Origin of the sequence: Alicycliphilus denitrificans K601, from assembly GCF_000204645.1 — a bacterium.
In the GTDB taxonomy this organism is placed as follows: domain Bacteria; phylum Pseudomonadota; class Gammaproteobacteria; order Burkholderiales; family Burkholderiaceae_C; genus Alicycliphilus; species Alicycliphilus denitrificans.
In genome coordinates this window covers 3,176,201-3,288,231 of the sequence record NC_015422.1, presented here as the reverse complement: position 1 = coordinate 3,288,231, position 112,031 = coordinate 3,176,201, and the positions used below count along the sequence as shown (strand labels likewise).

The window sequence follows — 112,031 nt, the reverse complement described above, 5'->3', positions numbered from 1 at the left end:
GCGCAGGCGCCGAACAGTCGCGCCTGCGCGCCCGTGCCGCCCAGGGCGTTGTCGGGAACCACCCAGGCCGTGACGAACCAGAACGCGACCAGCGACAGCACGCCCGCGATCGCCAGGCCACGGTACAGCGCCGGCATCACGTTCTTCATGCCGGGGCTGGCCTTGACGAAGAAGCAGCCGATGATGGACGCGACGATGGACACCGCGCCCAGCGCCAGCGGATAGGCCACGGCCGCCACGGGCGCCGCGCCCACCAGCAGCGCGCCCAGCACCATGGTGGCGATGAGCGTCACGGCGTAGGTCTCGAACAGGTCGGCCGCCATGCCGGCGCAGTCGCCTACGTTGTCGCCCACGTTGTCGGCGATCACGGCGGGGTTGCGCGGGTCGTCCTCGGGGATGCCGGCCTCCACCTTGCCCACGAGGTCGGCGCCCACGTCGGCGCCCTTGGTGAAGATGCCGCCGCCCAGCCGCGCGAAGATGGAGATCAGCGACGAGCCGAACGCGAAGCCGATCAGCGGGTTGAGCAGCGCTGGCAGATTGGCCGTGGGGGTGAGCCGGCCGTTGCCCACCAGGAACCAGGCGAACGCCGTCACCCCGAGCAAGCCCAGACCCACCACCAGCATGCCGGTGATGGCGCCGCCGCGGAAGGCGACTTGGAGCGCTGGCCCCATGCCCTGCGTGGCCGCCTGCGCCGTGCGCACGTTGGCGCGCACCGAGACGTTCATGCCGATGAAGCCGCAGGCGCCCGAGAGCACGGCGCCGATGACGAAGCCCACGGCCGTGTTGACGTCGAGGAACACGCCGATGAGCACGGCCAGCACGATGCCCACCAGGGAAATGGTCTTGTATTGCCGCGCCAGATAGGCGGCCGCTCCGGTCTGGATGGCTGCGGCAATCTCCTGCATGCGGGCGTTGCCCTGGTCCTTGGCCAGAATCCAGCTGCGCGCCCAGATGCCGTAGACCACGGCAATCAGGCCGCACGCCAGGGCCAGTATGAGCGGGGACGTCAGCGCCGACGGTTCGGTCATTCTCGATCTCCTCAGAACATGGAATGGGTTCTTGGTTACACGGATTGGGAAGCACAACGCAGGCGAAGGGCTTGCCCAGCGTTGCTTCCTCGTGCCCGGTTCCGGGAGACGATTGGCCAACAGGGGCATTTAACGCCAAACCCGGCGTTGCAAGCAAGCAGCAAGGGGCGAGCGCCTAAAATCCGCCCCGTAATTCACACCTAGACCCCCAACCATGTCTCTGAACAACGTCAAGCCTGGCAAGAACATTCCCGAAGCCTTCAACGTGGTGATCGAGATCCCCGCGGAATCCGATCCCGTGAAGTACGAGGTGGACAAGGAGTCCGGCGCCGTCTTCGTGGACCGCTTCCTGACCACGGCCATGTACTACCCTTGCAACTACGGCTACGTACCCCAGACCCTGTCGGGCGACGGCGACCCGGTGGACGTGCTGGTCATCACGCCCTACCCGTTGCATCCCGGCGTGGTCGTGCCCTGCCGCGCCCTGGGCATCCTCAAAATGGAGGATGAGGCCGGCGTGGACGGCAAGGTGCTGGCGGTGCCCACCACCAAGATCCTGAAGATGTACGAGAACTGGAAGTCCGTGCAGGATGTGAACCCCATGCGCCTGAAGGCCATCAGCCATTTCTTCGAGCACTACAAGGACCTGGAAGAGGGCAAGTGGGTCAAGGTGCTGGGCTGGGAAGGCGTGGACGCCGCGAACAAGGAGGTGCTGGACGGCGTCGAGAACTACAAGAAGAGCCTCTGAGCCCGCCGCAGCCGCCCTGGCTGCCGGTTGCATGAAAGCCTGCTCGCAACCAGCCAGCAGGCTTTTTTGTGTGCGGATAACGTCAAATGTCAGAATAAGTAACCGCGAACTGCTATGCTGGCGAGGTATCGAGCACGGATGCCGGCGCGGGGCCGGCGCGCGCACTCGAGTTGCCCAAGATTCATTTCCCAAGGAGTTGCCATGCTGTCCTCTGCCGCCCAGCGTCCTTCCACCGGCAGTGCCGCCGCCAGCGCCGCGGCGGAGTTCCTGACCTTCCGCCTGGGCCAGGAGGAATACGGCATCGACATCCTGCGCGTGCAGGAGATCCGCTCCTACGAACAGCCCACGCGCATGGCCCATGCGCCGGAGTTCATCAAGGGCGTAATCGACCTGCGCGGCGTCATCGTGCCCATCGTCGACCTGCGCCTGAAGCTGCACTGCGCGACGGCCGAATACACCGACTTCACCGTGGTCATCATCCTCAACGTGGGCGGCACCGTGCTTGGCGCGGTGGTGGACGCGGTGGCCGACGTGGTGGCCCTGCCGGCCGACGCCATCAAGCCCGCGCCGCAGTTCCAGGGGCAGGTGGACGCCGCGTTCGTGCGCGGCATCGCCACGGTGGACAAGCGCATGCTGATCGTGATGGACATCGAATCGCTGCTCAGCAGCGCCGAGATGGGGCTGGTCCAATCCGTCGCGGTGGCCTGAGGGCGCTTGATCATGCGTCTGTCCGACATGCGCGTCGGCGTGAAGCTGGGGCTGGCCTTCGCCGCCATGGCGCTGCTCAACCTGGTGCTGGGCGGCCTGGCCGTGGTGTGGCTGGGCCACGTCAACGAGGACACGCGCGAGATCGCCAACAAATGGCTGCCCAGCGTACAGGCGCTGGGCGACATGCGCGCCACGGCCAACCGCCTGCGCGCGAGCGAGATCGGCGCGGTGCTCGGCTCCGACCCGCAGCTGGTGCCCCGGCTGCGCGAGGACGTGGCTGCCGTGGGCAGGCTGCTGGGCGAAGCGGAGCAGCGCTACGCGCCCATGGTGGCGCCGTCCGAGGCGCCGCTCTACGCCGAGTTCAAGAACCACCGCGACGCCTACCTGCGCGCGCAGGCACGGCTCATGGAGATGGTGGCCGACGAGTCGCGCCGCGCCGAGGCCGCGCACATGCTCTACGGCGAATCGCAGAAGACCTTCATCAACATGGCCGAGACGATCGGCAAGCTCTCGCGCGCCAGCCACGAAGGCTCGCAGGCAGCCTATGCCGAGTCGCAGCAGACCTTCGGCTCGGCGCGCGGCTCGGTGATCGCGGTGCTGGCGGTGGTGATCGCGGCCGCCATCGCGCTGGGGCTGTGGATCACGCGCCTGGTCACCAGGCCCGTGGCCCATGCCGTGCAGGCGGCGCGCGAGATCGCCCAGGGCAACCTGGCCGCGAGCCTGTCCGTGCACGGCAGGGACGAGCTGGGCCAGCTCACGCAGGCCCTCGTCGACATGCAGGCCAACCTGGCCCGCGTGGTGTCCGACGTGCGCGCCAACGCCGAGAGCGTGGCCACGGCCAGCGCCCAGATCGCGCAGGGCAACGGCGACCTGTCGGCGCGCACCGAAAGCCAGGCCAGCGCGCTGCAGGAGACGGCCGCCTCCATGGAACAGCTGGGCGCCACCGTGCGCCAGAACGCCGACAACGCCGCCCAGGCCAACCAGCTGGCCATGAGCGCGAGCACCGTCGCCGCGCAGGGCGGCGAAGTCGTCTCCGAAGTGGTGGACACCATGCGCGGCATCAACGACGCGAGCCGCAAGATCGCCGACATCATCGGCGTGATCGACGGCATCGCGTTCCAGACCAACATCCTGGCGCTCAACGCGGCGGTGGAGGCCGCGCGCGCGGGCGAACAGGGCCGGGGCTTCGCCGTGGTGGCGGGCGAGGTGCGCAGCCTTGCGCAGCGCAGTGCCGAGGCGGCCAAGGAAATCAAGCAGCTCATCACCGCGAGCGTCGAGCGCGTGGAGCAGGGCACGCAGCTCGTGGACAAGGCCGGCGAGACCATGACCGAAGTGGTCGGAGCCATCCGGCGCGTCACCGACATCGTGGGCGAGATCAGCGCGGCCAGCAGCGAGCAGAGCAGCGGCGTGGCCCAGGTGGGCGAGGCCATCACGCAGATGGACCAGGCCACGCAGCGGAACGCCGCGCTGGTGGAGGAAAGCGCCGCGGCCGCCAGCAGCCTCAAGGCCCAGGCCGCGCAGCTCGTGCAGGCCGTGGCCGTGTTCCGGCTGGCGCAGGGTGGCGGCGGGGCCATCGCGCCGCGCCCCAGCCCTGCCGCGGCGGTGCCAGCGGCAGCGCCGCAGCCGCGCGTGGCGGCACCTGCGCCGGCGCCCAAGGCCGCGCCGCCGCGCAAGCCTGCCGCACCCGCGCCGAATGCGGCGGCGCCGGCTGCGCAGCGGCCCAGGCTCGCAGTCGTGCCCAAGAATGACGACGACTGGGAGAGCTTCTAGCCGCCGGCTTCCCGCCTGAACGGGCTGTGCGCGTGCAGCTCCTCCAGGTAGTGCGCAACGCCTTCGCCCTCGCGCTCCAGGAAGCGCTGCACCGCGTCGGCGAACGCCGGGTGGGCCAGCCAGTGCGCGCTGGTGGCCTGCACCGGCATCAGCGCGCGGGCCATCTTGTGCTCGCCCTGCGCGCCGCCCTCGAAGCGCCGCACGCCGTGTGCGATGCACCATTGCAGGGGCTGGTAGTAGCAGGCCTCGAAATGCAGGCAGTCCACCCGCTCCAGCGCGCCCCAGTAGCGGCCGTAGGCCACCAGAGGTTCAGGGTTTTTTTGACATTCAGCGCTTGATGGGAAAGCGCTTATAGCTATCAAACTGCTAGCTATGGGTCGCCCGCTGCGCTCGGCTACGAACAGCAGCCACGCCTCGGGTAGGTGCGCCGCCATGCGCGCGAAGAAGTCGCGTGCGAGGTAGGGCGGGTTGCCGTGCTCCAGGTAGGTCCGCTCGTAGCAGCGGTAGAAGAAATCCCAGTCTGCCGGCGTGATCTGCGCGCCGCGTGCCCAGCGGAACGTGACGCCCGCTTCCTGCACCTTGTGGCGCTCCTGGCGGATCTTCTTGCGCTTGTCCTGCGAGAGCGAGGCCAGGAAATCGTCGAAGTCGCGGTAGCCCGCGTTCTGCCAGTGGAACTGCACCGTGTGGCGCAGCATCAGGCCCTGGGCCTGCGCCTCCTGCACGTCCTCCTGCGCCATGAACAGCAGGTGTAGCGACGACAGATCCTGCGCCCGGCACCAGTCCACCAGCGCGCGCAGCAGCGCCGAGCGCGCCGCCGCGTCGCGCGCCAGCAGCCGCGTGCCCGGCACGGGCGTGAAGGGCACGGCGGCCACCGCCTTGGGGTAGTAGGGCACGCCATGCTGCTCGTAGGCGTTGGCCCAGGCCCAGTCGAACACGTATTCGCCGTAGGAGTGGCTCTTGAGGTACAGCGCGCAGGCTGCCGCCAGCACGCCGCCCTGCCACAGCGTAACAAAGCGCGGCGCCCAGCCGGTGCGCGGCGTGGCGCTGCTGCTGTCGTGCAGGGCCGCAAGGTAGGCGTGGCGCAGGAAGGGCGTGGGGTGGCTTTGCCGTGCGAGCAGGGCGTCCCAGGCGGCGGAGTCGATGTGCGCGGGGGAATCGGCCACGCGCAGTTCGTAGGTCGGGGCGGGCAAGGGCTGGTGCAGGGGTTCGGGGCGGGCCATGGTGCCACAGTGCGCAGCCCCGCGCTGGCCGTCAGAAATTGGCGCGCAGCGTGAGCATGGCGCTGCGGGGCAGGCCGTAGTAGTTGCTGCGCGTGGCGGTGCCTGCGCGCTCCCAATAGACGCGGTCGAACAGGTTGTTGATGTTCACCGACAGCTTCAGGCGCTCGCCGATGCCGTTTCGCGGCTCTGCGCGTAGGTGGCGCCGTCCTGGAAGGCGGCCCAGCCGCCGGCCCGCCAGCTTGTGGGCCGGGTGACATAATCCACGTCCCCCTCCCTCTGCCCGTTCCCGCCCGTATGCCACTCGCCATCAGCATCGCCCAGCTCAATTTCGTGGTGGGCGACCTGCAGGGCAATGCCCAAAAGATCATCGACGCTGCCCGCCAGTCTTATGCCGCCGGCGCGCGGCTGCTGCTCACGCCCGAACTGGCCATTTGCGGCTACGCGGCCGAGGACCTGTTCCTGCGCCCCGCCTTCCTGGCGGCCTGCGACGAGGCCGTGCAGGCCGTAGCGCGCGGGACGGCGGACCTCGCGGGCCTGGCCATCGTGCTGGGCCACCCCCGGGCAGCCGCGCCGGGCGCGCCGGCCTTCAGCTCCTGCCTGAACGCCGCCAGCGTGCTGCGCGCGGGCCGCGTCGAGCAGACCTACGCCAAGCGCGAGCTGCCCAACTACCAGGTGTTCGATGAACGCCGCTACTTCGTGGCGGGCGACGCGCCCTGCGTGTTCGAGGTAGAAGGCGTGCGCGTGGGCCTGCTGATCTGCGAGGACGCATGGTTCTCCGCCCCGGCGCGCGACGCGGCGGCGGCGGGCGCGCAGCTGCTGGCCGTAATCAACGCCTCGCCCTTCCACCTGGGCAAGGGCGCCGAGCGCGAGCAGACCATGCGCGAGCGCGTGGCCGAGACGGGCCTGCCGCTGGTCTACGCCCACCTGGTGGGCGGGCAGGACGAGGTGGTGTTCGAGGGACGCTCGTTCGCGCTGAACGCCGACGGCACGGTAGCGATGCGTGCGCCGGCTTTCGAGGAAAAACTGGTGTTTGCGCAGGTCCATCAAGCGCAAGCAGGTATCGAGATGGAAGCAGATGTGGCCCCTGAGCGCAGCTTGGAGGCCGACCTGTGGGACGCCCTGGTGCTGGGCGTGCGTGACTACGTGGGCAAGAACGGCTTCCCCGGCGCGCTGCTGGGGCTGTCGGGCGGTATCGACTCGGCCCTGGTGCTGGCCATCGCCGTGGACGCGCTGGGCGCGGACAAGGTGCGCACGGTGATGATGCCCTCGCCCTACACGGCCGATATCAGCTGGATCGACGCGCGCGACATGGCGGCACGCCTTGGCGTGCGCTACGACGAGATCGCCATCGCCCCGCAGTTCGAGGCTTTCAAGGCTGCGCTCGCGCCGCTGTTCGAGGGCCGCGCCGAGGACACCACCGAGGAGAACCTGCAGGCGCGCATCCGCGGCACGCTGCTGATGGCCTTGTCCAACAAGTTCGGCGCCGTGGTGCTCACCACCGGCAACAAGAGCGAGATGGCCACGGGCTACTGCACGCTCTACGGCGACATGGCCGGGGGCTTCGCCGTGATCAAGGACGTGGTGAAGACCCGCGTGTTCGACCTGGCACGCTGGCGCAACGCCAACGACCCGTACGGCACGGGCGCCAACCCCATTCCAGAGCGCATCATCATCCGCCCCCCGAGTGCCGAGCTGCGCCCGGACCAGAAAGACCAGGACAGCCTGCCGCCTTACGAGGTGCTCGATGCGATCCTGGCGCGCTATATGGAAAATGACGAGCCGGTGGAGGACATCGTGCGCGCCGGCTACGACCGGGCCGACGTGGAGCGCGTCACCCGCCTCATCAAGATCAACGAGTACAAGCGCCGCCAAGCCCCCGTGGGCGTGCGGGTCACGCGCCGCAGCTTCGGCAAGGACTGGCGCTACCCGATCACGAACAAATTCAGGGCCTGACGCCCCTCGGCCACGCCCCCCGCTTCACCCACATTCCAGGAGTCCACGCCATGCAAATGATCACCGCCGTCATCAAGCCTTTCAAACTGGAAGAGGTCCGCGAGGCGCTGGCCGAGTGCGGCGTGACGGGGCTGACGGTGACCGAGGTGAAGGGCTTCGGCCGCCAGAAAGGGCATACCGAGCTTTACCGCGGCGCCGAATACGTGGTGGATTTCTTGCCCAAGGTCAAGATCGAGGTGGTGGTGCGCACCGAGGACGTGGACCGCTGCGTGGATGCCATCGTGGCCGCGGCGCGCACGGGCAAGATCGGCGACGGCAAGATCTTCGTAACCGCCGTGGAGCGCGTGGTGCGCATACGCACGGGGGACCTGGACGACGCGGCCGTGTGACCGTATCGGTCAGATCACGTCGCGCAGGGGGATCGTGCTGGCGCTGAGGCCAGCGTCCTGCACCAGCGCGGCGAGCAGGGCCGCAGGCTCGATGCCCGTGCGGATCAGCCCCATCTGCCACTCGCTCATGAGGCCGCAGCGCTCGGAGTGCCGCAGGAAGTCCAGCAGGCCGCCGTAGTAGCCATTGGTATCGAGCAGGCCTACGGGCTTGTCGTGGTAGCCCAGCTGGCGCCAGGTCCAGACCTCGAACAGCTCCTCCAGCGTGCCTATGCCGCCGGGCAGTGCCAGGAAGGCGTCGCTGCGCTCGGCCATCATGGCCTTGCGTTCGTGCATGCTCGTGACGACGTGCAGCTCGTCGCACAGGTGGTTGGCCAGCTCTTTGTCCACCAGCGCCTGGGGAATGATGCCGACCACGCGCCCGCCCGCCAAGCGCGTGGCCTCGGCCACCGTGCCCATCAGGCCGCTGCGCCCGCCGCCATAGACCAGTTGCCCGCCATGCTGGCCGATCCAGCGGCCCACGGCCACGGCGGCCTCGGTGAACAAGGAGTTGTTGCCGGGACGCGAGCCCAGGTACACGCAGATGGAAAAGGCAGCATCAGCCATGGATAAACCTTTGGTAGAGCGCGGCGGCCCAGGTCGCGCCGCACAGCAGCAGGCTCAGCAGCACGGCGGCGCTACCCATGTCCTTGGCGCGCTTGGACAGTTCGTGCAGTTCGGGGCCGATGCGGTCGATGGCCGCCTCTATGCCCGAGTTGAGCAGTTCGGTGATCAGCACCAGCACCACAGTGCCGGCTAGCAGCGCGGTCTCCGTCCAGCCGTTGCCGAGCCAGAACGCCAGCGGCAGCAGCACGGCGGCCAGGCACAGCTCCTGGCGGAAGGCCTTCTCGCCCCAGCCCGCGCGCAGCCCCGCGACGGAGTAGCTCGTGGCATGCCACAGCCGGTTCAGGCCGGTGCGCTGCTTGTGCGGGTGGGGGCTGGCGGGCGGCAGGGACATGGGCGGTGGCGTCGGTGGGCGATGGGGCGGCCCCGGCACGACCGTGGCCGGGGCGCTGCCCGTCATTTGTTCTTGCGCGGGCGCGGCGGCAGCTCGTGATGCACCAGGCGGGTGCCCGCCAGCGCATCGTGCCAGAACTGGCGCTGCGGGTGGAGATAGCTGGCCAGGGCCCAGAAGATGACCCACAGGGTCAGCAGCAGGAGGGTCGCCAGCACGGGTATGCCTGCCGCGTACGCCGCCAGCGGCGGCAGGAACCACAGCCAGCTCAGCAGGTAGCGCAGCAGCGCACGCCACTGGCTGATGGCGCGGCCCTGGCTGTCCACCACGCGGATGTGCCAGGTCTTCATGGCCAAGGTATGCCCCCGGGACCAGAACCAGACGAAGTAGATGCCGAAGACGACGAACAGGAAGGCCTGCAGCGCATGGCGGTTGTCCAGCGCATGGCGGGTCTGCGTCAGCGTGCCGAACAGGTAGCCGGCGATGAACACCACGCCGAACATCAGCATGCCCTCGTACAGCCAGCAGGCCATGCGGCGGTACAGTGGGGGGGCCATGGTGCCCGCCGACGGGGCCGGCGGGGAGGGTGTCGCGGCGTTGGATGACTGGGTGGAGCCTGGCTGGCTGGGGGCGTGCATGCGGGAAGAGCGCGGGGTTCGGGAGCGCTATTGTGGCGGATGCAGTGGCGTCAGGTCGCGGACGGGCTCCTCCCGCGCATCGGGCACGGAGGCAGGCTGCAGGGGGGGCAGAGAGGCCGGCACGGCCGATGGCGTGGCGATGGGGGCCGTCTCTACCACCGCCGGCGCGGGCGCGGGCAGCACCTGGGGCGTGTGGATGAGCTCCGGTGCCACGATCTTCGGCGGGTTGGGCACGGCCGGCGGCGTGTCGGCCGCCGCGGGCACGCGGGCCAGCTTCTTGGGCGAAACGGGGCGCACGGCGGTGGCCGCGCCCCGGGGCCTGGGCGCGGCCTTGGCTGCCAGGCGCTTCTTTTCCTCGGCGCTCAGCGCCTGGTAGGCCTCCCATTGGGCGCGCCTGCTGTCCGCGGGGAGCTGGGCTGCGGCCGCGTAGTTCAACCGCGCCTGGCTACGCTGCTGGGCGCTCAGGCTGGCCCAGTCGGTGATGCGGGCCAGCATCTTCTGCTGCTCCTCGGGCGAGAGCGCGTGAAAGCCCGCCGCGAGGCTCAGCCAGTTGCGCTTCTGCACCTCGCTGAGCACGCTCCAGCGGTCGGCCAGCGGGTACAGGGCCTCTTTCTGCGCGGTTGTCAGGGCAGTCCACGGCGGGCCCGCCTCCGGCTGGGGCGGCAGCCGGGGCTCGCCGAGCACCCGGTGCTTGCCGGCGTGCAGCGCCTGCGCCGGCACGGGGGTGCTGGGTGCGATGCGCACGTAGATCGCCATCCACCAGCCCGCCGCCGCCAGCGCGCTCAGCAATACAAAAGCCAGCAGGAAGGCTGGCAGTGTGTAGGCAGGCGTAGAGCCGGACGGTGCGTGCATGCAGGCTGGGGAGTCGGCTCGCGTTACCGGGTCTGGTTCGCCGACTTGAGGAATTGCAGGAAGCCCGGGTCGGCATAGGCCGAGGGCGGCAGGTCGTCCGTCAGCAGGGCGGCATCCACCTCGGCGATCTCGGTGGCCACGGCATCGTCTTGCACCATGTTGACGAAGAACAGGCCGACGACCAGCGCCGCCAGGGGCACGGCCGATACCAGGGCGCGCCACCAGGTGCCGTCTTCCCGGCCCCAGCCGCCCAGCGCGGCGGTGGACCCGTTGGACACCACCTGCGGGGCCGCCGCCGTTTCCCGCACGGGCAGGCTCACGGGGCGCTTGCGCCTGGCCAGCGCCTGCATGCGCGCGGCGCGCAGCCGCTCGGTGATGTCGTAGGGCAGGTCGGCGTTGCCGTGCGTCAGGCGCGCAGCGAGGCGGCGCGCGTAGGCGTCTGCTGCCTGGGCGGCTTGCATGGTGGGTTCGGTGGTGCGGTTCATAGCACGATTCCTTTGGCCTTCAGTGCCTTGCTGAGCGATTGGACGGCGCGGAAGCAATGCGTCTTTACGCTGCCCTCGGAGCAGCCCATGGCGGCTGCCGTTTCCGAGACGTCCATTTCCTCCCAGTAACGCATCAAAAAAGCTTCTCGTTGACGCGCGGGTAATTGTTGTATCTCTATTTCGATGGCCTGCAGAACCTGCGTTCGCCGAAGGGTATCTTCGGCGCTTTGCGCGGTTTCGCCCTCGGGGAGGCCGGCGTGGACTTCGAGCAGGTCGAAGTCGGCCCCGTCTTCGCCCGGCCCTTCGAAGTCGCTCAGGCTGGAAAACAGCGCATTGCGGGTCTTTTGCCGGCGGAACCAGTCCAGCGTGCAGTTCGTGAGAATGCGCTGGAACAGCATGGGCAGTTCGCCCGGAGGCTTGTCGCCGTAGTGCTCCGCGAGCTTGAGCATGCTGTCCTGAACGATGTCCAGGGCCGCTTCCTCGTTGCGAACGTGGTACAGCGTGCGCTTGAAGGCACGCTTGTCCACGCTCTTGAGGAAGTCGGAAAGCTCGTGTTCGGTAGCCAAAAGACAAAAGGCCCGTGACGGGCCGGTTGAAGCGGCGCAACGGGCACGAATGCAGGTTGCGAATGGCGGATTATGGCATCTGGGCCGTATTTTTTTGTACCGGCGCCGCGCAAGCGCATGTGTGCAGTGCAATAATCGTGGCTGCAATTCAAAAAGGCAAACGGGTCCCGGTCCGGCGCAGCACTCATGTCGCCCATGGCCGAGGCCTCAAGTTCCAAGTCGGCTTCACAAGAGCGCGCACGAGGGGCACCCAAGGTTTTTCGTTAGAGAAATTCGCAAAGGTTGATCATGGAAATCTCCAAGGCCGAAATCAGCTCGGCAGCACAGGCCGCACGCGGCGGCAACCCCCACGCATCGGGCACCCAGGAACTCATGGGCGCCGAAATCCTCGTCAAGGCGTTGCAGGCCGAGAACGTGCAGTACATGTGGGGCTATCCCGGCGGCGCCGTGCTCTACATCTACGATGCGCTGTACAAGCAGGAAAGCATCCAGCATGTGCTGGTGCGTCACGAGCAGGCTGCCGTGCACGCGGCCGACGGCTACGCGCGCGCCACGGGCGAGGTGGGTGTGGCGCTGGTCACGTCGGGCCCCGGGCTGACGAACGCGGTCACGGGCATCGCGACGGCCTACATGGATTCGATTCCCATGGTGATCATCTCCGGCCAGGTGCCCACGCCCGCCATCGGGCTGGACGCATTCCAGGAGTGCGACACCGTCGGCATCACGCGCCCCATCGTCAAGCACAACTTCCTGGTCAAGGACGTGCGCGATCTGGCGCTGACGCTCAAGAAAGCATTCCACATCGCGCGCACCGGCCGGCCCGGCCCCGTGGTGGTGGACATTCCCAAGGATGTCTCGTTCAAGAAGACGGCCTACCACGGCTACCCGCAGAGCGTGGAGATGCGCTCCTACAACCCGGTCAAGAAGGGCCATGCGGGTCAGATCCGCAAGGCCTTGCAGCTGCTCCTGGGTGCCAAGCGCCCCTATATCTATACCGGCGGCGGCGTGCTGCTGGGCAATGCCACGCAGGAGCTGCGCGCCCTGGTGGACATGTTGGGCTACCCGGTCACGAACACGCTGATGGGCCTGGGCGCCTACCCGGCCACGGACCGCAAGTTCCTCGGCATGCTGGGCATGCACGGCACGATCGAGGCCAACAACACCATGCAGAACTGCGACGTGCTGCTGGCCGTGGGCGCGCGCTTCGACGACCGCGTGATCGGCAACCCCAAGCATTTCGCGCAAAACGACCGCAAGATCATCCACATTGACATCGATCCTTCGTCGATCTCCAAGCGCGTGAAGGTCGACATCCCGATCGTCGGCGACGTCAAGGAGGTGCTGACCGAGCTGATCTCCATGATCCGCGAGAGCACCACGCGCCCCGATGCCGGCGCCCTGTCCGCCTGGTGGGACCAGATCGAGGCCTGGCGCGGCCGCGACTGCCTGAAGTACGACCGTGGCAACACCGAGGTCATCAAGCCGCAGCACGTGATCGAGACGCTGTGGAACATGACGAAGGATGCTGACGCCTACATCACCTCCGACGTGGGCCAGCACCAGATGTGGGCCGCGCAGTATTACAAGTTCGACGAGCCGCGTCGCTGGATCAACTCGGGCGGCCTGGGCACCATGGGCGTGGGCATTCCCTACGCCATGGGCATCAAGCTGGCCAAGCCCGACGCCGAGGTGTTCTGCGTGACGGGCGAGGGCTCGGTGCAGATGAACATCCAGGAACTGTCCACCTGCCTGCAGTACAACACGCCGATCAAGATCCTGTCGCTGAACAACCGGTATCTCGGCATGGTGCGCCAGTGGCAGGAGATCGAGTACTCGGGCCGCTACAGCCACAGCTACATGGATGCGCTGCCCAACTTCGTGAAGCTGGCCGAGGCCTACGGCCACGTGGGCATGCTGATCGAGCGCCCGCAGGACGTGGAGCCCGCGCTGCGCGAGGCGCGCAAGCTCAAGGACCGCACCGTGTTCCTGGACTTCCGCACCGACCCGACCGAGAACGTGTTCCCCATGGTGCAGGCGGGCAAGGGCATCACCGAAATGCTGCTGGGATCGGAAGACCTGTAAGGGAAACCGGCAGCAAACGCTTGCTGGGCAAGCGCTAGTAGCTATTCATCGAATAGCATTCTTTGACGAATCTATTGCCTGCCAAGCCTGGCGCTTACCGGCGCCGGGGGAGGGCAGCGAAAAACGACAGTTTTCAGCGACCATTTTTTTGATCGTGCTGTCGTCGCAAAAAGAGGAAGCACATCTCATGAAACACATCATTGCCGTTCTGATAGAGAACGAGGCCGGCGCGCTGTCACGCGTGGTGGCGCTGTTTTCGGCGCGTGGCTACAACATCGAGTCGCTCACGGTGGCGCCGACGGAAGACCCGTCGCTGTCGCGCATGACGATCCAGACCACGGGCTCGGATGACGTGATCGAGCAGATCACCAAGCACTTGAACCGCCTCATCGAGGTCGTGAAGGTGGTGGACCTGACCGAGGGTGCCTACACCGAGCGCGAGCTCATGATGGTGAAGGTGCGCGCCGTGGGCAAGGAGCGCGAGGAGATGAAGCGCATGGCCGACATCTTCCGCGGCCGCATCATCGACGTGACCGACAAGAGCTACACCGTCGAACTCACGGGCGACCAGTCCAAGAACGACGCCTTCCTGCAGGCCATCGACCGCACGGCCATCCTGGAGACCGTGCGCACCGGGGCCAGCGGCATCGGCCGCGGCGAGCGCATCCTGCGCGTGTAGGACAATCCCCCATTTCCCCCTTTCCCCATTCCCCATTCCCCCTGACAAGAATCCCAACCGGAGCGACCATGAAAGTTTTCTACGACAAAGACTGTGACCTGAGCCTCATCAAGGGCAAGACCGTGGCCATCATCGGCTACGGCAGCCAGGGCCATGCCCACGCACAGAACCTCAACGACAGCGGCGTGAAGGTCGTCGTCGGCCTGCGCAAGGGCGGCGCCAGCTGGGACAAGGTCGGCAAGGCCGGCCTCACCGTGAAGGAAGTGAACGACGCGGTTAAGGAAGCCGACGTGGTCATGATCCTGCTGCCCGACGAGCAGATCGCCGAGGTCTACAAGAACAACGTCGAGCCGAACATCAAGCAGGGCGCGTCGCTCGCCTTCGCGCACGGCTTCAACGTGCACTACAACCAGGTCGTGCCGCGCGCCGACCTGGACGTGTGGATGGTCGCCCCCAAGGCCCCCGGCCATACCGTGCGCAACACCTACACCCAGGGTGGCGGCGTGCCCCATCTGGTGGCCGTGCACCAGGACAAGTCCGGCCGCGCGCGTGAACTGGCCCTCTCGTACGCCATGGCCAACGGCGGTGGCAAGGCCGGCATCATCGAGACCAACTTCCGCGAAGAGACCGAGACCGACCTGTTCGGCGAGCAGGCCGTGCTGTGCGGCGGCGCCGTCGAGCTGATCAAGATGGGCTACGAGACCCTGGTCGAGGCCGGCTACGCCCCCGAGATGGCCTACTTCGAGTGCCTGCACGAGCTCAAGCTCATCGTGGACCTGATCTACGAAGGCGGCATCGCCAATATGAACTACTCGATCTCGAACAATGCCGAGTACGGCGAGTACGTGACGGGCCCCGAGGTCATCAACGAGCAGTCGCGTGCCGCCATGCGCAATGCCCTCAAGCGCATCCAGGACGGCGAGTACGCCAAGATGTTCATCCAGGAAGGGCGCCTGAACTACCCCAGCATGACGGCACGCCGCCGCAATCTGGCCGCCCACTCCATCGAGCAGGTGGGTGCCCAGCTGCGCGCCATGATGCCCTGGATCGCCAAGAACAAGCTGGTGGACCAGAGCCGCAACTGATGCCGGCGGCGCGGCCGAGGCTGCGCCACCCATCATGCACCCAAGGCCACTTCGGTGGCCTTTTTTGCGTGGCGCGGCAGGGCTACACTGCGTCCTTTCGCGCCGCACCTGCAAAAACGATGACTATAAAATTAATAGCTTATTGCACTTATCCATCAAGCCTTGGAGGCCTGTTCAATGCATGATGGCAACGATGTCGGCGAAGGCACGGGCGTGCTGGTGCGCAAGCGCCGCAAGGGCATTTACATCCTGCCCAACCTGTTCACCCTGGCGGCGCTGTTCGGCGGGTTCTACGCCATCGTCATGGCCATGAACGGGCGTTTCGAGATGGCGTCCATCGGCGTGTTCTGCGCCATGGTGCTCGACAGCCTGGACGGGCGTGTGGCGCGCATGACCAATACGCAGAGCGCCTTCGGCGAGCAGATGGACTCGCTGTCCGACATGGTGTCCTTCGGCGCCGCGCCCGCGCTCATCGCCTATGTGTGGGCGCTGCAGGGCCTGGGGCGCTGGGGCTGGATCGCGGCCTTCGTCTACTGTGCCTGCGCCGCGCTGCGGCTGGCGCGCTTCAACGTGAATACGGGCGTGGTGGACAAGCGCTACTTTCAGGGACTGCCATCGCCGGCGGCGGCGGCCCTGGTCATGGGCTTCATCTGGCTGCTGACCGACGCGGGCGTGCGCCCGGGGCAGGGCGTGCTCAGCCTGTCCTGGGGGCAGATCACCTGGGTGATGTTCGGCTTCACGCTCTATGCGGGGCTGACCATGGTCACCAACGTCCCCTTCTACAGCTTCAAGGATTTGCACATGAAGAAAAGCGTGCCCTTTTCGGCCATCGTGCTCATCGCCCTGGGCATCGCCGTGATCAACATCCACACGCCAACGGTGCTGTTCGGCGTGTTCGTGCTCTACGGTCTTTCTGGCTATGCCGTCTATGTCTGGCGCAAGGCCAAGGGCCAGCACACCAGCGTGATCAGCACCTCGACCGACGAGCCGGACGAGCAGGGCCTGCACCACTGAACCTCCGCGGCGCGGGCGCCGTGGTCAACGGGCGAGGGCGTGCTCCGCATCCGGCTGCATGTCCGGCGCGGCCTGTCGGAACGCGGGCAATTGCTCGCAGGCATCGACGATGCGCGCGATGGTGGGGTAGGCGTCCAGCGCGCAGTTGAAGCGCCGCGCGTTGAACACCTGGGGCACCAGGCAGCAGTCGGCCAGGCCGGGGGTGTCGCCATGGCAGAAGCGCCCTGTGTCGCCGCTGCGCGCGAGAACGTCTTCCACGGCCCGCAGCCCCAGCGCCACCCAGTGGGCGTACCAGGCGTCCTTCTGCGCGCCGGACACGCCCAGCTCCTGCGTCAGGTAGTTCAGCACGCGCAGGTTGTTGAGCGGGTGGATCTCGCAGGCCACCATGTGCGCCAGGCCGCGCACGCGCGCGCGGCCCAGAGCGTCGGCGGGCAGCAGGGCGGGCGCGGGGTGCACCTCGTCGAGGTACTCCATGATGGCCAGCGACTGCGCCAGCACCGGCCCCCTTTCGGCCATCTGCAGGGCGGGCACCAGCCCCTGCGGGTTGGCGCCGCGGTAGGCGCTGCCGTTGTGCTGGCCGCCATCCCTGAGCAGATGCACGGGGATGGTGTCGTAGGCCAGGCTTTTGAGCGCCAGGGCGATGCGCACGCGGTAGGCCGCGGAGCTGCGGAAGTAGGAGTAAAGCTTGAGCATGGGGGCAGGATCAGGCGGCGCTGCGCGTATCCACCTGGTTTTCGATCGCGCCGAAGACGCTGCGGCCCTGGCCGTCGAACATCTCTATGCGCACCGTGTCGCCGTGCTTCATGAAGGGCGTGGCGGGCTTGCCCTGTTCGATGGCCTCGTAGGTGCGCACCTCGGCCAGGCAGCAGTAGCCCACGCCGCCGTTGGCGATCGACGAGCCCCACAGGCTGCCCTGCTTGTTCGACACCGTGCCCGATCCGATGATCGAGCCCGCGCACAGGGTGCGCGTCTTGGCCACGTGGGCGATGAGCCGGCCGAAATCGAAGGTCATGTCCACGCCCGCATCGGGCTTGCCGAACAGCTGGCCGTTCAGGTGCACTACAAGCGGCAGGTGCACCTTCGCGTCCCGCCAGGCGTCGCCCAGCTCGTCGGGCGTGACGGCCACGGGGCTGAAGGCGCTGGCGGGTTTGCTCTGGAAGAAGCCGAAACCCTTGGCCAGCTCGGACGGGATCAGGTTGCGCAGCGACACGTCGTTCACCAGCATCACTAGGCGGATGGCCTTCGCGGCCTCCTCGGGCGTGGCGCCCATGGGCACGTCGCCGGTGACCACGGCGACCTCGGCCTCGAAGTCGATGCCCCAGGCATCCTGGGCCACGATCTTGCCATAAGGGGGGATGAAGCCGTCGCTGCCGCCCTGGTACATGAGCGGGTCGGTGTAGAAGCTCTCGGGCACCTCGGCATTGCGCGCGCGGCGCACCAGCTCCACGTGGTTGATGTAGGCCGAGCCATCGGCCCACTGCCAAGTGCGGGGCAGCGGCGAGTGGCAGGCGGCCTGGTCGAAGGGATCGCCCTTGATGGCGCCGCTGTTCAGGGCCTCGTAGACCTGGCGCAGTTGGGGTTCGACCGTGGCCCAGTCGTCCAGCGCGGCGAGCAGGGTGCGGGCGATGGCGGGCACGGCGCGGCAGTGTGCGAGGTCGCGGCTGACGACGACTAGCGTGCCGTCGCGGCCGCCTTGTTGCAGGGTGGCGAGTTTCATGTTCGTTCTCTTTGGTGCGGGGACGATGGAGGTTCAGCCCCGGCAATCCGTTGATGGAAAGGAAGTTTTGAAATGTCAGTGAGCAGCAGGGGCTTCGGCTGCCGACAGGGGCTTGCGAGTCACCTGGACGCCAAAGAGCAGCAGGCCCAGAATCAACAGCGACGGTATTGCCACCACATGGAATAGGTTGGCTTGCGACCAACTCAGCGCGATGAGCTGGCCACCGACCACAGGTCCCAAAACCGAGCCGATGCGTCCGACGCCGAGGCTCCAGCCGACACCCGTGGTGCGCAGGGCAGTGGGGTAATAGCTGGCGGCGAGCGCATTGATCGCCGGCTGGCCGCCGATCACCATGAAACCTGCCACGAACACGCTGGTAAACAGCACGACCAGTTCATTCGATGCGTGGCCAATGGAAGCCACGGAAATGAAAGCCAGTATGAAGCAACCCAGCAGCACGGGTTTGAAGCCATATTTGTCGATGAGCGCTCCCATCAGGATGGTGCCGATCGTTCCACCAAGCTGCAGCATTGTTCCCAGCAGCACCGCGGTCTGGATCGTCAACCCTGCTCCTTTGGCCAATGTGGGTAGCCATTGCGATAGGAAGTACAGGCCGATCATGTTGAGGAAGCTGATGCACCAGATGGTGAGGGTGCCGGTGGTGCGGCCTTCCGCAAACAACCTGACCATGGGTGCACCCTTGGGTTTTGCTGCAGGGCGTGCGATTTCGGCGTTTGCGGGGATGTGCTCTTGCGGCAACAATCGGCGCACCACGGGCAGGATGCGTCCGGCGGGAACACCATGCAGTGCCTGGAACTGTACGGATTCAGGAAGCCAGAACATCATTGTGATGGCGATGATCAGCGGAATCGCGCCGCCTGCATAGAACACCGATTTCCAACCGAAGGAGGGAATAAGCGCAGCAGCGACCATGCCCCCGAGCATCGCGCCGACGGTGAAGCCGCACGAGATCAACATCATCACGAACACGCGGCGGCGTTGCGGGCTGAACTCGCCGCACAGGGCCATCGTGTTGGGCATGATGGCGCCCAGGCCGAGGCCGGTGACGAAGCGCAGAACCACCAGGTGCTCTACGTTGTCCGCCAGCGGGGTCACCAGCATGCACACGGCAAAGAAGAATGTCGACGCGATCAGCACCGGGCGGCGCCCGATCTTGTCGGACAGCACGCTCAGCACCAATGAGCCCACCAGCAGGCCAGACAGGCCAGCGCCAAACACCGGGCCCATGGCGGATTTCTCGATATTCCATTCCTGAAGAATGGCTGGCGCCACATAGCCAATGGCCTGCACGTCAAATCCGTCCATCACCATGCAGGCACCGCACAGGATGAGAATCATCCACTGGCGAACGCCAATGTGATTGCGGTCGATCAACTCGGTCACGTTGATCTGCGGTGCTTGCGACGGGTTGAGGGAATGGGCTGTCATGGCGTTTTCCGATCTCTGTGGGAAAGAGTCAGTCCGATCCGATGCGGCCCGAGCCATCGTGCATCCAGCGCGCGTGGGTGGGGGCCTTCTTGGTGCGGTCCCACTCGTTGAGCATGTCCCACTTCACGTCGTCGAGTGCCTTGTCCATTTGCGGCGTGGCGGTGTTCACGGCCAGCTCCAGCCGGTGGCCTGAGGGATCGCGGAAGTAGATGGACTGGAAGATCGTGTGATTGGTGGGGCCTATGACCTGGATGCCGTCGGCTTCCATCCTGGCCTTGACCTTCATCATCGTTTCGATGGAATCGACCTTGAGCGCCAAGTGCTGTGTCCAGGACGGGGTGTTGGCATCCGAGGGCGCGATCATCTCGGGCTTGGTGGGCAGTTCGAAGAAGGCCAGGATGTTGCCGCCGCCGATGTCGATAAAGATGTGCATGTAGGGGTCGGGCTCCTTGGTCGAGGGCACCTGGTTTTCGGCGATGGCGAGGATGAAATTCGCGTCCAGGTACTTTTGGTACCACTCGACGGTTGCTTTAGCGTTCTTGCAGCGGTAAGCGACGTGGTGGACGCCATTGAGGAAGGCCATGGTTGTCTCCTTGGTAGGTTGAAAAAACAAGCCGTTGGAGGGATTGCATCGGCTTGAAGAATGAGGTGTATTAAAGTCCCCATGGATTTATCATTCAAACGGTATTTAGTGATGCACTTATAAGATCATCTGATGAATGTGACGCTGCGCCAGTTGAGTGCCTTCGTGGCGGTGGCCGAGACCGGCAGCTTCACGCTGGCGGCCGAGCGGCTTTTCATCACCCAGTCGGCCTTGAGCGGCCTGATCAAGGAGCTGGAGGCGTCCCTGGGCCTGCGCCTCTTCGACCGCAGCACGCGCCGCCTGCGCCTGTCCGACACGGCGCGCGAGCTCTATCCGCAGATCGAGAAGATCCTGCACGACCTGGATGGCGTGGTCAGCGAGGTAGGCAACCTCAAGGCGCTGCAGCGCGGCAGCGTGCGCGTGGCTGTGCCGCAGCTGCTCGCCTGCACGCTGCTGCCCGAGCTGATGGCCGGGTTTCGTGCGCAGCACCCGGGCGTGCACCTGCGCTTGGTCGATTGCGCGGTCGAGAGCGTGATGGCGCGGGTGTTTTCCGGCGAGGTGGACATAGGCATAGGCCCGGAGCGCGAGACCAATTCGGACATCGCGGCCGACCGGCTCTTCTGCATGCCCTTTATGGCCGTGATGCCGCCGGGCCATGTGCTGGCGCGCCGGCGCACGCTGCAGTGGCACGACCTTTCCGGGCAGTCGCTGATCACCCTGCAGGGTCAGTTCACGGACCTGCTGGTGAGCGACGTGGGCGAGGCCGCGCGCGGCCTGCACAAGGAGGCCTTCATGCAGGTGACCTTCATGACCACGGCGCTGGCGCTGGCGCGCGCGGGCCTGGGCATCACGCTGTGCATGCCCTATGCGCGCTCGCTCGTCGAGCAGTTCGGGCTGGTCATGCGGCCGGTGGGCGACCCGGTGGTGGAGCGCAGCTTCTGGATCTTCACGCGCCGCGGCAGGGCGCCGTCACCGGCGGCGCAGGGGTTCCGTACCTTTCTCGAAGAGCGGCTGATGGACGGAAGGGCTGGCAGCGCTTAGTTTTTGTGCTAGAGTGCACTCCATGCATTTCCTGTCGCTAGCACTACTACTCAACTTGTCCAACGGGCAGGCACAGTAGCGCGCGCGTACACACACCTACTTCCACGGCCCGTGAGCACCAGCGACGGGCCGTTTTTGTTTTTTCTCGGGGTCGCTGGAGCACAGGCCGGATTCGTTTCCTTGTTCCATCTGAAAGAGAGAGCCCCGATGTTGCACAACCCCGCCGCCAAGTACCGCCCCGCCGCTCCCGTGCGCCTCACGGATCGCACCTGGCCCGATGCGGTGATCACCAAGGCCCCCATCTGGTGCAGCGTCGACCTGCGCGACGGCAACCAGGCCTTGATCGAGCCCATGGACATAGCGCGCAAGATGCGCATGTTCGAGCAACTGGTGAAGATCGGCTTCAAGGAGATCGAGGTCGGCTTCCCCTCCGCGTCGCAGATCGAGTTCGACTTCGTGCGCAAGCTCATCGAGGAAGACCGTATCCCCGACGACGTGACCATCCAGGTATTGACCCAAGCGCGCGAGCCGTTGATCCACCGCACCTTCGAGGCGCTGGTGGGCGCGCCGCGCGCCATCGTGCACCTCTACAACGCCACCGCGCCCGTGATGCGCCGCGTGGTGCTGGGCATGAGCAAGGACGAAATCGTCGATCTGGCCGTCAGCCACGCGCGGCTGTTCAAGGAACTGGCGGCGAAGCAGCGCGCGACGGACTGGACCTTCGAGTACTCGCCCGAGATGTATTCGGACACCGAGCTGGAATTCTCCAAGCGCGTGATCGATGCCGTGACCGACGTGTGGCAGCCCACGCCGCAGAAGAAATGCATCATCAACCTGCCCACCACGGTGGAGCATTCCACGCCCAACATCTTCGCCGACATGGTGGAGTGGACGCATCGCCACGTGCAGCGCCGGGACAGCATCGTTCTGTCCGTGCACCCGCACAATGACCGCGGCACGGGCACCGCATCCGCCGAGCTGGCCTTGATGGCCGGCGCCGACCGCCTCGAAGGCTGCCTGTTCGGCAACGGCGAGCGCACCGGCAACCTCGACGTGGTGAACGTGGCGCTCAACATGTACACCCAGGGCGTGTCGCCGGGGCTGGACTTCTCGGACATCGACGGCATCCGCAGCACGGTGGAGTATTGCAACCAGTTGCCCGTGCACCCGCGCCATCCCTATGTGGGCGACCTCGTCTACACCTCGTTCTCGGGCTCGCACCAGGATGCGATCAAGAAGGCCTTTGCCGAGCGCCGGGAGGGCGACATCTGGGACATGCCCTATCTGCCAATCGACCCCAAGGACCTGGGCCGCAGCTACGAGGCCGTCATCCGCGTCAACAGCCAGTCCGGCAAGGGCGGCATCTCCTACCTGCTGGAGAGCGAATACGGCTTGCAGTTGCCACGCCGCCTGCAGATCGAGTTCAGCCAGGCCGTGCAGCGCGAGATGGACGCCAGCGGCAAGGAGCTGACGGCGGAGGACCTCTGGAACCTGTTCCAGCAGGAGTATCGCTTCAAGTCGGTGGCTGCACCGGCCTACCGCATGCAGGAGCAGGACGGCGGCTTCTCGCTGCGCGCCAGCCTGCAGTGGCAGGGCGAGCCGCTGGAGATCGAAGGCGAGGGGACGGGGCCCATCGATGCCTTCGTGCAGGCCGTGTCCTCGGCGTTCGATCGTGACGTGCGCGTGCTCGACTACAGCGAGCACGCCATCGGCGAGGGCGCCGGCGCCAAGGCTGTGGCCTATGTGGAGATGCGCATCGACGGGCAGCACACGGTGTACGGCGTGGGCATGGACGCCAACATCGTCTCCGCGTCCATCCGCGCCATCCTCTCGGGCCTGGAGCGCGTGCCGCAGGTGCAGGCTGCCGTCGCGTAAAGTCCTGCTTTTCGCTCACACGACAGAGGCACCCCATGAGCACAGACAAACTCATCATCTTCGACACCACCTTGCGCGACGGCGAGCAGTCGCCGGGCGCCTCCATGACGCGCGACGAGAAGCTGCGCATCGCGCGCCAGCTCGAACGTCTGAAGGTGGACGTGATCGAGGCCGGCTTTGCCGCCAGCTCCAACGGCGACTTCGAGTGCGTGCAGGCGATTGCCCGCGCCATCAAGGACTCCACGGTCTGCTCGCTGGCGCGCACCAACGATCGCGACATCACGCGTGCCGCGGAGGCGCTCAAGGACGCGGGCCGCGCCCGCATCCACCTCTTCATCGCCACCAGCCCGCTGCACATGGAGAAGAAGCTGCGCATGACGCCCGAGCAGGTGCTGGAGCAGTCGCGCCTGTCCACGCGCTTCGCGCGCAACCTCGCGGAAGATATCGAGTTCAGCGCCGAGGACGGCTACCGCAGCGACCCGGACTTCCTGTGCCGCGTGGTCGAGGCGGCCATCGAGGAGGGCGCCACCACCATCAACATTCCCGACACCGTGGGCTACGCCATACCCGAGCTGTACGGTAGTTTCATCAAGAACCTGCGCGAGCGCGTGCCCAACAGCGACAAGGCGGTCTGGAGCGTGCACTGCCACAACGACCTGGGCATGGCCGTGGCCAATTCGCTGGCGGGCGTGAAGATTGGCGGCGCGCGCCAGGTGGAATGCACCATCAACGGCCTGGGCGAGCGCGCGGGCAACTGTTCGCTCGAAGAGGTGGTGATGGCCGTCAAGACGCGGCGCGACTACTTCGGCCTGGAGGTGGGCATAGACGCCAAGCACCTGCTGGCCGCGAGCCGCATGGTCAGCCAGACCACGGGCTTCGTCGTGCAGCCCAATAAGGCCGTGGTCGGGGCGAACGCCTTCGCGCATGCCTCCGGCATCCACCAGGACGGCGTGCTCAAGGCGCGCGACACCTACGAGATCATGCGCGCCGAGGACGTGGGCTGGAGCACCAACAAGATCGTGCTCGGCAAGCTCTCGGGCCGCAACGCCTTCAAGCAGCGCCTGCAGGAACTGGGCGTGGAGCTGGAGAGCGAGGGCGAGATCAATGCAGCCTTCGCCAGGTTCAAGGAACTGGCCGATCGCAAGAGCGAGATCTTCGACGAGGACATCCTGGCCCTGGTCAGCGACGAGAGCATGCACGGCGACAAGGAGCAGTTCGGCTTCGTCTCGCTTGCCCAGCACAGCGAGACCGGCGAGCGCCCGCAGGCCAGCATCGTCTTCACCATGAATGGCAAGGAGGTGCGCAGTTCCTCCGAAGGCAACGGCCCCGTCGATGCATCGCTCAAGGCGATCGAGGCGCATGTGCAAAGCGGCGCCGAGATGGTGCTGTACTCCGTCAACGCCATCAGCGGCTCCACCGAGAGCCAGGGCGAGGTGACGGTGCGCCTGCAGAACGCCGGCCGCGTGGTCAACGGCGTGGGGGCCGACCCGGACATCGTGGTCGCGTCGGCCAAGGCCTACCTGAGTGCCCTGAACAAGTTACAAAGTAAAGCGGAACGAGTGGCTGCACAAGGCTGAATGCCGCGCCTATAATTCAGGCAGCTTTTTAAAAGAGTCGCGCAAGATATTGATCTTGCGCGGCTTTTTTCAATTCTGTACACTGGCACACAGTTTTTGCAGTTTGGAGCATATGATGCACGCCCGATTCCGCATCGCCTCCCGTCTTTCCCATGCTCTGGCTCTCCTGGCCGTAGGGGTCGCGCTGGCCTCTCCCGGCGCCCATGCGGCAGAGCGCAAGCACGCGGTCGCCAAGAAACATTCCACCACCGTCGCCGCCAAACGCGCGGCGCCCAGGCAGGCGGCCGTCAAGGTCCGGCACAAGACGGTTTCGGCCAAGGCCACGCGCGTGTCCGCGCGCAGCGCCAGGGCGCCGGTACGCATGGTGGCGGAGCCGGCGCGGCTGTCGTTCGGCCAGCTGGCGGGCCTGCACGAGGTCAGCGATCCGCTCGATCTGAAATCCAGCGTGGCCCTGGTGATCGACCAGGACACCAAGGAGGTTCTGCTCAGCAAGAACGACCATGCGGTGCTGCCGATCGCTTCGCTGACCAAGCTCATGACGGGCCTGCTGATTTCCGAGGCGCGCCTGCCCATGGACGAGCCCATCACCATCACCCAGGACGACGTGGACACCGAGAAGGGCAGCGGCTCGCGCCTGACGGTGGGCACCACCCTGTCGCGCGGGGAGCTGCTGCACCTGGCCCTGATGTCCAGCGAGAACCGGGCGGCCCATGCCCTCGGGCGCACCTATCCCGGCGGGCTGGCGGTGTTCGTGCAGCGCATGAACGCCAAGGCCAGGCTGCTGGGCATGACGGAGACGCGCTACGTCGAGCCCACGGGCCTTTCCAGCAAGAACCAGTCCAGCGCACACGACTTGGCCACGCTGGTCAACGTGGCGCATGGCGACCCGCTGCTGCGCGAGCTGTCCACGTCGCCCAGCCATGAGGTCGCCGTGGGCCAGCGTGTGCTGCAGTACAACAACACCAACCGCCTCGTGAAGAGCCCCTCGTGGGACATCGGCCTGCAGAAGACCGGCTACATCTCCGAGGCCGGGCGCTGCCTGGTGATGCAGGCGCAGGTTGCCGGCCGCAAGCTGATCATGGTGTTCCTCGACTCGGCCGGCAAATTCAGCCGCCTGGGCGACGCGGAGCGGGTGCGCTCCTGGGTGGAGAAGGGCCACCCCGGCAGCAGCGCCAGTCTGCATCTGGGCGTGACGTCGCCCAGCAGCTGACGCGGCGGAGCACCGCGCCGCCAGCGTGGGGCGGCCGTTACGACTTTTCCGGGCCGTTGAGCGCCGTGCGCATGCCCGTCGTATAGCCCATGGCCAGCGAAATCTCCCGGGCCGTCGCCTGCAGCTTGGGCAGCCAGCCTTCGTCCAGGCGGTCGGCGGGCGCAGAGATCGACAGGCCGGCGACCAGCTGCCCCTGGTCGTCGTACACGCCCGCCGCCATGCAGCGCACGCCCAGCTCCAGTTCTTCGTTGTCGCGCGCCACGCCGTATTGCCGTGCCTTGCTGAGCTCGCGTTCGAGCAGGAGCAGCTGGGTGATGCTGTTGCGCGTGTGGCCCGGCAGTCCGGTGCGCGTGGCGTAGGCGCGCACGCGCTGGGGGTCGTCCGCAGCCAGGAACAGCTTGCCGGTGGAGGTCAGGTGCAGCGGCGCATGCCCGCCGATGGCGCGCACCACCTGCATGCCCGAGCGCTCGCTGTAAGCGCGCTCGATGTAGACGATTTCGTCGCCCTGGCGCACGCTCAGGTTGACGGGCTGCTGGATCAGCTTGTGCAGCTGGCGCATGGGCGCCATGGCAGCGTCGCGCACGGACAGGCGCGCCTTGACTAGGTTGCCCAGCTCCAGCAGGCGCATGCCTAGGCGGTAGCTGCCCGATTCGGGCCGGTCGACGAAGCGCCCTATCGTCAGGTCGTTGAGGATGCGGTGCGCGGTGGAAGGGTGCAGTCCCGTCTTCTCGCTGATCTCCTTGAGCGAAACGGACTCCTCCTTTGCTGCCAGCACGTCGATCAGCTGGAACATGCGTTCCAGCACTTGGACGTTGGGCTTGGCGGTCATGTCCGCGGGGCTTTTCTTCATGGAGATCACATCGGTTGCGAAAGCCGGTGATCTTATCTGGTGAAAAGCAATCGTGCCTCGTGCAAGAAAATGCCCGGCGCTGGTCAGCGCGCGCCTATGCGCGCGAACTCCTGCTGCACCGCGGCATGGGCCTTGCGCATGCTATGCGACGGCGGGGTGCCGAGTAGGCTCGTCACGACCACGGCCAGCCAGCCCAAGATGAAGCCGGGTACGATCTCGTACAGGCCGAGCCAGCCCCCTTGCTTCCACACGAGCACGGTGACGGCTCCCACGACGATGCCGGCGAGCGCGCCGCCGCGCGTCATGCGCTCCCAGAACAGCGACAGGATGATCACTGGCCCGAAGGCGGCGCCGAAGCCTGCCCAGGCGTAGCTGACCATGCCGAGCACCTTGGACTCGGGGTTGCTGGCGATGGCGATGGCGATCACGGCGATCAGCAGCACCATGGCGCGGCCGATCCAGACCAGCTCCTGCTCGCTCGCGTTCTTGCGCAGGAAGGCGCGGTAGATGTCCTCGGTCAGCGCGCTGGAGCACACCAGCAGCTGGCACGACAGCGTGCTCATCACGGCGGCCAGGATGGCGGCCAGCAGGGCGCCGGCGATCCAGGGGTTGAAGAGCTGCTTGGCGATCTCCATGAACACCGTCTCGCCGTTGGCGTGCACGGCGTCGGCGCCGGCCTGGCCGGCGGTGAAGAAGGGGATGCCGACGAAGCCCACGGCCACGGCGCCCGCCAGGCACAGGACCATCCAGGTCATGCTGATGCGCCGGGCGTTGGGAATGGTCTGCACCGACGAGGCGGCCATGAAGCGCACGAGGATGTGCGGCTGGCCGAAGTAGCCCAGGCCCCAGGCCAGCAGCGAGACGATGCCCACGAGGCTGGCGCCGCGCAGCATGTCGAACTTCTCGGGCGCGACGATGGCGTGCCAGTCCTGGCCCGGCTGCAGCTGGCCTTGCACGGCCAGCCAGGCCATGATGGGGGCGAGGATCAGGGCCGTGATCATCAGCGAGGCCTGGATGGTGTCGGTCCAGCTCACGGCCAGGAAGCCGCCGATCAGCACGTAGGCGATGGTGCAGGCCGCGCCCACCCACAGCGCGGTGGCGTAGGGCATGCCGAACATGTTCTCGAACAGGCGCGCGCCCGCCACCACGCCCGAGGCGCAGTACAGCGTGAAGAACACCAGGATCACCAGCGCGGTGACGATGCGCAGCAGGTTGCTTTTGTCCTCGAAGCGGTTGGCCAGGTAGTCGGGCAGCGTGAGGGCGTTGCCCGCGCGCTCGGTGTACAGGCGCAGCCGCGCGGCCACTAGGCGCCAGTTGAGGTAGGCGCCGGCGACCAGGCCGATGGCGATCCACGATTCGGACAGGCCCGAGACGAAGATCGCGCCGGGCAGGCCCATGAGCAGCCAGCCGCTCATGTCCGAGGCGCCCGCCGACAGCGCCGTGACGAAGCTGCCCAGGCTGCGCCCGCCCAGGATGTAGTCCGACAGGTTCTTGGTGCCCAGGTAGCCCAGCGCGCCAATGCCCAGCATGGCCACCAGATAGATGGCGAACATGATCGCCGTGGGGTCGTTCCAGGAAAATTGCATGAGGGGTCTCTCTCTATCTTTCTGATAGCTTGAAGCGCTTGCCAGGAAAGCGCTGGATGCTCTTTTTGTATGAAATCCTCCCGGTCGGGGAGGCGTGAAGGAGGGTGCCGGGGCGCAGCTCCGTCTCGTCGTTGGCCGGGGCCGTCCGCCCGCGCCGCGGCCTTCCTCCCGGTGGAGGGAAGCCGTGGCCGTCCGTCCAGGCTCAGGCCATGGTCATTAGCTGGGCATTGCCGCCGGCCGCCGCCGTGTTGGTGCTGATGGACTGCTCGTGGCACAGCGCGGCCAGGTCGTAGCCGCGGCCGGCCTGCAGCTCGTCGCTGCTGCGGCTTTCCACGCGCACGATGGCGCCTTCGCGCGCCGCCACCTGGGCGCCCACCTGCAGGAGCGCGTCGCCGTCGCCCTCGAACAGCAGGGCCGACATGGCGGCGGTGCCGTCGCCGAGGGCGGCGGCGTCGGCGCCGTGCAGCCAGGCCGCGCCGGTGTCGCCGGCCGCGGCGCGCAGCGCCTGCCACAGCGCCGCGCAGCCGTCGTCGTCCTGTGGCAGCACTACGTGGCAGGGGTTGCCGCTGGCAAGGCTGGCCGCCACCTGATGCACCAGGCCCAGCGGCGTGCGTGGCAGCGCCCACACTGGGCCGCGCGGCAGCAGGCGATAACGGTTGGATTCCCCCGTGGGGCCGGGCAGCAGCTGGCCCGCGCCCAGGCGCGAGGCGGCCAGCGCCGCATCGCAGGCCATGCGGGCCTGGTCCTGCCCGACGCCGGGCAGCACCGCCTGCTGCAGCCGGGCCAGCAGCTCCAGGGCTGGCTGGGGTTGCCCGGCATCGGCGCGCGGCAGGGCCTGCAGGGCCGCGTTGGGCTCGCCCTGCACCAGGCGGTGCAGGTACAGTGGGCCGCCGGCCTTGGGGCCGGTGCCCGACAGGTCCATGCCGCCGAAGGGCTGCACGCCCACCACCGCGCCGATGACGTTGCGGTTCACGTAGATGTTGCCGGCCGCGATGCGCCCGCTCAGGTGGGCGATGGTCTCGTCGATGCGGCTGTGCACGCCGAAGGTCAGGCCGTAGCCGGTGGCGTTGATGTCGTCCACCAGGGCGTCGAGCTGCTCCCTGGCGTAGCGGATTACATGCAGGACGGGGCCGAAAACCTCACGGGTCAAGCGCGACGTGCTATCGATTTCGATGATCGTGGGGGCGACGAAATGGCCGTTCAGGCTGCCGTCCCGGCGCTCCACGCGCGTGACCTTCTGGCCCGCGGCCTGCATGCGCTCGATGTGCGCCTCGATCTGCGCGCGCGCATCGGCGTCGATCACCGGGCCCACGTCGGTGCTCAGGCGGTCGGGATTGCCGAGCTGCCACTCCTGCAGCGCGTCGCGCAGCATGGTCAGGGTGCGGTCGGCCACCTCCTCCTGCAGGCACAGCAGGCGCAGCGCCGAGCAGCGCTGGCCGGCCGAGTCGAAGGCCGAGGCCAGCACGTCGGCCACCACCTGCTCGGCCAGGGCCGAGGAGTCCACGATCATTGCGTTCTGCCCGCCGGTCTCGGCGATCAGCGGGATGGGATGGCCGCTCGGCGACAGGCGCCGGGCCAGCTGGCGCGCGATGAGGCGCGCCACCTCGGTCGAGCCGGTGAACATCACGCCCGCCACCTGCGGGTGCGCCACCAGGGCCGCGCCCACGGTCTCGCCCCGGCCCGGCATGAGCTGCAGCGCGCCCTGCGGCACGCCCGCCTCGTGCAGGATGGCGACCATGGCGGCGGCGGTGAGCGGCGTCTGCTCGGCTGGCTTGGCCAGCACCGCGTTGCCCGCGGCCAGGGCCGCGGCCACCTGGCCGGTGAAGATGGCGAGCGGGAAATTCCACGGGCTGATGGCCAGGACCACGCCCAGCGGGCGCTCCCTGGCGTTGTCGAACTGCGCCGCCACCTGGGCGCCGTAGTAGCGCAGAAAGTCCACGGCCTCGCGGATCTCGGCGATGGCGTTGGGCAGGGTCTTGCCGGCCTCGCGCATGATCAGGCCCATGAGCGGCTGGCTGCGCTGCTCCAGCAGGTCGGCGGCGCGCGCTAGCACATCGGCGCGCGCGGCCGGGGGCGTGCCGGCCCAGATGGGCGCGGCCTGCGCGGCGCGCCCGGTCGCGGCCTGCACCTGGGCCTCGGTGGCCTCGTGCACCCAGCCCACGGTGTCGGCCAGCTCGGCCGGGTTGGGCAGGGCCTGCCAGCCGGGCGTGGCGGCCGGGTCGGCGGGCAGGGGAACGTCGGGCGGCGCGGCCAGCCAGGCCTGGCGCGTGCTGTGCAGCAGCGCCGCAGCCAGCGAGGCCAGCTGCTGCTCGTGCGCCAGGTTCAGGCCGCGCGAATTGGCGCGGGCCTGCCCGCCCGGGCCGCCGAACAGCTCGGCCGGCAGCGGGATGCGCGGGTGCGGCGCGCCCAGGCGGCCTTCGGTGCGCGCGATCTCCAGCACTTCCCCGACCGGGTCGGCCACCAGATCGGCCACGGGCACGCCGGCATCGCCGATGCGGTTCACGAACGAGGTGTTGGCGCCGTTCTCCAGCAGGCGGCGCACCAGGTAGGCGAGCAGCGTCTCGTGGCTGCCCACCGGGGCGTAGATGCGGCAGGGGCGCGCCAGCTTGCCCTCGGCGGCGGGGCCGGTGACCTGCGCGTACAGCGGCTCGCCCATGCCGTGCAGGCACTGGAACTCGTACTGCCCGCTGTAGTAGCTGCCGCCCACGCTCTGCGCGAGCTGGTAGATGCTGGCCAGCGTCTGCGCGTTGTGCGTGGCGAACTGGGGGTAGACGGCGTCGGGCGCTTCCAGCAGCTTCCTGGCGCAGGCCAGGTAGCTCACGTCGGTGTAGACCTTGCGCGTGTAGACGGGGTAGCCCGCCAGGCCGTCGATCTGGGCGCGCTTGATCTCGCTGTCCCAGTAAGCACCCTTGACCAGGCGCACCATCAGGCGGCGGCGGCTGCGCCGCGCCAGGTCGATCAGGTATTCGATGACATAGGGGCAGCGCTTCTGGTAGGCCTGCACCACGAAGCCGATGCCGCTCCAGCCCTTCAGGCTGGGCGCGGCGCACAGGGCCTCCATCAGGTCCAGCGACAGCTCCAGGCGGTCGGCCTCCTCGGCGTCGATGTTCATGCCGATGTCGTACTGCTTGGCCAGCTCCGCCAGGTGCAGCACGCGCGGCAGCAGCTCCTGCATCACGCGCTCGTACTGCGCGCGCGAATAGCGCGGGTGCAGGGCCGAGAGCTTGATGGAGATGCCCGGGCCCTCGAAGATGCCGCGCCCGGCGGACGCCGCGCCGATCGCGTGGATGGCCTGCTCGTAGTCGCGCAGGTAGCGCTGCGCGTCGGCGTCCGTCGCGGCGGCCTCGCCCAGCATGTCGTAGCTGTAGCGAAAGCCCTGCTTCTCATAGGCGCGGCTGTTGGCCAGCGCCTCGGCGATGTGCTGGCCGGTGACGAACTGCTCGCCCATGAGCTTCATCGCGCGGTGCACGCCTTGGCGGATCAGCGGCTCGCCGCCCTTGCCGATCACGCGGGTCAGGGCGGCCGACAGGCTCTTTTCGCTGCTGGTGGAGGTCAGCTTGCCCGTGAGCACCAGGCCCCAGGCCGCCGCGTTGACGAACAGGGACGGCGAGCGGCCCACGTGGGCGCGCCAGTCGCCCTTGCTGATCTTGTCGCGGATGAGCGCGTCGCGCGTGGCCTTGTCGGGTATGCGCAGGAGCGCCTCGGCCAGGCACATCAGCGCCACGCCTTCCTGGCTGGAGAGCGAGAACTCCTGCACCAGGGCGGCCACGCCGCTGGTCACGGGCGCATCGCGCAGGCCCTGCACCAGGCGGGTGGCGAGTTCGCGCACCTTGGCCGCCTGTTCCTCGTCCTGCGTGCGCGCCAGCGGCAGCAGGGCCGGCAGGCATTCGGTCTCGGGCCGGTGCCAGGCGGCGGTGATGGCGGCGCGCAACTCGGTCTGGGGCAGGATGGACTGGGCGAAGGCGAGGAAGGGTTGCACCTCCTGGGCGGCGGGTTGTACCATTTCCGCGCCATCCTCCGGTACACCCTCGTCGGCGCCGAAGAGGCGGATGGTGGTGGCGCCGCGCTCCAGCGCGTCCAAGTATTGCACCACGGCCTGCTTGATCAGCCAGTGGGGGGTGCGGTTCATGCGTTGGGCGGCGCCGCGGATGCGCTCGCGCAGAAGGTCATCGACCTTGATGCCGATCGTGGTGGTCATGGGTGGGGTGGGTAAAGAAGGGTGCAACCTATGAGGCCTGCGAATATCGCAAAGGTTGCACCTTCTTTGTTATGGGGTAAACCCTATATTTCCAGCCCCATGCCCTGGAGGTCGCGAAGCGTGGCCCCGGATCGTGGACGGGCCCTCAGGGCCGGGTGGCGTGCTTGCCCAGCTCCCACTTGGCGATGGCGCTGCGGTGCACCTCGTCGGGGCCGTCGGCAAAGCGCAGCGTGCGCGCGTTGGCGTAGGCGTAGGCGAGCGGGAAGTCGTCGCTCACGCCGCCGCCGCCATGCGCCTGCATGGCCCAGTCGATCACCTGGCAGGCCATGCCGGGGGCAACGACCTTGATCATGGCGATCTCGGTCTTGGCGACCTTGTTGCCCGCGGTGTCCATCATCCAGGCGGCCTTCAGCGTGAGCAGGCGCGCCATGTCGATCCTGCAGCGCGCCTCGGCGATGCGCTCCTGCGTCACGCCCTGCTGCGCGATGGTCTTGCCGAAGGCGGTGCGCGAGAGCGTGCGCTGGCACATGAGCTCCAGCGCGCGCTCGGCCTGGCCGATCAGGCGCATGCAGTGGTGGATGCGCCCGGGGCCCAGGCGGCCCTGGGCGATCTCGAAGCCGCGGCCCTCGCCCAGGAGGATGTTGTCCACGGGAACCTTGACGTCGTCGAAGACGACCTCGGCGTGGCCGTGGGGCGCATCGTCGTAGCCGAACACGTTCAGCGGCCGCACGATGGTGATGCCGGGCGTGTCCGCGGGCACGACGATCATGCTCTGCTGCGAGTGCCTGGGCGCATCGGGGTCGGTCTTGCCCATGGTGATGAAGACCTTGCAGCGCGGATCGTTGGCACCGCTGGTCCACCACTTGCGGCCGTTGATGACGTAGTGGCGGCCCTGGCGCTCGATGCGCGTGCAGATGTTGGTGGCGTCGCTGGAGGCGACATCCGGCTCGGTCATGGCGAAGGCCGAGCGGATGCGACCTTCGAGCAGGGGCGTGAGCCACTCGGCTTTGATGGCCTCGCTGCCGTAGCGCGCGATGGTCTCCATGTTGCCGGTGTCGGGCGCGGAGCAGTTGAACACCTCGCTGGCCCAGAGCACGCGGCCCATGATCTCGGCCAGCGGCGCGTACTCGGCATTGGTGAGGCCCGCGCCGTGGTAGCCCGAAGCTTCGGCCGTGTCCACGGGCAGGAACAGGTTCCACAGCCCCGCGGCCCGGGCCTTGGGCTTGAGGTTCTCGATGGTTTGCAGCGGCTGCCAGCGGTTGCCGGCGGCGGTGTGGGCTGCGAGCTCCTCGGCGCAGGCTTTCTCGGCCGGGTGGATGTGGTCGTCCATGAACTGGCGCAGGCGCGCCTGCAGTTCCTTGGTCTTGGGCGAGTAGTCGAAGTCCATGCCGTTGCCTCGTTGTCAGGAATGGGAGCGCTGCGCGAACGACCAGGCCAGCTGCGCCATGGGCCGCGCCGTGGCGCCTGCGGCCTTGGCCTGGGCGCTGGCGGCGGTGCCGGCCTCCACGCGCTTGGCGATGCCCTGCAGGATGGCGGCGATGCGGAACATGTTGTAGGCCAGGTAGAAGTTCCAGTCGGCGCGCAGTGCATCGACGTCGGCGATGCCGGTGCGCTCGCAGTAGCGGCGGATGTAGTCGGACTCGGCCGGGATGCCCAGCGCGGCCAAGTCCAGTCCGCCGATGCCGCGGCTGAGCGAGGCGGGGATGTGCCAGCTCATGCAGTGGTAGGCGAAGTCGGCCAGCGGGTGGCCGAGCGTGGACAGCTCCCAGTCGAGCACGGCGATCACGCGTGGCTCGGTGGGGTGGAACATGAGGTTGTCGAGCCGGTAGTCGCCGTGCACGATGGACACGCGGCTGTCGTCGCGCGCGCTGGCGGGCATGTGGGCCGGCAGCCACTCCATGAGCCGGTCCATCTCGGGGATTGGCTGGGTGACGGAGGCCAGGTACTGCTTGCTCCAGCGGCCGATCTGGCGCTCGAAGTAGTTGCCCGGCTTGCCGTAGCCGGCCAGGCCCCGCGCGGCGAAGTCGACGGTGTGCAGCGCGGCGATCACGCGGTTCATCTCGTCGTAGATGGCGGCGCGCTCGGCCGGCTGCAGGCCGGGCAGGGACTGGTCCCACAGTACGCGGCCCTGCATGAACTCCATGACGTAGAAGGCGCGGCCGATGACCGATTCGTCCTCGCACAGCGCGAACATGCGCGGCACGGGCACGCCGGTGCCGGCCAGGCCGCTCATCACGGCGTACTCGCGCTCGATGGCGTGGGCGGAGGGCAGCAGCTTGGCCACCGGCCCCGGCTTGGCGCGCATCACGTAGCTGAGCGCGGGCGTGATGAGCTTGTAGGTGGGGTTGGACTGGCCGCCCTTGAACATCTCCACGGTGAGCGGCCCGGCGAAGTCCTCCAGGTGCCGTGACAGCCAGGCGCCGAGCGCGCCGGTGTCGAACGCGTGCTGCCCGGAGACGGGGCGGGTGCCGATGAAGTGGTCGAAGTTGCTCATGGGGGGAAGATGTCCTGCGGGAGGGAAGAGGTCTGGAAGGCGGCCGTTCAGCGTGTCAGGGGCTGGCCTCGGCAATGCGCATGAGCGCCTCGCGGTCGCGCACCACGAGCCCGCCGGGCTCGATGCGGATAGTGTCCTCGCGCTCCATGGCCTTGAGTTCCTGGTTCACGCGCTGGCGCGATGCGCCCAGCAGCTGCGCCAGCTCCTCCTGCGCCAGCTGTAGGCCGATGCGGATCTCGCTGCCGTCGGACAGGCTGGGCACGCCGTAGCTGCGCACCAGGTGCAGCAGCTGCTTGGCCAGGCGCGAGCGCAGCGGCAGCGTGTTGAGGTCCTCCACCAGCCCGAAGAGCTGGCGGATGCGCCGCGCATGCAGGCGCAGCATGGCCTCGTAGAGCTCGGTGTGCTGCGCGAGGATCTTGCGGAAGTCGGTCCGCGTCACGCACAGGATGGTGGTGTCCCCGTGCGCGTAGGCGTCGTGCGTGCGCTGGTCGCCGTCGAAGATCGCCACGTCGCCGAACCAGATGCCTGGCTCCACGTAGGTCAGCGTGATCTGCTTGCCCGAGAGGCTGGTGGAGCTCACGCGCACGGCGCCGCGCGCACAGGCGATCCAGTCTTCGGGAGGGTCGCCGCGCGCGGCGATGAGCGTGCCGTCCTTGTAGCGTTTGACGTAGGAGCATCGCAGTATGTCGTGGCGCAAAGAAGGGGAGAGGGAGGAAAACCAGCGACCGGAGTTGATCGCCTCGCGTTCTTCGATGGTAAGAATCGGTTCGTCCATGGTCTGTCGTTTGCGTGACTGGGGAGCGGACCATTGTCGCGCGCGCGGATGGCGCGGCAGGGCCGGGCTGTCATGTATGCGTCGCCACGGCGGGCGGCGCGGCAACGGGCATGCGGCGCTGCCGGCGCGCCGCATGGTTTTGGGCGTTTTAGGGCCGCAGTGCTTGTGGGTAGGGCGCTTGCAGCTACGTTATTTGTAGTTTGGGGTGCGCTTTTCGAGCGCCGCGGCAATGCCTTCCCCGGCATTCGCGTGCTGCAGGCTGCGCACCAAGTGGTCGCGCTCGTGCGCCAGCTGCTCGGTGAAGCTGCGCTGCGGCGCGTCGCCTACCAGTTCCTTGATGCTGGCCAGCGCGTTGGGCGCGCGCGCGTTCAGGCGCTGGGCCAGGGCCAGCGCCTCGTGCAGCGCGCGGCCGGGCTCGGCCAGGTGGTTGACCAGGCCGAGGGCGTGCAGACGCGGCGCCGCGATGTGCTCGCCGCACAGCAGGATCTCGCTGGCCATCTGGTGCGGAAGGCTCCGCGGCAGGTTCCAGCTCGCGCCGCCGGCGGGGGACAGGCCCAGCCGGGCGCCGCCCATGGCGAACGCCGCGTTGCGTGCCGCCACGACAAGGTCGCAGGCCAGCGCCAGCGAGAAGCCGGCTCCCTCGGCCATGCCCTCCACGGCGGCGATCACAGGCTTGGGATGGGTGCGCACGGCCTCCACCCAGTGGTGCAGCAGCTCCACGCCCTGGGCCTGCGCCTGGGCCGGCTGCTGGCGCCTGGCCTGCAGGCGCTCCAGGCTGGTCTCGGCGCTGAAGACGCCGTCCGCGCCGGTGATGACCACGCAGCGCACCTCTTCGCTGCGCTCGGCCACGCTCAGGGCCTCGATGCCGGCGGCGCAGATGGCGCCGTCCAGCGCATTGCGGGCCTGGGGCGCGCGCAGGGTCAGGACCAAGGTCTGGCCGTGGCTGGTGCTTTGCAGTTCTGCGGTCATGGCGGTCGGGTCAGGGTTCTTCGTGCGTCAGGCTCAGGCCTATGGCGCCGCGGCGGCGCAGCCAGGGGCTGGGGCGGTAGCGCGCGTCGCCATAGACGGTCTGCATGTTGAACAGCACTTCGAGGATGTTGGTCGGCCCCCAGCGGTCGCCCATGGCCAGCGGGCCCAGCGGGTAGCCCAGGCCCAGGGTCACGGCGGTCTCCAGGTCCTGCGGGCTGCAGATGCGCTGCTGGCAGATGTCGGCCGCGATGTTGACGATGGTGGCCACCACGCGCTGCGTGACGAAGCCGCCGCTGTCGCGGATCACGCTCACGGCCTTGCCGTCGCTCGCGAACAGCGCGTGCGCCGCATCGCGCATGTCCTCGCGCGTGGCGGGGTTGGTGGCCAGCACGCGGCGGCGCGTGGCCGCGTCGTCGATCAGCATGTCGATGCCGACAGTGCGCGTGGGGTCCAGGCGTTCGACCACGGCCACCGTGGTCACGTCGAAGCCCAGCGGCGCCACCAGGATCAGCGCACCCGCCGAGGGCGTGGCGCCAGTCTCTATGGTGGCGCCCAGGCTCTTGAGCAGCTGGTACAGCTCGGCGCGCCGCGCCGCGCGCGGGGACACCCAGACCGGCGGAAGGCTTGCCGGCCGGGGCGCGGGCGGCTCGGCCGGCACCTGGGCCGCGCCGTCCACGTAGCGGTAGAAGCCTTCGCCCGTCTTGCGGCCCAGCAGGCCCGCGGCCAGACGCTGCGCAGTGATCGGGCTGGGGCGAAAGCGCGGCTCTTCGTAATACTGGTGGTAGATGGACTCCATCGCCGGGTGCGTCACGTCCAGGGCGGTCAGGTCCATGAGCTCGAACGGCCCGAGCTTGAAGCCCGCCTGGTCGCGCAGGATGCGGTCCACCGTGGCGAAGTCGGCCACGCCCTCGCTCACGATGCGCAGGGCCTCCGTGCCGAAACCCCGGCCCGCGTGGTTCACGATGAAGCCCGGCGTGTCCTGCGCCATCACGGGCGTATGGCCCATGGCGCGGGCGTACTGCGCCAGGCGCGCGCAGACCACGGCCTCGGTGCGCAGCCCGGCCACCACTTCCACCACCTTCATGAGCGGCACGGGGTTGAAGAAGTGAAAGCCCGCCACGCGCTGCGGGTGCGTGAGCGGCGCCGCCAGCGCCGTGATCGACAGCGACGAGGTGTTGCTGGCCAGCACTGCCCCGGGCGCGACGATGTATTCGAGTTCGAGCAGCAACTCCCGCTTGGCGTCCAGGCGCTCGGCGATGGCCTCCACCACCAGTTCGCAGGCCGCCAGGTCGTGCAGCGAGGCGGCGCGCACGAGCCGCTCCAGCAAGACGGGCACCTGGGTCGCATCGATGCGCCCCTTGTCCGCCAGGCGCTGCCACTGCCCATGGAGATGCGTCCGCGCCGCATCGACCGCGCCGGGTTTTGTGTCAAAAAGATACACCGTGCTGCCGGCCTGGGCCGCTATCTGCGCGATACCGCGGCCCATTGCGCCCGTGCCGACGATGCCTATCGAAGTGAATGCCGCATTCATGATCAAATTATCAGACGGCAATGAGGTAGCACGAGGCTTGTGTCAAAATTGTTAAACATCTTGAAACGATTGTGATTATGCGCAATGTACTCGTGGGCGCCTGCCTGTGCGTCGCGGCCTCTGGCGTGGCGGCGCTTTCGCTGGGGGCGAGCCGCGGCGCAGTGGTGCTCGGGTCGGCGATCGACCTCGGGTTCGAGGTGCGGCCCGATCCGGGCAAGGATCTGGCGTCCTCGTGCATCTCGGCGCACCTGGTTTCAGGCACGACAAGCATTGCGGACTCACGCGTCCGCGTCACGCCTGTCGAGGGCGGGGTCATCCCTATGGTGCGCGTGCAGGCCACCATGGTGGCCGACGAGCCCGTGCTCACCGTCACCATCGCGGCAGGGTGCGAAGGCCGCGTGACGCGCACCTACACCTTCCTGGCCGACCTGCCGGCCGCTGGCGCCGCGAACACGCAGGGCCCCCTGGACATCGGTCGGCTGGGCACGGCCGACCCGGGCACCTTCGCCGCGCGCCCTGCAAATGCGGTTGCGGCTGCGGCGGGCCCGCGTACACCGGCCGCCGCGGGCGCTGCCGCCGTGCAATCCCTCGTCCGCCGCGAGAAGCCCCAGGCTGGTGCGTCCGCGGGCCAGGCGGCCGACAAGCCGGCGCGGCCGCGCGCGCGGGCCACGGTGCCGGCGCCTGTGCCGACCGCGGCCGCGCGCCTCATCGTGGAGCCGCTGGACCTGTGGCTCGACGCCCCCCTGGAGCTGCGCCTGTCGCGCGAGGAACCGCTCTTGCTCTCCACCCCCGACGAGGCCCGGCGCGCAGAATTCGCGGCGCTGTGGAAGGTGCTCAACAGCTCCCCCGCCGACCTGCGGCAGTCCATGGAGCGCCTGGGCAGGCTGGAGGCCGATGCGGCGGCGCACCGCAGGCAGGCGGACGCCGGGCGCGCGGAGGCGAGCGGGCTGCGCCAGCAGCTCGAACAGTTGCAGTCACAGAGCTTTTCGGCCGGCGTGGTCTACGCGCTGGGGGGCGCGCTGGTGCTGGCCCTGGCCGCGATCGCCTGGCTGCTGCGGCGCACGCGGCGCGAGGCGCTCCAGGCATGGCACAACTCCGTGGCGCTGAGCGAGGGGCTCAAGGACGGCGCCGTGGTCTCCGAAGGGCCCGATGGCAAGGTCCGCTGGCAGGTCGAGCCCGAGGCGGCTGACACCTGGCATCCCAGCTCGGTGCCACCTGAGGAACTGCAAGAGGCCGGCCCGGGCCCGTCCGATGCGCCCGACACCATTCCCCCGGCCCCGGCGCAAACGGCCGCGCCGGAGCCTGCCGCCCGGCTGGCTGCGCCGCGGCAGCAGGCCATCCAGCCCGAGGGGCTGTTCGACATCCAGCAGCAGGCGGAGTTCTTCATTTCCATCGGCGAGCACGAGCAGGCGATACAGGTGCTGCGCAGCCACATCGCCGAGCAGGGTGACGCGATGCCGGCCGTGTACCTCGAACTGCTGCGCCTTTTCCAGATGCTGGGGCGCACGGACAGCTTCGAGCAACTGCGCAGGCAGTTCCAGGAACGCTTCAACGTGCAGGTCCCGCGGTACACGCAATGGCATGAAAGCGGGCATGCGCTGGAGGACTACCCGGAGGCGCTGGCGCAGATCGAGGCGCTGTGGTCTTCGCCCGAGGTGCTGGGGGTGCTTGACGGATTCCTGTTCCGCCGCGGCGATGGGCGGGACGCGCAGCGGTTCGATCTGGCCGCCTTCGACGATCTGCTGCTGTTGCTGGCCATCGCCCAGACCACGCCCGCGCACCTGCGCGGCGCGCCGCCGCCGCGCGCGCGCACGACGCCCCTGGGCCCTGCGGCCGCGGTCCCGCGCTCGCTCGACTCCATCGTGGGCGACTTGTCGCTGATGCCGTCGGGCTACGACGTGCTGGCAAAGCAGCCGTCCGTGGAGGACATGCTCGACGTCGACCTGTCGGAGCCCGCGCAATTCACGCTGCGCGACCACCAGCCGGAGGCCGGCGCCGCTGCGCCGGCGCACGGCCAGTCCGTGGGGTTCGCCATGGACGACGACAAGCTGGAACTGCGCTTCGAACTGGAGCGCATGGAAAACCGCCGGTACTGAGCAGCAGCGGCTATGCCTGCATCGCGCGCATCAGCCGTGCGGCAGAGGCTTCCGGCTCGTCGGCATTGACCAGGGCGCGCACCACGGCGATCGAGCCCACGCCGGTGGCGAGCACCTGGGGGAACTGTTCCAGGCCAATGCCGCCTATGGCCACCTGCGGGTAGCCGCGCATCAGCCGCGCATAGGCCACCAGCCGCGCCACGCCCTGGGGCACGGTGGCCATTTTCTTGAGCGTGGTCGGGAAGACCGCGCCCATGGCGATGTAGCTGGGGCTGGCGGCATCGGCGCGCACCATCTCGGCGTAGCCATGGGTGCTCACGCCCAGGCGCAGCCCGGCCTCGCGGATGGCGCGCAGGTCGTCGGGGCCCAGCGCGTCCAGGTCTTCCTGCCCCAGGTGCACGCCGTAGGCGCCGGCGTCGATGGCCGCGCGCCAATGGTCGTTGATGAACAGCAGTGCCGGCGTGCCCCGCACGGCCTGCACGGCGGCCTGCACCTCGCGCGCGATGGCGGCGCCGTCCTGCGACTTGTAGCGCAGCTGCACCGTGGGCACGCCGGCGCGCGCCATGCGGCCGACCCAGGCGGCATCGGGCAGCACGGCGTACAGGCCTAGCTGCTGCGGGCAGGGCGCGAAGGGCCGGGCATGGGGGCGCGGCTGCAAGCCGAAGTCCGCGGGGTCGTCAGGCCAGCGGGCGGCGTCGAAGGATCCCAGGCGCCGCGTCTGCGCGGCCCAGGCGCGGGCCAGGCAGCCGGCGTCGTGGGCGATGAAGCCCAGCGCGCTGCAGGCGGCCAGGGCCGCGCGGTATACGGGCTCGTCCGTTGCGGTGGCGGGCACGGGCTGCGCCGGGAAGTCCGCGTAGGCGGCGCCGTGGTGGTGCACGATGGCCTGCACCATGGCCTCATGGCTTTCGTGCATTCAGGCTTCCTGCGCGTGGTGCCAGAACGGCGTGCCCAGCACGGGGGTGCTGGGCTGGGCCGATTCCCGCGGCTGCATGGCGCCGGCCAGGTGGGCGGCGCGGCCCGCGGCCACGGCGTCGGCAAAGGCGCCGGCCATGCGCACGGGGTCGGCGGCCTGGGCCACGGCGGTGTTCAGCAGCACGCCGTCGAAGCCCCACTCCATGACCTGGCAGGCGTGCGAGGGCAGGCCCAGGCCCGCGTCCACCAGCATGGGCACGTCCAGACGCTGGCGCAGCGTCTGCATGGCGTAGGGATTGACGGGGCCGCGCCCCGTGCCTATGGGCGCGGCCCAGGGCATGATGGCCTGGCAGCCCACGTCCACCAGGCGCTGGCACAGCACCAGGTCCTCGGTGCAGTAGGGCAGCACGTAGAAGCCGTCGCGCACGAGCTGCTCGGCTGCCTGCACCAGGTTCAGCGTGTCGGGCTGCAGCGTGTAGTCGTCGCCGATCACCTCCAGCTTGATCCAGGGGGTGTCGAACACCTCGCGCGCCATGTGGGAGGTGGTGATGGCCTCCTGCACGCTGTGGCAGCCGGCGGTGTTGGGCAGCACCGGCACCTGCAGTTCCTTGAGCATGGCCCAGAAGCTCTTGCCCTGCTCGATGCTGCCCTGGCGGCGCAGCGCCGCCGTGAGCATGGCCGGGCGCGCGCGCTGCACGGCGGCCTGCAGCGCGGCGGGCGAGGGGTAGCGGGCCGTGCCCAGCAGCAGCCGGCTTTCGAAGCGCTGGCCGTACAGCACCAGGGCGTCGTCGTTGGGAGTGTTCATGGTGTCTGGTCGCTTTCAGCCGCCGGTGACCGGGGCAATGATTTCCACGCTGTCGCCGGCCTGCAGCAGGTGCGTGGCGTAGGCCGCGCGCGGCACGAACTGCAGGTTGACGGCTACGGCGAACGGGGGCGTGGGGTCGAGGCTGGCCACGGCGTCGGCCACGCTGGCGCCGTCGGGCAGCTCCACGGGGTTCTGGTTGATGAGGATGTTCATGCAGCGGTTGCGGCGCCGCCTTGCAGCGCGAGTTCGAAATCGGGGGCCAGCGCCGATTGTCCCTCGCCCAGCAGCTGCATGACCACGTCCAGCATGGCCGGGGCGATCATGAAGCCGTGGCGGTACAGGCCGTTGACCTGCAGCACGCGCTCGCGCGGCATGCGGATGGCGGGCAGGTTGTCGGGCAGGGTGGGGCGGCACTGGGTGGTCAGCTCGGTGATGCGCGCCTCGGCGAAGCCCGGGTGCACGGCGTAGGCGGCGCTGAGCAGCTCCAGCGTGGAGCGCACGCTGGCGGGCGAGAGGTCCTCGGACTCGATCTCGGTCGCGCCGATGACGAAGCGGTGGTCCTCCTTGGGCGCCAGGTAGATGGAGTAGCGCGGATGCACTAGGCGCGTGGGGCGCTGCAGCGTGACGTCCGGCGCGTGCAGGCGGACCACCTCGCCGCGCACGCCGCGCAGGTCCTGCCACTGTTCGCGCGCGCCCAGGCCGCGGCAGTCCAGCAGCCAGTCGGGCTGGCCGGCGGCGCCGGGGGCGAAGTCCTGCGGCGCGCGCGCGCTGTGCCAGTGCGTCGCGACGCCCAGCGCGTCCATGGTGGCGGCCAGGGCGTCCAGGAGCTGGCGGTTGTCCAGCTGGCCCTCGCCGGGCAGGTACAGGCCCTGGCTGAAGCGCCCGGCCAGGGCCGGCTCGCGCTCGGCCAGCGCGGCGGCGTCCAGCGGCTGCATGTGCGGAAGCTGGGGAACGGCGCCCTGGGTCTGCTCGAACTTCTGGCGCAGGCGCGCGGCCTCGGGCGCGTCCTGGCGGTGCCAGACGATCAGCGTGCCGTTGTGCTGGAAGTACACGGGCTGCACCAGCTGGGCCAGCAGCCCGGGCCAGCGCGCCAGGGAATGCTGGCCCATGCGCACCACGCCCGGCTCGGCCACGATGGACTCGGCCAGCGGCGCCACCATGGCGGCGGCCACGTGGGCGGCGCTGGTGGCGCCGTCGCGGCTACCGGCCTCGTGTACCTCGACCTTGTGGCCCTGGCGCGCGAGCGCCACGGCCAGCAGCCGGCCCATCAGGCCGGCGCCGAGGATGGTGATGAAGGAGGGGGATCGGAGGGATGGGTGCGCAAGCATCGTCGTTCAAGTCCTGTATGGAGGACAAAACGGGGCTGGGCACCGGTGCTGGAAACTCCCCACGCCAGCATGACCTGGATCGGGTGTGAAGGGTATTTCTCAGTCGCCCGCCGACATGGCGGGGACACCCCTGTTTCGTCCGTGGCGGCAATTACAGCACAGCGGTAGTGTCCTTACGGTCGATAATTTTTGTCATGACGCAAGAAACACCTACTTCCACCCGGCGCTATGCGCGCGTGCTGTCCATCGCGGGCTCCGACAGCGGCGGGGGCGCGGGCATACAGGCCGATCTCAAGACCTTCTGCGCGCTGGGCTGCTATGGCATGACGGCGATCACCGCCATCACGGCGCAGAACACCCAGGGCGTGCGCGCCATCCACGGTGTGCCCACCGACATCCTGCGCGCGCAGATCGACGCGGTGGTCGAGGACATAGGCGTCGATGCCGTGAAGATCGGCATGCTGCACGCGCCCGAGGTGGTGCAGGTGGTGGCCGAGGCCATCCGCCGCCACCGCCTGCCCAGCGTGGTGCTGGACCCGGTGATGGTGGCCACCAGCGGCGACAGGCTCATTGCCGAGGAAACCGTGGGCACGCTGGTGCGCGAGCTGTTCCCGCTGGCCGCGGTGGTCACGCCCAACCTGGACGAGGCCGGCTGGCTGCTGGGCCGCCCGATCACGGGTGAGGACGAGCTGGGTGCGGCCGCCGGCGACCTGCTGGCCCTGGGCGCGCGCGCCGCGCTGCTCAAGGGCGGGCACCTGCCGGGCGAGCGCGTGGTGGACCTGCTGGCGCTGCCCGGGGGCGAGCGCCACCGCCTGGCCTCTGCGCGCATCGCCACGCACAACGGCCATGGCACGGGTTGCACGCTGTCGTCCGCCATCGCTGCGCACCTGGCGCTGGGCCTGCCCCTGGTGCGGGCTGTGGAGGAGGCGCGCGCCTACATCCTGGGCGCGATCGCCGCGGGTGCCGACGTGCGCACGGGCCACGGCCACGGGCCGCTGAACCACGGCTACGCGCCGCAGCCCCAGCGCATCCTGGAGGGCTGAGCCGCAGGCTCTACCAGCCCCAGGTGAGGCGCTTGGCCACCCAGCCCTTCTGGCCGCCGTCGCGCTGCACCTTTGCCCAGGCGCCGGATTGGCCCAGGCTGCGCACCACTTCGTGCTGCTGCAGCGTGCCCACGATCTTGTGCTGCGTGCCCGGGCCGGCGCGCAGGCGGGCGCTGGGCGCGGTCACCACGCGGTGCGGCGTCTTGCTGGTGAGCGGGGCGAACACCCAGCCGAGCGATTCCTCGAAGTCGCGCACCTTGAGCCACTGGCCCCGGCGCTGCTCGACCTGCAGGGGGTAGCCCCGGCCCAGCTCCCAGCGCGTGTCCGAGCGCGTGGTGGGCTGCGCCCGCACGTTGACTGCGTTGCTCTTGATGCTGACGAATTCGCGCGCCCCGGCCGTGGCCGGGGCCAGCAGCGGCGCGGCCAGCGCGAGGGCGGCCGTGGCGGTGGAGAGGGTGCGGGCGAGGCGGGACGGTGCGAAGGACACGGGCGGCGGCTCCTTGATGGGTGAACGGGGGAATGCCTTGGGAGAGCCCTCCGCGCGCCCGAAGTTCCGCCTGCGTGGCGACGAGCTCAGCCGCGCGGGCGCGTGAGGTAGGCCAGCGCGAAGCACAGCGCCAGCGTGGGCAGCGCCGCGCCCAGGGCCGGCAGCGCGCGCGGCAGCAGGTGGTAGCAGGCGATGCCAGCCAGCCACAGCGCCACGGGCAGCCCGTGCACGCCGGCGGCGCGCTGCAGCGCCGCGTGCGCCGGAACGCCGAAGGCCAGGCGCCCCAGGATCACGCCGAACAGCGGCACGAAGACCGAGCTGAGCAGCAGCAGGAACGGCTCCAGGCTGTGCATGGGCAGCACCAGGGCCAGCGCGGTGCACAGCGCGGCCAGGCCCAGGCCCCAGCGGCGCACGCTCCAGCGCGGGCGCAGGCTGTGCGCCGAGACGGCACCGGAGTACATGTCGCCGTAGGCGTTGTCCACCTCGTCGATGAGGATCAGCGACAGCGCCAGCAGCCCGCCCTGGGCCAGCAGCAGGGCGGTCACCAGGTCCTGGCTGGGCAGCACCAGCGCCACCAGCACGCCCAGGCAATAGCACCAGATGTTGGCCAGCGCGTAGCCGATCCAGCTGCCGCGCAGGGCGTCCGCGCCGCTCACGCCGTGGCGTGCGTAGTCAGCCACGAGCGGCAGCCACGAGATGGGCATGGCGATCACGAGGTCGAGCGCCGGCATCACGCCCATGCCGCCGTTGCCGCGGCGCTGCCAGATCTGGGCCAGGCCCTGGGCCTGCGCCATGGCGATGAACTGCCAGGACAGCCACAGCAGCGACAGCACGACGAGCGGCAGCGCCACGCGCGCGATGACGCGGCGCACCAGCTGCACCATGGAGCCGCTGATGAGCAGCAGCACCACGCCGCCCCACAGCAGCGTGGCGGCCACGGGCCATGCGCCGGCGGCGAGCATGCCGGACTGCCGGCCTATGGCCACGGTGGCGTCGCGCATCACCACGAGCTCGAACGTGCCCCAGCCCACGAGCTGCACGATGTTGAGCACGATGGGCAGACCCGCGAAGCGCCGACCGTAGACGGCGTGCATCAGCCCCGCGCTGGCCAAGCCGCTGTCGCAGCCTATTTTTGCCACCCAGCCCAGCAGCCCCGCGCCGATGACGGAGCCGACCACGACGGCCAGGAGCGCCTGCTGCGTACCCAGGGCAGGCATCAGGTAGGCGCCCACCTGCATGACCAGCAGCCCCACGCCCAGGCTGAACCAGAGCGATGCATGGTCGTGCCAGCGGAACACGCGCTGCCCGGCCGGCAGCGGGGCCAGGGCTTCGTTGCGGGAGGTGGCGAGGGTGTTCATGCGCCCACGCCCAGGCGCGCGTGCAGCCGCTCGCTGCTGGTCGTGTACTCCAGCGGCAGCCTGTGGCCTGCCTGCCGCTCCGCCTCGGCGAAGGCGGCCAGCGTGGCCTCGTGGAAGCCGCACAGGATGAGCTTGCGTTTGCCGGGGTAGCCGTTGACGTCGCCCACGGCGTAGATGCCGGGCACGCTGGTGGCGAACGTGGCCGTGTCCACGGCAATCTGCTTGCGCTCCATGGCCAAGCCCCAGCCGGCGACCGGCCCCAGGCGCGGGGAGATGCCCAGGTAGGCCAGCAGCAGGTCGAGCGGCAGGTGTTGCTGCGAGCCGTCGGGCAGTTGCAGCACGAGGGCCTGCAGGCGGCCGTCCGGCGCGGCCTGCACGCCCGTGATCTGGCCTATGGCGACGCGGATGCGCCCGCCCTCGCGCAGCGTCTGCAGCTCGGCCAGCAGTGCGGGCTCGGCCTGGAAGACGTCGCGGCGATGCAGCAGCGTGACGCTGGCGGCCAGCGGCGCGCAGGCGATGGCAGCCTGCACGGCGGCCTCGTCGCCGCCATGCACGACCACGTGGCGGGCGTTGGCGACGCCGGTATCCGTGGGGTGGTAGAGCACCTGGCCGCCCGCCAGAGCGGCGATGCCGTCCACCTTGATGGTGCGCGGCACGAAGGCGCCCACGCCGGCGGCGATGAAGACGCTCTTCGCCAGCAGCCGGGTGCCGGCGGTGGTCTGCAGCAGGAATCGGCCATCGTCCTGCGCGGCCAGCGTCTCGACCTGCTGGCCCAGGTGGCATGCGGGCGCGAACGGCGCCATCTGCCGCTGCAGCAGCGCAACCAGTTCGCGGCCCGAGCACACGGGAACGCCGGGGATGTCGTAGATGGGCTTGTCGGGATAGAGCTCGGCGCACTGGCCGCCCACGTGGGGCAGGGCGTCGACGAGGTGCGCTGCGATGCCCTGCAGCCCGAGCTGGAACACCTGGAACAGGCCCACCGGGCCCGCGCCGATCACCACGGCATCGGCCTGCGCCGGTGCGGGGGCCGAGGGCGCTTGCATGGCCGGGGGCAGGATCAGCGCTCCAGGTCCTTCAGCTTGCCGGGCGTGCCGTTCCACTCGTCGGCGTCGGGCAGGGCGGCCTTGCGCTTGGTGATGCTCTTGAACTTGGGCGTCAGCTCGGCGTTGATCTTGATGAAGGCGAGCTGGTCGCTGGGCAGGTCTTCTTCGGCAAAGATGGCGTTGGCCGGGCATTCGGGCACGCAAACGGCGCAGTCGATGCACTCGTCGGGGTCGATGACGAGCATGTTCGGGCCTTCGCGGAAGCAGTCCACGGGGCATACATCCACGCAATCGGTGTATTTGCACTTGATGCAGTTTTCGACAACAACGTGGGTCATGGGATTTCTGTGGTATCGGTATTGGGTGTAACCCGTAATTCTAGGGCCATGGCCGTCCCGGACGGCGGGGCGACCATGGCTGTGGCGCGGAAACCTTGATGTTGCTCAATGCGGAACGGGCGGCGCCCTAGGTCCGCACCAGCACGGCGCCGGCCGTCTTGTGGCTTGCGGTGTCGACCAGGATCATGGAGCCGAGCACGCGCGCTTTCTCGAACGGCGCAGCGGGCACGCTCTCCTGCAGCAGCAGTTCCACGTGGCCGATGGCGTTGGGTTCGAGCTGCGTGGCGTCCTGCTCGGCCAGGGTGTGGATGTCCAGGCGGTGCACCACGCGGCGCAGCTTGGCCTTGACCCAGCGGTGGCCGTGCAGCGCCCAGTACACGCGGCCGGCGACCAGGGGTTCGTCGTCCATCCAGGCGACGGTGGCGCCGAGCTCGCGCCGGCCGGGCCAGCTGGGCTGCTCCGCCGGGGTGTCGAAATCGTCTTCCGCGGCCTGGGCGGCGGGCGTGGGCGCGGCGACGATCCAGTCGCCGCGCGAGACGTCCACCTCGCGGTCCAGCACGATGCCGGCGCTGCCGCCCGCCTGGATGCCGCCGGGGCGGCGCGCGTGGTCCAGCACCTGAGCGATGGCGGCGCGCTGGCCGCTGGGGAAGACCTGTACCTGCGCGCCCACCCGGGCGCCGCCCGCGGCCACGCGGCCCCAGAACACGCGCCGGCCCTGGCGCGTGTCGGAGGACGAGGAGAACTTCTCCACCCACTGCACCGGGAAGGCCAGCGGCAGGTGCGCGTCGGCCGGGGTATGGGGCAGCAGCTCCAGGATCTGCAGCAGGCTGCTGCCCTCGTAGCCGCACCAGCCCGGCCGGGCGTCGACCACGTTCCAGCCCTTGAGGGCCGAGACGGGCACGGTGGCGGCCACGGTGATGCCCGCATCCTGCGCGAATTGCTGCAGCGCGGCGCGGATGTGCGCGAACGCCAGGGCCGGGTCGGCCACGGCGTCGAGCTTGTTCACGGCGAACACCAGCGAATGCACGCGCAGCAGGTGCACGAGCAGGCTGTGGCGGCGCGTCTGCGGCAGCAGCGCGAGCCGGGGGTTCTGCCAGTCGAGCTTGGTCGCGTCCACCAGCACCACGGCGGCGTCGGCCTGCGAGGCGGCGGTGACCATGTTGCGCGTGTACTGCTCGTGGCCGGGCGCGTCGCCGATGATGAACTTGCGCGCCTCGGTGGCGAAGTAGCGGTAGGCCACGTCGATGGTGATGCCTTGCTCGCGCTCGGCCGAGAGGCCGTCGGTGAGCAGCGCCAGGTCCACCTCGCCGCCGCGCTGCACGCCCGCCAAGTGGTCCTGCAGCACGGCGCGGCTGTCCACGAGCAGGCGGCCGATCAGCGTGCTCTTGCCGTCGTCCACGCTGCCGCAAGTGATGAACTTCAGCGCGGAAACATGGTCGTTCCTGGCTGCGGCGCCCGCCGCTGTTGCGGTATCAGCTATTAAATTGGTAGTCATCAGAAGTACCCGTCTTTCTTACGCTTTTCCATCGAGGCGTCGGAGGTCTTGTCGTCCATGCGCGTGGCGCCGCGTTCGCTGACCTCGGCGGCCAGGGTCTCGATCACGATCTCGGCGGCGCTGGCGGCGGGGCTTTCCACCGGGCAGGTGCAGGTGATGTCGCCCACGGTGCGAAAGCGCACGGTGCGGGTCTCGACCCGCTCGCCGTCCTTGGGCGGGGTGAGCGGCGTGACGGGCACCAGCAGGCCCCGGCGCTCTACCACCTGGCGCTGGTGCGCGTAGTAGAGGCTGGGCAGGGCGATCGCCTCGCGGTCGATGTACTGCCACACGTCCAGCTCGGTCCAGTTGCTGATCGGGAACACGCGGAAGTGCTCGCCCGGGGCGATGCGGGTGTTGAACAGCGTCCAGAGCTCGGGCCGCTGGGCCTTGGGTTGCCATTGGCCGAAGCCGTCGCGGTGGGAGAAGATGCGCTCCTTGGCCCGGGCCTTTTCCTCGTCGCGGCGCGCGCCGCCGATCAGCGCGTCGAAGCGGAATTCCTCGATGGCTTCGAGCAGCGTGACCGACTGGTGCACGTTGCGGCTCTCGCCCGGGTGCGCCAGGCGCACCGTGCCGCGCGCCATGGAGTCTTCGACGCTGCGCACGATGAGCTCGGCGCCGAGCTCCCTGGCGCGCTGGTCGCGGAAGTCGGTCACCTCGGGGAAGTTGTGGCCGGTGTCGATCATCAAGAGCGGGTAGGGGATGCGGCCCCGGCTGCCGGAGGGGCCTTTCGAATCCATGAAGGCCTTTTCGGCGCACCGGAGCATGACCAGCGAGTCCTTGCCGCCGGAGAACAGCAGCGCGGGGCGCTCGAAGGCGGCGGCCACTTCGCGCAGGATGAAGATGGTTTCTTCCTCCAGCGCGTCCAGGTGCTGGTTGCTCAGGTGCGTGAGCACGGAGGTGTCAACTCGGGCGTTCATTTGTCTTTCCAATCAAATCGGGCTGAAGCGTTCGTGGGGCCTGCGCTGGCAGCTATCGTTTTTCTTCAGTGGGCCAGGTGCAGGCCGCATTCGCGCTGTTCCTCGCCCTTGGTCGGGTCCACGTAGTCGAAGTTGTTGGGCAGGCCGTGGGCCTCGCAGTACTGGTGCAGGTCCCTGGACGTCCAGTGCAGCAGCGGCGCGACCTTGATGAGGCCGTCGGGGTTGATGCTCACCGGGTCCATCTGCGCGCGCACGGCGCTGTCGGTGGCGCGCAGCGCGGTGAACCAGACCTTGGGTGCGGTCTCACGCAGCGCGCGGGCGAAGGGTTCGAGCTTCACCTCCTCGGTGAAGGCGGCGTGGCGCGGCTCATGAAGCGCGGGCACAGGACCATCCACCGCCTCGCGGTGCGCGCGCGAGCGCAGCGGCAGGTAGATGCGCAGGTTGAGCCCGAGCAGCCGGGTCACCTCGTCGGCGTAGCGGTAGGTGGCCTCGGTGTTGTAGCCGTTGTCCATCCAGATGACCGGGACGTCGGGCTGTACCCGCGTGACCAGGTGCAGGATCACCGCCTCGAACGGGCGGAAGTTGGTGGTGACTATGGGCGCCTGGTTCAGGCCCAGGGCCCATTTCACGAGGCCGGGCGCGTCGCGGCCCAGTTCGGCGTTGATGCGTGCGAGGTCCAGGGTGCTCATGCGGCCTCCCGTGCGAACAGGGGGCGGGGCTCCAGCACGTCGCCCTGGTAGAAGGCGCTGTAGCGGTCGAACTGGCGCTGCGCGGCATCGGCATTGACGCCCGGGGCCAGCACGGCGCTGGTGAAGCCGCTGCGGTGCATGTGCACGAGCTGGTCGATCAGCACGTCGCCCGTGGCGCGGATGTCGCCCGCAAACCTGTAGCGCCGGCGCAGCAGCAGCGCCTGGCTGTAGGCGCGGCCGTCGGTGAACTTGGGGAACTGCAGCTCCACGCGCTGCACGCCCTCCAGCGCGCCGCTGGCGACCAGCTCGGCCAGCTCGGCATCGTTGGGGATCTGCAGGGTTTTTTCGGCTCCAGCGCTTTCTGGTACTGCGTCGGCAGCAATGATTTTCATAGCATTCTTCTCCGTGGGCATCGTTTTGGTCACAGCGCCTGGGCTTCCTCGACCTTGGGGTGGCGCGCCGCGTTGGCCGCCTGCTTGAACGGGTCGTGGCCGACGCGGCGCAGCGTGTCGATGAACAGCTCGCCGCTCTGGCGCAGGCTGCGGAAGGTGTCCAGCAGCGCCTCGATCACGTCGGGCACCTCGGCCGCGGTGAACGAGGGGCCGACCACCTTGCCGCCGATCGCGGGGCCGGAGAGCTGGGAGCCGTCCGCGCCGCCGAGCGTGATCTGGTACCACTCCTTGCCGTCCTTGTCCACGCCCAGGATGCCGATGTGGCCGCTGTGGTGGTGGCCGCAGCTGTTGATGCAGCCGCTCATGTGCAGGTCGATCGGGCCGATGTCGAACAGCTCGTCCAGGTCCTGGTAGCGCTCGGTCACGACGGCGGCGATGTGCAGCGAGCGCGCGTTGGCCAGCGAGCAGAAGTCCCCGCCCGGGCAGGAGATCATGTCGGTCAGCAGGCCGATGTTGGGCTGCGCCAGGCCCAGCTTGCGCGCGGCCTCGTACAGCGCGGGCAGGTCGGACTCGAACACCCAGGGCAGCATCAGGTTCTGCTCGTGGGTCAGGCGCGCCTCGGACGCGCTGAACTGCTCGGCCAGCTGGGCCAGGGCGTCCAGCGTGTCGGCGTCGGCGTCGCCGGGGGCGAAGCCCGGGCGCTTGAACGACAGGGTCACGGTCTTCATGCCCGGCAGGCGGTGGCCGCGCACGTTCTGGCGCAGCCAGCGCTGGTAGAGCTGGCCCTGCGGGTCCACCTTGGCTGGCAGGCCGGCGCTCTTGAGCTCGGGCACCACGAAGTGGCTCGTCACGCGGTCGAGTTCGGCCTGGGTGATGGTGTGAGGGGCGCCGTCCAGGTCGACGATGGCGCGGTATTCCTTCTCCACCGCGTCGATGAAGGCCTGTCCCTCGCTCTTCACGAGGATCTTGATGCGCGCCTTCCACTTGTTGTCGCGCCGGCCGTAGCCGTTGTACACGCGCACGATGGCCTCGATGTAGTTGAGCAACTGGTCCCAGGGCAGGAACTCGCGCACCACGCTGCCCACGATGGGCGTGCGCCCCATGCCGCCACCCACCTTCACGGTGAAGCCGACTTCGCCCGCGTCGTTCCTGAGCGCCTGCAGGCCGATGTCGTACCAGCCGATGGCGGCGCGGTCCTCGGCGGCGCCGTTGAAGGCGATCTTGAACTTGCGCGGCAGGTAGCTGAACTCGGGGTGCAGCGAGCTCCACTGGCGCGTGATCTCGGCAAACGGGCGGCAGTCCACGATGCCGTCCTCGGCGATGCCCTCCCAGGCGTCGCAGGTGATGTTGCGGATGTCGTTGCCGCTGGTCTGGATGCCGTGCATGCACACGCTGGCCAGCAGGTCCATCACGTCGGCCGCCTTGGTGATCGGGATCCAGTTGAACTGGCAGTTGGTGCGCGTGGTGAAGTGGCCGTAGCCGTACTTGAGCGGCGGCGCGGGCAGGGTCTGGCCGGGCTGCGAGGCTTCGAGCTGGTCCTGCGTGGCCTGGGCGCGGGCCAGCAGCTCGGGGTCGGGCTTGTCGTATTCGCGGGCGATGCGGCCCAGCGTGCGCAGCTGCAGGCTGCTGATCTCGCCATAGGGCACGGCGATGCGCGCCATGGGCGCGTAGCGCTGGATGTACCAGCCGTTTTGCAGGCGCAGGGGCAGGAGCTGCTCGTCGGTCAGCTCGCCGCGCTGCCAGCGCTCCAACTGGTCGCGGAACTGCTGCGCGCGCAGCTTCACGAATTGGCGGTCGAAGTCGGTGTATTGGTACATGGCGTGGGGAGAGAAAAATCAGGGATTCAGATCAAAACCAGCTTGGCCCCGGCCCAGGCCAGCAGCACGGACAGGACGGAACGGATCAGGCGCTCGGGCGTGCGCGCGACCAGGCGCGAGCCCAGCCATATGCCCGGCAGCGAGCCGGCGAGCAGCAGGCCCAGGAGCGGCCAGTTCACCGAGCCCAGCGAGGCATGGCCCAGCCCCGCCACCAGCGTCAGCGGCACGGCGTAGGCGATGTCGGCGGCGATGATGCGCGGCAGCGGCAGGTGCGGGAACACCAGCAGCAGCACCGACACGCCGATGGCGCCCGCGCCCACCGAGGTGAAGGTGACCAGCATGCCGATCACCGCGCCCAGCAGCACCGGCAGGCTCCAGTGGCGAGGCCGGGTGGCGTCGGCGGACTGGGCGCGGCGGCGTGCCGCCTCGGCGGCGGCGCGCTCGGGCGAGAACACCAGCACCTTGTAGAAGGTGGCGGCCGCCGTGAGCAGCAGGGCCGCGCCCAGCGTGGTGGTCATGAGGCGCTGGGCGGCGGCGCTGTCCGGCCCCAGGTGGCGCAGCGCCCACAGCGCCAGCAGGGCGGCGGGGATGCTGCCCGCGCACAGCTGGGCCACCACGCGCCAGGGCACCAGGCGCTGGCGTGCCAGGCCGAGCGTGCCGCCCAGCTTGGTGAAGGCGGCGAACAGCAGGTCCGTGCCCACGGCCAGGTTGGGCTTGACGCCGAAGACGAAGATCAGCACCGGCGTCATCAGCGAGCCGCCGCCCACGCCGGTCAGGCCCACGATGAGGCCGACGGCGAAACCAGCGAGGATGAACGCGAAATCGGGCATGGCCGCGACTGTAGAAGCACGGCTTATGGGAACAAACTATTGTTTTGTGCTTCCCTTATGCGGATAAGCTTATGCGCCAGTGGTGGCGCGGCCCGGCGACGGTTGTCGGCTACAGCCGTTCGCAGCCCATGGCCTGGGCCAGCCGGGCCTCCACCGGCAGGGGCTCGCCCATCAGGCGGGCGGCCAGCAGCTCGGCGCATAGCACGGCGCGCGTCAGGCCGCGCGCGCCCATGGCGGTGCTGACCCACAGGCCTGGCAGGGCGGCGGGCGCCACCGGGCCGACGATGGGCATGCGGTCGTGCGCCGTGCAGCGCACGCCGGCCCAGGCGCGCAGGCCCTGGCCGTCCTCGAAGGCCGCGCGCAGCGCTGGCACCGCCGCCGGCACCAGCGCCCGCAGGCGCCGCCAGTTGCTGGCGTGGGCGGCGGCCTGTTCCTCAGCGGTCATCGGCAGGCGGTCCACGTCGCGCTCGAAGGTGGCGCCCATGTGCCAGGCCGGGCCGCCGTCGCAGGGCACGTGGGCGGCCAGTGCGCCGCCGCCATTGACGGCGAAGGGCGGCAGGCCCTGCGCCTGCGCGGGCTGCGGGCCCCAGGACATCAGGCCGCGCACCGGCTGCAGCGGCAGCGGCGGTGCCTGCAGCGGCGCCAGCAGGGCGTTGCAGGCCGGGCCGGCGGCCAGCAGCAGCAGCTCGGCCTCGGCCAGCGGGTTGCCGGCGCCGTCCAGCGCCTGCCAGGTGCCGGCGCCGCGCGCCAGGCGGGCCACGGCGCTGCGCGGCCGCCAGGCTATGCCGGGCTGCTCCAGCAGCCGCGCGATGAAGCGCGGCGGGCGCACCCAGCCGGCGCGCGCGTGCCAGCAGGCGCTGGCGTCCGGCGGCAGGCCGGCATCGGCCAGCCGCCCGGCGTCGGCCGTGTGGCTCCAGTCGGCGCCGGGGCCGTCGTGCCAGCCGGCGGGCAGGCCCGGCTGGCCCGCGGGGCGGCGCTCCAGCACGCCGGCCGGGCTCCAGTCGATGCCTTCCTGCAAAAGCGCCTGCGATTGCTGCAGCATGGCGCGCACGCCGGCGCGCGAGAGGCGGGCGAACAGGTTGTCGTCGGGCGAGAGGTGGGGCGCGAACAGCCCCGCCGGCAGGCCCGAGGCGCCGGCGGCGGGCGTGTCCCCCGCGTCCAGCACCGTCACCTGCCAGCCGCGGCGCGCCAGGCTGGCGGCGGCGGTGGCGCCGGCCAGACCCGCGCCCAGCACCAGGCAGCGCGCAGGCCGAGCGAACTCGGGTGCCTGGCGGCTGGTGCGCGGCTGCCAGTGCGGATCGAACCGGGCCTGCAGGTTGTCGCGCTTGGGTGGCAGGCCGGGCACCTTGTCGACCGCGAAGCCGCATTGCGCGAGCGCGTCGCGCACGCTGCGCGCCACCGTCCAGGTGGCCAGACGCGTGCCGCGGCGGCAGTGGCGCGCCATGGCCTTGAGGGTCTCCAGGCTCCAGATGTCGGGGTTGCACTGGGGGTTGAAGCCGTCCAGATACACGGAATCCACCTCCCACAGCTGCTGGCGCAGCAGCGCCTGGGCGTCGCCCACGCACAGGGTCAGCAGTACGCGCCCGCCCTCGAACCACAGGCGGTGCACGCCGGGCAGCAGGCCCCAGTACTGGGCGTGCAGCTCCCGGGCCAGGGGCAGCAGTTCGGGGTGGCGCTCGGCCGCGCGCAGGAGCGCGTCCGCCGGCACCGGCCAGGCCTCCAGCGAAACGAAATGCAGCAGCCGCGGCCGACCGGGGTCGGCGCGCCAGGCGGCCCAGGTGGCCAGGAAGTTCAGCCCGAAGCCGAAGCCCGTTTCCAGGATGCGCCACTGCTGCGCGCCGGCCCAGGCCTGGGGCAGGCCGCAGCCGTGCAGGAACACGTCGCGCGCCTGGGCCAGGCCCTGCTCGCCGTGGTAGCGGTCGCCGAAGCGCGTGCTGAAGGGGGTGCCGTCGGGCAGCCAGGAGAGGGATTCAGGCATGGTGCGGGGTGTCATTCCCAGCGCTGCTGGTAGGAGAAAACGGGCAGCCGCCAGTGAAAGCGCATGGCCGCCAGCCGCAGCGCCAGGCCGCCGGCAAAGCACACGGCGGTGCCGATGTCGTGGTCCACGTCCCAGGCGCGCAGCACCAGGAACAGCAGGCACACCGCCAGGGACACGCTGGCGTAGAGCTCGCGCCGGAACACCACGGGCACCTGGTTGCACAGCACGTCGCGCAGAATGCCGCCGCTGATGCCGGTGATCATGCCGGCCATGACCACCACTACGCCGGGGTAGCCCAACTCCAGCGCCGCGCTGCAGCCGATCAGCGAAAACGCGACCAGCCCCAGGGCATCGAGTAGCAGGAAGACCCGCTTGAGGCGGATCATGTAGCGCGCCACCACGGTGGTCAGCAGGCCGGCCGCGATCACGAGGTACACGTACTCGGGGTGCTGCGTCCAGCCCAGCGGGTAGTGGCCCAGCACCATGTCGCGTATCGTGCCGCCGCCCAGGGCGGTGACGAAGGCGATCACCGTGACGCCGAAGATGTCCATGTTGCGCCGCCCGGCCGCCAGGGCCCCGGACATGGCCTCGGCCATGATGGCCAGCAGGTGGATCGCCAGCATGAAGCTCATCTGCGAGGCCTGGAACGACTCCAGCAGGGAGACCGATGGGAGCACGGGAAATCTCCGGGAAGGATCTGGAGCGCGCCATCCAGGGGCGCTGGCGGAATCAGGACGTCAACGCGTTCTCAGGCGCTGGGTGGCACGTAGCCCGCCGCGGCGTCCGCGCCGCCGCCGAAGAAATGGTTCTCCATCTGGCGCGCCAAGTACTGGCGCGCGCGGGCGTCGGCCAGGTTCAGGCGGTTCTCGTTGACCAGCATCGTCTGGTGCTTGAGCCAGTCGGCCCAGGCTTGCTTGCTCACGTTCTCGTAGATGCGCTTGCCGAGCTCGCCGGGGTAGGGCGGGAAGTCGAGGCCTTCGGCTTCCTTGCCGAGCTTGATGCAGTGGACGGTGCGTGCCATGGAGGGGTTCCTTAGGGTGTTTCAGATGTTTTTGCTATAACAAACTGAAATCTTATTGGTTTCAGTTTTAAAGAGTGACTACCAGAATGCGTTGCATTGACATTCACCGCAACGAAGGCACTCCATGAAAAATCGCCGCCACTTTATCAAGTTTCCTCTGGCCGCCGTCCTGGCCGGGGCCATGTCCCTGACGGTTTTGCCGTCGCTCGCGCAGCCGGCGCAGTTCCTGAACGTCTCCTACGACCCGACGCGCGAGCTGTACGCCGAGTACAACCAGGCGTTCGCCAGACACTGGAAGGCCAGGACGGGCCAGGACGTGCAACTGCGCCAGTCGCACGGCGGCTCGGGCAAGCAGGCGCGCTCGATCATCGACGGCATCGACGCCGACGTGGCCACGCTGGCCCTGGGCGGCGACGTGGACGCGCTGGCCAGGCACGGGCTGCTGGCTGCCGACTGGCAGAAGCGCCTGCCGCACAACTCGGCGCCCTACACCTCGACCATCGTGTTCCTGGTCAAGAAGGGCAATCCCAAGGGCCTGAAGGACTGGGACGACTTGGCCAGGCCCGGCGTGCAGGTGATCACGCCCAACCCCAAGACCAGTGGCGGCGCGCGCTGGAACTACCTGGCGGCGTGGGAGTTCGCCAAGCGCAAGTACGGCGGCGACGCCCAGGCCAGGGACTTCGTGGGCAGGCTCTACAAGAACGTGCCCGTGCTCGACACCGGCGCGCGCGGCTCCACCATCACCTTCGTGCAGCGCGGCGTGGGCGACGTGCTGCTGGCCTGGGAGAACGAGGCGTTCCTGGCGCTCCAGGAGTTCGGCAAGGACAAGTTCGAGATCGTCGTGCCGTCGCTCTCCATCCTGGCCGAACCCACGGTGGCCGTGGTGGACAAGGTGGTGGACAAGAAGGGCAGCCGTGCGCTGGCCGAGGAGTACCTGAAGTACCTGTACTCCGACGAGGGCCAGGAGATCGCCGGCAAGAACTACTACCGCCCCACGAGCGAGAAGGCCAGGGCCAGGTTCGACGCGCAGTTCCCCAAGCTCACGCTCGTGACCATCGACCAGGCGTTCGGCGGCTGGGCCAGGGCCGACAAGGAGCACTTTGCCGACGGCGCGAGCTTCGACCAGATCTACACCAAGAAATAAAAGCCAAATCGGCCTGTAGCGCTTTATCAAAAAGCTCTGGCAGCTATTAAAAGGAAAGCAAAACCATGTCCGTCCTGCTGATCGCCGGAAGCTCCTCGCCGCGTTCGCGCTCCGCCGCGCTGCTCGACGCCGTGGGCCTGCGCCTTGCACGGCGCGCCGCGCCGCGCCGCCCGAGCACCTGCACATCCGCGACCTGAACCCGCAGGTCCTGCTGCTGGCCGACACCGGCCACCGCAGCGTGGCCCAGGCTGTGCAGCGGGTGCAGGCGCTGGTGCGCCACCTCGTCATCACCTGCGAAACAGATCAGCACCGCGTAGTCGGCGAAGGGCGGGCCCGAGGTGAAGCGCTTCTGCCCCGATGGGTGGCGGCTATCGCGATTGGAGTCGCCTAATCGCGGTTCCAGGCGGCCATCAGCATCGTGCCGACTTCATCATCGCCAGCATTTTTCTTCACGGACGCGCGCCGTGCGGCGGCCCGGCTTGTCCGCGCGCCGCTCCGGGCCACTTTGGGCGCGGCTGCGTCGATCAGGAGCCCGCCCAGCAATACCCGGTAGAACTCCTGGAAGGCCTCCTCGATGGTCAGGTTGGCCTGGGCGAGGAATGCAGGGCGGCGCAGCCTCAGCGCGGCTCCTAGGATGAGCTCGGACACGACCAGCCCGTGGCAGGGGGCGAAGACGCCCTGGCGCACCCCCTCGTCGATCAGCTGGGACAGTCTCACGGTGCGGGCCTGCTGGTAGCGGTCGAAGATGCTTCGGGCGGCAGCGGAATCCTCGACGTCTTTCAGGAACTGGACGCCTATGCGGCTGGCTGCCTGGACACCCACGTCGAGGTAGGCGGCGAGCGCTGCCGTCAGGTCCTGTTCACGTTGGATCAGTGCTTCGCCCTGGCCCAGGATGCCGTCGAAGAAGCGTTTCACCACCGCGCAGAAGATTTCCTCTTTCGTCTGTGCAATGTCGTAGAGGCGGCGCCGCGAGCAGTGCATCCGTGTGGCGATCTCGCCCACCGTCAGGCCTTTGATGCCCTCTGCCAGGAGCAGATGGGTCAGCGCATCGAAAAACTCCTCGTCTGTGAGTTTTTTTTTCATGCGGGTTTCTCCCAATGAAATACGGTACCAAATCAATTGACCCGGTACCAATCGAGGATGTCTAATGGTACCAATTTATACGAAATGGTACCTATTGGGCAGCATACACAACGCACTTCCAGGCGTGGAGGATTCCATCCGCCCGCCGTTGCTGAAGACACGCGAATTGTCGGCGATCGCTGTCCTGCCAACCCAGGCTTGAACGGAGAAGCACTGCGATGAATCTGCTGGATTTTTTCGATGCTGGCGTCGCCAGCCACCCGGATGCCCCTTGCTTCGAGGACTGCGGGCGCGATGCCCCGGCCATCACCTATGCGCAGGCGGGAGCGCTGACCTGCCAGATCGCCCGGGGTTTGCGGGCCCTGGGGCTCGCGCCTGGTTTTCACGGCGCGGTACTCAGCGGCAATGCCGGGGCCGCCTTCACGGCGCTGCTGGGGGTGTTGCGCGCTGGCGGCGTCTGGCTGCCCGTCAATGCGCGCAACGGCGTGGAGGCCAACATCGAGTTCCTGCAGGACATGGACTGCGACGTTCTCTTCTACCAGGCCCGCTATGCCGGCCAGGTGGCGGAGATTCGCGGCAAGCTTCCCCGCATCCGCCACTGCATCGCGCTGGACGATGCGCAGGGGCCGGACCTGTCGGTCGCCCGGCTGGTGCAGGGCCATTCGCCCGAGATGTTCGCGGCGTCCCTGCAGCCGCAGGGGCTGGCCATGATCATGGGCACCGGCGGCACCACGGGGCGTTCCAAGGGCGTCATGCTCAGCCACCGCAACCTGACGGCGACCATGGCCAACCACCTGTCGGCCATGGCCGTGACCGACCGTATGACCGTGCTGGCCGCGGCGCCCATCACCCACACGGCGGGGCTGGTGTCGATGCCCTTCATGGCGCGCGGCGGCCGCGTCGTGCTGATGGACGGCATCGACCCGCAGAACCTGCTCCAGGTGATCGCGCAGGAGCGGGTCAACATGCTGTTCCTGCCGCCGACGGTCATCTACACCCTGCTGGCCCAACCCAACGTGCGCGACTTCGACTTTTCCACGCTGCGCTACCTCATGTACGGTGCGGCACCGATGTCGCCCGACAAGCTGGCGGAGGCCATCGATGTCTTCGGCCCCGTGATGCTGCAGATCTATGGCCAGGCGGAAGTGCCCGGCGCGATCTCCGTGCTCCGGGTCGAGGACCATTTCGTCGACGGGCGGGTGGCGCCCCGCCAACGCCTGCTGAGCGCGGGGCGCCGCTTCCCCTTCACGCGGGTGGCGATCATGGACGACGACGGCAACTTGCTCACCCAGCCGGGGGCCGTGGGCGAGATCGTCGCGCAGGGCGACATCGTGACCGCAGGCTACTACAAGAACCCCGAGGCCACGGCCGAAGTGCAGCGCCACGGTTGGCATTGCACGGGCGACGTGGGCTACTTCGACGAGCAGGGCTTCCTGTTCATCGTCGATCGCAAGAAAGACATGATCGTCACAGGCGGTTTCAACGTTTTCTCGTCTGAGGTCGAAGCGGCTGTCATGGCCCATCCGGCCGTGAAGGACTGCGCCGTCATCGGCGTGCCCGATGACAAGTGGGGCGAGGCTGTCAGGGCGGTCATTGAGTTGCGCCCAGGCCAGTCCGTGGAGCCGCAGGCGCTCATCCAGTTCGTCAAGGACCGCCTGGGCAGCGTCAAGGCGCCCAAGGAGGTCGAGATCGTCGCGCAGCTGCCACGCAGCGCGGTGGGCAAGGTCTTGAAGAAGGAAGTCCGCAAGAAGTACTGGCACGCGCAGGAGCGGATGGTTTCCTGACCGCGGCGCGCTTCGATTCAACGCACGTTTGGTGATTCAACCCGGAGGTATCGCAATGCAAGAGCCCGTTCTCGTCGCCGGTGTCGGCATGACCCCTTTCAAGAAACCCGGCGACAACCTGCCGTATCCGGAAATGGCCGCGCAGGCGATCCGCGAGGCGCTGCAGGACGCGGGCCTCGCCTATTCCGACGTGCAGGACGTCTATGCGGGCTACGTCTATGGCGACTCGGCCAGCGGCCAGCGCGCGGTCTACGAGGTCGGCATGACCGGGGTGCCGGTGATCAACGTCAATAACAACTGCTCCTCCGGCTCCACGGCCCTGTACCTGGCACGCAAGGCCGTGGCCAATGGCTCGGCGGACTGCGCACTGGCGGTGGGCTTCGAGCAGATGCCCGCCGGCGCCCTGAGGGCGTACTGGGAAGACCGGCCCGATCCGCTCGACCGCTTCAACGGGGTCATGGACGAGGTCTTTGGCCACCCCGAGCTGCCCATGGCGATCCGCTACTTCGGCGCGGCGGGCCGGGAGCACATGGACCGGTACGGCACTCCGCTGGACACCTTCGCCAGGATCCGCGCCAAGGCCAGCCGCCACGCTGCGCGCAATCCGCTGGCGCTGTTTCGCAAGGAGGTGACGGTGGAAGAAGTGCTGGCCAGCTCGCCCCTGGTGCCCGGCGCCATGACCCGCCTGATGGCCTGCCCGCCGACCTGCGGTGCCGCGGCTGCCGTCTTCGTGAGCAAGAAGTTCGCCCAGAAGATGGGACTGGCCGCCAACGTGCAGGTGCTGGCCCAATCGCTGGTGTCCGACCGCCCCGGCGTGTTCGCCGACAAGTCGGCGATTTCCGTCGTGGGCTTCGACATGACGCGCGAGGCTGCGCGCCAGGTCTATGAAGCGGCGGGCGTGGGGCCGCAGGACATCGACGTGTGCGAACTGCACGACTGCTTTGCGCAGAACGAGTTGCTTAGCTATGAGGGCCTGGGCTTCTGCGCCGTCGGCGAGGGCCAGGCCTTCGTCGAATCGGACAGCAACACCTATGGCGGCGCGGTCGTCGTCAACCCCTCGGGCGGGCTGCTGTCCAAGGGCCATCCGCTGGGCGCGACCGGCCTGGCGCAGTGCTACGAGCTGACCCACCAACTGCGCGGCAGCGCCGAGGCACGCCAGGTGGAGGGTGCGCGCCTGGCCCTGCAGCACAACGCGGGCCTGGGCGGCGCCACCGTGGTGACCCTGTACGGGCGCGCGGACTGAGGGGCGCGGCCATGGTGAAACGCCTGGAAGGCAAGGTGGCCCTGGTCACCGGCTGCGGATCGTCGGGCCCCGGCTGGGGCAATGGCAAGGCCATGGCCGTGTTGTTCGCTCGCGAGGGAGCCAAGGTCTATGGCTGCGACGTCCATCTGGACGCGGCGCGGGAGACCGAGGCGATCGTGCGGCAGGAGGGCGGGGCAATGAGCGTTGCCCCATGCGATGTGACCGATGCTGGCGCGGTGGAGACCCTGGTGCAGGACTGCATCGCCACCTACGGCGACATCGACATCCTGGTGAACAACGTCGGCACCGCCCGCCTGGGCGGGGTCGTCGAGCAGAGCCTGGAGGACTGGCGCCTGGTCTTCGATATCAATCTCACCTCCATGTTCCTGACCTGCAAGCATGCGATCCCCTCCATGCTCCGGAAAGGCCGAGGGAGCATCGTCAACATCGGCTCGGTGGCCGGCGTGCGCGACAGCGGCGTGGCCTACGTGTCCTACAGCGCCTCGAAGGCCGCGGTGCTCGGGTTCTCTCGCAGCGTCGCCCTGGAGTACGCCAAGCGGGGTATCCGCTCGAACGTGCTGATGCCCGGCCTGATGAACACGCCCATGGTGCGCCAGCCCGTGCTGTCGCTGGCCGACGGGTACCGGGAGGCGTCGCTGGAGGAAACCATGGCCAAGCGGGACCGGCAATGCCCCATGGGCCACATGGGAGATGCATGGGACGTGGCCTACACGGCCCTGTGGCTGGCGAGTGACGAATCCAAATACGTCACCTCCGCCGAAATCATGGTCGATGGCGGTATTTCTGCCCGCATCGGCTGACCTGGGATGCATGGTGATCAACGACAGGAGACAAATCATGGGTAGCGTTGCGAAATGGTTCGGGAAGAGCATGGTGGTCGCCGCGGCGACGGCCATGGGGTTGGTATCCACCGGGTACGCCCAGGCCAAGCCCGAGAAGTTCAAGATCGGCGGCGTGCTGTCGCTCTCCGGCCCCTACGGGCTGCTGGGCGAGGACATGCGCCGGGGCGTGCAGGTCGCCGTCGAGGAGCGCGGCGGCAAGGTGATGGGCGTTCCGATCGAGATCACCTGGGAGGACGATGAGACCAAGCCCCAACCCGCCGTGCAGAAGGCCACCAAGCTGATCTCCGAGGGTTCGCACATGATCTTCGGCGCGCTCAGCTCCGCCTCCACGCTGGCGGTCATGAACCTGACCAAACAGCGCAAGGTGCCCCACCTCGTCACCATCTCGGCGGACGACAAGATCACCGTGCCCGGAGGCTCCCGCTACACCTTCCGCACGTCGAACACCCTGGGCATGGAAAACCGCATGGCGCTGGCGTACATGCAGGACCGGAAGCTCAAGAAGATCTACGCCGTCACCGCCGACTACCAGGCCACCCGCGACGGCTACGAGTGGATCAAGCAGCAGACCGGCCCCAATGGCATCCAGATCGTGGGCGAAGACTTCCCCCCCCTGGGCAACCGCGACTATTCGTCCATCGTGGACAAGATCGCCAAGTCCGACGCCGACGGCGTGCTGCTGATGCTGACGGGGTCGGACGTGGTCACCCTGCTCAAGCAGGCCGGCCAGGTGAACCTGGGCAAGAACAAGGTGCTTTTCGGGCCCGTGGCCGCCGATGAAACCATGGCAGCGGCCGTGGGGCCGGCCTCGCTGGGCGTGAATACCGGCCTGCGCTACGACCACACCATCGACACCGCCGCCAACCGCAAGTTCGTCGAGGCCTACCGCAAGAAGTTCGGCATCTTCCCCAGCATGACGGCCGGGGAGGCCTACGACGGCATGGCCTGGTGGCTGGACACGGTAGAAAAGACCGGCTCCTGGGACAAGGAAAAGTGGGTGGACGCCTTCGCCGCCAGCGTCCGCGAGAACTCCGTGGAAGGCAAGAAGACCATGCGCGCCTGCGACCACCAGGCCCTGCAGCCGGGCTTCTGGGGCGAGGTGGTGCAGGGCACGCCGCCGGCCCCTGCGCTGACGATGAAGATCACCAAGGTCTTCGCCGAAGAGAAGCTGTTCGAGGCCTGCAAGAACTGAGGGCCGTTGCTGAGTGGTTCCAGGGAACTGCTCCGCGGCGCCTGGCTTCTCCCACGCGGTGAATCGCTATGTCAACTATCGTGATTGGCTTGAGCCTGGGCATGCTGCTGTTCCTGCTGGCGGCGGGCCTGACGCTCATCTTCGGCATGCTGGGCGTGATCAATTTCGCCCACGGCGCCATCTACATGCTGGGTGCCTATGTCTCGTATGAAACGGGGCGGCGCACGGGCTCGTTTCTCATGGGGGTGCTGGCCGCCACGTTCTTCACCGCGCTGGCGGGCGCGGTGATCGAGAAGCTGACGCTGCGCCCGCTCTACGAGCGCCCGCACTTCTACCAGTTGATCCTGACCTTCGGCCTGATCCTGATCCTGAGCGACGTGGTGCGCTTCGTCTGGGGGCCGGGCTACCAGGAAGTGGCGATTCCGCCGCTGTGGAACGGCACCGTGGACATGCTGGGCAGCACCATCCCGATGTACCGGCTGTTCGTGATCGGGTTCGGCGCCCTCGTTTCGGCGGGCCTGTACCTGGTGCTGGAGAAAAGCACCTTCGGCATGCTCGTGCGGGCCGCCAGCAGCGACGCGGAAATGGTGCGCATCCTGGGCCTGCCGGTGGGCGCGATCCGCATGGCGGTCTTCGCCACCGGCTGCGGCCTGTCGGGCCTGGCGGGCGCGATCGCGGCGCCGCTGTTCCCCATCGAACTGGGCATGGCGACCAACACCATCATCGACTGCTTCATCGTCGTGATCCTGGGGGGACTGGGGAACATCCGGGGGGCGATCGCCGCGTCCATGCTGATCGGCATGGTGCGCGCCCTGGGCTACGTGTACCTGCCGGGCTGGGTGGACATCATGACCTTCGTGCTGCTGATCGGCACCCTTTTGACGCGGCCGCAGGGCCTGTTCTACCGCGCGGCGAGGACGGCATGAAACTCTCCCTGTTCGACATCTGCTTCGGCCTGCTGCTGGCCGCGGCGGGCATTCTGCTGCCCTTCCTCCACCCCGGAGAGGCGCTGATCCAGCTGGTCACCCTGGCGGCCATCTGGGCGATCTTCGCCATCGGCTTCGACTTCGTCTTTGGCGCGCTGGGCATGGTGTCCTTCGGGCACGCCACCTTCCTCGGAGTGGGCGGCTATGCCGTGGCCCTGGCAACCCAGAAGTACGGGCTGCCGTTCTCTGCCGGCGTGGGCCTGGCCGTCATCGTGGGGGCCGCGTTCGCTTTGCTGTTCAGCTTCTTCGCGCTGCGAGTGTCCGGCATCTTCTTCGCGCTGGTGACCCTGGCACTGTCCCAGCTGATCTTCATCCTGGCGGACAGCAAGCTGCGCGGCTTCACCGGTGGGTCGGATGGCATCTCGGGCGTAGAGCGCCCCGGCTTCCTGGGCATCGACTTCTACGACCCCGTCCACTACTACTGGTTCGTGCTGGGCGTGTATGCCCTGGTCATGCTGGCAGTGATCTCGCTGCGCAGCTCGCCGTTCGGCCGCGTGATCGCGGCGATCCGCGGCAACGAGACCCGCGCCGACCAGTTGGGCTTCAACGTCAACCGCTACAAGCAGATCACCTTCGTGATCTCGGGAGGCCTGAGCGGCCTGGCAGGGGCGCTGCTGGCCTCGCTGCTGATGTACATGAACCCGCAGATGCTGCACTGGACGACCTCGGGAGACGTGATCATCATGACCCTGGTGGGCGGCTCCGGCTCGCTGTGGGGCGCCACCGTCGGCGTGATCGCCTTCGAGGTGCTCAAGGAATGGCTGAGCAGCTGGACCGAGTACTGGTACGGCGTGCTGGGCCTGGTGTTCATCCTCGCGACCATCTTCTTCCCGCGCGGCATCGTCGGCGAGCTGGAGAAGGGCTTCGCGGCCTACCAGAAGAACCGGCGCGGAGGTGCGCGATGAGCCAGGCGGCACTGCGATGCGAGGGCGTTACCGTCAGCTACGGCGCCCTGAAGGCGGTCAACGACGTCAGCCATGAATTCCAGGAGGGCCGCATCTACGGCCTGATCGGGCCCAACGGCGCGGGCAAGACGACGCTGCTGAACGTGCTGGCCGGGCGGCAGATGCGCCATGCCGGCAAGGTGTACTGCGGCGGCCGGGAGATCAGCCAGCGCCCCGCCTACGCGCGAGCCCGCATGGGCATCGGGCGCAGCTTCCAGATCATCAAGATCTTCGGCGAGATGACGGTGGCCGAGAACCTGCTGGTTGCGGCCCAGTCGCGCAGACCGGGGTTCCAACCCTTCTGGATGAGCCGCCACTTCGACCGGCAGTTCCGCGAGCAATTGGACTCCATCCTGGAGCTGACGGGGCTGGCGGTCCACCGCGACGACATCGCGGGCACCCTGCCCTACGGCCTGCAGCGCTCGCTGGAATTGGGTGTGACCCTGCTGCCCGATCCCAGGATTCTGCTGCTGGACGAACCGCTGGCCGGCATCGGCCACCACGAAATCCAGGCCGCGCTGGCCCTGATCCGCAAGGCCGCGCAGGGGCGCACGGTGCTATTGATCGAGCACAACATGGACGCGGTGATGTCGCTGTCCCACGAAATCGTGGTCATGAGCAACGGATCGGTCATCGCGTGCGGCGCCCCCGAGGACATCCGCAGGAACGAAGCGGTGCGGTCGATTTACCTTGGGGAGGACGCCCAGTGATCGAACTCGAAAAGGCCAGCGTCAGATACGGCCAGGCCCTGGCGCTGGAAGAAATCTCCGTGCGGATCGACTTCCATGAAATCGTCGCCATCGTCGGACGCAACGGCGCGGGCAAGACCACACTGCTCAAGGCCCTGGTCGGCCTGATGCCCCTGGTGGCTGGCCGTCGCCTGCTGGGCGAGCAGGACATTTCGGGCCTGGGCGTGGAGGCCATCGCCAAGCTCGGCGTGGCGCTGGTGCCGGACACGCGCCGCATCTTCCCCAACCTGTCGGTGCTGGAGAACCTCAAGATCGGTGCGCTGGCCCACCAGCCGGGGCACTGGACCCTCGACCGGGTGCTGGACACCTTCCCGCGCCTGCGGGAGCGGCTGAACTTCGGCGGCGACCAGCTCTCCGGCGGCGAGCAGCAGATGCTGTCCATCGGGCGCGCCCTGCTGGGCAACCCGCGCATCCTGCTGCTCGACGAGCCCACCGAAGGACTGGCGCCGGTCATCGTGGACCAGCTGGTCCGGGTGTTCAGCGAGGTCCATCGCCAGGGCACCGGCATCGTGCTGGTGGAGCAGAACCTCAAGGTGCCCATGAAGCTGGCCCACCGCCAGTACGTGCTGGATCACGGTCAGGTCGCCTGGTCCGGCACGGCCCAGGAATTGGACGCGCAGCGCGCCCACGTCGAAGGCCTCATCACGACGGGCGCGGCGGCGTGACCGCGCCGTGCCCACACGCAAACCCCAAAACCAAGGCATGCCCATGAACGCCCACGCCGCCGCGCGCATCGCGCCCCTGCATGAAAACGATCCCCGCTCCCACGACCCTGTGCTGGAGGAACTGGTGGATTTTGTCGGCTACCGCCCGAATGCGCTGCTGACCATGGCGCGCAAGCCCGGCGTGGTGCCCGCGTTGCTCCAACTGCTGGGTGTGACGCTGCGCGGCGACGGGCTGCTCACGCAGGCACTGCGCTTTTTAATCGCCGCAGAAGCCGCGCGCGGCGCGCGCTGCCGCTATACGACGACGCACCTCGTCCATGCCGCCCACCACGTGGGCGTTGACTGGGACAAGCTGGCCGCGCTGCCGTCCTACCGGGACGACCCCCGGTACACCCAGCAGGAGCGCAAGGCGCTGGCCATCGCCACCGCGGGCGGCAGCCTGCCGGTGCGCGAACCGGGCCAGGCCATAACGCAAGCCCGGCAGGTCTTCACCGAGGAAGAAATCGTCGAGATCGTGTCCTGCGTGGCCATGGTCGGATGGTTCAACCGCTGGAACGGCCTGATGGGTTCGGAGCTGGAGCCCGTACCCTCGGAAGCGTTGGCCTATGTCCCCTGGCTCCAGGATCTCGAAGTCTGAAAGAGAAGACCATGTACAGCCGCATCCACGAACCCCACGCCTGCACGCTGACCGATGCACTGCGCGAATGGGCCACCAGTTGCCCCGGCGCGCCCTGGCTGGAGGACAGCCAGGGCAGCGCGTTCACCGTGGGGCAGGCGTTGACCGGCAGCCAGCGGTTTGCCAGCTTCCTGCACCACCGACTGGGCGTGCAGCCCGAGGAGCGCGTCGGCGTCTTCATGTCCAACAGCTGCGCCATGGTTGCGACTACGTTTGGCATCGGCTACCTGCGGGCCACGGCGGTGATGCTCAACACCGAGCTGCGTTCCGCGTTCCTGCGCCACCAGTTGAACGATTGCCAGCTGTCCACCGTCGTGGTGGATGCAGCGCTGGTCGAACACATCGCCAGCCTGGCGGATGAACTGCCGCACCTGCGCACCCTGGTCGTGGTGGGCGATGCGCCCGCCGCCGTGCCCGGGCACTGGCATCAGGTGGCCTGGACGGACAGCAGTGCCTGCGCGCCGTGGGAAGGCCCCGCGCCCCAGCCCGAGGATATCTTCTGCATCATGTACACGTCCGGCACCACCGGGCCGAGCAAGGGCGTGCTGATGCCGCACTGCCACTGCGCCCTGATCGGGCTGGGGGCGATACGCAGCCTCGAGATCACCGAGGCCGACAAGTACTACATCTGCCTGCCCCTGTTCCATGCCAACGGCCTGTTCATGCAGCTGGGGGCGACCGTGCTGGCGGGCATACCGGCCTTTCTCAAGCAAAAGTTCAGCGCCAGCACCTGGCTGGCCGACATCCGCCGCAGTGGCGCCACGCTGACCAACCACCTGGGCACGACGGCCATGTTCGTCATCAACCAGCCGCCCACGGAGCAGGACCGCGACCACCGTCTGCGCGCCAGCCTGAGCGCGCCCAACCCGGCCCAGCACGAGGCCGTGTTCCGCGAGCGCTTCGGCGTGAAGGACGTTTTGTCAGGGTTCGGCATGACCGAGGTCGGCATCCCCATCTGGGGACGCATCGGGCACGCGGCGCCGAACGCGGCCGGCTGGGCGCACGAAGACCGGTTCGAGATCTGTATCGCCGACCCCGAAACCGATGTGCCGGTACCGGCCGGGCAGGCCGGCGAAATCCTGGTGCGGCCCAAGGTGCCCTTCGGCTTCATGGCGGGCTACCTGAACGTCCCTGCGAAAACGGTCGAGGCCTGGCGCAACCTCTGGTTCCACACGGGTGACGCCGGCATGCGGGACGCGCAAGGGCTCATCACCTTCGTGGACCGCATCAAGGACTGCATCCGCCGCCGGGGCGAGAACATCTCGGCCACCGAGGTCGAGGCCGTGGTCGGCCAGTTGCCCGGCATCCACGAGGTGGCGGCCTACGCGGTTCCGGCGCAGGGCGCGGGTGGGGAGGACGAGGTGATGCTCGCCCTGGTGCCCAGCGACGGCGCGGTGCTGGACATGGCGGACATTGCCCTCCAGGCTGGCGCCCTGTTGCCGCGCTTTGCCAAGCCGCGCTACCTGCGCCAGATGGACAGCCTGCCGAAGACGGCCACCGGCAAGATCCAGCGCGCCATCCTGCGCCAGCAAGGCAGCGCCGGCGCCTACGATGCCGAGACGGCGCACGCCCGGTAAACACAGGAGCATGCCATGTCGGAAAAATTGCGTGGCAAGGTGGCCGTGGTCACCGGCTCGGGCCGGGGCATCGGCCGGGCAATGGCCCTCAAGCTCGCGAGCGAAGGCGCCCGCCTCGTCCTCAATGACCTCGACGACGCGCCTGCCGCCGCCGTGCGCGAGGAAATCATCGCGCTGGGCGGCGAGGCGGTGGCCTGCTGCGGCAACGTGGCCGCAGCCGATTTCGCGGACCGGCTGATTGCCGCGGCGACCGGCGCGTTCGGCGGGCTCGACATCCTCATCAACAATGCTGGCTACACCTGGGACAACGTCATCCAGAAGACCACGGACGAACAGTGGCATGCGATGCTGGACGTGCACCTGACTGCACCGTTCCGCATCCTGCGGGCGGCTCAACCGGTGATCCGCGAGCTGAGCCGGACTGACGCAGCGGCCGGCCGCCGCACGGTGCGCAAGGTGGTCAACATCTCTTCGGTTGCAGGCGTCTTCGGCAACGCGGGGCAGGCCAACTACTCCGCCGCCAAGGCCGGCATCATGGGCCTGACCATGACGCTGGCTAAGGAGTGGGGGCGCCTGAACACCACGGTCAACTGCGTGGCCTACGGCCTCATCAAAACCCGCATGACCGAGGTCACCGGCAGTGCCGACGCCGCCATCCAGGTCGAGGGGCGCGAGATCAAGGTGGGCGTGAACCCGGGCCTGATGGCCATGCTGGAGCGCAGCATTCCGCTGGGCCGGGCCGGCACGCCGGAGGAGGCCGCCGGCGCGGCCTACCTGTTCTGCATTCCCGAGTCCGACTACGTGAGCGGCCAGACCCTGCTGTGCACGGGCGGGCTCACGGGCATCTGACCCCGCCGCCCAACCGAGGCCCATCCGCATGACGAAGCCCGGCGCCGTTCGCTGACGTATCCGTTCGGGCTTCCGCGCCGCGCCACGTGGCCGAAGTTGTCCCCGGCATGCGCCGGGTCCGGTTGCCCGTGCCGTTCCGGCGCGATCACGTCAGCGTCTGGGCGATCGACACGCGCGATGGCTGGAGGCTGGTGGACACCGGCCTGAACGACCCTGGCGGGTGTGGGCGTGACGCCCGCGCGCGAGCGCTCGAAGGGCTGCGCGCCTCAGTGATGAAGTAGCGGAGGGCGCGCAGGTCTATGGGGCGGTTCTGCCGCGCCGTATGCGGGGCGCGAGTTTGGAAACACGTTTTTCTTCGTTGGCGTGCGCCGGCTGCGGGCTGATCATGCCTGCAGTCCCGCACTGTTTACCATTCGATACAGGAGCCCGCTATGCTCATCCAGATCATCGGCATGATCCAGCCGCACGAAGTGTCCGAAACCCTTGCACGCCGCGGCCTCGCGGTGGACCCAGCCTACGTGCGCGCGTTCGCCCAGGCGCACTAGCACGCGGACTTCGACCGCATCCTGGTGCTCGCCAGCTCCACCAGCCCCGACACGCTGCTCACCGTGGCCTATGCGGACGCGGCCACGCAACGCATCCGCTTCCTGCTCGCGCACCGGCCTGGCTTCGTGGCGCCCACGCTGGCCGCGCGCCAGCTCGCCACGCTGGACAACTACACGGGCCGGCGCCTCGCGGTGCACTACATCAGCGGCGGCTCCGACGTGGACCAGCAGCGCGACGGCGACTTCCTCGGCCACGACGAGCGCTATGCGCGCACCGACGAATACCTCACGCTGCTGTGCCGCGTGTGGACGGAGGAGCGCCCCTTCGACCACGAGGGCGCGTACTACCGCGTGAAGGGCGCCGCCTCGGAGGTCAAGCCGCTGCAGCAGCCCTACGTGCCCATCTACTTCGGCGGCGCGTCGGAGCCCGCGCTGCGGGTGGCGGGCAGACATGCCGACGTGTACGCGCTGTGGGGCGAATCGCTCGCGCAGGCGGGCGATCTCGTGCGGCGCGTGCGCGCCGAGGCCGCGGCGCATGGGCGCGGCATCGGGTTCAGCATCTCGTTCCGCCCCATCATCGCGCCCACCGAGGAAGAGGCCTGGACCAAGGCCGCACGCATCCTGGAGACCACGCGCGCTCAGCAGGTGCAGATCGCCCACGCGCGCGGCGCCGGCCCGCAGCAGAGCGAGGGTGTGCGCCGCCTGCTGGCCGACGCGGCCAGGGGCGACCGTGTGGACGAGCGCCTGTGGACCACCATCGCGCGCGAAACGGGCGGGCGCAGCAACTCCACCGCGCTCGTGGGCACGCCCGAGCAGGTGGCCGATGCGCTGCTCAAGTATTACGACCTGGGCATCGAGACCTTCCTGGTGCGCGGCTTTGGTCCGCTGGTGGACGCCCTCGAATACGGCCGCGAGCTGCCGCCGCTGGTGCGCGCCAAGGTGGCCGAGCCCGACGCGCAGCGCGCCCTCGAACGCCACCGTGGCGTGGCAGACGCCCGAGGGCTGGCGCCTGAGCGGGCGCAAGATCCACGCCACGGGCGCGCCCATCCTGCGCTGGTACGCCGTGTGGGCGCGCACCGACGAGGCTGCGCCGCGCGTGGGCACCTTCCTCGTGCGCGCGGACAGCCCGGGCGTGCGCGTCGAGCCCACCTGGGCGTGCCCACGCCGCCGGACCACGCACTGGGCCTGCAGCCCACCGGCGCGTGGCCCCAGGCGGACGGCGCTTTCCAGACCGAGATGACGCTGCTGCTCGGCGCGCTCTACACCGGCGTGGCGCGCGCCGCGCGCGACTGGCTGCTGTAGTTCCTGCTCGCGCGCCCTCCAGTCTGGGCGCGCCGCTGGCCACGCTGGCGTGCGCGCAGGAGGCCGTGGGCCGCATCGAGGCGCTGCTGCTGTCCAGCCGCCGCTTGCTGGCCGGCTTGGCGCAGGACGTGGACGCCGGCACGCCGGTGGGCGCGGTGGGCGCGGTGGACGCGGAGCAGGAGGCGCTCGCGCTCACCAGCAACCACGGCCTGTCGCGCCGCAACCCGCTGGAGCGGCACCTGCGCGACGTGCTCTGCGGCCGCGTACACACGCCGCAGGACGACAGCGTGCACGTGGCCGCCGGGCGTGTGGCCCTGAACCTCTGACGACACAAGGAAACCCACCCATGCCATCCATGCAACGACGCAGATTCCACCGCATGGCCGCCACCGCCGTGGCCGCCGCCTGCCGTGAGCCGCTCCGACGCCTATGGCACGGCCGTGCTCGTGCGGCCCGACTCGCCGCTCAGGATGGCGGCCGACCTCAAGGGCCGCAGCGTGGCGACCAACCGCGGCTCCATCGGCCACTTCGTGACGCTCAAGGCGCTCGCGAGCGCGGGGCTCACGGCCGACGACGTGCAGCTGCGCTTCATCCCGCCGGCGGACGCCAAGCTCGCGCTTACGCAGGGCGCGGTGGACGCCTGGGCCACCTGGGAGCCCTACACCGCGCTGGCCGAAACGGGCGGCCACGCGCGCGTGCTGGTCAACGACCGGGGGCTGTAGTCGGGCCTGTCGTTCCTCGCGGCGACCGACGACGCGCTGGCCGTCAGGCGCGCGGCGCTGCACCGTGGCGCGCGCGCAGGCCTGGTCGTACCGCAACACCAGGGCCTTCGGCCAGTCGCTTGCGCGCATCATCGGCATCCCGGCAGAGGCGGCGCAGCTGCAATTCGAGCGCCGCGCCACGCGCTGGCTGCCCGTGGACGAGGCCGTGCTGGCCGAGCCGCAGCGCACGGCGGACTTCTACTGGAGGGCCGGGCTCATCAGGCAGCGGCTGGACGTGCGCGCCACCTTCGACGGGCAGGCGTGAGGCGGCGGCGCGTTTCCGGGCCGCCGCTTGAAACGAAACGGCCGATCAGTTGCCGGCACGCAGCGTCAGCCGTATGCGTTCGAGCACCGGCGAGGGCTGCGTCACGGTGCGGTCGAACGGATGCGCGCGAGCGCCGACGGCCTTCAGGATGCGCTGCACGTAGGCGCGCGTTTCCACATAGGGCGGGACGCCGCGGTAGCGTTCGACCTTGCCCTCTCCGGCGTTGTAGGCTGCAGCCACCAGCGCCACGTCGCCCTCGAAGTAGGCCAGCAGCCAGCGCAGGTAGGCCAGGCCGCCGCGGATGTTCTGCGCCGGGTCGTAGGGATTCCTGACCTGGAAGCGCTCGCTGGTCTCCGGAATCAGCTGCATCAGGCCCTGCGCGTTCTTGGGTGATACCGCCTGGGGGTTGAAGTTGGACTCGGCAGCAATGATGGCCAGCGCCAGCTGCGGCTCCACCTGGTACTGCGGCGCCATCTTGTGCACCAGTTCCATGATCTTGGGTGGCGCTATGGCCTGGTAGTCCACGCCGGGCGGGGCCGCCTCGACCGGGGCGGGCTGCGGCGGGCGCATGCACTCGGGCACCTCGCCGGTGGCGCCGCCGACGACCTGCAACATGCGCGCGGCCACATCCAGCCCTTGCTCGGCGGCGGCCTGGAAGAAGAAGGCCGCCGTCGCGTCGTCGCGCGCCACGCCGCGCCCATTGGCGTACATCCATCCAAGGTGGTACTGGGCTAGCATGTCGCCGAGCCGCGCGCTCGTGCAGTACAGGTTGGCGGCCCTCCGCGCATCGCGGGCCACGCCTTCGCCATGCTCGTAGGCAATGGCCTGCTCGCGCAGGCTGGCTGCCAGGGCACTGTCGCCTTCACTGGGTTGTGCCCGCGCAGCACCCCCGGCAACGGTGCAGAACAACGCCACCGACAGCGGCACAAGGTTCGGCAGGCTTGGACGCATGGATTCGAGTATGCGCGTCTTCGCGGCCACCGTCACCCCTGCGCTGCACGGCGAACCGGAGCGGCGGGGCATGGGGCCGGTAGGCAGAGCGAGCAACGAAAAACTTCGCAGCCCCGCAAAAACTTGGCTGGCCATGCTCCACGAATATGCATAGCTGCAAAAGAAAAACGCCGTAGCGAAAAATCACTACGGCGATGCGAGCCGGTTTGTGGGCCGTTACCTTGCAAGCCGAATTCAACGACCTGCAGAAAACCTTGGCGGAGAGGGCGTCCGTCTCTTTGACGTCTAGCACAATCCAATGAGAATCAAAAAACCATTTTAAATCAATAGGTTGAAGAGTTCGTCTGTCTGCCGAAGTCCAGCCGATTCTCACCACATCCAGATCTTTATGTGGGATAAGATGTGGGACAAATAGTTCGACGGAGATAGCCATGCCAAGAAAAGCCAAGGAACTGTCAGCGCTGGCAGTCACCAAGCTTAAAACCGAAGGCCGTCACGCAGTTGGCGGCGTGGACGGCCTGCATCTTCGCATTCTGGGCGGATCACGGGCATGGGTGCTGCGCATCGCCGTGGGCACGCGCCTGGGCAAAGATGGTCAAGCGACGCTGCACCGCAGGGACGTTGGACTGGGAAGCTTTCCCGAGGTGTCACTGGCCGAGGCACGCGAACGCGCCCGTGAACTCAGAAAACAAGTGCGTGATGGCATCGACCCCGTTCAGGAGCGCCAGACTGTCAAAGCCCAATCTGCCATGGAGATCGCCAAAACCAAGACCTTCGAAGACTGCGCCACGGCTTACATTGATGCCAATCGCGCCGCCTGGAAAAACGACAAGCATGTCCAGCAGTGGACCAACACGCTGGCGACCTATGTCTATCCGAAATTCGGCCACCTGCCGGTAGCGTCGGTCGATACGGGAATGGTGCTGGACGTGCTCCAGCAATCCGTGGGCAAGCTCGGCGAAACACTGTGGCTTAACAAGACAGAGACGGCCAGCAGACTGCGAGGACGCATTGAATCCATTCTGGATTGGGCGGCATTTCGGGGATACCGCCAGGGAGACAACCCGGCGCGTTGGAAAGGCCACCTCGAACACGAACTACCCGCTCGCAACAAAGTGCAGAAAGTCGAGCACCATGCGGCACTGCCCTATGCCGAGATGGCCGCGTTCATGGCTGAGCTGCGATCCAAAGAAGGCGTCTCCGCCCGCGCATTGGAATTTGCGATCCTCACCGCAGCACGCTCAGGCGAAGTACGTGGCGCCAAGTGGTCAGAAATCGACCTGCAAAACAAAATCTGGACAATCCCCGCCGAGCGGATGAAAGCTGGCAAAGAACATCGAGTGCCTCTCGCCGGCCAAGTTTTAACGCTGTTGAAGGCTCTGCCGCGTGAAGAAAACACGGAGCACGTCTTCCTCGCACCCAGGGGAGGACAACTCTCCGATATGTCGTTGACGGCCGTATTGCGTCGCATGGGGCAAGGCGGTCTAACGCAGCACGGATTTCGCTCCACCTTTCGGGACTGGGCTGGGGAGACAACCACTTATCCCCGTGAAGTGTGCGAGCACGCTCTGGCACATAGATTGGCTGACGGCGTTGAAGCAGCCTACCAGCGGGGCGACCTTTTGGCTAAGCGTGCAGGGTTGATGTCCGACTGGGCCAACTATTGCAATTCACCGCCGGCCAAATGAGCGGCCAGCAGAAAATACAAGTGTTTTAAAACTGAAAGCAGCCTGTGTCGATCAACGACACAGGCTGCTTTTTTTATTCGGTAGGTTCGGGTGAGCCCAGCAGCAATTGCCTACGGCTGAGGCGTTCACGGATGTATGTTTCTTTTTCGGCTTCGGCATTGATGATTAGCTCGATTATTTCTGTGCGTGTCAGGTGATGTTTTGCCGCGAGCTTTTCAAGCTTTGATATCGTTTTCTCTGCGAGGACAAAGTTGCATTGTCTCTTGTTCTTGGAATTTTCTCTGCGCTGTTTTTGAGCCCACATATTGTTGGCTTTTTTATTGAAAAGCTCTTTGGCTGACTCGGTAAATGCAGGGTTATCAAAAAATTCCAATACGCCTTCATAGGTTTTGAAAAACGGTCGATTGTGGGTTATTTCGGGATTCTTTTTTGTTAGCCACTCCCAGAAAAATTCAATTCTGGAACTTGCATCGTTCCTATTTAACCATGAAAAATACCGGTCTGTTTTGGTGTGATTTTGCCAACTTAATTGCAAACTTTCAATGAAATTTATTTTTTCGTCAATCGTTGAAAAGTAATGTGCAGAAAAAAAGTCTAAATAAGCAATGCTTAGATTTCTTCCCGTCAAGTGGCGAGGTGGGGATGGATTGGTTAATGGTTGATGATGCATTCCTGCTTGCGCGGCTTTTTCTTTGGAAGCTGAAATATGCAAGACCAGTTGATAAGTTAACCAGTGTGATTGGCGCTGGCTGTCTTCAATCCAGCTTAAGTGTGTATCGGGGACTAATTTGACTGGCGCCCATTGGCATCCTCCACTAAGGTTGCCAATGTTTTTTATGAATGAGGCAAGCTCATCTCTATTGAATGTGGATATCGAATGAATGTCAATAAATTGTTTATCGCTTTGCGCCAGCGCAAACCATAGCAGTGAGTTAATTCTGCTTGACTCAATGGGTGTGCCAATGATCCGTGCAAGCTCATCGTTTGTTTTAACTGGCATTCAAGATTTTCAGAAGAGATTCTGTAGATACGTGGATGATTTTTCTTTGATGAATTATAGATCACATCTAGATAGGTTGCTAGATGCTTTTGGGTGTGAATTCCTTAGCTTGGTAAGCGTCGTTGGGGTTACGCCTTGTTCCCAGAGCACTGGTCACGGTGGCTCATCGGGGTCTCTTGCCCACTAGCGAACGCATTCCAAGCGACGAGTGCCGCTCCCCTCATTGAAGGTGCTTGGAGGCCACCGCCGCATCGTATGTGAGCGCCACTGCCGACCCCACAATGCGGAGACAACGGCGAAGACGCTCCTATACTAAAACTATGGTGCAGCATGCTAGATACCGGCAATGCCCTGCTGGATCCCGAGGGATCTGCTCACGCTTGATAAAAGGGCTTATCAGTTCGGCCTTTTGGAGGGGTATTCTGTCTTCCTGATCTGGTCATGGAAGAAGCCACATTTGAAACTCAGCTGTACGGCAGTTGGTGGGTTTTTGCAGTATTGAGCGTATTTGAGAACGCGTCAGCATCATGCGGTTTTGATCCTTCGGGAAGTTGCACGCTTAGGGGTTCATGCACGACGCGATAGTGGTTGTATGGCTATGCGGAGCCATCAAGTGTAAAAAATCATTATGGGACGCATGCGTTGGACAAACTACTTCGAGTGAATGCCATGCGTATCTTGCGACTACCTGCAGTGAGTGAATTGACGGGACTGCCACGGTCCACGTTGTATCTGTACATGAGCAAGGGCATCTTCCCAAAGCCCATAAAGCTCGGCGTCAAATCTGTCGGTTGGATCCAGGAGGAGGTGGACCAGTGGCTGCGTCAGAAAATGGAATCGCGGGCTTCTTAAGCCGAATCCCATTTTTCCAGAGCAGATTAGCCATTTGTTTTTATCAATAACCCCAGGGATTGCCTATTTTGGCGTGCCGATGTTGCTGCTGTTTTGGTCTGTTCTTGCCTCGGTATTGGTAGTATAGACAGATATAGAGCTATGGGCAATCTATACCGGTAAAGCATCCAGGCACAGCACATACATCGGCCACCATTCAGGCAAGGGGTCACTTGTGTGAGGTGAACGTGTTTTACAGTGATTTTGAGATAAACAAGAATCATCGCCTGTACAGTGATGGGGTGTACCAGTCTCTGCCCGTGATGAATGGGTACTACCCCATGATTGAGGAGTATCTGCGGGCACTGCATGGGGTGCTTGCCAAGGCAACCCATCAGTATCGAAGAGTCTTTGCCTTCAGGGTGGATCTGCATTTGCCTGCCGGAACCGGGGGGTGTCACGATGAGTTCTGCAACTCTGTGGTGTCAAGGTTCATCGAATCATTCAAGGCCAAGATTCGGCACAACCGTGCGGTGGCCTCCAAGACAGCCTCCTACACTCATCAAACCAAGGTGCGTTATTTCTGGGTGAGGGAGGTAGGTGAACGCGGTAGGGTTCACTACCATGTCTTGTTCCTCCTGAATGGGGATGCTTTCAACTGCCTGGGCAGCTACCAGTCTTCGGCTGTGAACATGGCCCATCGGGTATGGGAGGCCTGGGCCAGTGCTTTGGGCGAAAGCGTGGAGAGGGCCAAGACTCTGGTGCACTTTCCGAAGAATCCGTGGTACATGATCCTGCGCGATGATCCCGAGTCATTTGCTGCGCTCTTTCATCGGGCAAGCTATCTGTGCAAGGCAAGGACGAAGCAGTATGGGGCGGGGCACCACGGGTATGGCGCCAGCAGGGGCTAATGGACTGGCTCCGAAGAGACTGAGGTGGAATGGTCGCAGGGCACTAATCACCCACTGTCCCAAATAGGGAATTCCTCTCCCATCCCCGCCAGCCGTATTCACGGCTGGCGGGTGAGGCGCCCCTAGAAAAGCACCGTCTGCGCACTCGTCAATGCCACAAAGCTGTCTCCCAATGGCTGGAGAATCGCATCGGCAATGGGCTGGAGTTGTTTGACGAGGTAGTGCTCATAGTCAATACGCGAATGCCGGGCCTCCAGAGGTTCGGGGCCGCTTTGCGCCATCACGTACTCGATCCAGCCACCACGCTGGTACTGCTGAGGACGGTTCAACTTCGCGTTGTGTGCATCAGCGATGCGCGCCGCGCGCACCTGGGGCGGCACATTGACCTCGTAGGCATCGAGCCGGTGGCGCAGGCGTTTTCGGTAGACGAGCAGCGCATCCATCTGGCCATCCAGCATGGACCGCGCATAGTCGGCCACGAAGTCCCGATAGGGCTCGCCGTGGAAGATGCGTGACAGCAAGCCCTCCTGGAACTGGCGTGCCAATGGGGTCCAGTCGCTGCGGGCCATCTCCAGCCCGCGATAGACCATCTCTTCCTGCCCCGCTTCATCGACGCTCAGGCCGGCGTAGCGCTTCTTGCTGCCGACATCCGATCCTCGGATAGTGGGCATGAAGAACTTGGCGTAGTGGGTGTCGAACTCGATCTCGAGGAAGTTCTCCAGCTGCTGCTCTTCTCGCAGCTTGCGGGTCCACCAGGCGTTGATCTCCTGCACCAGGCCGGCCGCAATGGCGTGCGCCTCCGTATTGGGATAGGTGCGTTTGAGCCAGATGAAGATGGAGTCGGTGTCTCCGTAGATGACCTGGTATCCGCGCTGCTCCACGAACGTCCGGGTGAGTTTCATCACCTCGTGGCCGCGCAGGGTGACGGCGGACACCAGCTTCGGGTTGAAGAAGCGGCACTCGGACGCGCCCAGCACTCCGGCGAAGGAGTTCATGAGCAGCTTCAGGGCCTGCGACAGCGGCTGATTGCGCGCACGCTTGGCCTCGTCCCGGGCATTCGACAGGGCGGTCACGATGTCCGGCAGACAGTGCTTCTCGCGCGAGAACAGCGTGCCTTGCGGCCCTTGCACCAACCCGGTCTGTGCGTCGGCGCTCTCTCCCTCTGCCAGACCCACGGGGTCCACCAGAAAGGTCCGGATGATGGAGGGGTACAGACTCTTGTAGTCCAGGACCACGACGGAGTCGTAGAAGCCTGGCGTGGAGTCCATCACATAGCCGCCGGGAAAGGCCTTGGCCGCGATGTCACCCACGTTGGGTGCCACATAGCCCAGGCGGTGCATGCGTGGCAGGTAGTGGTGGCTGAACGCAGCGATGGAGCCGCCGAAGTGATCGATCTGCAAACCCGTCGTCTGCGCTCGCTCCAGCACGAATGACAGCAGCTCCAGTTTGTCGAAGATGCGCAGGACGAGCGCGCAGTCGCGGATGTTGTAGCTGGCGAGCGCTGGCTTGTCTTCCTGGTAGCGCCGCTCGATCTCCGCCATCTTGTCGTAAGCGTCTCCGATCTCCTTGCCCTCGCCCAGCAGTGCTTGCGAGACCGCTTCAAGGCTGAAAGACGGGAAGCTCCACATGCCCGCCCGCAGTGCTTCGATGCCATCGACAACCACGCGTCCGGGCATGGGTGCGAAAAGGTAGCCCTGGCGCCCCGGGTGCGTACGCCAAGCGATGGGGCGGCGCTCGCGTCCGAGCAGCAGTTGCACGGAGTTCGCATCGGCCGTCTTCTGCAGTACCCGCAGATCGAACTGGATCACGCTCCAGCCGACGATGACATCCGGGTCATGGTCTGCAAACCAGGCATTGAGCTGCTCGATCATCGCCCTGCGAGTTGAGCAGTACACAAGCCTGAAGTCCATCTGCGACACAGCTGGCGCCGACACAGACTCTGGTGCTTCCCCCAGCATGAACACCACCCGATCACCCGCACCATCCAGTGCGACGGAGTACAGATCCTCCGTTGCACTCGTCTCGATGTCCAGCGACACCACCTTCAACACCGGGCGCCAACCAGACGCGGGCTTCAATCTGCCGTCGATGATGGTCGAGCCTTCCTGATGGCCTCCCTCCACCAAAACGCCGGCTGTAATGAACCGCTCCATGAGGTAGCGGTCGTGTGGGCGGACATCGGCTTCGTACAGAGGGAGCCCCAGTGGCTGGAGTGCTCGCGCCAGCTTGCCCAGATCGCGGAATCTGCGGGCGTAGATACCGAGGACGGGCTGCTGATCGAACGTCTTCAGACCGAGTTCCTTCACCTCCAGGCCCTGCAGGCTCGCCAGTGAAGCTTGTGCTGCAGCCCGGTGGCAGGCTGGCAGGAAGGCGACCGAGGTTTGCCGGGTCAGAAGCACCTTCTTGGGCCCCTCGTCGGTGGCCAGCCAGTATTCAATCTCGGTGCCGTCTGGGAGATCGCGCCAGTTGCGGGTGAGGAGGAAGCCCCGGAGTTCGATGGGTGCGAGGGCTGATGACATCAGGTGGAGCGAAGGACGGTGGCGCGCAAATTCTGATGCCTCGGGCGAACAGGTTAAGAGCTAAGAAGCACTCTTGCGCATGATACTGATGTTTTGTACAGTATTGCAAAAATCGACACCGAGAAGGCTATGCACAAACCATCCCGTTATGTATTCCGTCCTGCCCGTCCGGCTCCTGCATTGCTGCGCCGCATTTGGGCATGGTTTTAAGGCGTTACGGCAGTGCTGCGTGGGCCAGCCATCAAGCTGTGAAGCTTGACGACGTTCTGAAATCTTGCGTTACTGGGCTGTGCATGGCCTAGTTCGAACTGTCTGTGCGGACCGCTTGAGGCTGGCTGCAGTCAGTCGGCGTGGCCCGCTGAATGTCTGCTGCGCGCCTGCTTTCTGTCATCCAGGCTCAGCCATTGGGCGAAAGCAGAAGGTGAAATTGGCCGCAGGGGGTGGAGCCGCTATCCTCTGCACATCGCAGACCAGTCCCTCGAGAAGTGGGATGGGGGTGCAAGCCGCAGCCGATCCCGCCGACTGCTAGTGCCGAAGCAAAACTGACCAGCTGGTGGTCAACATTGGATCGGCACTAACACCCAATCACTTGGGTTGGCAGCGTTGCCTTTGAGGGCAGACGCATCGTGTCCTAAATCAAGTGCTCGACCAACTGCAGGGAGGAACTAAATGAAAGAAGCGCACAGCGAGCGATGCATTGCGGGGCAGTTCTCCTTTGATGGATCGTTGACTGCGGCAGGCGAACTGCATTTGCGCGGGCAAGCTTCGCGGCTGAAGCTTTTCTCTCGCTCTGAACCTGACTGGTCTGCGAAGCGAGATGTCTGTGGGCGATTGCTTGATTCCACGCACGTGTCCCTGCTCAACTGCGTACCGATGGCTGGTACAGGAGAGCATTTTCGTGGTGATGATCACTTCTTTGTGGGCAACCTGTTTCCGCATTACATCTTGATTGGTCACAAGCACGTGACGTCCGAGGAAGAGCGGATCGCCAGTATCCATTTTTCATTAGATGACGCGACGGCGTTGTTCGGCGACTTTCGAGTATTTGGCCAAATTTTCAATGCGCGTGAGCATCTGGCAGAGCTGTCGAAGACAGAGGGCGGAAAGTATGTCGGAGAGCTTGGAGCACTGCCGCACATTTTTTACTTCAACGGCAAGCTGGAGCTTCTCTCCACGGTCACATCATTAGGTGTGGTCTCTGCGAGGTACACGCTGGTCGTTCCCTCTTCGTCAGCTGACGGGATACATCTTGATGCCGACGTAGTTCTGGCGATCGATTTCTCTACTGCAACTACCGTGAGGCACGCCCTACGAGCTGTGTTGGATTTGGTTAGATTTGTCGAGATCGCGGCGGGACGTCCACAGAACGTAAAGAACATCAAGGTTGAACTGGATGGGAATGACGGTGTCCATCAGCAGCAGCTTGATCTCATCTGGCCTCTCGGACCCCGCAGAGACGCTGAGGATGAATGGGAGCCTACCAGCTGGTTTGACCTGCCCTTCTGGCCGTCGCGAGAGCCTGAGAAGATGAGCAAGGTCTTAGCGGCGTGGTTGGCAAGAAACGAAGAATGGCGCACCGCACGCCTGCGCTATTCCACCAGCTTCGCCTCTCAACGGCGCTACGACCCAGATCGGCTAGTGGGTGCAGCAAATATGTTCGACCTGTTACCGGACAATGCTTTCCCGCCTCCCGACCCCACCCCAGACGATCTTGCCGAGGCTCGCGATAAAGCCCGCGCGCTCTTCAGGAGCCTTCCTCACGGAGAGGACCGGAGCTCGGTTCTTGGAGCGTTGGGGCGGATCGGAAAGCTCAGCCTGAAAAGGAAAGTTCGCAGCCGGGTACGGATCATCGCTCGACAAGTAGGAGATCTATTTCCCGACTTGGAACTCGTCGCTGATCATGCCGTGGATTGCCGCAACTACTATGTCCATGGCACGAAGCCCAAGCTGGACTACGAGTCCGGTGAGAGTCCGGTGACATTTTTTACGAACACTCTCGAATTTGTCTTTGCAGTGTCTGATCTGATCGACGCAGGATGGAACTCCAATGAGTGCATTCGTCGATACACGACGATGTCTCACCCGTTTGGAAGATACCGTGTGAGCTATGCGGAAGATCTAGCGGAGCTCAAGGCGCTGCTCCCGAGAGGCGCATAAAACTCAAAAATCCGTCTTAAGCTCCGTGTGGCGCTCGGCTGGCGGCATCTTCAACGTTGCAGACATTACATGGAGCGGGGCCGAACTTCCGCCATCGCTGCAGAACAGACGCCTCGCCACCGTCTCAAGCCGAGTAGCTGAACCGGCCCAGCTCACTCACTCTCGTTTGGTGGCCTGAGCAACATCCAAGGCTCCACATCCAGCGCCTGCGCAAAGCGCTCGATGTTCGACAGCGACACATTCCAGCGGGATCGTTCCACCGCTGACACATAAGTGCGATCCAGTTCGCACTCCATCGCAAGCCGCTCTTGCGACCACCCCTTTTCCACCCGCTTGAGGCGCATCCAATAGGCCAGCACGTCCCGAAGATTATTGGGATCGGGCAGCGAGGTGGGTGCTTGGGGCTTGGCAGACACCGAGTGAGGATGCTTTTCTGATAAATTTGCATCTACGGTGTTTGCTTCACATATAGACCCAGCAAGTCAGAAAGAAGCAGCGCTTGGGAGGGGCTGAATGCGCTTCAGACACGCGGCTCCTGCATTGACAAAACGCAGCCTCGAACTGTGAGCCACGCAATGGAAGAAGAAATCCAAGAAATCCTCGCGACCTACCGGTCCAGCGTCCATGACGACAAGATCTTTTTCCATCCCCACATACCGCCCAAGAAGCTGGCAAATGCCATCTCCGAGTTCGGTGGCAATGACGGTGCAGACGATGTACTGGCATTGATCGACAACACCGTCTTTGGCAATGCGAAGGATGGCCTGCTTCTGACCCGATCAGCCCTGCATGTGCACAACATCATGGAGACACCTTTCCATGTGCTGCTGAGCGACGTCAAGGATGTCCAGTTTCAAGAGGGCCGACTAGAGAGCCTGATGACGATCAACGGCACCTATGTTTTTAGGTCCAACGTACCTAAGAAGTCCAATGCGGCGCTCTTCGCAGAAATGCTGACCGCCATCGTGGACACGGTAAAACGGCATGCGCCGAATGCTTCCCCTGCTCAACGCGCCAAAGAGTCCCTACGGGAACTGAAAGAACTCTTCGATGAAGGCCTCCTGACAGAGTCGGAATACACCCAAAAGCGTCAGGTCCTGGTGGCCCAAATCTGAAAGTCTCTCGATGAAAACCCTCCTACTGCTCTTAATCCCCGTCTACGCCCTGCTGTGGCTGATCTGCTTCGGTCACTGCGTCGCAAAAAAGAAGCCCATCGGCTTTTTGATCCTGATCTTCTCGAACCCGTTTGCCCCCTTGGTGTACTACGTGTTCTACCTGCGGAAATAGCGCCCTGCGCGCGCAAATTACCAAAGCCATGGCGGCGTGCACCACCGTGAAATGCCGCACCCCATGCCCCGTATCCAGACGACCTGTGTCGGGGCCCCCGGCAAAGGTCTTCACGTCAACCAACAAAACACCAACTTGCAAACCATCCACACCAGGACGCATAAACCATTGCCGCCATCGTTGCGTCAAGATGGACTACCCGATTGCCGACGCGGGCGGCTGAGGCCCAGCAACCTTGAAAAAAAGAGACCACCCCCAGCAAGTGCCAGGGGCGGCCATACAGACGATGGCTCTCTTGGGTCATCAAGCACGTTATCCCGGCTTCGGCCTGAGCATCAGCACCCGCAACACCTCCACATCAGTCCAAGTGCCATAGAGGCTGCGCAACTGCCAGTTGCTACTTTTCTCGGGTGAGGTGGTATCCAAAGATGCAACCGGATCCAACCGCGTCCCATAGCCACACCCCCAGACCGCCTCTACCTCCTGGGGCACCAGCAACACCGAGCGAGGTCGGAATCCTTCTCCCGCGTTTGCCAAAGCTCCTTCGGCTCTCGGGTCTTCCAGTCCCTCCAGCCCGGCCACGACGCGCCATTGCCAGCCGCAGTCACATTGGGTTGCCGGGCGTGCCCGTCGCCAAGCCACCAGCAGGACGCCGCCCTCACGACGGCATTGGTCCATCGCATCAAGATCCAGCTCCGCACATTCCCGCACAGAGATCGCTGGGCGAAACGAATCTGTCGGTGGCGGCAATGGCAATAGCAGGCGACGAACCCACTCCGCCATTCTGACGTCCAATGCAATCATTGGCTCTTGCGTGGCTTCGTGCTGCTCAGGTGCGTCAGCGTTCGTTTCAACGTGGATTAGCGCACCAGCTATCCGGGCCAGACGACACACCCTTGGTCGCCACCGGGCCGGTGAGACCTCTGGGCGCAACAGACAAGCCGCCTGCCACAGCGCTGTCCACAGAGAGCGGAGATCTCCGGGCGGTTCTTCCACAGGGCATTCCAGGGGCAAGCGGTGCAAAGGGGCGGCGATTGCCGCATCCTGTGTCAGCGCCCACGCCATGACCATCGGCTCTGTGTCCCACCGCAGTCCCGCCGTGTACATCTGCACCAACGATGCAAGGCGACTGGCGCGCGGCCTCTTTCCTTTGTCAGCCGCTGCCATGGCCCACCCCTGCATCCACAGCCGATCCGGAGTGAGGTGCGCCGATGGGCACCAAGCTCTGGGCCTTCAGCCGTTCCCCCAGCTTGTGGCCAAGGTTGCGCTGTGGTCCGGATTGCCGCTGTCGTGCGCTCTGCGGCTGCGATGACCCGTGCCCAGCATCTTGAGGGGCCTTGTCCAGTCCGTCCCCTGAGCTGTCTTCCGTGTCGGGATAGAACTCCTCGACCACGGCGGCCCCATCTTCTTCGGATTCCTCAAACTCCCCAAGCGCAAACCCGGCCCTGGCCGTGTCATCCAGCGCCACTTGGTCTATTCCTGCCGCCTTGCGCCCCTCCCATTCCGCCCGGGCGCGCTGGATGGCCTGCACCAGCGTGGTCTCCGCCCTGAGTGTGAGGTCCACGTAGTAGATCGGCGTGCGATGCGATAGCGTGGTGGACTTGCCGCGCAAACGCAGCTCCAGTGGCAAGGTGGACAGCATTCCACCGGACACCGCTTGGAAATACCGCAGCCGTGCCGAGAGCGTGCGAATGCTGTTGAACCCGGTGGTGCGCAGCACAAAGCTGCCCAGTTCATCACTCCCGGTTCCCTCCACATCGACACGCACATTCAAGCGCCCGTAGGGCTTGCAGTTACCGCCTTCGGCCAAGGGGCAGGCCTGCGGTGACGGACAAGCAAAGCTCTGCATTCCAGACAGCGTGGCCCGTTTGCAGGTTTCCCCATTGCCCACACACAGGGGTCGCCCGGTGGACCGGTCAAACATTGTGTAGTTGGCCCGCAGGCTGAGATGAGGATCGTCAAACAGCAGGCGCACGGGAATGCTGCGCAGCTTGGTGCTCTTGTCCTTGCGCAACTGCTCATCGAGCGGGTGGTTCACCCAGCCATCACGGTTTTGCACCTGGCTGGTGATGGTGAATTCGTCATCCTTCTCCGGCAAGCGCTTGCCGTGCTTCTCCACGACTTTGCCAATCGATATCCGGCCAATGACCGGGGGTGTCAATGCCAAACCTTTGAGCATGGTGGTTCCTTTCGAGACAAAAAGAAGCGGACCCGCACCGATCTGGTGGAGGTCCGCTGTGAGTGATTGACGGATATGGGGTGTGAGGCTCTGGTGTCTCCCTTGCCCGGCTACTGCTGCACCAAAAACCGCCGACTGCCTGGCTTGGTGAGTAGGTAGGCCTGTGCCAGCTCGGGCCGGTCCTTGAGCAACTGCGCCGTGTCCAGGGCGGTTCCGTCCTTGCTGCGTTTCCAGGAAACTTCCCCGGTCTCGAATACCGCCCGTGTGGCGTCACCCATGCGCTGCTGAATGCGTTGCTTGAACTGGGCCTCCAGTGCGGTCTGGGTGGTGATGACCTCCCGCACCGCCAGCAGGTCAGAAAACACCCCCGACATCTCCAGGTCGGTCGAGAGATCCAGCGTGGTGCCGCTGTCACGCGGATACAGACACCGCAGTGCCAGGTCGGCAGAGTCCGAACCATCGGCCGGGGGCTCCTGGTCCCGCTCCACATAGCCCCAGAACTGCTGCTCTAACTGGATGAGCTGGGCGATCATCTCGGCGTCTCGTTCGATGCGGAACACCTGCAGTTCCTGCCCACCCATGAGCACGGCCACATCCGCCACCTGTTTGCCGGTCACAGCCAACTGGTGCATTACCTGCAGTTGCACATACTCGGGCACACCATCGCGCCACAGCCTGGCCCCGTTGATGCCAGCCGTCTTGCATTCCAGGATCTGGACATCCGGAGCTCCCATGACCTCCCGGTCGAGGTTCGCCAGCATCCAGGGATGTTCAGGGTGTTGCAGCACCGCATTGACGCGGCGAACTCTGTTGCCCGTGCGCCGGGTGTAGTGCGCTGCCACGATGGGTTCGAGCAGCGTGCCCCAGTACATCGGGCTCTGGTCGTCATTGGGATCGACCACGGGCAGACCGGCATCACGCCCGGTCTTCTCCATCCACAGTTGGAGCTGGGACTTGTAGGGATGCAAGCCCACGGCAGCGGCAGCATCGGAGCTGCCAATACCGCACTTGCGCACTTCCAGCCAATCCTCACGCTTGAGGGTGTTGGTCTTGACCAGCTTCAAAGCCGGTCGGGCCTTGGGGATTCCCGAGGAAGACGGTGAAGAAACGGAATCCGTATGAACAGAGGGTTGAGACATGGTGACTCCTTGGATGTAGAAACTCCGCACAACAAAAAGCCCCGGTCCCATTCAAGGTCCGGGGCTTTGCTGAGGAAGGGATGGAAAGAATGGAGGGAAGGCTCTTTTGCTTCGGCGCTTTGGACCGTTGAGCCTGGCATTCACGATGCCAGCTGCAGCGCCTGCTCCAGCGCACGTTGCTTGAGGGCTGCGCCCTGGCCAAACCAGGCACTGTCGAGCCGGTACTCCTGGCTGCGAGCACGCCGCTCGTGGTCCACGAATTCGGTGACAGCGCACAGCAGGCCCCAGGCCGTGCCCTTGGCGGCCTGCAGTTCAGCACCACGGCCCTGGCCCTCGTACATCGCCTGCACTTTCTTGAGGGCACGCTCGTTCGTGAGACCCATGGCCTGGTCAGCATGGGCATCTGTCTGGCACAGCACCTTGAGGAAGTAGTTCATGGACTCGTGGCTCTTGACCTTGCGCTCCGAGAGCGTCTTCATGCGGTACATGAAGCTGTCCCACTGGGAGACCGCAATGCCCAATTGCTTCTTGACCGCCTGGGCATCGAAGGTTGTGCTGTGAGGCACCTTGATGGCGCTGGTCGCGCCACTGAGGGCGATGGACAAGGTGTTATTGCAGACCACCCGGATCGTGGTGGGCGTGGCAGTGGTGGCCAGGCTACCGTCGCAGGAGGTGGCCAGTAGCAGATAGCCGTTGACCACATCGTTGCCCTTGAGCGCCGAGGTCTTGCCCGTGCGGGCCAATGCCCAGAACTTGCGACCGGCCTTGAGGACACCGGCTGTTTCCAATTCATAGCCGGAGACCTCCGTGAGATCCCGGTAGAACTCCAGCACTTCCTTGGGCTGGACCACCTGGTAGCGGCCCGACACCACGGACAAGGGGGCCTTGGTATCGCTGCGGTACAGCACCTTCTGGTCGAGAAACTCCATGGCTTCGCCGTAGAGGTTGGAGCTGTCGTCAGTGGCCAGGTAGCGCACGGGTGTCTCCCGGATATGCCATTGCATGCCAGCGGCCTGTGCCCAAACGTCGATGGGCTGTTTCTTGGGCAGGGCATTGCCCAGTTGGTGCCAAGGGGTCTGGCCGACATGGGCCATGGTTTCGATGAGGTGGGACATGGGGGACTTTCGAAATGGAGATGGGCAGAGAAAGAGAGGGATAGAGAAAGGAATGAAGGAAAGAGCAGCGGCCTCCAGCAGAGGCAGCGGGGGGAAACAAGGTCAGGAACGGGAGGGGCCGCTGAACACCGCCCCGCAGTCCTGGCACTCGCAGTTGCCGAGGTAGTGCGCGTCAACGACATCGCCCAAGCGGCTACCAGCGACAGAACCCGCCGTGGCGCCGAGCAGGCCGCCCAGCAGGGCACCGGCGATGCCTCCGAGGGCGATACCAACGGGACCACCAACAGCCCCGAAGGACGCACCGACCTGGGCACCGGACCAGGTGCTGGCAGCGCCGCTGGCGGCTCCGGCGACACCGCCGAGGGTTCTTCCGGTATCGCGCCCCACTTGGCGGGTGGTCACATGGGTGTATGCGGCTGGCGAACCCATCTTGAATGAGGTGGTAAGGCTGAGCAAGATCGTGTGCACGCAACATTGGCGTGGACACGATGCTCAAAGACCCTCAGACCCCGCGCTATGCGCAGCGGCGCACGCACCGCACCTACACCCCGCAATTCAAGGCCGAGCTGGTGGCTGCCTGCCGACAGCCAGGCGCATCGGTCGCGGCGGTGGCCCTGCAACATGGCATGAACGCCAACGTGCTACACCGCTGGCTCAAGGAATGGGCGCAGGGATTTCACCGTCTTGAAGCTGGCGTCAGCACTGCAGTCGTTGCTTCCCCACCCCCGGCCTTTATCCCCATCGACCTGAGCGCAGTACCGCCGGCGTCTGCTGGTGAGCTGCCATCCGCGTCCTTGCCAACGCCAGCGGACGGCATCCGCATCGAATGCCAGCGCCCCGGCATGTCCGTGACCGTGCACTGGCCCTTGTCTGGCGCCGCCGAGTGCGCCCAGATGCTGCGGGAGTTGTTGCGGTGATCCGTATCGATGAGGCCTGGCTGGCCACCACCCCGCTGGACATGCGCGCGGGCACGGACACGGCCCTGGCGCGGGTGATCGCCACCTTCGGCGCGGCCCACCCGCACCATGCCTACGTCTTCGCCAACCAGAGAGCCAATCGCCTGAAGGTCCTGGTACATGACGGTGTGGGGCTGTGGCTGGCCGCGCGCCGGCTGCACCAGGGCAAGTTTGTCTGGGCACCTGCGGGCAGTCCGAACGTGGCGTTGGAACACGCCCAGCTCAACGCCCTGGTGCTGGGCCTGCCCTGGCAGCGTGTGGGCTCGCAAGGTGCCATCAGCGTGGTCTGAATCGTCGGCGCAAGGGCGTGGCCGTGGCAATCGGGAGATGCGTCAATGGCTGGACCCAGGGTGAGCGGGCACACTGCCAGCCATGGTGATCGACGAGCAAGCCCTGAGCGAACTGGACGCAGAGCAACTGCGCGAAGTGACCCAGCGCCTGCTGGCCGAACTGCGTCACCAGCGCGCGCTCAACGAGAAGCTCACCTATGAGTGCGCGCTGCTCAAGCGGCTGAAGTTCGCCGCCCAATCCGAGCGGCACAGCGCCGATCAGAAGAGCCTGCTGGAAGACGAGATCGATGCCGACCTGGCGGCGGTCGCTGTCGAGATTGAGCAACTCCAGCCGCCTGCGGCTGCGCCCGAAGCCAAGCAACAGCCCAAACGCCAGCCGCTGCCGGCCCACCTGCCGCGCCGCGAAATCCGCCACGAGCCTGAGTCGACCACCTGCGCCTGTGGCTGCCGGATGCAGCGCATCGGCGAAGACGTGGCCGAGAAGCTGGACTACGTGCCCGGCGTGTTTACCGTGGAGCGCTACATCCGTGGCAAGTGGGCGTGCACCCAGTGCGAAACTATCACCCAGGCGCCGGTCGAGGCCCATGTGATCGATAAAGGCATCCCGACTGCCGGCCTGCTGGCCCAAGTGCTGGTGGCCAAGTACCAGGATCACCAGCCCTTGTACCGGCAGGAGAACATCTTTGGTCGCGCCGGCCTGGCGATTCCAAGATCCACCCTGGCGCAGTGGGTAGGCACCTGCGGTGCGCGGCTGCAACCGCTGGTCGATGCCCTGAAGGCCGAGGTGCTCGGCCACCGGGTGTTGCACGGTGATGAGACCCCGGTGGCCATGCTCAAGCCGGGCAGCGGTAAAACGCACCGGGCCTACCTGTGGGCCTATGCCCCGGGAGCGTTTGAAGCCACGCGGGCCGTGGTCTATGACTTCTGCGAGTCCCGCGCCGGAGAACACGCCCGCGCCTTTCTGGGGGACTGGCGCGGCAGCCTGATCTGTGACGACTATGCCGGCTACAAGGCCAGCTTTAGCCAGGGCGTGACCGAAGCCGGTTGCCTGGCACACGCCCGGCGCAAGTTCTTCGACCTGCACGCAGCGGGCAAGAGCCAGATCGCCGAATTGGCCCTGATGCAGTTCGCCCGGGTCTATGAGATCGAACGGCAAGTTCAGCCCCTGGCGGCACCAGAGCGGTTGCAGGTGCGCCAGCAGCACAGTCGGCCCATTCTGGACGCGTTGCACCAGTGGATGGTGCTGCAACGCCAGCAGGTGGCGGGCAACTCGGCGACGGCCAAGGCGCTGGACTACAGCCTCAAGCGCTGGGCAGCGCTCACGCGCTTCGTCGATGACCCGCAGCTGCCGCCGGACAACAATTGGATCGAAAACCAGATCAGGCCTGTGGCCCTGGGGCGCTCGAACTGGTTGTTCGCCGGCAGCTTGCGCGCGGGCCAGCGGGCGGCCGCCGTGATGAGCCTGATCCAGTCAGCGCGCATGAACGGGCACGACCCATATGCCTATCTCAAGGATGTGCTGACCCGGCTGCCCACGCACAAGGCCAGCCGGATTGAAGAACTGCTGCCGCATCGCTGGCAACCCATCGATATCTGATCATCAGCCATGGCCGCCAGCGGCGGTCAACATGGGTTTGCCGTGCGCTTACACATGGGTCGATTTGCAGATGGGACAAACAGTCATGGAAAGCTCCTTGCGATGGACGCAAAAAAGCCCGGGGCACGCGAACGTGCACCGGGCTTGTGGGGGGGGGGGTGAAGTCAGACCAACGGGAGGCTGGTCAGGGTGGGGTTACCTGGATGGCAATGGGTATATGTGGAACTGAAGGGGATTCAAATGCAGCTTGGTGCTGCGCGGGCTGCGTTGCGGTGTTGACGATCAGTGCTGGAATGCATTTCTTGGCAGAAACTCCACGCCTGTGCGGTTTACGAGCTCCTGATAGCTGATCGGTCGACCCACTGTCTCACCATCCCGGTTTTGCTGCCAATGTGCCCAAGCCCGTTGGGTGGTGGCGTCATACACCAGCTTGAAAAGGTAAGTTGGCACCTTCACTCCGTTGGCGCCGATGCGTAGCCCCGCATCCGTGAACACCGGCCCCGTGATCACAAACACATCCCCCTTGGCCCGCTTCACATAGTGCCGCGTATCCTGCTCGACCTTGTTCCAGGCGCCACTGTTGTGCTGGGCAATCTGGGGAACCATATTGGCCAAACTGAAGCTCTGAGCCATGGCCGTCGGCGTGGGCATGTCCCCAGCAGGTGCCATGTGACCTCGGCTGTAGCCAGAGTTCTTGTAGTCCTCCAGTTCGGCACGCTCAGCACTGGGTAAGCGAGCATCTGCAAAGAACCGCTTGGCCCGTTTCTCATCCGCGTCCTCGATGAGCTGGCGGTTCAAGCGCTGGGCCACATAAACGGGCGTCTTGGTCGTACCTGAGTGCAGCACCGCAAAGGCCTCGTAGCAAAGCTCTCGAAACTGGGCCCGGGGCGTGATTGCGGGTGGTGTGCCATTGGCAAAGAACTGCGGGCACTGCGAGAAGGAGGTGGGCTCGGGTGTGAGCAGCGCGGTATTGTCGAACTGCGGAAATCTGGCCCAAGAGAGATTCGAGACCACCGTACCCGCTAGGGTCAGGGCAAGCAGCGCGGCTACGCGCATTCGGCATAGGCGGCGGGAACAGTGACTCACAAAGGATGGCATGTATCTTTCTGGCGCGGATTAAATCACTGAGGTAGCACCCGCCAAACCAGCTTCTACCAGCCGCCCATGCAGCAACGGGGGCAACCTGCTAGAGCGTGTTATGAACTTGATAGCGCGTGCGGTAGATTCGCCGCATGGCAAGGCGCAAGCAGTACCCCACGGATGTCACGGATGAGGAGTGGGGCTTCGCGGCGCCATACCTGGCACTGATCGACGAGAAGGCAGCGCAACGCCAGCACGATCTGCGCGAAGTGTTCAATGCCTTGCGCTGGATAGCCCGTGCGGGTGCGCCCTGGCGCATGCTGCCTGGGGACTTCCCGCCGTGGGAGGCGGTCTATCAGCAAACACGCCGCTGGTTGCAAGCAGGATGCTTTGAGGCAATGGCCAACGACCTTCGCTCGGTCATTCGCGTGGCGCAAGGACGCCAGGGCCAGCCCAGTGCGGCAGTCTTGGATGGACGCACCTTGCAATCGAGCTGTGAGAGTGGTCCGCGTGCTGGCTACGATGGTTACAAGCGGCGCAACGGCTCGAAAGTGCACATGGCCGTCGATACGCTGGGGCATTTGCTGGCCGTCCATATCACACCAGCCAATGAACAGGAGCGAGCGCAAGTGGCGCCGTTGTGCGAGGCAGTGCAGGAAGCGACAGGCGAGACGGTGAGACTGGCCTGGGCCGACCAGGGCTACACGGGCGAAGAGCCCAACCGGCAGGCCAGCGAGCACGGCATTGATCTGCAAATTGTCAAGCTGCCCGAGGCCAGGAAGGGCTTTGTGCTGCTGCCCAGGCGCTGGGTGGTCGAGCGCAGCTTTGGCTGGCTGGCGCGATTCAGAAGGCTCAGCCGCGACTATGAAAGATTGCCCGAAGTGCTCGCCGGATTGCATTTCCTGATCTTCGTGATCCTCATGCTGCCAAAGGCGTTGCCTGCCTTGGGCGCGGGGGTGAGTTCATAACACGCTCTAGTTCCTAAAGGCCGTGAAACAGCAGAGACTTCTCTGGGGCGCGTTCACCGAAACCCACATCAATTCGATCTCGGCAAAGTCGTTGTGAATCACCCTGGTTCGATTCAGGAAGCGCCGAGTGATTTAGGCGGTGAAGTTAGAGAAATCTCAATACCGGTTGGAAGGCTGACAAGGCGAAAAACATCGAGACTAACCTCGATAGCACGGCATTCAAATTGAGATTTTTTGTTCGATTCAGATGCAGGCTGCCACTGAAAGTTCACGGGCAATGGATTGCCTGGTTCGAGGGTGGCATCAAGCTGTCCAGCCGATAGTTGTGAGGCCGCCTTGAAGTTCTTCGAGAAGGAGAAGGTGTGCTTTTCGCACCCAGTGCTAGCTGACCGAGACATTGAGCTGGAGACCTCGGTAACGATTGCTGCAGCTCGCGTCACTACCAGACAGCTACTCAATCCGATGATTTCAATGCCAGAGAACGGTTCAGAACCGCGAACGCCATCAACATTTATGAACACCGTGATGTCGCTCTCAGCGTCGGAGGTGAACTGAAACGCAAGAGTTCGTTTTTGCATAGATATCCTAGCCCTCTAACTTGAATGTTCATGAGTCTTCATCAGCGGCTGATGAGCTGTATCTTTTCGATGAGTGCAGAAGTTTTTTCCGTCGCGCTCTTGACGCCTGAGCAAAATTCCTCATGAAGTTTCATTCTGTTGACTCGAAGCTTATCTAGGCCACGCTTGTCGAAGTGCTTGCCAAGGATCGCAGCTGCTCTCATCATCGGGCTGCCTGGGTCAATGTCTGTCGCCCACCAGTGCAGAGATATCCGGAAGCGAGGCTCTGCTGCGTACTGTCGGCTGTTTTGATGGCGAATACTGAGCACGAGCGGCCAGTAGCCTGCCTGCATCGGAGGCTGGCGCTCTGGCTCCAATGGCATAGCACGTCTAAACCAGACGCGCCCGCTTTCTACCACCTCGGGGGTGCCCTCTAAGAGCGGATAGGCCTCCGCCAGCTTTGTGAGAAGTAGCCGCATGTGCGACAAGCCCACTAAGCGGTTGAGAGCTCGTTGATGCTGAACGTACAGGCGAAATAGCTCATGCGAAGCCCCTTCTCCGTCAAGGAGGCGCGTAGTCCAGCTTTCCAGTACCCGAGCATTCGCGCGCGCAGCCTTTAGGGCTGCTACAACCGCTGGATGCTGAATTGCGAGTTCACCGGCCAGCTTGCTTAAGCGTTGTTCAGTCGGATCTTCATAGTCAGTTACCGCACGGCAGAAGGAAAGCAGTGGAGCTGAGCTTCTATCACCTCGTTGCACCGCACTTTGAGCTCGCATCTCAGCGTGGTTGAGCCAAGCGTAGTCCATACCGATCCACCGATTGTCGAATGTCGTCGGCAGCTGACTGGAGTCAAGGTTCGGATCTAGAGCAACAAAAGCCTTGTCATAGTTCTTGAAGGCAGCCTTTTTTACGAGCACTTTGTTCGCGACATCTAGATACTCCGCAAGCTGGCCCTTACCGAAGGCCGCGCCTGCCTTGATCTCAACCACGATCACCAGTTTGTTCGCAGGATCAACGATGACGAAATCCGGCCGGCTCGACTTGGGTAGGTCACCCGTCATCGTGTACTCGCGGTAACACACCACTGAACCGAAGTCAGCCGCCAGAATGCGAGCAGGAGTCCAGTGCTGCGCGAAGTGCCAACTGTGGGAGTTCTTTCGAAGTCGATCTCCTGGCTGTTCCTCGCTGCCAGCGCTGTACAAGGCGAGCAGAAAGCTTCGGAACACCGCATCGCCTTGTCTGTGCCCTTCGCCTGCGTCCATTGCCCAGGCTAATAGATCCGCAAATTGGGTTTCACGTGGGCGGATAAGAGTAAGCAAATCATCTGAAGACCGACTCAGCTCAATGAGCTCGTGCAAGTTTTTGTCTGCGCAGAAAGCCTGTAGATCGCTTAATTCCATCTTTTCTCCCTTGTTTTTCGTGGTGAGTCTACGCGTTCAGTCGCTGAACCGCCCCGGCTTTCAAGGAGGCCGATTGGTTTAAGTTGACACCTCTGTCGAGGTGTCGCTGACGGCGAGTTGAACAGCCCCGGATTTCGAGGAGGCACCAACTCTTGAGAAGATGGAGCCATGAACAAGTCACCGAAGTTCTCCCCGGAAGTCCGCGAGCGCGCCGTTCGCATGGTGCAGGAGCACCGAGCCGACTACCCGTCGCTGTGGGCAGCCATTGAATCGATTGCGCCCAAGATTGGCTGCGTGCCGCAGACCTTGAATGACTGGGTCAAGAAGGCCGAGGTCGACAGCGGCCAGCGCCCCGGCACCACCACGGCAGACGCCCAGCGCATCAAGGAACTGGAGCGTGAGGTCAAAGAGCTGCGCCGGGCCAACGACATCCTGAAGACGGCCAGCGCGTTTTTCGCGCAGGCGGAGCTCGACCGCCGATTGAAGTCTTGAAGAACTACATCGACCGCCACCGTGATGACTACGGGGTCGAGCCCATCTGCCGGGTGCTGCAGATGGCCCCGTCGTGTTACTGGCGCCACGCAGCCCGGCAACGCAACCCGCAACTGCGCAGTCAACGCGTCCAGCGTGACGAGGGTTTGAAAGCCGACATCCAGCGCGTGTGGCACGCCAACTGGCAGGTCTACGGGGCCGATAAGGTCTGGCTGCAGATGAACCGCGAGGGCATCGCAGTGGCGCGCTGCACGGTCGAGCGCCTGATGCGTGCCATGGGCTTGCAAGGAGCACGCCGTGGCAAGACAGTGCGCACCACCACGCCGGACACATCGGCACCGTGCCCGCTGGACCACGTCAACCGGCAATTCAAGGCCAGCCGGCCCAACGAGCTGTGGGTGTCGGACTTCACCTACGTCTCCACCTGGCAGGGCTGGTTGTACGTGGCCTTCGTGGTGGACGTGTACGCCCGGCGCATCGTGGGCTGGCGGGTCAGCCGCAGCATGCAAACGGACTTCGTGCTGGATGCGCTGGAGCAGGCGCTGTATGACCGCCAGCCAGCAGCCCATGCCTTGACGCACCATTCCGACAGGGGCAGTCAATACGTTTCCATACGCTACACCGAACGCTTGGACCAGGCGGGTATCCAGCCATCAGTGGGCAGCCGGGGTGACAGCTACGACAACGCACTGGCCGAGACCATCAACGGGCTGTACAAGGCCGAGCTGATTCACCGCCGGGGACCCTGGAAGACCAGGGAATCCGTGGAGCTGGCCACCCTGCAGTGGGTGCACTGGTTCAATCACGTCCGACTGCTCACGCCGATTGGGGGCATCCCTCCGGCAGAAGCTGAGGCAAACTACTGGAGGCAACTCGCCGTCAGCGACACCTCGACAGAGGTGTCAACTTAAACCAATCGGCCTCCTTGAAAGCCGGGGCGGTTCAGATGCCGGTGGCTGCGTCCCGCTGGTAGTTGAAGAGCTTCTTCCAGATCAGCGTGTCTTGGTAACCGGTGCGGTCGTTGGGGAGTACGTCCTCGTCGATCTCGTCCAGGAACTCGTTGAAGATGTTGTAGAGCATCAGGAAGTAGATGCTCTCGGGCGAGTTCTCTTGGTACACCGAGGCGATGTGCTCGCAAATCTGCGCGGTCACGTCCTCCAGCTTCTCGGGATCGTTCCAAATCTGGTCGAACAAGCTGAGGTAGGCGGCGGCGAAGGCGGGCTCGTCCATCTTGTTGACGAGGTTGGACACCGCGTTGCCTTGCTGGTAGCCGAGGTCCACCGCCGTGAAGCCGTGGAGCGGCATGTAGGCGGTGTCTGCGCCATTGGCCTGGACCACGGCAAAAGGCTGCATGGGTGCCTTGGTGCGGTTGCTCTTGAACCGGGCCTTGCGGCGCATCCAGTCGGCGCACTCCTTAGCGATGGCACGCTGGGTCAGCTTGTTGCGAAGCTGGATCTCGAACTCGCTGCCATACAGGCTGCGTTCGCGGTCCAGCTTGGGAATATGGAATTCCTTGCGCTCTTTGCGAATCTTGTCAGTGACTTCGCTGGCCGTGAAGGTGGGCGAAGTGAAGATGAAGCTGAGTTCGTCGATCTTCTCCAACTCGGCCTTCAAGGCCTCGAAGGCGTACATTGAGAAGCACGAAGCGGCAATCTTCAGCCGTGACTTGGGCTTCAGCGTCGCCTTGAGGTCGTCACCCAGCAACCGGGTGATGTTGTCAATCAGTTCCATGTCTCTTCTTGCGCTCCCCAGCGTTGACCGGTGCATCGGGCACGGCCTCCAAGCCGTGCCCTTGCGCGTAGGCCAGAATCAGAACCTCGATCATGGACGCGACGGATCGGTGTTCTCGTGCCGCCGCTAGCTTCACCAACTGCTTGATGTCTGCTGAAGTGCGGATAGACAAGGTCTCATGCTTCAGACGTTTCATGGTCGTGCACCTAAATGGCCGTGTCCTGCGAATGTACTGCGTATTGCGTGTACGGAGTCTAGACGTACAAGGAATCGCATGGGTCCGCTTTCCTCTAGACTCAGCCGACTTGCATGCCAAACTTGAACTGCAGCTCTACGGCGGATCCCAGGAAGGGGTTTATGTGGCGAAGGTCCGATGTTAGTGTGCTGCGGAGGGTAACGTCGGAGTGAAAGGTCTCGCCGAAACGCATCTGACAGGATGACCTCAAGGTTGAATGTTTGCCAACGTTTTTCGGCAGAGGCGAACTGGGACCGTGAAATTTTCAGGAATTGAGTATTTGTGCGGCCTGTGCGACTTCATTTAGTAGACGCCAGACCATAACGTCCAAAGGCGTTCGCTGCCCAACAGCGAACGCCTTTTTTCCATGGTCGATCAACAGCTTAAGGCTGCGCTGAACAAGCCGTCATGATTGGCTTGGCCACACTGGATGACGCAGATTTCGGAAGTTGTGGCTTCTCGCACCGCTCATTTGGGCCGTTTACGAAGCCTTGAGGCCCACTTTCCACCCTTACGGCGCACCTGTCCCAGCAGGCGACCCTCGGCACAGGTAGATGTTGGCCAGCGCCAAGGCGGTAAACGCGCGCGTGGCGTTCTTGTGCAACCCGCGGTAGAGCACCTTGGTAAACCCCCACTGGCGCTTGACCACTGCAAAGACATGCTCGACGCGGGCATGCACCTGCGACTTGTTGCGGTTCTTGGCTCGTTGCATCTCATCGACTTCGCCCGCATGGCTCGTGCGCTGGTTGAAGTCCTTGGCCCTAGGCGCCTTGCTCGCTATCAGAGCCTTCTGACTGGCATAGGTCGAGTCGCCATAGACGCGTTGCTCGTTGCCATGCAGAAAATCGGGCAGTGGGTGTTTGTCGTGCACGTTATTCGCCGTGACCATCGATCAGTGGACTAGCCCGGTTTGGCTGTCCACACCGATGTGCAGTTTCATGCAGAAGTACCATTGCTGGCCCTTGCGCGCCTGGTGCATCTCGAGGTCTCTGGCCGTGTCTGCGTTCTTTGTGCAGTGTTGTGCGCCACCTAGATCCTGAAATCAGATCTTGAACCAACAATTTAATGTGGGTTTTTATGTGGGTCAGAATCCTACAAATCGCCTAAGTTGTTGATTTATATAGAAAACTGGCGGAGAGGGCGGGATTCGAACCCGCGGTGGGCTATTAACCCACACACGCTTTCCAGGCGTGCGACTTAAACCGCTCATCCACCTCTCCGAAGCCCGCCATTATAGCTATGGTTGCAGGGCTTTTTTGCCTGCCGGCCAGGGGCGGGCAAAAAAGCCCTGTGGTTTTGTGTCAGCCCCCGCATCAGTCCCTGGCCAGCGCCGCCGTGCGGATGCCGTCGAGCGTCCCCGTGGGCGTGATGGCCTGTGGGTCGATGAGGCAGTGCAGCAGCGCGGGCAAGCCGCTGGCGCGTGCTCGGGCCAGGGCGGGGGCGAAGTCTTCGGTGCGTTCCACGCGCTCGCCGTGGCCGCCGAAGGCCTGGGCGTAGGCCTTGAAGTCGGGGTTCTTGAGTTCGGTGGCGCTGATGCGGCCGGGGTATTCGCGCTCCTGGTGCATGCGGATGGTGCCGTACATGGCGTTGTCCAGCAGCACCACGATGAGGGGCAGGCCGTACTGCACGGCGGTGGCGAATTCCTGGCCGTGCATGAGGAAGTCGCCGTCGCCCGCGAACACCACCACCTCGCGCTCGGGCCACAGGCGCTTGGCGCCCACGCCGGCCGGCAGGCCGTAGCCCATGGAGCCGCTGGTGGGGGCGAGCTGGCTCGCGTAGTGGGTGAAGGGCCAGAAGCGGTGCACCCAGGTGGCGAAGTTGCCTGCGCCGTTGCAGAAGATGGTGTCGGCGGGCAGCGCCTCCTTGAGGTGCTGCATCACCTCGCCCATCTGCAGGCTGCCGGGGATGCGGATGGGCGCGGGGTCGCTCCAGGCCAGGTATTCTGCGCGCGCGGCCTGGGTGTGGGCGCTCCAGCGCGGGGCGGCAGCGGGCAGCAGGCGCGCCAGAGCCGCGGCCATGGCTTGGGGCGTGGCGTGTATGGCCTGCGCGGGGCGGTACAGGCTGCCGAGTTCGTCGGCGTCGGCATGCATGTGCACCATGGGCTGCTCGGGGTTGGGAATGGAGAACAGCTCGTAACCCTGCGAGGGGATTTCCGACAGGCGCCCGCCCAGCACCAGCACCAGGTCGCTGGCGCGGATGCGCGCGAGCAGCTTGGGGTTCACGCCCAGGCCCAGGTCGCCTGCATAGCTGGCGTGGCTGGCCGGGAACAGCATCTGGCGGCGGAACGAGCAGTACACGGGCAGCTGCCAGGCCTCGGCGAACGTGCTCACGTTGCGCACGGCCTGCTCGGACCAGCGGCTGCCGCCCAGGATGACCACGGGCCGCTCGGCCGCCTGCAGGCGCTCGCCCAGCTCCTGCAGCGCGGGGACGCCGGGGTGGGTCTCGGCCACCTGGTAGGGCAGGGCGTCGGCCACGCTGGCGGTTGCCGTCAGCATGTCCTCGGGCAGCGCCACGACCACGGGGCCGGGGCGGCCCGAGGTGGCGACGTGGAACGCGCGCGAGACGAGCTCGGGCAGGCGGGCCGGGTCGTCGATGTCCACCACCCATTTGGCCATGGTGCCGAACACGGCGCGGTAGTCGAGCTCCTGGAAGGCCTCGCGCCCCTTGGCGCCGCGCGCCACCTGGCCCACGAACAGGATCAGGGGCGTGGAGTCCTGGTGCGCGATGTGCACGCCGGCCGATGCGTTGGTGGCTCCGGGACCGCGCGTCACGAAGCAGATGCCCGGCTGGCCCGTGAGCTTGCCCTGGGCCTCGGCCATCATGGCGGCGCCGCCTTCCTGGCGGCACACGGTGACGGCGATGTCGGCATCGTGCAGCGCGTCGAGCACGGCCAGGTAGCTTTCGCCGGGCACGCAGAACAGCTGCTTCACGCCGTGGGCGATGAGCTGGCGCACCAGGATCTGGCCGCCGGTGCGCGGGGTGGGGGAAGGAGCGGGATTGGTCGCCATGGGTTTCGCCTTCTTCAATATCGCGTTCATTGCACGAGGGGGCACTATCCACGCACGGGGGCGCGGTGCATAGCAAAAAAATGGAACGAGTTCATGCCATTCAGGAATGAAGTCGTTCAGAATAGGCCGCTGCCGGGCAGGGCCTGGCGCGCTTTGTTGAACGCAATTGCCCCGGAGGGCCTGCGGGCTGTGGCCCGGGCATCATTCCCTCATTGCATGACCATGTTCCGCAAGACCTTCCTGCCGCCGATCGCGGACCTGCTGGCCTTCGAGGCTGCGGCGCGGCACGCGAGCATCTCGCGCGCGGCGCAGGAGCTGCACCTCACGCAGAGCGCCGTGTCGCGCCAGATCCGGCAGCTGGAGCAGCAGTTGGGCATGGCGTTGTTCCACCGCGTGCGCCAGCGCATCGTGCTCACCGACGCGGGCCGCGTCTATGCCGCCGACGTGCGCGCCGCGCTGCAGCAGTTGTCCGCTGGCACGCAGAAGGCCATGGCGTTCTCGCACGCGGCCGGGCTGCTGAACCTGGCCGTGCTGCCCACGCTGGGCACGCGCTGGCTGATTCCGCGCCTGGGCGCTTTCATGGCCCGCCACCCCGACGTGACGGTGAACTTCGCGGCCCGCACCGAGCCCTTCGAGTTCGCCGGCACCCCGCTGGACGCCGCCATCCACTTCGGCGCCCCTACCTGGGCCGGGGCCGTGTGCGAGTTCCTGATGCGCGAGGAGGTCGTGCCCGTGGCAAGCCCCGGCTTTCGCGCGCGGCATAGCATAGGCACGCCGCAGGACCTGACGCGCGTGCTGCTGCTGCAGCAGAGCACGCGCCCCACCCAGTGGGCCGAATGGTTCGAGCATGTGGGCATCGCCACCACCGTGGCACTGCGCGGCCCGCGCGCGGAGCATTTCTCCATGATCGCCCAGGCGGCCGCCTGCGGCCAGGGCGCGGCGCTGCTGCCGCGCTTCCTGATCGAGCAGGAGCTGGCCGACGGCAGCCTGGAGGAACTGTTCCCGGACGCGCTCGTGAGCGCCGATGCCTACTACCTCGTCTACCCCGAGGCCAGGGCGCAGACGCCGCTGGTGAAGGCGTTCCGGGACTGGCTCGTGGCCGAGTGCGCGGGCAGCGCGGGCTAGCCGCGCTGCTGGCCGGTCTGGATCATCTTCATGGCCGAGGACACCAGGGCCGAGACCTCGGTCATGTTGCTGGGCACGATGAGGGTGGTGGTGGCGTCCGCCGCCACCTTGCTGTAGGCGTCGACGGCCTTTTCGGCCACCTTGAGCTGCACGGCCTGGTCGCCGCTGGGCTGGCTGATGGCGGCGGCGATGCGTTCGATGGCGGTGGCCGTGGCCTCAGCCACGGCGGTGATGGCCGCGGCCTCGCCCTGTGCGTTGTTGATGGCAGCCTGCTTCTCGCCCTCGGAGCGGGCGATGAAGGCCTCGCGCTCGCCGGTGGCGATGTTGATCTGCTCCTGGCGCCGGCCCTCGGACGCGGCGATCAGCGCGCGCTTCTCGCGCTCGGCCGTGATCTGCGCCTGCATGGCGCGCAGGATCTCGGCCGGCGGCGTCAGGTCCTTGATCTCGTAGCGCAGCACCTTCACGCCCCAGTTCAGAGCTGCCTCGTCGATCGCTGCCACCACCTGGGCGTTGATCATGTCGCGCTCCTCGAAGGTCTTGTCCAGCTCCAGCCGGCCGATGACGGAGCGCAGCGAGGTCTGCGCCAGCTGCGTCACGGCCGTGATGTAGTTCGACGAGCCGTAGCTGGCGCGCATGGGGTCGGTCACCTGGAAGTACAGGATGCCGTCCACCTGCAGCTGGGTGTTGTCCTTGGTGATGCAGATCTGGCTGGGCACGTCCAGCGGGATCTCCTTGAGGCTGTGCTTGTAGGCGATGCGGTCGACGAAGGGGATGATGAACTTGGGGCCGGGCGAGAGCGTGCCCGCGTACTTGCCCAGGCGCTCCTTCACCCAGGCGTGCTGCTGGGGCACGATCTTGACGGCGCGCGCGATGAAGATCACGGCGATGACGAAGAGGACGATGGCGACTTCCATGGGTTCTTGGCTTTCTGCGCCGGCAAGGGCGGCTGCGGTGAAGGGAGAGGGCGGGATGGCGTGCGCGCGCTACAGCGGATCGACCAGCAGGCGGTTGCCCACCAGCTCGGCCACGCGGTGCGGGCCGGTAGCGGGCGTGATGCCGGGGCGGTGGATGGCGGTCCAGCTCGCGCCGCGGTATTTCACGATGGCGGTGCCGTCAGCCTGCCAGGCGTCGATGTAGATGGTCTCGCCCACGTCGAGGTTGACGCTGCGCTCGGCGCGCGCGGAGGGTTCGCCCGGGCGGCTTCTGCGCGAGAGGTAGGCGCCCAGCACCGTGCTGGCGCCCACCACGGCGCTCACCAGGATCTGCGCCGTGGTGCCCAGGCCCGCGTGGGCCGCCACGGCGCCCGCGGCCAAGCCGATGGCCAGCATCAGCAGGTAGAAGGTGCCGGTCAGGAGCTCGATCGCCACGGCGACGCCCGCCATGAGCCACCAGAGGGTGGATGCATCCAGGTTCACAGGCAGGGCTCCTTTGCGCGTGTTGCGGCTTGTTGTTTTGACACCAAGCGATTCTGGGCGAAATGCGCGGGCGTTCATAGGGTAGATACGTATTTTCCTTACACTTCGCGCCTATTTCGTTTTTTGGACCGGTTGCCGGAGGCAGCGCATGAAATTCCGCTTTCCCATCGTCATCATCGACGAGGACTATCGTTCGGAGAACACCTCCGGCCTGGGCATCCGTGCGCTGGCGCAGGCCATCGAGGCCGAGGGCTTCGAGGTGCTGGGCGTGACCAGCTACGGCGACCTGTCGCAGTTCGCCCAGCAGCAAAGCCGGGCCAGCGCCTTCATCCTGTCGATCGACGACGAGGAGTTCACGCTGGGCACGGGGCAGGACCCCATCATCCACAGCCTGCGCAGCTTCATCACGGAGGTGCGGCGCAAGAACGCCGAGGTGCCGATCTACGTGCACGGCGAGACCAAGACCGCGCGCCACCTGCCCAACGACATCCTGCGCGAGCTGCACGGCTTCATCCACATGTTCGAGGACACGCCCGAGTTCGTGGCCAAGCACATCATCCGCGAGGCCAAGAGCTACCTGGAGGGCGTGCAGCCGCCGTTCTTCAAGGCGCTGCTGGACTACGCCGAGGACGGCTCGTACAGCTGGCACTGCCCGGGCCACTCGGGCGGCGTGGCGTTCCTCAAGAGCCCCGTGGGCCAGATGTACCACCAGTTCTACGGCGAGAACATGCTGCGCGCCGACGTGTGCAACGCCGTGGAGGAACTGGGCCAGCTGCTGGACCACAACGGCGCCATCGGCGAGAGCGAGCGCAACGCGGCGCGCATCTTCAATGCCGACCATTGCTTCTTCGTGACCAACGGCACCAGCACGTCCAACAAGATGGTCTGGCACCACACGGTGGCGCCGGGCGACGTGGTGGTGGTGGACCGCAACTGCCACAAGTCCATCCTGCACAGCATCATCATGACCGGGGCCATCCCCGTGTTCCTCAAGCCCACGCGCAACCACTTCGGCATCATCGGCCCGATCCCTCAAGCTGAGTTCGATCCCGCCACCATCCAGGCCAAGATCCGCGCCAACCCGCTGCTCAAGGGCGTGGACGCCAAGACCGTCAAGCCGCGCGTGCTGACCCTCACGCAATCGACCTACGACGGCGTGCTCTACAACACCGAGACCATCAAGGGCATGCTCGACGGTTACGTGGACAACCTGCACTTCGACGAGGCCTGGCTGCCGCACGCGGCCTTCCACCCGTTCTACGGCAGCTTCCACGCCATGGGCAAGAAGCGCGCGCGGCCCAGGCATTCGGTGGTCTACGCCACGCAGTCCATCCACAAGCTGCTGGCCGGCATCAGCCAGGCGTCGCACGTGCTGGTGCAGGACTCGCAGACCACCAAGCTCGACCGCCACCTCTTCAACGAGGCCTACCTGATGCACACCTCCACGTCGCCGCAGTACAGCATCATCGCCAGCTGCGACGTGGCCGCCGCGATGATGGAGCCGCCCGGCGGCACGGCGCTGGTGGAGGAAAGCCTGGTGGAGGCCCTGGACTTCCGCCGCGCCATGCGCCAGGTGGAGGACGAGTTCGGCAAGGATGACTGGTGGTTCAAGGTCTGGGGCCCCAACGAACTGGTCGACGACGGCCTGGGCACGGCCGAGAGCTGGATCTTCCGCAACAAGGGCAAGAAGAAGAACGGCGCGGCCCGGTGGCACGGCTTCGGCGACCTGGCCGACGGCTTCAACATGCTGGACCCGATCAAGTCGACGATCGTCACGCCCGGCCTGAACCTGGACGGCAAGTTCGACAAGACCGGCATCCCCGCCAGCATCGTCACCAAGTACCTTGCCGAGCACGGCGTGGTGGTGGAGAAGACGGGCCTGTACAGCTTCTTCATCATGTTCACCATCGGCATCACCAAGGGCCGCTGGAACACGCTGCTGGCCGCGCTGCAGCAGTTCAAGGACGACTACGAGAAGAACCAGCCCATGTGGCGCATCCTTCCCGAGTTCTGCCAGCAGCACAAGCGCTACGAGCGCATGGGCCTCAAGGACCTGTGCCAGCACGTGCACCAGCTCTACGCCAAGTACGACATCGCGCGCCTGACGACCGAGATGTACCTCTCGGACCTCACGCCCGCGATGAAGCCCAGCGACGCCTACGCCCACATCGCCCAGCGCAAGACCGAGCGCGTGGCCATCGACCAGCTGGAAGGCCGCATCACCACGAGCCTGATCACGCCGTACCCGCCGGGCATCCCGCTCCTGATCCCGGGCGAGGTGTTCAACAAGAAGATCGTGGACTACCTGAAGTTCGCACGCGAGTTCGCCAAGCTCTGCCCGGGCTTCGAGACCGACATCCACGGCCTGGTGGAGATCGAGGACGACCACGGCAACGTGAGCTACTACGCCGACTGCGTGGCCGAAACGGGCCGCGCGGCCAACGCCCCCAGGCCCAAGGGCAAGCTGGTCCAGGTGGGGGACGACGGGCCTTTCGGGCGCACGCTCTGATGCTACTTTATTGAGAGCTGCTAGCGCTTGTCCATCAAGCGCTGGAGGCTAAAAAGATGCTCAATGGGCAAGCGCTCCTTTCTGGCGGGAGGCGAGCAGCTTGCCCAGGGCTAGCACGAGCAGCGCTCCGGCGACGTGCGCCGCCCAGTACAGGGGGCCGGGGATCACGGCCTCGCCTTGCGCATCGACGGTGACCGGCTTGGGCATCCAGGTCCACTGGTCGGGGTCCACGAAGGCCGGGTCCGTGACCAGCATGCCGCCCGCGATCCAGCCCAGCAGCATGCCGCCGGCCGTGATGATGAGGGGGAAGCGTTCCATCAGCCTGATCACCAGCTGGCTGCCCAGCACGATGATCGGGATCGAGAACAGCAGGCCCAGGATCACGAGCAGCAGCGAATGCTCGCCGGAGTTCTGGGCCGCGCCGGCGATGGCGATCACGTTGTCCATGCTCATCAGCAGGTCGGCCATGACGATGGTCTTGATGGCCGACAGCAGCTTGTCGCTGCCCTGGATGTCGCCATGGCCGTCCTCGTCGGGGGCCAGCAGCTTCACGCCGATCCACACCAGCAGCAGGGCACCGACGAGTTTCAGGAAGGGGATGTCCAGCAGCGCCATCGCGAAGGCGATGAGGATCACGCGCAGCACGATCGCACCCGCCGTCCCGAAGACGATGCCCTTGCTGCGCTGCGCCGGCGGCAGCCTGCGGCAGGCCAGCGCGATGACCACGGCGTTGTCGCCGCCCAGAATGATGTCGATGACGATGACCTGGCCCAGGGCCGCCCAGAATTCGGCGGATGTCAGAAAGTCCATGGGATTTCTCTTGCCTCCTCGCTGCTAGGGTTGTGGCGAGCATGAGGTTGGCAGCGGGTCCGGGGCGCCGGTTTCCGGCTGCGAAGACCTTGAGTATGGTTCTGATGGCGGCCTTCGGTGCCTGCGCGGCCGCATGCCAAGGCCGGCGGGAGTGGTATCCGCCTGAAATTTGCCCTAATTGAGCGGCTCGTCCGCGCGCACGCGCCAGAAGCGCGCGAAGCGCGGCAGCCCGCTCGCGTGCGTGCCGTTGAAGCGGTAGGTCACCACCGAGCCCACGGGCGGCGGCTGGCGGCGCAGTGCATCGGGCAGGCCGCTGCCCAGGCGGAAGCGCCGTCCGCCGGGCATGGCGACCAGCAGCGCGCCCGTCTGCCCCGCGTACTTGCCCCGGCCGGGAACGTGGCCCACGACCAGGCCTTCGGCGTCCTCGAACGACTTGAGCTTGAGCAGATCCTCGCTGCGCCCGCCGCGGTAGGGCGCATCGTCCCTGCGCAGCATCAGACCCTCGGCGCCGGCCTTCTCGTGCTCGCGCAGCTGCCCCATCAGCTGCGCACGGGTGGCCACGCGCCACTGCGGCGCGGCCTGCACCCAGGGCTGGCCCAGCGCGGCCACCGCGTGCTGCAGGGTGGGCAGGCGCGCGCCGAAACCGCCGGGCGCGGCCGGCAGGTCGAACACCATGTAGCGCAGTGCGCGCCACTGCGCGTCATCGGGCGCGGCCGCCGCCACGGCCGCCTGCGCGGCGTCGAACCGGCCGCGCCCGGCCCAGAGCTCGCCGTCCAGCGGCTCGGCAGGCCAGCCCGCGGTGAACCAGGCGGGCGCGCGTATCGGCAGGCCCTGGCGGCTCAGCAGCTGCCGGCCGGTCCACAGCGCGCGCACGCCGTCGTACTTCTCGCTGACCCAGTAGGCGGTGACGTCGATGCCGGTGTGATAACGCCGCGCCAGCGTGGGGGAGGGCGGCGCGGCGTGGGCCGCCATGCAGCCGAGGACTATCAAAATCCATAGCTTCCAGCGCAGGATGGGCAAGCGATTCATGCGAAAAACGCACCAAGGAGCATGGCCGCCTTCGAGCGGGCCTGGGAGGGTGGGGCGCATTGCTTGTCCTGGGCTGATGGGCTGGCGCGGCGTTCGCCATGGCGGTGCTCGCCGCTTCCCCTAAGTCAATTGCTCATGCAGCCGCCTTGGCGGCGGCGGGGGGTAAACCCGTAAACTGTATATGTCAACCACCACCCAAGGAGCACCGATGTTTCCCGAGTACCGCGACCTGATTACCAAGATCAAGGGCCAGGACCTGCACTTCACCCGGCTGTTTGACAAACACAATGAGCTCGACCAGCGCATCAAGAATATGGAGGCGCGCATCGTCGCGGCCACGATGCAGGAGATCGAAACGCTGAAGAAGGAAAAGCTGCTGCTCAAGGACCAGATCTACGCCCATCTGCGCCGCCTGGAGGGCGCGCAGGCCTGATTCCTGGCCCGCCAGCCAGCCAGCCAACCAGCCGGGAAGCCCCCGGCTTTTTCATCTGTTCAGCGGGTTCGGGCCTGCTTCGCGCGCGGCCCGCGCGTGGCCAGCCAGCACAGGATCGCGCCGCCGCACACCATGGCCGCGCCCTGCCAGAAGGCCAGGGACAGCGGCGTGCGCAGCAGCAGCATGGAGAGGGCCGCGGAGAAGACCGGGATGAAGTACGAGGCGCCGGCTAGGATGGTCACGTTGCCGTGCAGGATGCCCACGTTCCAGGCCCCGTAGCCAAAGCCCATGGCCGCGGCGGCCAGCACCAGGTAGACGACGGCCTCGAAGCCGAACGCCATGGCCCCGCCGCCTTCGACCAGGTACTTGGCCCACAGCGCCACGGACACCAGCACGAAGAAGAGCGTGACGCCGTTCTTGCCGCACGCGATCCTGGCCGTCACCGTGCAGTAGGCCGCCCAGATCAGCGCGCCAGCGAAGGCCAGGCCGTAGCTCAGCGGGTTGTCCTGCACGTTGTCCAGCATGCCGGGCAGGTCGAACCCCTGCTCGCCGCCCAGCACCCAGCCGATGCCGATGATGGACAGCACGAACCCGGGGACGATCAGAAAGTTGGCCCTCTGCCGGTTGAACAGGATGGCCGCGACGATGGTGAAGGTGGGCCACAGGTAGTTGACCATGCCCACCTCGATGGCCTGGCGGCTGGTGTCGGCATAGCCGATGGACAAGGACAGGCACAGCTCGTAGGCCACGAACAGCAGGCTGCCCCAGGCCAGGTAGCGCCGGGGAAACTCGCGCAGCCCGACCCAGCCCACCGACAGCAGCAAGAACACCGAGGCCACGCTGTACATCATGGCTGCCCCGCCCGTCGGCCCGAGGTGGTCGCTGACGCTGCGAATCAGGCCGACGATGGCGCTCCACAAGAAGATGGCGACCAGCCCGATCAGGGTGGCCTTGTTCCGGTTTTTCATTCTTTCGGGGCGGCAGCGATGGATGGGAGAGCCCTTGCCAGCGTAGAAAAGCCCCGCTGGCCGCGAAACCAGCGGGGCTTTCCTGCGGGTGTGCCTTACACCTGATCGGCGCTCAGTCCCGCCGTCTGGCTGAAGCCGCCGTCCACGTAGGTGATCTCGGCCGTCACGCCGCTGGCCAGGTCCGACAGCAGGAAGGCCGCCACGTTGCCCACATCCTCGATGGTCACGTTGCGGCGCAGCGGGGCGGCGTCGGCCACGCGGCCGAGCAGCTTGCCGAAGTCCTTGATGCCGCTGGCGGCCAGGGTCTTGATGGGGCCGGCGCTGATGCCGTTGGCGCGGATGGCGCGGCCATCCTGCGTGCGGCCCACGGCCTCGGCCAGGTAGCGTACGCTGGCCTCCAGGCTGGCCTTGGCCAGGCCCATGGTGTTGTAGTTGGGGATGGAGCGCAGCGCGCCCAGGTAGCTCAGCGTGAGCAGCGACGACTTGTCGTTCAGGTAGGGCAGGGCGGCCTTGGCCATGGCCGGGAAGCTGTAGGCGCTGATGTCGTGCGCGATGCGGAAGCCCTCGCGCGAGAGGCCTTCGAGGAAGTTGCCCGCGATGGCCTCGCGCGGCGCGAAGCCGATGCTGTGCACGAAGCCGTCGAATTTGCCCCAGGCGGCGCCCAGGTCCTCGAACATCTTCTCGATCTGCGCGTCGTCGGCCACGTCGCAGTCGAAGACGAGCTTGGAGCCGAATTCGGCGGCGAACTCGCTGATGCGGTCCTTGAAGCGCTCGCCCACGTAGCTGAAGGCCAGCTCGGCCCCCTGCTGGTGGCAGGCGCGGGCGATGCCGTAGGCGATGGAGCGGTTGGACAGCACGCCCGTGATGAGCAGTTTCTTGCCGGCGAGGAAACCCATTGTTGTTCTCCTGAGGATGCGGTGTGTGTAATGCAGAATTGTCGCATGCGGTATCGGCTGATCTGTTCACTGTCCCTCCTGTGCCTGGCCCTGTACTCCGGCTCGCCCGCGCGTGCTGCGCATGCCTATGCCATGTGGGGCGAACCGGCGCTGCCGGCTGGCTTCGACCACCTGCCCTACGTGAACCCCGGCGCGCCCAAGGGGGGCGAGCTGCGCCTGGTGAGCAACCTGCGCGCCTCCACGTTCGACAAGTACAACCCCTTCACCATCCGCGGCAACGCGCCGGCCTACCTGTCGGCGCTGATGTTCGACACGCTGCTTTCCGGCTCGCTGGCCGAGACCGCCACGGGCTACGGCCTGCTGGCCGAGGACGTGGCGGTGGCGCCGGATGGCCTGTCGGCCACCTTCCGCCTGCGGCCCGAGGCGCGCTTTCACAACGGCAAGCCGGTGCTTGCCATGGACGTCAAGCACAGCTTCGACACGCTGGTGGGCCCGTACACCTCGCCCGCGTACAAGACCATGCTCATCGAGGTGGCCGGCGTGGACGTGCTCGATGACCGCACGGTGCGCTACCGCTTCCACAAGCCCAACCGCGAGCTGCCGCTCACCGTGGGCGGCCTGCCCGTGTTCAGCCGCGACTGGGGCCTGGGCGAGGATGGCAAGCCCAAGCCCTTCGACCAGGTGGTGATGGACATTCCCATCGGCAGCGGGCCGTACCGCATCGGCCCGGTGAACTTCGGCAAGGACATCACCTACGTGCGCGACCCGCAGTACTGGGCGCGCGACCTGCCCGTGCGCCGCGGCACGGCCAATTTCGACCGCGTGCTGATCAAGATCTACAAGGACAACACGGCGCGCCTGGAGGCGCTGAAGGCCGGCGAGTTCGACCTGATGCGTTTCTTCAGCGCCGGCGACTGGGCGCGGCGCGTGAACGGCAAGAAGTTCGACACGGGCGAGCTGGTCAAGGCCGAGTTCCCGAACAAGCTGCCCACGGGCTTCCAGAGCTATGTGCTCAACACCCGCCGCCCGCTGCTGGCGGACCGGCGCGTGCGCGAGGCGCTGGGCCTGGCGTTCGACTTCGAGTGGATGAGCCGCCAGCTGTTCTACGGCGCCTACCAGCGCGTGCACGGCATCTTCGGCAACACCATGTGCGAGACGCACGGCAACCCCACGCCCGCGGAGCTGGCCCTGCTGAAGCCCTGGCGCAAGGAGCTGCCGCCCGAGGTGTTCGGCCCCATGTTCGAGCCGCCCGTGACCGCGGACGCCATGGCCCTGCGCACGCATCTGCGCCGCGCCCAGGCGCTTTTGCGCGATGCGGGCTGGGAAGTCAAGGACGGCGCCTTGCGCAACGCCCGGGGCGAGCCCTTCGTGCTGGAGTACATGGACAGCAGCGAGGGCGGCGTGCGCACGCTCTCGTCCTGGCAGCGCAACCTGGCCAAGCTGGGCATCACGCTCAGGTTCCGCTCGGTGGACTTT

Annotated in this window: 101 protein-coding genes, 1 tRNA gene, 3 pseudogenes, 1 riboswitch and 1 other annotated feature (2 of these 107 running past the window's edge); of the genes and pseudogenes, 46 read left to right on the top strand and 59 right to left on the bottom strand. The window is 66.4% G+C overall.

Annotation, left to right across the window (positions count from 1 at the left end; translation table 11 throughout):
- On the bottom strand, positions 1-1,028 hold the start of the coding sequence (locus ALIDE2_RS15595; RefSeq protein ID WP_013722546.1) for a sodium-translocating pyrophosphatase. It extends 1,054 nt beyond the left edge of the window; only the first 1,028 of its 2,082 coding nucleotides appear in the window; it begins with the start codon at positions 1,026-1,028; its stop codon lies off the left edge, out of view.
- A 214-nt stretch (positions 1,029-1,242) separates the two neighbouring features.
- On the opposite strand from ALIDE2_RS15595, the gene ppa reads away from it, so the two are divergent.
- From ppa to ALIDE2_RS15580, 3 genes are all read left to right on the top strand, one after another.
- The gene (gene ppa / locus ALIDE2_RS15590; protein WP_013518606.1) at positions 1,243-1,776 is read left to right on the top strand and encodes an inorganic diphosphatase; all 534 of its coding nucleotides are present in this window, start codon (positions 1,243-1,245) and stop codon (positions 1,774-1,776) included.
- A 201-nt stretch (positions 1,777-1,977) separates the two neighbouring features.
- Complete coding sequence (locus ALIDE2_RS15585; RefSeq protein WP_013722545.1) at positions 1,978-2,484, top strand: chemotaxis protein CheW; 507 nt, start codon at positions 1,978-1,980, stop codon at positions 2,482-2,484.
- Positions 2,485-2,496: 12 nt separating this feature from the next.
- Positions 2,497-4,254 (top strand): methyl-accepting chemotaxis protein, encoded by a 1,758-nt coding sequence (locus tag ALIDE2_RS15580; protein WP_013722544.1) that lies wholly within the window; start codon positions 2,497-2,499, stop codon positions 4,252-4,254.
- On the opposite strand, the gene ALIDE2_RS15575 is transcribed toward ALIDE2_RS15580, so the two are convergent.
- On the bottom strand, positions 4,251-5,474 hold the full coding sequence (locus ALIDE2_RS15575) for a GNAT family N-acetyltransferase (RefSeq protein WP_013722543.1): 1,224 nt from the start codon (positions 5,472-5,474) through the stop codon (positions 4,251-4,253). The two genes, ALIDE2_RS15580 and ALIDE2_RS15575, sit on opposite strands and share 4 nt — an antisense overlap.
- A gap of 294 nt (positions 5,475-5,768) precedes the next feature.
- Between ALIDE2_RS15575 and ALIDE2_RS15570 the strand changes: the two genes are divergently transcribed.
- Together ALIDE2_RS15570 and ALIDE2_RS15565 are read left to right on the top strand one after the other, a co-directional pair.
- A complete protein-coding gene (locus ALIDE2_RS15570) occupies positions 5,769-7,427 on the top strand; it encodes an NAD+ synthase (RefSeq protein WP_013722542.1) in 1,659 nt (552 codons plus the stop codon).
- A gap of 50 nt (positions 7,428-7,477) precedes the next feature.
- Positions 7,478-7,816 carry a P-II family nitrogen regulator gene (locus ALIDE2_RS15565; protein WP_013518611.1) on the top strand — a complete coding sequence of 113 codons (339 nt, stop codon included), beginning with the start codon at positions 7,478-7,480 and terminating at the stop codon, positions 7,814-7,816.
- 9 nt (positions 7,817-7,825) lie between these two features.
- Here ALIDE2_RS15565 and ALIDE2_RS15560 read toward each other — a convergent pair whose 3' ends face one another.
- The 6 genes from ALIDE2_RS15560 to ALIDE2_RS15535 form a co-directional block, all read right to left on the bottom strand.
- Entirely contained in the window at positions 7,826-8,419 is a 594-nt protein-coding gene (locus tag ALIDE2_RS15560) for an LOG family protein (protein WP_013518612.1), read from the bottom strand.
- The gene (locus ALIDE2_RS15555; RefSeq protein ID WP_013722541.1) at positions 8,412-8,810 is read right to left on the bottom strand and encodes a diacylglycerol kinase; all 399 of its coding nucleotides are present in this window, start codon (positions 8,808-8,810) and stop codon (positions 8,412-8,414) included. The genes ALIDE2_RS15560 and ALIDE2_RS15555 overlap by 8 nt, the downstream gene beginning before the upstream one ends.
- A 62-nt stretch (positions 8,811-8,872) precedes the next feature.
- Positions 8,873-9,445 (bottom strand): RDD family protein, encoded by a 573-nt coding sequence (locus ALIDE2_RS15550; RefSeq protein WP_013518614.1) that lies wholly within the window; start codon positions 9,443-9,445, stop codon positions 8,873-8,875.
- A gap of 27 nt (positions 9,446-9,472) precedes the next feature.
- The gene (locus tag ALIDE2_RS15545) at positions 9,473-10,297 is read right to left on the bottom strand and encodes a DUF3106 domain-containing protein (protein WP_013518615.1); all 825 of its coding nucleotides are present in this window, start codon (positions 10,295-10,297) and stop codon (positions 9,473-9,475) included.
- A gap of 23 nt (positions 10,298-10,320) precedes the next feature.
- Positions 10,321-10,782 (bottom strand): DUF3619 family protein, encoded by a 462-nt coding sequence (locus ALIDE2_RS15540; RefSeq protein WP_013518616.1) that lies wholly within the window; start codon positions 10,780-10,782, stop codon positions 10,321-10,323.
- Complete coding sequence (locus ALIDE2_RS15535; protein ID WP_013518617.1) at positions 10,779-11,348, bottom strand: RNA polymerase sigma factor; 570 nt, start codon at positions 11,346-11,348, stop codon at positions 10,779-10,781. The genes ALIDE2_RS15540 and ALIDE2_RS15535 overlap by 4 nt, the downstream gene beginning before the upstream one ends.
- 288 nt (positions 11,349-11,636) lie before the next feature.
- Between ALIDE2_RS15535 and ALIDE2_RS15530 the strand changes: the two genes are divergently transcribed.
- The 4 genes from ALIDE2_RS15530 (at position 11,637) to pssA (ending at position 16,208) form a co-directional block, all read left to right on the top strand.
- Positions 11,637-13,430, top strand: a complete 1,794-nt coding sequence (locus ALIDE2_RS15530) for an acetolactate synthase 3 catalytic subunit (RefSeq protein ID WP_013518618.1) — start codon at positions 11,637-11,639, stop codon at positions 13,428-13,430.
- Positions 13,431-13,617: 187 nt separating this feature from the next.
- On the top strand, positions 13,618-14,109 hold the full coding sequence (gene ilvN / locus ALIDE2_RS15525) for an acetolactate synthase small subunit (protein WP_013518619.1): 492 nt from the start codon (positions 13,618-13,620) through the stop codon (positions 14,107-14,109).
- 68 nt (positions 14,110-14,177) lie between these two features.
- The gene (gene ilvC, locus ALIDE2_RS15520) at positions 14,178-15,194 is read left to right on the top strand and encodes a ketol-acid reductoisomerase (protein ID WP_013518620.1); all 1,017 of its coding nucleotides are present in this window, start codon (positions 14,178-14,180) and stop codon (positions 15,192-15,194) included.
- Between the two features lie 177 nt (positions 15,195-15,371).
- Positions 15,372-16,208, top strand: coding sequence for a CDP-diacylglycerol--serine O-phosphatidyltransferase (pssA, locus tag ALIDE2_RS15515; protein ID WP_013518621.1), 837 nt, complete (start codon positions 15,372-15,374; stop codon positions 16,206-16,208).
- 24 nt (positions 16,209-16,232) lie between these two features.
- On the opposite strand, the gene maiA is transcribed toward pssA, so the two are convergent.
- The 4 genes from maiA to ALIDE2_RS15495 form a co-directional block, all read right to left on the bottom strand.
- Positions 16,233-16,901, bottom strand: coding sequence for a maleylacetoacetate isomerase (maiA, locus tag ALIDE2_RS15510; RefSeq protein ID WP_013518622.1), 669 nt, complete (start codon positions 16,899-16,901; stop codon positions 16,233-16,235).
- A 10-nt stretch (positions 16,902-16,911) separates the two neighbouring features.
- Positions 16,912-17,925: a fumarylacetoacetate hydrolase family protein gene (locus ALIDE2_RS15505; protein WP_013518623.1), complete on the bottom strand. Its 1,014-nt coding sequence runs from the start codon at positions 17,923-17,925 to the stop codon at positions 16,912-16,914.
- A gap of 75 nt (positions 17,926-18,000) precedes the next feature.
- A complete protein-coding gene (locus tag ALIDE2_RS15500; RefSeq protein ID WP_013518624.1) occupies positions 18,001-19,374 on the bottom strand; it encodes an MFS transporter in 1,374 nt (457 codons plus the stop codon).
- Between the two features lie 28 nt (positions 19,375-19,402).
- Entirely contained in the window at positions 19,403-19,957 is a 555-nt protein-coding gene (locus ALIDE2_RS15495) for a VOC family protein (RefSeq protein ID WP_013518625.1), read from the bottom strand.
- Positions 19,958-20,089: 132 nt separating this feature from the next.
- On the opposite strand from ALIDE2_RS15495, the gene ALIDE2_RS15490 reads away from it, so the two are divergent.
- The 4 genes from ALIDE2_RS15490 to ALIDE2_RS15475 all read left to right on the top strand — a co-directional run bounded on the left by ALIDE2_RS15490 (position 20,090) and on the right by ALIDE2_RS15475 (position 25,660).
- Positions 20,090-20,998, top strand: a complete 909-nt coding sequence (locus ALIDE2_RS15490) for a LysR family transcriptional regulator (RefSeq protein WP_013518626.1) — start codon at positions 20,090-20,092, stop codon at positions 20,996-20,998.
- A gap of 207 nt (positions 20,999-21,205) precedes the next feature.
- Positions 21,206-22,873, top strand: coding sequence for a 2-isopropylmalate synthase (gene leuA / locus ALIDE2_RS15485; RefSeq protein ID WP_013722540.1), 1,668 nt, complete (start codon positions 21,206-21,208; stop codon positions 22,871-22,873).
- Between the two features lie 35 nt (positions 22,874-22,908).
- Complete coding sequence (locus tag ALIDE2_RS15480) at positions 22,909-24,450, top strand: 2-isopropylmalate synthase (RefSeq protein WP_013518628.1); 1,542 nt, start codon at positions 22,909-22,911, stop codon at positions 24,448-24,450.
- Positions 24,451-24,565: 115 nt separating this feature from the next.
- The gene (locus ALIDE2_RS15475; RefSeq protein WP_013518629.1) at positions 24,566-25,660 is read left to right on the top strand and encodes a serine hydrolase; all 1,095 of its coding nucleotides are present in this window, start codon (positions 24,566-24,568) and stop codon (positions 25,658-25,660) included.
- 37 nt (positions 25,661-25,697) lie between these two features.
- On the opposite strand, the gene ALIDE2_RS15470 is transcribed toward ALIDE2_RS15475, so the two are convergent.
- The 8 genes from ALIDE2_RS15470 to ALIDE2_RS15435 form a co-directional block, all read right to left on the bottom strand.
- Complete coding sequence (locus tag ALIDE2_RS15470; RefSeq protein WP_013722539.1) at positions 25,698-26,510, bottom strand: IclR family transcriptional regulator; 813 nt, start codon at positions 26,508-26,510, stop codon at positions 25,698-25,700.
- A gap of 83 nt (positions 26,511-26,593) precedes the next feature.
- A complete protein-coding gene (gene putP, locus ALIDE2_RS15465) occupies positions 26,594-28,096 on the bottom strand; it encodes a sodium/proline symporter PutP (protein ID WP_013518631.1) in 1,503 nt (500 codons plus the stop codon).
- A gap of 202 nt (positions 28,097-28,298) precedes the next feature.
- On the bottom strand, positions 28,299-32,294 hold the full coding sequence (putA, locus tag ALIDE2_RS15460) for a trifunctional transcriptional regulator/proline dehydrogenase/L-glutamate gamma-semialdehyde dehydrogenase (RefSeq protein ID WP_013722538.1): 3,996 nt from the start codon (positions 32,292-32,294) through the stop codon (positions 28,299-28,301).
- A 145-nt stretch (positions 32,295-32,439) separates the two neighbouring features.
- Positions 32,440-33,681, bottom strand: coding sequence for an acyl-CoA dehydrogenase family protein (locus ALIDE2_RS15455; RefSeq protein ID WP_013722537.1), 1,242 nt, complete (start codon positions 33,679-33,681; stop codon positions 32,440-32,442).
- A 15-nt stretch (positions 33,682-33,696) separates the two neighbouring features.
- Positions 33,697-34,788: a phosphotransferase gene (locus ALIDE2_RS15450; protein WP_013518634.1), complete on the bottom strand. Its 1,092-nt coding sequence runs from the start codon at positions 34,786-34,788 to the stop codon at positions 33,697-33,699.
- Positions 34,789-34,843: 55 nt separating this feature from the next.
- Positions 34,844-35,563, bottom strand: coding sequence for a Crp/Fnr family transcriptional regulator (locus tag ALIDE2_RS15445; protein WP_013722536.1), 720 nt, complete (start codon positions 35,561-35,563; stop codon positions 34,844-34,846).
- A gap of 189 nt (positions 35,564-35,752) precedes the next feature.
- Positions 35,753-36,532 (bottom strand): oxepin-CoA hydrolase, alternative type, encoded by a 780-nt coding sequence (locus tag ALIDE2_RS15440; protein ID WP_013722535.1) that lies wholly within the window; start codon positions 36,530-36,532, stop codon positions 35,753-35,755.
- A 10-nt stretch (positions 36,533-36,542) separates the two neighbouring features.
- On the bottom strand, positions 36,543-38,063 hold the full coding sequence (locus ALIDE2_RS15435) for a 3-hydroxyacyl-CoA dehydrogenase (protein ID WP_013518637.1): 1,521 nt from the start codon (positions 38,061-38,063) through the stop codon (positions 36,543-36,545).
- A gap of 77 nt (positions 38,064-38,140) precedes the next feature.
- Here ALIDE2_RS15435 and ALIDE2_RS15430 point away from each other — a divergent pair, with 77 nt between their 5' ends.
- Positions 38,141-40,159: a type IV pilus assembly protein FimV gene (locus ALIDE2_RS15430; protein ID WP_013722534.1), complete on the top strand. Its 2,019-nt coding sequence runs from the start codon at positions 38,141-38,143 to the stop codon at positions 40,157-40,159.
- A gap of 10 nt (positions 40,160-40,169) precedes the next feature.
- On the opposite strand, the gene ALIDE2_RS15425 is transcribed toward ALIDE2_RS15430, so the two are convergent.
- The 4 genes from ALIDE2_RS15425 to thiO are packed head-to-tail and all read right to left on the bottom strand — an operon-like array spanning position 40,170 to position 43,204.
- Positions 40,170-41,072 (bottom strand): thiamine phosphate synthase, encoded by a 903-nt coding sequence (locus ALIDE2_RS15425; RefSeq protein ID WP_013518639.1) that lies wholly within the window; start codon positions 41,070-41,072, stop codon positions 40,170-40,172.
- Positions 41,073-41,876, bottom strand: a complete 804-nt coding sequence (locus ALIDE2_RS15420) for a thiazole synthase (RefSeq protein WP_013722533.1) — start codon at positions 41,874-41,876, stop codon at positions 41,073-41,075.
- 15 nt (positions 41,877-41,891) lie between these two features.
- Complete coding sequence (thiS, locus tag ALIDE2_RS15415) at positions 41,892-42,089, bottom strand: sulfur carrier protein ThiS (protein WP_013518641.1); 198 nt, start codon at positions 42,087-42,089, stop codon at positions 41,892-41,894.
- Positions 42,086-43,204 (bottom strand): glycine oxidase ThiO, encoded by a 1,119-nt coding sequence (thiO, locus tag ALIDE2_RS15410; RefSeq protein WP_013722532.1) that lies wholly within the window; start codon positions 43,202-43,204, stop codon positions 42,086-42,088. Before thiO ends, thiS begins: the two co-directional genes overlap by 4 nt.
- A gap of 39 nt (positions 43,205-43,243) precedes the next feature.
- Positions 43,244-43,346: riboswitch (TPP riboswitch) on the bottom strand.
- Positions 43,347-43,398: 52 nt separating this feature from the next.
- Between thiO and thiD the strand changes: the two genes are divergently transcribed.
- Entirely contained in the window at positions 43,399-44,247 is an 849-nt protein-coding gene (gene thiD, locus ALIDE2_RS15405; protein ID WP_013722531.1) for a bifunctional hydroxymethylpyrimidine kinase/phosphomethylpyrimidine kinase, read from the top strand.
- Positions 44,248-44,257: 10 nt separating this feature from the next.
- Here thiD and ALIDE2_RS15400 read toward each other — a convergent pair whose 3' ends face one another.
- From ALIDE2_RS15400 to ALIDE2_RS15340, 13 genes are all read right to left on the bottom strand, one after another.
- Complete coding sequence (locus ALIDE2_RS15400) at positions 44,258-44,734, bottom strand: SH3 domain-containing protein (RefSeq protein WP_013518644.1); 477 nt, start codon at positions 44,732-44,734, stop codon at positions 44,258-44,260.
- A gap of 86 nt (positions 44,735-44,820) precedes the next feature.
- Positions 44,821-46,092 carry a purine-cytosine permease family protein gene (locus ALIDE2_RS15395; RefSeq protein ID WP_013722530.1) on the bottom strand — a complete coding sequence of 424 codons (1,272 nt, stop codon included), beginning with the start codon at positions 46,090-46,092 and terminating at the stop codon, positions 44,821-44,823.
- A complete protein-coding gene (locus tag ALIDE2_RS15390) occupies positions 46,089-47,135 on the bottom strand; it encodes an NAD(P)/FAD-dependent oxidoreductase (protein WP_013518646.1) in 1,047 nt (348 codons plus the stop codon). The genes ALIDE2_RS15395 and ALIDE2_RS15390 overlap by 4 nt, the downstream gene beginning before the upstream one ends.
- Positions 47,136-47,149: 14 nt before the next feature.
- A complete protein-coding gene (gene fdxA, locus ALIDE2_RS15385) occupies positions 47,150-47,473 on the bottom strand; it encodes a ferredoxin FdxA (protein ID WP_013518647.1) in 324 nt (107 codons plus the stop codon).
- 127 nt (positions 47,474-47,600) lie between these two features.
- Positions 47,601-48,968: a sulfate adenylyltransferase subunit 1 gene (locus ALIDE2_RS15380; protein ID WP_013518648.1), complete on the bottom strand. Its 1,368-nt coding sequence runs from the start codon at positions 48,966-48,968 to the stop codon at positions 47,601-47,603.
- Positions 48,968-49,924: a sulfate adenylyltransferase subunit CysD gene (gene cysD / locus ALIDE2_RS15375; RefSeq protein WP_013518649.1), complete on the bottom strand. Its 957-nt coding sequence runs from the start codon at positions 49,922-49,924 to the stop codon at positions 48,968-48,970. The genes ALIDE2_RS15380 and cysD overlap by 1 nt, the downstream gene beginning before the upstream one ends.
- 65 nt (positions 49,925-49,989) lie before the next feature.
- The gene (locus ALIDE2_RS15370; RefSeq protein ID WP_013722529.1) at positions 49,990-50,613 is read right to left on the bottom strand and encodes a phosphoadenosine phosphosulfate reductase domain-containing protein; all 624 of its coding nucleotides are present in this window, start codon (positions 50,611-50,613) and stop codon (positions 49,990-49,992) included.
- Positions 50,610-51,005, bottom strand: coding sequence for a DUF934 domain-containing protein (locus ALIDE2_RS15365; protein WP_013518651.1), 396 nt, complete (start codon positions 51,003-51,005; stop codon positions 50,610-50,612). The genes ALIDE2_RS15370 and ALIDE2_RS15365 overlap by 4 nt, the downstream gene beginning before the upstream one ends.
- A gap of 29 nt (positions 51,006-51,034) precedes the next feature.
- Complete coding sequence (locus ALIDE2_RS15360) at positions 51,035-52,822, bottom strand: nitrite/sulfite reductase (protein WP_013722528.1); 1,788 nt, start codon at positions 52,820-52,822, stop codon at positions 51,035-51,037.
- Between the two features lie 26 nt (positions 52,823-52,848).
- Positions 52,849-53,652, bottom strand: coding sequence for a sulfite exporter TauE/SafE family protein (locus ALIDE2_RS15355; protein ID WP_013518653.1), 804 nt, complete (start codon positions 53,650-53,652; stop codon positions 52,849-52,851).
- 109 nt (positions 53,653-53,761) lie between these two features.
- Entirely contained in the window at positions 53,762-55,645 is a 1,884-nt protein-coding gene (gene mnmC / locus ALIDE2_RS15350) for a bifunctional tRNA (5-methylaminomethyl-2-thiouridine)(34)-methyltransferase MnmC2/FAD-dependent 5-carboxymethylaminomethyl-2-thiouridine(34) oxidoreductase MnmC1 (protein ID WP_013518654.1), read from the bottom strand.
- Positions 55,642-56,307 carry a trimeric intracellular cation channel family protein gene (locus ALIDE2_RS15345; RefSeq protein ID WP_013722527.1) on the bottom strand — a complete coding sequence of 222 codons (666 nt, stop codon included), beginning with the start codon at positions 56,305-56,307 and terminating at the stop codon, positions 55,642-55,644. The genes mnmC and ALIDE2_RS15345 overlap by 4 nt, the downstream gene beginning before the upstream one ends.
- A gap of 71 nt (positions 56,308-56,378) precedes the next feature.
- Positions 56,379-56,651, bottom strand: coding sequence for an oxidative damage protection protein (locus tag ALIDE2_RS15340; RefSeq protein WP_013518656.1), 273 nt, complete (start codon positions 56,649-56,651; stop codon positions 56,379-56,381).
- 124 nt (positions 56,652-56,775) lie between these two features.
- Between ALIDE2_RS15340 and ALIDE2_RS15335 the strand changes: the two genes are divergently transcribed.
- Both ALIDE2_RS15335 and ALIDE2_RS25635 read left to right on the top strand, forming a co-directional pair.
- Entirely contained in the window at positions 56,776-57,795 is a 1,020-nt protein-coding gene (locus tag ALIDE2_RS15335; protein WP_013518657.1) for a sulfate ABC transporter substrate-binding protein, read from the top strand.
- 65 nt (positions 57,796-57,860) lie between these two features.
- Positions 57,861-57,992, top strand: a complete 132-nt coding sequence (locus ALIDE2_RS25635; RefSeq protein WP_013722526.1) for a hypothetical protein — start codon at positions 57,861-57,863, stop codon at positions 57,990-57,992.
- A gap of 190 nt (positions 57,993-58,182) precedes the next feature.
- Here ALIDE2_RS25635 and ALIDE2_RS15325 read toward each other — a convergent pair whose 3' ends face one another.
- Positions 58,183-58,878, bottom strand: a complete 696-nt coding sequence (locus tag ALIDE2_RS15325) for a TetR/AcrR family transcriptional regulator (RefSeq protein ID WP_013722525.1) — start codon at positions 58,876-58,878, stop codon at positions 58,183-58,185.
- A 218-nt stretch (positions 58,879-59,096) separates the two neighbouring features.
- Here ALIDE2_RS15325 and ALIDE2_RS15320 point away from each other — a divergent pair, with 218 nt between their 5' ends.
- The 15 genes and pseudogenes from ALIDE2_RS15320 to ALIDE2_RS15255 all read left to right on the top strand — a co-directional run.
- Positions 59,097-60,662 (top strand): AMP-binding protein, encoded by a 1,566-nt coding sequence (locus ALIDE2_RS15320; protein WP_013518661.1) that lies wholly within the window; start codon positions 59,097-59,099, stop codon positions 60,660-60,662.
- Positions 60,663-60,717: 55 nt separating this feature from the next.
- Complete coding sequence (locus ALIDE2_RS15315; RefSeq protein WP_013518662.1) at positions 60,718-61,905, top strand: lipid-transfer protein; 1,188 nt, start codon at positions 60,718-60,720, stop codon at positions 61,903-61,905.
- 11 nt (positions 61,906-61,916) lie between these two features.
- Complete coding sequence (locus ALIDE2_RS15310; RefSeq protein ID WP_013518663.1) at positions 61,917-62,726, top strand: SDR family NAD(P)-dependent oxidoreductase; 810 nt, start codon at positions 61,917-61,919, stop codon at positions 62,724-62,726.
- A gap of 37 nt (positions 62,727-62,763) precedes the next feature.
- Complete coding sequence (locus ALIDE2_RS15305; protein ID WP_013518664.1) at positions 62,764-63,960, top strand: ABC transporter substrate-binding protein; 1,197 nt, start codon at positions 62,764-62,766, stop codon at positions 63,958-63,960.
- A gap of 68 nt (positions 63,961-64,028) precedes the next feature.
- The gene (locus tag ALIDE2_RS15300; protein ID WP_013518665.1) at positions 64,029-64,886 is read left to right on the top strand and encodes a branched-chain amino acid ABC transporter permease; all 858 of its coding nucleotides are present in this window, start codon (positions 64,029-64,031) and stop codon (positions 64,884-64,886) included.
- Positions 64,883-65,851 (top strand): branched-chain amino acid ABC transporter permease, encoded by a 969-nt coding sequence (locus ALIDE2_RS15295; protein ID WP_013518666.1) that lies wholly within the window; start codon positions 64,883-64,885, stop codon positions 65,849-65,851. The genes ALIDE2_RS15300 and ALIDE2_RS15295 overlap by 4 nt, the downstream gene beginning before the upstream one ends.
- Positions 65,848-66,600 carry an ABC transporter ATP-binding protein gene (locus tag ALIDE2_RS15290; protein WP_013518667.1) on the top strand — a complete coding sequence of 251 codons (753 nt, stop codon included), beginning with the start codon at positions 65,848-65,850 and terminating at the stop codon, positions 66,598-66,600. The genes ALIDE2_RS15295 and ALIDE2_RS15290 overlap by 4 nt, the downstream gene beginning before the upstream one ends.
- Positions 66,597-67,304, top strand: coding sequence for an ABC transporter ATP-binding protein (locus ALIDE2_RS15285; protein ID WP_013722524.1), 708 nt, complete (start codon positions 66,597-66,599; stop codon positions 67,302-67,304). Before ALIDE2_RS15290 ends, ALIDE2_RS15285 begins: the two co-directional genes overlap by 4 nt.
- Before the next feature lie 43 nt (positions 67,305-67,347).
- On the top strand, positions 67,348-67,941 hold the full coding sequence (locus ALIDE2_RS15280; RefSeq protein WP_013722523.1) for a carboxymuconolactone decarboxylase family protein: 594 nt from the start codon (positions 67,348-67,350) through the stop codon (positions 67,939-67,941).
- Between the two features lie 11 nt (positions 67,942-67,952).
- Complete coding sequence (locus ALIDE2_RS15275) at positions 67,953-69,557, top strand: AMP-binding protein (RefSeq protein ID WP_013722522.1); 1,605 nt, start codon at positions 67,953-67,955, stop codon at positions 69,555-69,557.
- Between the two features lie 15 nt (positions 69,558-69,572).
- Entirely contained in the window at positions 69,573-70,406 is an 834-nt protein-coding gene (locus ALIDE2_RS15270) for an SDR family NAD(P)-dependent oxidoreductase (protein ID WP_013722521.1), read from the top strand.
- Positions 70,407-70,837: 431 nt separating this feature from the next.
- A pseudogene (locus ALIDE2_RS15265) lies at positions 70,838-71,923 on the top strand (LLM class flavin-dependent oxidoreductase); the annotation flags it as partial.
- Positions 71,924-71,930: 7 nt separating this feature from the next.
- A complete protein-coding gene (locus ALIDE2_RS25470) occupies positions 71,931-72,191 on the top strand; it encodes an acyl-CoA dehydrogenase family protein (protein WP_238530156.1) in 261 nt (86 codons plus the stop codon).
- A gap of 127 nt (positions 72,192-72,318) precedes the next feature.
- Positions 72,319-72,579: a hypothetical protein gene (locus ALIDE2_RS25465; protein ID WP_049791335.1), complete on the top strand. Its 261-nt coding sequence runs from the start codon at positions 72,319-72,321 to the stop codon at positions 72,577-72,579.
- An 87-nt stretch (positions 72,580-72,666) separates the two neighbouring features.
- Positions 72,667-73,279: pseudogene (locus ALIDE2_RS15255) on the top strand (ABC transporter substrate-binding protein); the annotation flags it as partial.
- 45 nt (positions 73,280-73,324) lie between these two features.
- Here the strand turns inward: ALIDE2_RS15255 and ALIDE2_RS15250 are convergent.
- A complete protein-coding gene (locus ALIDE2_RS15250) occupies positions 73,325-74,230 on the bottom strand; it encodes a lytic transglycosylase domain-containing protein (RefSeq protein ID WP_274427059.1) in 906 nt (301 codons plus the stop codon).
- Between the two features lie 431 nt (positions 74,231-74,661).
- Here ALIDE2_RS15250 and ALIDE2_RS15245 point away from each other — a divergent pair, with 431 nt between their 5' ends.
- Positions 74,662-75,918: a tyrosine-type recombinase/integrase gene (locus ALIDE2_RS15245; protein WP_013722519.1), complete on the top strand. Its 1,257-nt coding sequence runs from the start codon at positions 74,662-74,664 to the stop codon at positions 75,916-75,918.
- A gap of 73 nt (positions 75,919-75,991) precedes the next feature.
- Here the strand turns inward: ALIDE2_RS15245 and ALIDE2_RS25035 are convergent, their stop codons facing one another.
- On the bottom strand, positions 75,992-76,918 hold the full coding sequence (locus tag ALIDE2_RS25035) for a hypothetical protein (protein ID WP_013722518.1): 927 nt from the start codon (positions 76,916-76,918) through the stop codon (positions 75,992-75,994).
- 669 nt (positions 76,919-77,587) lie between these two features.
- Between ALIDE2_RS25035 and ALIDE2_RS25780 the strand changes: the two genes are divergently transcribed.
- Together ALIDE2_RS25780 and ALIDE2_RS15235 are read left to right on the top strand one after the other, a co-directional pair.
- Positions 77,588-77,770: a helix-turn-helix transcriptional regulator gene (locus ALIDE2_RS25780; RefSeq protein ID WP_013722517.1), complete on the top strand. Its 183-nt coding sequence runs from the start codon at positions 77,588-77,590 to the stop codon at positions 77,768-77,770.
- A gap of 221 nt (positions 77,771-77,991) precedes the next feature.
- Complete coding sequence (locus tag ALIDE2_RS15235; protein WP_238530028.1) at positions 77,992-78,660, top strand: inovirus Gp2 family protein; 669 nt, start codon at positions 77,992-77,994, stop codon at positions 78,658-78,660.
- 122 nt (positions 78,661-78,782) lie between these two features.
- Here ALIDE2_RS15235 and ALIDE2_RS15230 read toward each other — a convergent pair whose 3' ends face one another.
- On the bottom strand, positions 78,783-81,179 hold the full coding sequence (locus ALIDE2_RS15230; RefSeq protein WP_013722515.1) for a DNA polymerase II: 2,397 nt from the start codon (positions 81,177-81,179) through the stop codon (positions 78,783-78,785).
- 669 nt (positions 81,180-81,848) lie between these two features.
- Here ALIDE2_RS15230 and ALIDE2_RS25030 point away from each other — a divergent pair.
- Positions 81,849-83,336: an ApeA N-terminal domain 1-containing protein gene (locus tag ALIDE2_RS25030; protein WP_013722514.1), complete on the top strand. Its 1,488-nt coding sequence runs from the start codon at positions 81,849-81,851 to the stop codon at positions 83,334-83,336.
- A 152-nt stretch (positions 83,337-83,488) separates the two neighbouring features.
- Here ALIDE2_RS25030 and ALIDE2_RS24545 read toward each other — a convergent pair whose 3' ends face one another.
- The gene (locus ALIDE2_RS24545; protein ID WP_013722513.1) at positions 83,489-83,752 is read right to left on the bottom strand and encodes a helix-turn-helix domain-containing protein; all 264 of its coding nucleotides are present in this window, start codon (positions 83,750-83,752) and stop codon (positions 83,489-83,491) included.
- Between the two features lie 159 nt (positions 83,753-83,911).
- On the opposite strand from ALIDE2_RS24545, the gene ALIDE2_RS15225 reads away from it, so the two are divergent.
- On the top strand, positions 83,912-84,451 hold the full coding sequence (locus ALIDE2_RS15225) for an SHOCT domain-containing protein (RefSeq protein ID WP_013722512.1): 540 nt from the start codon (positions 83,912-83,914) through the stop codon (positions 84,449-84,451).
- 1,325 nt (positions 84,452-85,776) lie between these two features.
- Here ALIDE2_RS15225 and ALIDE2_RS15220 read toward each other — a convergent pair.
- The 3 genes from ALIDE2_RS15220 to ALIDE2_RS15210 all read right to left on the bottom strand — a co-directional run bounded on the left by ALIDE2_RS15220 (position 85,777) and on the right by ALIDE2_RS15210 (position 89,056).
- On the bottom strand, positions 85,777-86,802 hold the full coding sequence (locus ALIDE2_RS15220) for a recombination directionality factor (protein ID WP_013722509.1): 1,026 nt from the start codon (positions 86,800-86,802) through the stop codon (positions 85,777-85,779).
- Between the two features lie 110 nt (positions 86,803-86,912).
- Positions 86,913-87,941: a YqaJ viral recombinase family nuclease gene (locus ALIDE2_RS15215; protein ID WP_013722508.1), complete on the bottom strand. Its 1,029-nt coding sequence runs from the start codon at positions 87,939-87,941 to the stop codon at positions 86,913-86,915.
- Positions 87,942-88,081: 140 nt separating this feature from the next.
- Positions 88,082-89,056 carry a DUF932 domain-containing protein gene (locus ALIDE2_RS15210; protein ID WP_013722507.1) on the bottom strand — a complete coding sequence of 325 codons (975 nt, stop codon included), beginning with the start codon at positions 89,054-89,056 and terminating at the stop codon, positions 88,082-88,084.
- Positions 89,057-89,544: 488 nt separating this feature from the next.
- On the opposite strand from ALIDE2_RS15210, the gene tnpA reads away from it, so the two are divergent.
- The 3 genes from tnpA to tnpC all read left to right on the top strand — a co-directional run bounded on the left by tnpA (position 89,545) and on the right by tnpC (position 91,899).
- Positions 89,545-89,973, top strand: a complete 429-nt coding sequence (gene tnpA / locus ALIDE2_RS15200; RefSeq protein WP_013516301.1) for an IS66-like element accessory protein TnpA — start codon at positions 89,545-89,547, stop codon at positions 89,971-89,973.
- Positions 89,970-90,302 (top strand): IS66 family insertion sequence element accessory protein TnpB, encoded by a 333-nt coding sequence (gene tnpB / locus ALIDE2_RS15195; protein WP_013516300.1) that lies wholly within the window; start codon positions 89,970-89,972, stop codon positions 90,300-90,302. The genes tnpA and tnpB overlap by 4 nt, the downstream gene beginning before the upstream one ends.
- A gap of 82 nt (positions 90,303-90,384) precedes the next feature.
- Complete coding sequence (gene tnpC, locus ALIDE2_RS15190; RefSeq protein ID WP_013516299.1) at positions 90,385-91,899, top strand: IS66 family transposase; 1,515 nt, start codon at positions 90,385-90,387, stop codon at positions 91,897-91,899.
- A gap of 282 nt (positions 91,900-92,181) precedes the next feature.
- On the opposite strand, the gene ALIDE2_RS15185 is transcribed toward tnpC, so the two are convergent.
- Positions 92,182-92,955, bottom strand: a complete 774-nt coding sequence (locus ALIDE2_RS15185) for a DNA/RNA non-specific endonuclease (RefSeq protein ID WP_013722505.1) — start codon at positions 92,953-92,955, stop codon at positions 92,182-92,184.
- A 176-nt stretch (positions 92,956-93,131) separates the two neighbouring features.
- Here ALIDE2_RS15185 and ALIDE2_RS15180 point away from each other — a divergent pair, with 176 nt between their 5' ends.
- Entirely contained in the window at positions 93,132-93,947 is an 816-nt protein-coding gene (locus ALIDE2_RS15180) for an IS5 family transposase (RefSeq protein WP_013722504.1), read from the top strand.
- A gap of 113 nt (positions 93,948-94,060) precedes the next feature.
- Here the strand turns inward: ALIDE2_RS15180 and ALIDE2_RS25025 are convergent, their stop codons facing one another.
- Together ALIDE2_RS25025 and ALIDE2_RS24540 are read right to left on the bottom strand one after the other, a co-directional pair.
- Positions 94,061-94,525 carry a hypothetical protein gene (locus tag ALIDE2_RS25025; protein ID WP_148262975.1) on the bottom strand — a complete coding sequence of 155 codons (465 nt, stop codon included), beginning with the start codon at positions 94,523-94,525 and terminating at the stop codon, positions 94,061-94,063.
- Positions 94,526-94,566: 41 nt separating this feature from the next.
- A complete protein-coding gene (locus ALIDE2_RS24540) occupies positions 94,567-95,904 on the bottom strand; it encodes a PDDEXK-like family protein (RefSeq protein WP_013722503.1) in 1,338 nt (445 codons plus the stop codon).
- Between the two features lie 168 nt (positions 95,905-96,072).
- On the opposite strand from ALIDE2_RS24540, the gene ALIDE2_RS15170 reads away from it, so the two are divergent.
- Positions 96,073-97,307 (top strand): IS3 family transposase gene (locus ALIDE2_RS15170; RefSeq protein ID WP_085945337.1). Its coding sequence is split into 2 segments (ribosomal slippage): positions 96,073-96,361 and positions 96,361-97,307, totalling 1,236 coding nucleotides; the frame shifts between segments, so codons are not numbered across the junction.
- Positions 96,351-96,467, top strand: a sequence feature (AL1L pseudoknot). It overlaps the preceding gene by 117 nt.
- A 31-nt stretch (positions 97,308-97,338) precedes the next feature.
- Here the strand turns inward: ALIDE2_RS15170 and ALIDE2_RS15165 are convergent.
- The 5 genes and pseudogenes from ALIDE2_RS15165 to ALIDE2_RS15150 all read right to left on the bottom strand — a co-directional run bounded on the left by ALIDE2_RS15165 (position 97,339) and on the right by ALIDE2_RS15150 (position 101,370).
- The gene (locus ALIDE2_RS15165) at positions 97,339-98,127 is read right to left on the bottom strand and encodes a phospholipase D-like domain-containing protein (protein WP_013722502.1); all 789 of its coding nucleotides are present in this window, start codon (positions 98,125-98,127) and stop codon (positions 97,339-97,341) included.
- The gene (locus tag ALIDE2_RS24535; RefSeq protein ID WP_013722501.1) at positions 98,114-98,323 is read right to left on the bottom strand and encodes a hypothetical protein; all 210 of its coding nucleotides are present in this window, start codon (positions 98,321-98,323) and stop codon (positions 98,114-98,116) included. The genes ALIDE2_RS15165 and ALIDE2_RS24535 overlap by 14 nt, the downstream gene beginning before the upstream one ends.
- 550 nt (positions 98,324-98,873) lie before the next feature.
- Positions 98,874-99,389 (bottom strand): annotated as a pseudogene (locus ALIDE2_RS15160) (IS5 family transposase); the annotation flags it as partial.
- A gap of 102 nt (positions 99,390-99,491) precedes the next feature.
- Positions 99,492-99,582 (bottom strand) — tRNA-Ser (locus ALIDE2_RS15155).
- Between the two features lie 93 nt (positions 99,583-99,675).
- Positions 99,676-101,370, bottom strand: coding sequence for a thiamine pyrophosphate-binding protein (locus ALIDE2_RS15150; RefSeq protein WP_193353127.1), 1,695 nt, complete (start codon positions 101,368-101,370; stop codon positions 99,676-99,678).
- Positions 101,371-101,592: 222 nt separating this feature from the next.
- Here ALIDE2_RS15150 and ALIDE2_RS15145 point away from each other — a divergent pair, with 222 nt between their 5' ends.
- Positions 101,593-102,495: a LysR family transcriptional regulator gene (locus ALIDE2_RS15145; RefSeq protein WP_013519511.1), complete on the top strand. Its 903-nt coding sequence runs from the start codon at positions 101,593-101,595 to the stop codon at positions 102,493-102,495.
- Here the strand turns inward: ALIDE2_RS15145 and ALIDE2_RS15140 are convergent.
- On the bottom strand, positions 102,492-103,409 hold the full coding sequence (locus tag ALIDE2_RS15140) for an SPFH domain-containing protein (RefSeq protein WP_013519510.1): 918 nt from the start codon (positions 103,407-103,409) through the stop codon (positions 102,492-102,494). The genes ALIDE2_RS15145 and ALIDE2_RS15140 overlap by 4 nt on opposite strands.
- Before the next feature lie 69 nt (positions 103,410-103,478).
- The gene (locus tag ALIDE2_RS15135) at positions 103,479-103,910 is read right to left on the bottom strand and encodes an NfeD family protein (RefSeq protein WP_013519509.1); all 432 of its coding nucleotides are present in this window, start codon (positions 103,908-103,910) and stop codon (positions 103,479-103,481) included.
- 148 nt (positions 103,911-104,058) lie between these two features.
- On the opposite strand from ALIDE2_RS15135, the gene ALIDE2_RS15130 reads away from it, so the two are divergent.
- Positions 104,059-106,419, top strand: a complete 2,361-nt coding sequence (locus tag ALIDE2_RS15130; RefSeq protein WP_013722498.1) for an arginine/lysine/ornithine decarboxylase — start codon at positions 104,059-104,061, stop codon at positions 106,417-106,419.
- 60 nt (positions 106,420-106,479) lie between these two features.
- Here ALIDE2_RS15130 and ALIDE2_RS15125 read toward each other — a convergent pair whose 3' ends face one another.
- Positions 106,480-107,229, bottom strand: coding sequence for a TerC family protein (locus ALIDE2_RS15125; RefSeq protein WP_013519507.1), 750 nt, complete (start codon positions 107,227-107,229; stop codon positions 106,480-106,482).
- 174 nt (positions 107,230-107,403) lie between these two features.
- Positions 107,404-108,258 carry a DNA ligase gene (locus ALIDE2_RS15120; RefSeq protein WP_238530027.1) on the bottom strand — a complete coding sequence of 285 codons (855 nt, stop codon included), beginning with the start codon at positions 108,256-108,258 and terminating at the stop codon, positions 107,404-107,406.
- A 208-nt stretch (positions 108,259-108,466) separates the two neighbouring features.
- Here ALIDE2_RS15120 and ALIDE2_RS15115 point away from each other — a divergent pair, with 208 nt between their 5' ends.
- A complete protein-coding gene (locus ALIDE2_RS15115) occupies positions 108,467-108,691 on the top strand; it encodes an HP1242/YdcH family protein (protein ID WP_013519505.1) in 225 nt (74 codons plus the stop codon).
- Positions 108,692-108,750: 59 nt separating this feature from the next.
- Here ALIDE2_RS15115 and yddG read toward each other — a convergent pair whose 3' ends face one another.
- Together yddG and fabI are read right to left on the bottom strand one after the other, a co-directional pair.
- A complete protein-coding gene (gene yddG, locus ALIDE2_RS15110) occupies positions 108,751-109,659 on the bottom strand; it encodes an aromatic amino acid DMT transporter YddG (protein ID WP_013722496.1) in 909 nt (302 codons plus the stop codon).
- A gap of 95 nt (positions 109,660-109,754) precedes the next feature.
- Complete coding sequence (gene fabI / locus ALIDE2_RS15105; RefSeq protein WP_013722495.1) at positions 109,755-110,555, bottom strand: enoyl-ACP reductase FabI; 801 nt, start codon at positions 110,553-110,555, stop codon at positions 109,755-109,757.
- Positions 110,556-110,600: 45 nt separating this feature from the next.
- Between fabI and ALIDE2_RS15100 the strand changes: the two genes are divergently transcribed.
- Positions 110,601-112,031 carry the 5' portion of an extracellular solute-binding protein gene (locus tag ALIDE2_RS15100; protein WP_013722494.1) on the top strand. 393 nt of this gene lie beyond the right edge of the window, so 1,431 of the gene's 1,824 nt are visible here — the first part of the coding sequence; its start codon is at positions 110,601-110,603; the stop codon falls past the right edge of the window.

Excerpts from the sequence above, each read along its gene's own strand:
- ppa (WP_013518606.1), top strand. The coding sequence starts at position 1,243 with ATGTCTCTGAACAACGTCAAGCCTGGCAAGAACATTCCCGAAGCCTTC.
- ALIDE2_RS15585 (WP_013722545.1), top strand. The coding sequence starts at position 1,978 with ATGCTGTCCTCTGCCGCCCAGCGTCCTTCCACCGGCAGTGCCGCCGCC.
- ALIDE2_RS15580 (WP_013722544.1), top strand. The coding sequence starts at position 2,497 with ATGCGTCTGTCCGACATGCGCGTCGGCGTGAAGCTGGGGCTGGCCTTC.
- ALIDE2_RS15575 (WP_013722543.1), bottom strand. The coding sequence starts at position 5,474 with ATGGCCCGCCCCGAACCCCTGCACCAGCCCTTGCCCGCCCCGACCTAC.
- ALIDE2_RS15570 (WP_013722542.1), top strand. The coding sequence starts at position 5,769 with ATGCCACTCGCCATCAGCATCGCCCAGCTCAATTTCGTGGTGGGCGAC.
- ALIDE2_RS15565 (WP_013518611.1), top strand. The coding sequence starts at position 7,478 with ATGCAAATGATCACCGCCGTCATCAAGCCTTTCAAACTGGAAGAGGTC.
- ALIDE2_RS15560 (WP_013518612.1), bottom strand. The coding sequence starts at position 8,419 with ATGGCTGATGCTGCCTTTTCCATCTGCGTGTACCTGGGCTCGCGTCCC.
- ALIDE2_RS15555 (WP_013722541.1), bottom strand. The coding sequence starts at position 8,810 with ATGTCCCTGCCGCCCGCCAGCCCCCACCCGCACAAGCAGCGCACCGGC.
- ALIDE2_RS15550 (WP_013518614.1), bottom strand. The coding sequence starts at position 9,445 with ATGCACGCCCCCAGCCAGCCAGGCTCCACCCAGTCATCCAACGCCGCG.
- ALIDE2_RS15545 (WP_013518615.1), bottom strand. The coding sequence starts at position 10,297 with ATGCACGCACCGTCCGGCTCTACGCCTGCCTACACACTGCCAGCCTTC.
- ALIDE2_RS15540 (WP_013518616.1), bottom strand. The coding sequence starts at position 10,782 with ATGAACCGCACCACCGAACCCACCATGCAAGCCGCCCAGGCAGCAGAC.
- ALIDE2_RS15530 (WP_013518618.1), top strand. The coding sequence starts at position 11,637 with ATGGAAATCTCCAAGGCCGAAATCAGCTCGGCAGCACAGGCCGCACGC.
- ilvN (WP_013518619.1), top strand. The coding sequence starts at position 13,618 with ATGAAACACATCATTGCCGTTCTGATAGAGAACGAGGCCGGCGCGCTG.
- ilvC (WP_013518620.1), top strand. The coding sequence starts at position 14,178 with ATGAAAGTTTTCTACGACAAAGACTGTGACCTGAGCCTCATCAAGGGC.
- pssA (WP_013518621.1), top strand. The coding sequence starts at position 15,372 with ATGCATGATGGCAACGATGTCGGCGAAGGCACGGGCGTGCTGGTGCGC.
- maiA (WP_013518622.1), bottom strand. The coding sequence starts at position 16,901 with ATGCTCAAGCTTTACTCCTACTTCCGCAGCTCCGCGGCCTACCGCGTG.
- ALIDE2_RS15505 (WP_013518623.1), bottom strand. The coding sequence starts at position 17,925 with ATGAAACTCGCCACCCTGCAACAAGGCGGCCGCGACGGCACGCTAGTC.
- ALIDE2_RS15500 (WP_013518624.1), bottom strand. The coding sequence starts at position 19,374 with ATGACAGCCCATTCCCTCAACCCGTCGCAAGCACCGCAGATCAACGTG.
- ALIDE2_RS15495 (WP_013518625.1), bottom strand. The coding sequence starts at position 19,957 with ATGGCCTTCCTCAATGGCGTCCACCACGTCGCTTACCGCTGCAAGAAC.
- ALIDE2_RS15490 (WP_013518626.1), top strand. The coding sequence starts at position 20,090 with ATGAATGTGACGCTGCGCCAGTTGAGTGCCTTCGTGGCGGTGGCCGAG.
- leuA (WP_013722540.1), top strand. The coding sequence starts at position 21,206 with ATGTTGCACAACCCCGCCGCCAAGTACCGCCCCGCCGCTCCCGTGCGC.
- ALIDE2_RS15480 (WP_013518628.1), top strand. The coding sequence starts at position 22,909 with ATGAGCACAGACAAACTCATCATCTTCGACACCACCTTGCGCGACGGC.
- ALIDE2_RS15475 (WP_013518629.1), top strand. The coding sequence starts at position 24,566 with ATGCACGCCCGATTCCGCATCGCCTCCCGTCTTTCCCATGCTCTGGCT.
- ALIDE2_RS15470 (WP_013722539.1), bottom strand. The coding sequence starts at position 26,510 with ATGAAGAAAAGCCCCGCGGACATGACCGCCAAGCCCAACGTCCAAGTG.
- putP (WP_013518631.1), bottom strand. The coding sequence starts at position 28,096 with ATGCAATTTTCCTGGAACGACCCCACGGCGATCATGTTCGCCATCTAT.
- putA (WP_013722538.1), bottom strand. The coding sequence starts at position 32,294 with ATGACCACCACGATCGGCATCAAGGTCGATGACCTTCTGCGCGAGCGC.
- ALIDE2_RS15455 (WP_013722537.1), bottom strand. The coding sequence starts at position 33,681 with ATGGACTTCGACTACTCGCCCAAGACCAAGGAACTGCAGGCGCGCCTG.
- ALIDE2_RS15450 (WP_013518634.1), bottom strand. The coding sequence starts at position 34,788 with ATGAGCAACTTCGACCACTTCATCGGCACCCGCCCCGTCTCCGGGCAG.
- ALIDE2_RS15445 (WP_013722536.1), bottom strand. The coding sequence starts at position 35,563 with ATGGACGAACCGATTCTTACCATCGAAGAACGCGAGGCGATCAACTCC.
- ALIDE2_RS15440 (WP_013722535.1), bottom strand. The coding sequence starts at position 36,532 with ATGACCGCAGAACTGCAAAGCACCAGCCACGGCCAGACCTTGGTCCTG.
- ALIDE2_RS15435 (WP_013518637.1), bottom strand. The coding sequence starts at position 38,063 with ATGAATGCGGCATTCACTTCGATAGGCATCGTCGGCACGGGCGCAATG.
- ALIDE2_RS15430 (WP_013722534.1), top strand. The coding sequence starts at position 38,141 with ATGCGCAATGTACTCGTGGGCGCCTGCCTGTGCGTCGCGGCCTCTGGC.
- ALIDE2_RS15425 (WP_013518639.1), bottom strand. The coding sequence starts at position 41,072 with ATGCACGAAAGCCATGAGGCCATGGTGCAGGCCATCGTGCACCACCAC.
- ALIDE2_RS15420 (WP_013722533.1), bottom strand. The coding sequence starts at position 41,876 with ATGAACACTCCCAACGACGACGCCCTGGTGCTGTACGGCCAGCGCTTC.
- thiS (WP_013518641.1), bottom strand. The coding sequence starts at position 42,089 with ATGAACATCCTCATCAACCAGAACCCCGTGGAGCTGCCCGACGGCGCC.
- thiO (WP_013722532.1), bottom strand. The coding sequence starts at position 43,204 with ATGCTTGCGCACCCATCCCTCCGATCCCCCTCCTTCATCACCATCCTC.
- thiD (WP_013722531.1), top strand. The coding sequence starts at position 43,399 with ATGACGCAAGAAACACCTACTTCCACCCGGCGCTATGCGCGCGTGCTG.
- ALIDE2_RS15395 (WP_013722530.1), bottom strand. The coding sequence starts at position 46,092 with ATGAACACCCTCGCCACCTCCCGCAACGAAGCCCTGGCCCCGCTGCCG.
- ALIDE2_RS15390 (WP_013518646.1), bottom strand. The coding sequence starts at position 47,135 with ATGCAAGCGCCCTCGGCCCCCGCACCGGCGCAGGCCGATGCCGTGGTG.
- fdxA (WP_013518647.1), bottom strand. The coding sequence starts at position 47,473 with ATGACCCACGTTGTTGTCGAAAACTGCATCAAGTGCAAATACACCGAT.
- ALIDE2_RS15380 (WP_013518648.1), bottom strand. The coding sequence starts at position 48,968 with ATGACTACCAATTTAATAGCTGATACCGCAACAGCGGCGGGCGCCGCA.
- cysD (WP_013518649.1), bottom strand. The coding sequence starts at position 49,924 with ATGAACGCCCGAGTTGACACCTCCGTGCTCACGCACCTGAGCAACCAG.
- ALIDE2_RS15370 (WP_013722529.1), bottom strand. The coding sequence starts at position 50,613 with ATGAGCACCCTGGACCTCGCACGCATCAACGCCGAACTGGGCCGCGAC.
- ALIDE2_RS15365 (WP_013518651.1), bottom strand. The coding sequence starts at position 51,005 with ATGAAAATCATTGCTGCCGACGCAGTACCAGAAAGCGCTGGAGCCGAA.
- ALIDE2_RS15360 (WP_013722528.1), bottom strand. The coding sequence starts at position 52,822 with ATGTACCAATACACCGACTTCGACCGCCAATTCGTGAAGCTGCGCGCG.
- ALIDE2_RS15355 (WP_013518653.1), bottom strand. The coding sequence starts at position 53,652 with ATGCCCGATTTCGCGTTCATCCTCGCTGGTTTCGCCGTCGGCCTCATC.
- mnmC (WP_013518654.1), bottom strand. The coding sequence starts at position 55,645 with ATGACACCCCGCACCATGCCTGAATCCCTCTCCTGGCTGCCCGACGGC.
- ALIDE2_RS15340 (WP_013518656.1), bottom strand. The coding sequence starts at position 56,651 with ATGGCACGCACCGTCCACTGCATCAAGCTCGGCAAGGAAGCCGAAGGC.
- ALIDE2_RS15335 (WP_013518657.1), top strand. The coding sequence starts at position 56,776 with ATGAAAAATCGCCGCCACTTTATCAAGTTTCCTCTGGCCGCCGTCCTG.
- ALIDE2_RS25635 (WP_013722526.1), top strand. The coding sequence starts at position 57,861 with ATGTCCGTCCTGCTGATCGCCGGAAGCTCCTCGCCGCGTTCGCGCTCC.
- ALIDE2_RS15325 (WP_013722525.1), bottom strand. The coding sequence starts at position 58,878 with ATGAAAAAAAAACTCACAGACGAGGAGTTTTTCGATGCGCTGACCCAT.
- ALIDE2_RS15320 (WP_013518661.1), top strand. The coding sequence starts at position 59,097 with ATGAATCTGCTGGATTTTTTCGATGCTGGCGTCGCCAGCCACCCGGAT.
- ALIDE2_RS15315 (WP_013518662.1), top strand. The coding sequence starts at position 60,718 with ATGCAAGAGCCCGTTCTCGTCGCCGGTGTCGGCATGACCCCTTTCAAG.
- ALIDE2_RS15310 (WP_013518663.1), top strand. The coding sequence starts at position 61,917 with ATGGTGAAACGCCTGGAAGGCAAGGTGGCCCTGGTCACCGGCTGCGGA.
- ALIDE2_RS15305 (WP_013518664.1), top strand. The coding sequence starts at position 62,764 with ATGGGTAGCGTTGCGAAATGGTTCGGGAAGAGCATGGTGGTCGCCGCG.
- ALIDE2_RS15300 (WP_013518665.1), top strand. The coding sequence starts at position 64,029 with ATGTCAACTATCGTGATTGGCTTGAGCCTGGGCATGCTGCTGTTCCTG.
- ALIDE2_RS15295 (WP_013518666.1), top strand. The coding sequence starts at position 64,883 with ATGAAACTCTCCCTGTTCGACATCTGCTTCGGCCTGCTGCTGGCCGCG.
- ALIDE2_RS15290 (WP_013518667.1), top strand. The coding sequence starts at position 65,848 with ATGAGCCAGGCGGCACTGCGATGCGAGGGCGTTACCGTCAGCTACGGC.
- ALIDE2_RS15280 (WP_013722523.1), top strand. The coding sequence starts at position 67,348 with ATGAACGCCCACGCCGCCGCGCGCATCGCGCCCCTGCATGAAAACGAT.
- ALIDE2_RS15275 (WP_013722522.1), top strand. The coding sequence starts at position 67,953 with ATGTACAGCCGCATCCACGAACCCCACGCCTGCACGCTGACCGATGCA.
- ALIDE2_RS15270 (WP_013722521.1), top strand. The coding sequence starts at position 69,573 with ATGTCGGAAAAATTGCGTGGCAAGGTGGCCGTGGTCACCGGCTCGGGC.
- ALIDE2_RS15250 (WP_274427059.1), bottom strand. The coding sequence starts at position 74,230 with ATGCGTCCAAGCCTGCCGAACCTTGTGCCGCTGTCGGTGGCGTTGTTC.
- ALIDE2_RS15245 (WP_013722519.1), top strand. The coding sequence starts at position 74,662 with ATGCCAAGAAAAGCCAAGGAACTGTCAGCGCTGGCAGTCACCAAGCTT.
- ALIDE2_RS25035 (WP_013722518.1), bottom strand. The coding sequence starts at position 76,918 with ATGCCAGTTAAAACAAACGATGAGCTTGCACGGATCATTGGCACACCC.
- ALIDE2_RS25780 (WP_013722517.1), top strand. The coding sequence starts at position 77,588 with ATGCGTATCTTGCGACTACCTGCAGTGAGTGAATTGACGGGACTGCCA.
- ALIDE2_RS15230 (WP_013722515.1), bottom strand. The coding sequence starts at position 81,179 with ATGTCATCAGCCCTCGCACCCATCGAACTCCGGGGCTTCCTCCTCACC.
- ALIDE2_RS25030 (WP_013722514.1), top strand. The coding sequence starts at position 81,849 with ATGAAAGAAGCGCACAGCGAGCGATGCATTGCGGGGCAGTTCTCCTTT.
- ALIDE2_RS15225 (WP_013722512.1), top strand. The coding sequence starts at position 83,912 with ATGGAAGAAGAAATCCAAGAAATCCTCGCGACCTACCGGTCCAGCGTC.
- ALIDE2_RS15220 (WP_013722509.1), bottom strand. The coding sequence starts at position 86,802 with ATGCTCAAAGGTTTGGCATTGACACCCCCGGTCATTGGCCGGATATCG.
- ALIDE2_RS15215 (WP_013722508.1), bottom strand. The coding sequence starts at position 87,941 with ATGTCTCAACCCTCTGTTCATACGGATTCCGTTTCTTCACCGTCTTCC.
- ALIDE2_RS15210 (WP_013722507.1), bottom strand. The coding sequence starts at position 89,056 with ATGTCCCACCTCATCGAAACCATGGCCCATGTCGGCCAGACCCCTTGG.
- tnpA (WP_013516301.1), top strand. The coding sequence starts at position 89,545 with ATGCTCAAAGACCCTCAGACCCCGCGCTATGCGCAGCGGCGCACGCAC.
- tnpC (WP_013516299.1), top strand. The coding sequence starts at position 90,385 with ATGGTGATCGACGAGCAAGCCCTGAGCGAACTGGACGCAGAGCAACTG.
- ALIDE2_RS15185 (WP_013722505.1), bottom strand. The coding sequence starts at position 92,955 with ATGCGCGTAGCCGCGCTGCTTGCCCTGACCCTAGCGGGTACGGTGGTC.
- ALIDE2_RS15180 (WP_013722504.1), top strand. The coding sequence starts at position 93,132 with ATGGCAAGGCGCAAGCAGTACCCCACGGATGTCACGGATGAGGAGTGG.
- ALIDE2_RS25025 (WP_148262975.1), bottom strand. The coding sequence starts at position 94,525 with ATGCAAAAACGAACTCTTGCGTTTCAGTTCACCTCCGACGCTGAGAGC.
- ALIDE2_RS24540 (WP_013722503.1), bottom strand. The coding sequence starts at position 95,904 with ATGGAATTAAGCGATCTACAGGCTTTCTGCGCAGACAAAAACTTGCAC.
- ALIDE2_RS15165 (WP_013722502.1), bottom strand. The coding sequence starts at position 98,127 with ATGGAACTGATTGACAACATCACCCGGTTGCTGGGTGACGACCTCAAG.
- ALIDE2_RS24535 (WP_013722501.1), bottom strand. The coding sequence starts at position 98,323 with ATGAAACGTCTGAAGCATGAGACCTTGTCTATCCGCACTTCAGCAGAC.
- ALIDE2_RS15150 (WP_193353127.1), bottom strand. The coding sequence starts at position 101,370 with ATGGCGACCAATCCCGCTCCTTCCCCCACCCCGCGCACCGGCGGCCAG.
- ALIDE2_RS15145 (WP_013519511.1), top strand. The coding sequence starts at position 101,593 with ATGTTCCGCAAGACCTTCCTGCCGCCGATCGCGGACCTGCTGGCCTTC.
- ALIDE2_RS15140 (WP_013519510.1), bottom strand. The coding sequence starts at position 103,409 with ATGGAAGTCGCCATCGTCCTCTTCGTCATCGCCGTGATCTTCATCGCG.
- ALIDE2_RS15130 (WP_013722498.1), top strand. The coding sequence starts at position 104,059 with ATGAAATTCCGCTTTCCCATCGTCATCATCGACGAGGACTATCGTTCG.
- ALIDE2_RS15125 (WP_013519507.1), bottom strand. The coding sequence starts at position 107,229 with ATGGACTTTCTGACATCCGCCGAATTCTGGGCGGCCCTGGGCCAGGTC.
- ALIDE2_RS15120 (WP_238530027.1), bottom strand. The coding sequence starts at position 108,258 with ATGAATCGCTTGCCCATCCTGCGCTGGAAGCTATGGATTTTGATAGTC.
- ALIDE2_RS15115 (WP_013519505.1), top strand. The coding sequence starts at position 108,467 with ATGTTTCCCGAGTACCGCGACCTGATTACCAAGATCAAGGGCCAGGAC.
- yddG (WP_013722496.1), bottom strand. The coding sequence starts at position 109,659 with ATGAAAAACCGGAACAAGGCCACCCTGATCGGGCTGGTCGCCATCTTC.
- fabI (WP_013722495.1), bottom strand. The coding sequence starts at position 110,555 with ATGGGTTTCCTCGCCGGCAAGAAACTGCTCATCACGGGCGTGCTGTCC.